The 96,958-nt window shown below is 43.3% G+C and carries 94 protein-coding genes, 2 tRNA genes, 1 rRNA gene and 2 pseudogenes (2 of these 99 running past the window's edge); 70 read left to right on the plus strand and 29 right to left on the minus strand.

Annotated elements, in window-relative coordinates:
• The 3 genes in view from DM09_RS02135 to folA are tightly spaced (each overlapping or abutting the next) and all read right to left on the minus strand, a layout consistent with a single transcriptional unit that may run on beyond the window.
• On the minus strand, positions 1 to 693 hold the 5' portion of the coding sequence (locus DM09_RS02135) for a L,D-transpeptidase family protein (protein WP_038247200.1). Its footprint begins 579 nt before the window's first position; only the first 693 of its 1,272 coding nucleotides appear in the window; it begins with the start codon at positions 691 to 693; the stop codon falls past the left edge of the window.
• A complete protein-coding gene (locus DM09_RS02140) occupies positions 690 to 1,703 on the minus strand; it encodes a nuclear transport factor 2 family protein (RefSeq protein WP_038247202.1) in 1,014 nt (337 codons plus the stop codon). Before DM09_RS02140 ends, DM09_RS02135 begins: the two co-directional genes overlap by 4 nt.
• Positions 1,700 to 2,200, minus strand: coding sequence for a type 3 dihydrofolate reductase (folA, locus tag DM09_RS02145; RefSeq protein WP_038247204.1), 501 nt, complete (start codon positions 2,198 to 2,200; stop codon positions 1,700 to 1,702). Before folA ends, DM09_RS02140 begins: the two co-directional genes overlap by 4 nt.
• Positions 2,201 to 2,428: 228 nt before the next feature.
• On the opposite strand from folA, the gene DM09_RS02150 reads away from it, so the two are divergent.
• The 24 genes from DM09_RS02150 to DM09_RS02265 all read left to right on the plus strand — a co-directional run bounded on the left by DM09_RS02150 (position 2,429) and on the right by DM09_RS02265 (position 29,176).
• Entirely contained in the window at positions 2,429 to 2,890 is a 462-nt protein-coding gene (locus DM09_RS02150; protein ID WP_038247206.1) for a hypothetical protein, read from the plus strand.
• Between the two features lie 81 nt (positions 2,891 to 2,971).
• A complete protein-coding gene (locus DM09_RS02155) occupies positions 2,972 to 4,252 on the plus strand; it encodes a TolC family protein (protein WP_051937939.1) in 1,281 nt (426 codons plus the stop codon).
• Positions 4,249 to 7,404, plus strand: a complete 3,156-nt coding sequence (locus DM09_RS02160; protein WP_038247208.1) for an efflux RND transporter permease subunit — start codon at positions 4,249 to 4,251, stop codon at positions 7,402 to 7,404. The genes DM09_RS02155 and DM09_RS02160 overlap by 4 nt, the downstream gene beginning before the upstream one ends.
• Positions 7,405 to 7,435: 31 nt before the next feature.
• Positions 7,436 to 7,771 (plus strand): P-II family nitrogen regulator, encoded by a 336-nt coding sequence (locus DM09_RS02165; protein ID WP_232507722.1) that lies wholly within the window; start codon positions 7,436 to 7,438, stop codon positions 7,769 to 7,771.
• 21 nt (positions 7,772 to 7,792) lie between these two features.
• Positions 7,793 to 9,262 carry an efflux RND transporter periplasmic adaptor subunit gene (locus tag DM09_RS02170; RefSeq protein ID WP_038247210.1) on the plus strand — a complete coding sequence of 490 codons (1,470 nt, stop codon included), beginning with the start codon at positions 7,793 to 7,795 and terminating at the stop codon, positions 9,260 to 9,262.
• Between the two features lie 2 nt (positions 9,263 to 9,264).
• Positions 9,265 to 12,414 (plus strand): efflux RND transporter permease subunit, encoded by a 3,150-nt coding sequence (locus DM09_RS02175; RefSeq protein WP_038247213.1) that lies wholly within the window; start codon positions 9,265 to 9,267, stop codon positions 12,412 to 12,414.
• Complete coding sequence (locus DM09_RS02180) at positions 12,411 to 12,608, plus strand: hypothetical protein (RefSeq protein ID WP_038247215.1); 198 nt, start codon at positions 12,411 to 12,413, stop codon at positions 12,606 to 12,608. Before DM09_RS02175 ends, DM09_RS02180 begins: the two co-directional genes overlap by 4 nt.
• Complete coding sequence (locus DM09_RS11770) at positions 12,601 to 12,729, plus strand: hypothetical protein (RefSeq protein WP_269764222.1); 129 nt, start codon at positions 12,601 to 12,603, stop codon at positions 12,727 to 12,729. Before DM09_RS02180 ends, DM09_RS11770 begins: the two co-directional genes overlap by 8 nt.
• A 23-nt stretch (positions 12,730 to 12,752) precedes the next feature.
• Positions 12,753 to 13,289 (plus strand): hypothetical protein, encoded by a 537-nt coding sequence (locus DM09_RS02185; protein ID WP_038247217.1) that lies wholly within the window; start codon positions 12,753 to 12,755, stop codon positions 13,287 to 13,289.
• A gap of 19 nt (positions 13,290 to 13,308) precedes the next feature.
• Positions 13,309 to 14,721: a multicopper oxidase family protein gene (locus DM09_RS02190; RefSeq protein WP_198401641.1), complete on the plus strand. Its 1,413-nt coding sequence runs from the start codon at positions 13,309 to 13,311 to the stop codon at positions 14,719 to 14,721.
• A 36-nt stretch (positions 14,722 to 14,757) separates the two neighbouring features.
• On the plus strand, positions 14,758 to 15,225 hold the full coding sequence (locus DM09_RS02195) for a YHS domain-containing protein (RefSeq protein WP_038247219.1): 468 nt from the start codon (positions 14,758 to 14,760) through the stop codon (positions 15,223 to 15,225).
• Between the two features lie 67 nt (positions 15,226 to 15,292).
• Complete coding sequence (locus tag DM09_RS02200; protein ID WP_232507723.1) at positions 15,293 to 15,742, plus strand: c-type cytochrome; 450 nt, start codon at positions 15,293 to 15,295, stop codon at positions 15,740 to 15,742.
• Between the two features lie 19 nt (positions 15,743 to 15,761).
• A complete protein-coding gene (locus DM09_RS02205; protein ID WP_038247223.1) occupies positions 15,762 to 16,055 on the plus strand; it encodes a cytochrome b/b6 domain-containing protein in 294 nt (97 codons plus the stop codon).
• Between the two features lie 13 nt (positions 16,056 to 16,068).
• Positions 16,069 to 18,612, plus strand: coding sequence for a heavy metal translocating P-type ATPase (locus DM09_RS02210; protein ID WP_038247225.1), 2,544 nt, complete (start codon positions 16,069 to 16,071; stop codon positions 18,610 to 18,612).
• A gap of 61 nt (positions 18,613 to 18,673) precedes the next feature.
• Complete coding sequence (locus DM09_RS02215; RefSeq protein ID WP_038247226.1) at positions 18,674 to 20,365, plus strand: copper resistance system multicopper oxidase; 1,692 nt, start codon at positions 18,674 to 18,676, stop codon at positions 20,363 to 20,365.
• Positions 20,362 to 21,213 (plus strand): copper resistance protein B, encoded by an 852-nt coding sequence (locus DM09_RS02220; RefSeq protein WP_038247227.1) that lies wholly within the window; start codon positions 20,362 to 20,364, stop codon positions 21,211 to 21,213. The genes DM09_RS02215 and DM09_RS02220 overlap by 4 nt, the downstream gene beginning before the upstream one ends.
• A 104-nt stretch (positions 21,214 to 21,317) precedes the next feature.
• Entirely contained in the window at positions 21,318 to 21,620 is a 303-nt protein-coding gene (locus DM09_RS02225) for a hypothetical protein (protein WP_038247228.1), read from the plus strand.
• A 112-nt stretch (positions 21,621 to 21,732) separates the two neighbouring features.
• Positions 21,733 to 22,908, plus strand: a complete 1,176-nt coding sequence (locus tag DM09_RS02230; RefSeq protein WP_157753582.1) for a hypothetical protein — start codon at positions 21,733 to 21,735, stop codon at positions 22,906 to 22,908.
• 14 nt (positions 22,909 to 22,922) lie between these two features.
• Positions 22,923 to 23,558, plus strand: coding sequence for a CBS domain-containing protein (locus DM09_RS02235; RefSeq protein ID WP_038247230.1), 636 nt, complete (start codon positions 22,923 to 22,925; stop codon positions 23,556 to 23,558).
• A gap of 37 nt (positions 23,559 to 23,595) precedes the next feature.
• Positions 23,596 to 24,060 (plus strand): DUF411 domain-containing protein, encoded by a 465-nt coding sequence (locus DM09_RS02240; RefSeq protein ID WP_038247231.1) that lies wholly within the window; start codon positions 23,596 to 23,598, stop codon positions 24,058 to 24,060.
• A 32-nt stretch (positions 24,061 to 24,092) separates the two neighbouring features.
• Positions 24,093 to 25,574, plus strand: a complete 1,482-nt coding sequence (locus DM09_RS02245; protein ID WP_038247232.1) for a sensor histidine kinase — start codon at positions 24,093 to 24,095, stop codon at positions 25,572 to 25,574.
• Entirely contained in the window at positions 25,571 to 26,872 is a 1,302-nt protein-coding gene (locus DM09_RS02250) for a sigma-54-dependent transcriptional regulator (RefSeq protein ID WP_038247234.1), read from the plus strand. The genes DM09_RS02245 and DM09_RS02250 overlap by 4 nt, the downstream gene beginning before the upstream one ends.
• A gap of 220 nt (positions 26,873 to 27,092) precedes the next feature.
• Entirely contained in the window at positions 27,093 to 28,433 is a 1,341-nt protein-coding gene (locus DM09_RS11645) for a hypothetical protein (protein WP_198401642.1), read from the plus strand.
• 62 nt (positions 28,434 to 28,495) lie between these two features.
• Complete coding sequence (locus DM09_RS02265) at positions 28,496 to 29,176, plus strand: hypothetical protein (RefSeq protein WP_038247236.1); 681 nt, start codon at positions 28,496 to 28,498, stop codon at positions 29,174 to 29,176.
• 288 nt (positions 29,177 to 29,464) lie between these two features.
• On the opposite strand, the gene DM09_RS10970 is transcribed toward DM09_RS02265, so the two are convergent.
• Positions 29,465 to 29,749: a hypothetical protein gene (locus DM09_RS10970; RefSeq protein ID WP_051937941.1), complete on the minus strand. Its 285-nt coding sequence runs from the start codon at positions 29,747 to 29,749 to the stop codon at positions 29,465 to 29,467.
• A gap of 544 nt (positions 29,750 to 30,293) precedes the next feature.
• Between DM09_RS10970 and DM09_RS11295 the strand changes: the two genes are divergently transcribed.
• From DM09_RS11295 to DM09_RS02300, 6 genes are read left to right on the plus strand one after another with little or no spacing between them, the layout of a single operon-like run.
• Positions 30,294 to 31,100 carry a PqqD family peptide modification chaperone gene (locus tag DM09_RS11295; protein ID WP_198401643.1) on the plus strand — a complete coding sequence of 269 codons (807 nt, stop codon included), beginning with the start codon at positions 30,294 to 30,296 and terminating at the stop codon, positions 31,098 to 31,100.
• Positions 31,097 to 32,185: an ATP-grasp domain-containing protein gene (locus tag DM09_RS02280; protein ID WP_038247237.1), complete on the plus strand. Its 1,089-nt coding sequence runs from the start codon at positions 31,097 to 31,099 to the stop codon at positions 32,183 to 32,185. Before DM09_RS11295 ends, DM09_RS02280 begins: the two co-directional genes overlap by 4 nt.
• Positions 32,178 to 33,557 (plus strand): alanine racemase, encoded by a 1,380-nt coding sequence (locus DM09_RS02285; protein WP_038247238.1) that lies wholly within the window; start codon positions 32,178 to 32,180, stop codon positions 33,555 to 33,557. The genes DM09_RS02280 and DM09_RS02285 overlap by 8 nt, the downstream gene beginning before the upstream one ends.
• A 3-nt stretch (positions 33,558 to 33,560) precedes the next feature.
• A complete protein-coding gene (locus tag DM09_RS02290) occupies positions 33,561 to 35,738 on the plus strand; it encodes an urea transporter (protein ID WP_051937943.1) in 2,178 nt (725 codons plus the stop codon).
• A complete protein-coding gene (locus DM09_RS02295; RefSeq protein WP_038247240.1) occupies positions 35,735 to 36,610 on the plus strand; it encodes a hypothetical protein in 876 nt (291 codons plus the stop codon). The genes DM09_RS02290 and DM09_RS02295 overlap by 4 nt, the downstream gene beginning before the upstream one ends.
• A 14-nt stretch (positions 36,611 to 36,624) precedes the next feature.
• Positions 36,625 to 37,236 carry a tetratricopeptide repeat protein gene (locus DM09_RS02300; protein WP_038247241.1) on the plus strand — a complete coding sequence of 204 codons (612 nt, stop codon included), beginning with the start codon at positions 36,625 to 36,627 and terminating at the stop codon, positions 37,234 to 37,236.
• Here the strand turns inward: DM09_RS02300 and DM09_RS02305 are convergent.
• Both DM09_RS02305 and DM09_RS02310 read right to left on the minus strand, forming a co-directional pair.
• Positions 37,233 to 37,919, minus strand: a complete 687-nt coding sequence (locus DM09_RS02305; protein ID WP_038247243.1) for an alpha/beta hydrolase — start codon at positions 37,917 to 37,919, stop codon at positions 37,233 to 37,235. The two genes, DM09_RS02300 and DM09_RS02305, sit on opposite strands and share 4 nt — an antisense overlap.
• Positions 37,913 to 38,440 carry a phosphatase PAP2 family protein gene (locus DM09_RS02310; protein ID WP_051937944.1) on the minus strand — a complete coding sequence of 176 codons (528 nt, stop codon included), beginning with the start codon at positions 38,438 to 38,440 and terminating at the stop codon, positions 37,913 to 37,915. Before DM09_RS02310 ends, DM09_RS02305 begins: the two co-directional genes overlap by 7 nt.
• A gap of 140 nt (positions 38,441 to 38,580) precedes the next feature.
• On the opposite strand from DM09_RS02310, the pseudogene DM09_RS11840 reads away from it, so the two are divergent.
• The 6 genes and pseudogenes from DM09_RS11840 to DM09_RS11895 form a co-directional block, all read left to right on the plus strand.
• Positions 38,581 to 38,804, plus strand: a pseudogene (locus tag DM09_RS11840) (transposase); the annotation flags it as partial.
• A 10-nt stretch (positions 38,805 to 38,814) separates the two neighbouring features.
• Positions 38,815 to 39,084, plus strand: a complete 270-nt coding sequence (locus DM09_RS11845) for a nucleotidyl transferase AbiEii/AbiGii toxin family protein (RefSeq protein ID WP_198401644.1) — start codon at positions 38,815 to 38,817, stop codon at positions 39,082 to 39,084.
• A 102-nt stretch (positions 39,085 to 39,186) separates the two neighbouring features.
• Complete coding sequence (locus DM09_RS02320) at positions 39,187 to 39,714, plus strand: DUF6933 domain-containing protein (protein ID WP_038247245.1); 528 nt, start codon at positions 39,187 to 39,189, stop codon at positions 39,712 to 39,714.
• A gap of 96 nt (positions 39,715 to 39,810) precedes the next feature.
• Entirely contained in the window at positions 39,811 to 40,101 is a 291-nt protein-coding gene (locus DM09_RS10975; protein ID WP_232507724.1) for a helix-turn-helix domain-containing protein, read from the plus strand.
• Positions 40,098 to 41,333 (plus strand): type II toxin-antitoxin system HipA family toxin, encoded by a 1,236-nt coding sequence (locus tag DM09_RS02330; RefSeq protein WP_038247248.1) that lies wholly within the window; start codon positions 40,098 to 40,100, stop codon positions 41,331 to 41,333. Before DM09_RS10975 ends, DM09_RS02330 begins: the two co-directional genes overlap by 4 nt.
• 62 nt (positions 41,334 to 41,395) lie before the next feature.
• A pseudogene (locus DM09_RS11895) lies at positions 41,396 to 41,605 on the plus strand (tyrosine-type recombinase/integrase); the annotation flags it as partial.
• A gap of 86 nt (positions 41,606 to 41,691) precedes the next feature.
• Here the strand turns inward: DM09_RS11895 and DM09_RS02335 are convergent.
• Both DM09_RS02335 and DM09_RS02340 read right to left on the minus strand, forming a co-directional pair.
• Positions 41,692 to 41,768: transfer RNA gene (locus tag DM09_RS02335), tRNA-Met, on the minus strand.
• A gap of 76 nt (positions 41,769 to 41,844) precedes the next feature.
• A complete protein-coding gene (locus tag DM09_RS02340; RefSeq protein ID WP_038247249.1) occupies positions 41,845 to 46,260 on the minus strand; it encodes an NAD-glutamate dehydrogenase domain-containing protein in 4,416 nt (1,471 codons plus the stop codon).
• Between the two features lie 64 nt (positions 46,261 to 46,324).
• On the opposite strand from DM09_RS02340, the gene DM09_RS02345 reads away from it, so the two are divergent.
• The 3 genes from DM09_RS02345 to DM09_RS10980 are packed head-to-tail and all read left to right on the plus strand — an operon-like array spanning position 46,325 to position 48,518.
• Entirely contained in the window at positions 46,325 to 46,990 is a 666-nt protein-coding gene (locus DM09_RS02345; protein WP_051937946.1) for an RluA family pseudouridine synthase, read from the plus strand.
• A 47-nt stretch (positions 46,991 to 47,037) separates the two neighbouring features.
• Positions 47,038 to 47,604 (plus strand): hypothetical protein, encoded by a 567-nt coding sequence (locus DM09_RS02350; protein WP_157753583.1) that lies wholly within the window; start codon positions 47,038 to 47,040, stop codon positions 47,602 to 47,604.
• A complete protein-coding gene (locus tag DM09_RS10980) occupies positions 47,601 to 48,518 on the plus strand; it encodes an ankyrin repeat domain-containing protein (protein WP_081881053.1) in 918 nt (305 codons plus the stop codon). The genes DM09_RS02350 and DM09_RS10980 overlap by 4 nt, the downstream gene beginning before the upstream one ends.
• Positions 48,519 to 48,665: 147 nt before the next feature.
• On the opposite strand, the gene DM09_RS02360 is transcribed toward DM09_RS10980, so the two are convergent.
• Positions 48,666 to 49,406 (minus strand): hypothetical protein, encoded by a 741-nt coding sequence (locus tag DM09_RS02360; RefSeq protein WP_038247252.1) that lies wholly within the window; start codon positions 49,404 to 49,406, stop codon positions 48,666 to 48,668.
• 11 nt (positions 49,407 to 49,417) lie between these two features.
• Positions 49,418 to 50,263 carry a 50S ribosomal protein L11 methyltransferase gene (locus DM09_RS02365; RefSeq protein WP_038247255.1) on the minus strand — a complete coding sequence of 282 codons (846 nt, stop codon included), beginning with the start codon at positions 50,261 to 50,263 and terminating at the stop codon, positions 49,418 to 49,420.
• 53 nt (positions 50,264 to 50,316) lie between these two features.
• Between DM09_RS02365 and DM09_RS02370 the strand changes: the two genes are divergently transcribed.
• From DM09_RS02370 to DM09_RS02390, 5 genes are all read left to right on the plus strand, one after another.
• Positions 50,317 to 51,051 carry a ferredoxin reductase domain-containing protein gene (locus DM09_RS02370; protein WP_232507725.1) on the plus strand — a complete coding sequence of 245 codons (735 nt, stop codon included), beginning with the start codon at positions 50,317 to 50,319 and terminating at the stop codon, positions 51,049 to 51,051.
• A complete protein-coding gene (ruvX, locus tag DM09_RS02375; RefSeq protein WP_051937950.1) occupies positions 51,023 to 51,490 on the plus strand; it encodes a Holliday junction resolvase RuvX in 468 nt (155 codons plus the stop codon). The genes DM09_RS02370 and ruvX overlap by 29 nt, the downstream gene beginning before the upstream one ends.
• A complete protein-coding gene (locus DM09_RS02380; RefSeq protein WP_038247257.1) occupies positions 51,483 to 52,427 on the plus strand; it encodes an aspartate carbamoyltransferase catalytic subunit in 945 nt (314 codons plus the stop codon). Before ruvX ends, DM09_RS02380 begins: the two co-directional genes overlap by 8 nt.
• Positions 52,428 to 52,551: 124 nt before the next feature.
• Entirely contained in the window at positions 52,552 to 53,838 is a 1,287-nt protein-coding gene (locus DM09_RS02385) for a dihydroorotase (RefSeq protein ID WP_038247263.1), read from the plus strand.
• A gap of 31 nt (positions 53,839 to 53,869) precedes the next feature.
• Positions 53,870 to 54,340, plus strand: coding sequence for a cytochrome c (locus DM09_RS02390; protein ID WP_038247265.1), 471 nt, complete (start codon positions 53,870 to 53,872; stop codon positions 54,338 to 54,340).
• 266 nt (positions 54,341 to 54,606) lie between these two features.
• On the opposite strand, the gene DM09_RS02395 is transcribed toward DM09_RS02390, so the two are convergent.
• Genes DM09_RS02395 through DM09_RS02430 form a run of 8 tightly spaced genes read right to left on the minus strand, consistent with a single transcriptional unit; the run spans position 54,607 to position 61,353 of the window.
• The gene (locus tag DM09_RS02395; protein WP_038247266.1) at positions 54,607 to 54,903 is read right to left on the minus strand and encodes a YggT family protein; all 297 of its coding nucleotides are present in this window, start codon (positions 54,901 to 54,903) and stop codon (positions 54,607 to 54,609) included.
• Positions 54,903 to 55,706, minus strand: coding sequence for a pyrroline-5-carboxylate reductase (gene proC, locus DM09_RS02400; RefSeq protein WP_038247267.1), 804 nt, complete (start codon positions 55,704 to 55,706; stop codon positions 54,903 to 54,905). Before proC ends, DM09_RS02395 begins: the two co-directional genes overlap by 1 nt.
• A gap of 6 nt (positions 55,707 to 55,712) precedes the next feature.
• Positions 55,713 to 56,345 carry a YggS family pyridoxal phosphate-dependent enzyme gene (locus DM09_RS02405; protein WP_038247269.1) on the minus strand — a complete coding sequence of 211 codons (633 nt, stop codon included), beginning with the start codon at positions 56,343 to 56,345 and terminating at the stop codon, positions 55,713 to 55,715.
• Positions 56,338 to 57,459: a glycosyltransferase family 4 protein gene (locus DM09_RS02410; protein WP_038247271.1), complete on the minus strand. Its 1,122-nt coding sequence runs from the start codon at positions 57,457 to 57,459 to the stop codon at positions 56,338 to 56,340. Before DM09_RS02410 ends, DM09_RS02405 begins: the two co-directional genes overlap by 8 nt.
• Complete coding sequence (locus tag DM09_RS02415) at positions 57,444 to 58,481, minus strand: DegT/DnrJ/EryC1/StrS family aminotransferase (protein ID WP_038247274.1); 1,038 nt, start codon at positions 58,479 to 58,481, stop codon at positions 57,444 to 57,446. The genes DM09_RS02410 and DM09_RS02415 overlap by 16 nt, the downstream gene beginning before the upstream one ends.
• The gene (locus tag DM09_RS02420; protein ID WP_051937954.1) at positions 58,481 to 59,092 is read right to left on the minus strand and encodes a PIG-L deacetylase family protein; all 612 of its coding nucleotides are present in this window, start codon (positions 59,090 to 59,092) and stop codon (positions 58,481 to 58,483) included. Before DM09_RS02420 ends, DM09_RS02415 begins: the two co-directional genes overlap by 1 nt.
• Positions 59,089 to 59,784, minus strand: a complete 696-nt coding sequence (locus DM09_RS02425; RefSeq protein ID WP_051937956.1) for a WbqC family protein — start codon at positions 59,782 to 59,784, stop codon at positions 59,089 to 59,091. Before DM09_RS02425 ends, DM09_RS02420 begins: the two co-directional genes overlap by 4 nt.
• 12 nt (positions 59,785 to 59,796) lie before the next feature.
• A complete protein-coding gene (locus tag DM09_RS02430) occupies positions 59,797 to 61,353 on the minus strand; it encodes a PHP domain-containing protein (RefSeq protein WP_038247278.1) in 1,557 nt (518 codons plus the stop codon).
• A 184-nt stretch (positions 61,354 to 61,537) separates the two neighbouring features.
• Between DM09_RS02430 and DM09_RS02435 the strand changes: the two genes are divergently transcribed.
• Positions 61,538 to 62,461, plus strand: a complete 924-nt coding sequence (locus tag DM09_RS02435) for an ATP-binding protein (RefSeq protein ID WP_038247281.1) — start codon at positions 61,538 to 61,540, stop codon at positions 62,459 to 62,461.
• Between the two features lie 49 nt (positions 62,462 to 62,510).
• Positions 62,511 to 63,146 (plus strand): lipoyl(octanoyl) transferase LipB, encoded by a 636-nt coding sequence (gene lipB / locus DM09_RS02440; protein WP_038247283.1) that lies wholly within the window; start codon positions 62,511 to 62,513, stop codon positions 63,144 to 63,146.
• 7 nt (positions 63,147 to 63,153) lie between these two features.
• On the opposite strand, the gene DM09_RS02445 is transcribed toward lipB, so the two are convergent.
• From DM09_RS02445 to DM09_RS02490, 10 genes are all read right to left on the minus strand, one after another.
• Positions 63,154 to 63,681, minus strand: a complete 528-nt coding sequence (locus DM09_RS02445) for an adenine phosphoribosyltransferase (protein ID WP_038247285.1) — start codon at positions 63,679 to 63,681, stop codon at positions 63,154 to 63,156.
• Positions 63,678 to 64,523 carry a sigma-70 family RNA polymerase sigma factor gene (locus DM09_RS02450; protein WP_038247287.1) on the minus strand — a complete coding sequence of 282 codons (846 nt, stop codon included), beginning with the start codon at positions 64,521 to 64,523 and terminating at the stop codon, positions 63,678 to 63,680. The genes DM09_RS02445 and DM09_RS02450 overlap by 4 nt, the downstream gene beginning before the upstream one ends.
• Positions 64,524 to 64,649: 126 nt before the next feature.
• The gene (gene sucB / locus DM09_RS02455; RefSeq protein ID WP_038247289.1) at positions 64,650 to 65,735 is read right to left on the minus strand and encodes a dihydrolipoyllysine-residue succinyltransferase; all 1,086 of its coding nucleotides are present in this window, start codon (positions 65,733 to 65,735) and stop codon (positions 64,650 to 64,652) included.
• Positions 65,728 to 68,532 carry a 2-oxoglutarate dehydrogenase E1 component gene (locus tag DM09_RS02460; RefSeq protein WP_051937958.1) on the minus strand — a complete coding sequence of 935 codons (2,805 nt, stop codon included), beginning with the start codon at positions 68,530 to 68,532 and terminating at the stop codon, positions 65,728 to 65,730. The genes sucB and DM09_RS02460 overlap by 8 nt, the downstream gene beginning before the upstream one ends.
• Positions 68,533 to 68,733: 201 nt before the next feature.
• Complete coding sequence (locus DM09_RS02465) at positions 68,734 to 70,167, minus strand: dihydrolipoyl dehydrogenase family protein (protein ID WP_038247291.1); 1,434 nt, start codon at positions 70,165 to 70,167, stop codon at positions 68,734 to 68,736.
• Positions 70,164 to 70,859 carry a TVP38/TMEM64 family protein gene (locus tag DM09_RS02470; RefSeq protein WP_038247293.1) on the minus strand — a complete coding sequence of 232 codons (696 nt, stop codon included), beginning with the start codon at positions 70,857 to 70,859 and terminating at the stop codon, positions 70,164 to 70,166. Before DM09_RS02470 ends, DM09_RS02465 begins: the two co-directional genes overlap by 4 nt.
• Positions 70,860 to 70,948: 89 nt before the next feature.
• The gene (locus tag DM09_RS02475) at positions 70,949 to 71,527 is read right to left on the minus strand and encodes a general secretion pathway protein GspB (RefSeq protein ID WP_038247295.1); all 579 of its coding nucleotides are present in this window, start codon (positions 71,525 to 71,527) and stop codon (positions 70,949 to 70,951) included.
• Positions 71,527 to 73,224 carry an ExeA family protein gene (locus DM09_RS02480; protein WP_038247297.1) on the minus strand — a complete coding sequence of 566 codons (1,698 nt, stop codon included), beginning with the start codon at positions 73,222 to 73,224 and terminating at the stop codon, positions 71,527 to 71,529. The genes DM09_RS02475 and DM09_RS02480 overlap by 1 nt, the downstream gene beginning before the upstream one ends.
• 184 nt (positions 73,225 to 73,408) lie before the next feature.
• On the minus strand, positions 73,409 to 74,392 hold the full coding sequence (locus DM09_RS02485) for an adenosine kinase (RefSeq protein WP_038247299.1): 984 nt from the start codon (positions 74,390 to 74,392) through the stop codon (positions 73,409 to 73,411).
• Between the two features lie 67 nt (positions 74,393 to 74,459).
• Complete coding sequence (locus tag DM09_RS02490) at positions 74,460 to 75,824, minus strand: TldD/PmbA family protein (RefSeq protein ID WP_038247302.1); 1,365 nt, start codon at positions 75,822 to 75,824, stop codon at positions 74,460 to 74,462.
• Between the two features lie 93 nt (positions 75,825 to 75,917).
• Here DM09_RS02490 and DM09_RS02495 point away from each other — a divergent pair, with 93 nt between their 5' ends.
• Entirely contained in the window at positions 75,918 to 77,156 is a 1,239-nt protein-coding gene (locus DM09_RS02495) for an ATP-binding protein (protein WP_038247305.1), read from the plus strand.
• Here the strand turns inward: DM09_RS02495 and DM09_RS02500 are convergent.
• Positions 77,128 to 78,024, minus strand: a complete 897-nt coding sequence (locus DM09_RS02500; RefSeq protein ID WP_051937960.1) for a Rossmann-fold NAD(P)-binding domain-containing protein — start codon at positions 78,022 to 78,024, stop codon at positions 77,128 to 77,130. The genes DM09_RS02495 and DM09_RS02500 overlap by 29 nt on opposite strands.
• 67 nt (positions 78,025 to 78,091) lie before the next feature.
• Between DM09_RS02500 and DM09_RS02505 the strand changes: the two genes are divergently transcribed.
• The 23 genes from DM09_RS02505 to DM09_RS02620 all read left to right on the plus strand — a co-directional run.
• Positions 78,092 to 78,168, plus strand: a tRNA-Ile gene (locus tag DM09_RS02505).
• Between the two features lie 46 nt (positions 78,169 to 78,214).
• Complete coding sequence (locus tag DM09_RS02510) at positions 78,215 to 78,460, plus strand: BolA family protein (RefSeq protein WP_038247307.1); 246 nt, start codon at positions 78,215 to 78,217, stop codon at positions 78,458 to 78,460.
• Positions 78,457 to 78,795, plus strand: a complete 339-nt coding sequence (grxD, locus tag DM09_RS02515; RefSeq protein ID WP_038247309.1) for a Grx4 family monothiol glutaredoxin — start codon at positions 78,457 to 78,459, stop codon at positions 78,793 to 78,795. Before DM09_RS02510 ends, grxD begins: the two co-directional genes overlap by 4 nt.
• Positions 78,796 to 79,051: 256 nt before the next feature.
• Entirely contained in the window at positions 79,052 to 80,455 is a 1,404-nt protein-coding gene (rpoN, locus tag DM09_RS02525) for an RNA polymerase factor sigma-54 (RefSeq protein ID WP_038247311.1), read from the plus strand.
• A 3-nt stretch (positions 80,456 to 80,458) separates the two neighbouring features.
• Positions 80,459 to 81,019: a ribosome hibernation-promoting factor, HPF/YfiA family gene (gene hpf, locus DM09_RS02530; RefSeq protein WP_038247312.1), complete on the plus strand. Its 561-nt coding sequence runs from the start codon at positions 80,459 to 80,461 to the stop codon at positions 81,017 to 81,019.
• Between the two features lies 1 nt (position 81,020).
• On the plus strand, positions 81,021 to 81,455 hold the full coding sequence (locus DM09_RS02535) for a PTS sugar transporter subunit IIA (protein WP_038247313.1): 435 nt from the start codon (positions 81,021 to 81,023) through the stop codon (positions 81,453 to 81,455).
• 29 nt (positions 81,456 to 81,484) lie between these two features.
• Positions 81,485 to 82,429 carry an HPr(Ser) kinase/phosphatase gene (hprK, locus tag DM09_RS02540; protein WP_038247314.1) on the plus strand — a complete coding sequence of 315 codons (945 nt, stop codon included), beginning with the start codon at positions 81,485 to 81,487 and terminating at the stop codon, positions 82,427 to 82,429.
• The gene (gene rapZ, locus DM09_RS02545; protein WP_038247315.1) at positions 82,429 to 83,289 is read left to right on the plus strand and encodes an RNase adapter RapZ; all 861 of its coding nucleotides are present in this window, start codon (positions 82,429 to 82,431) and stop codon (positions 83,287 to 83,289) included. The genes hprK and rapZ overlap by 1 nt, the downstream gene beginning before the upstream one ends.
• Entirely contained in the window at positions 83,286 to 83,684 is a 399-nt protein-coding gene (locus DM09_RS02550; protein ID WP_038247316.1) for a PTS sugar transporter subunit IIA, read from the plus strand. Before rapZ ends, DM09_RS02550 begins: the two co-directional genes overlap by 4 nt.
• Positions 83,684 to 83,953 (plus strand): HPr family phosphocarrier protein, encoded by a 270-nt coding sequence (locus tag DM09_RS02555; protein ID WP_038247317.1) that lies wholly within the window; start codon positions 83,684 to 83,686, stop codon positions 83,951 to 83,953. Before DM09_RS02550 ends, DM09_RS02555 begins: the two co-directional genes overlap by 1 nt.
• A complete protein-coding gene (gene ptsP, locus DM09_RS02560; RefSeq protein WP_038247318.1) occupies positions 83,950 to 85,602 on the plus strand; it encodes a phosphoenolpyruvate--protein phosphotransferase in 1,653 nt (550 codons plus the stop codon). Before DM09_RS02555 ends, ptsP begins: the two co-directional genes overlap by 4 nt.
• 44 nt (positions 85,603 to 85,646) lie before the next feature.
• Entirely contained in the window at positions 85,647 to 86,402 is a 756-nt protein-coding gene (locus DM09_RS02565; protein WP_038247319.1) for a cytochrome c biogenesis CcdA family protein, read from the plus strand.
• An 85-nt stretch (positions 86,403 to 86,487) separates the two neighbouring features.
• On the plus strand, positions 86,488 to 87,549 hold the full coding sequence (locus DM09_RS02570) for a LysM peptidoglycan-binding domain-containing protein (protein WP_081881054.1): 1,062 nt from the start codon (positions 86,488 to 86,490) through the stop codon (positions 87,547 to 87,549).
• 19 nt (positions 87,550 to 87,568) lie between these two features.
• The gene (dprA, locus tag DM09_RS02575; protein WP_038247320.1) at positions 87,569 to 88,660 is read left to right on the plus strand and encodes a DNA-processing protein DprA; all 1,092 of its coding nucleotides are present in this window, start codon (positions 87,569 to 87,571) and stop codon (positions 88,658 to 88,660) included.
• A gap of 18 nt (positions 88,661 to 88,678) precedes the next feature.
• Positions 88,679 to 90,955: a type I DNA topoisomerase gene (gene topA / locus DM09_RS02580; protein ID WP_038247321.1), complete on the plus strand. Its 2,277-nt coding sequence runs from the start codon at positions 88,679 to 88,681 to the stop codon at positions 90,953 to 90,955.
• 3 nt (positions 90,956 to 90,958) lie between these two features.
• Positions 90,959 to 91,420 (plus strand): ribosomal protein S18-alanine N-acetyltransferase, encoded by a 462-nt coding sequence (gene rimI / locus DM09_RS02585; protein WP_038247322.1) that lies wholly within the window; start codon positions 90,959 to 90,961, stop codon positions 91,418 to 91,420.
• Complete coding sequence (locus DM09_RS02590) at positions 91,417 to 91,971, plus strand: chorismate--pyruvate lyase family protein (RefSeq protein WP_038247323.1); 555 nt, start codon at positions 91,417 to 91,419, stop codon at positions 91,969 to 91,971. Before rimI ends, DM09_RS02590 begins: the two co-directional genes overlap by 4 nt.
• 94 nt (positions 91,972 to 92,065) lie before the next feature.
• Positions 92,066 to 92,725 carry a tetratricopeptide repeat protein gene (locus DM09_RS02595; RefSeq protein ID WP_157753584.1) on the plus strand — a complete coding sequence of 220 codons (660 nt, stop codon included), beginning with the start codon at positions 92,066 to 92,068 and terminating at the stop codon, positions 92,723 to 92,725.
• A 4-nt stretch (positions 92,726 to 92,729) separates the two neighbouring features.
• Positions 92,730 to 93,854 carry an outer membrane protein assembly factor BamB family protein gene (locus DM09_RS02600; protein WP_051937964.1) on the plus strand — a complete coding sequence of 375 codons (1,125 nt, stop codon included), beginning with the start codon at positions 92,730 to 92,732 and terminating at the stop codon, positions 93,852 to 93,854.
• The gene (der, locus tag DM09_RS02605) at positions 93,851 to 95,248 is read left to right on the plus strand and encodes a ribosome biogenesis GTPase Der (protein ID WP_232507726.1); all 1,398 of its coding nucleotides are present in this window, start codon (positions 93,851 to 93,853) and stop codon (positions 95,246 to 95,248) included. The genes DM09_RS02600 and der overlap by 4 nt, the downstream gene beginning before the upstream one ends.
• Positions 95,248 to 95,682: a type II toxin-antitoxin system RatA family toxin gene (locus DM09_RS02610; protein WP_038247324.1), complete on the plus strand. Its 435-nt coding sequence runs from the start codon at positions 95,248 to 95,250 to the stop codon at positions 95,680 to 95,682. Before der ends, DM09_RS02610 begins: the two co-directional genes overlap by 1 nt.
• Positions 95,683 to 95,692: 10 nt before the next feature.
• Positions 95,693 to 96,001 (plus strand): RnfH family protein, encoded by a 309-nt coding sequence (locus DM09_RS02615; protein WP_038247325.1) that lies wholly within the window; start codon positions 95,693 to 95,695, stop codon positions 95,999 to 96,001.
• A gap of 584 nt (positions 96,002 to 96,585) precedes the next feature.
• A 16S ribosomal RNA gene (locus DM09_RS02620) occupies positions 96,586 to 96,958 on the plus strand; it runs 1,168 nt beyond the window's last position.

Raw genomic sequence — 96,958 nt, forward strand, 5'->3', positions numbered from 1 at the left:
ATCAATGGGGAATACCACAGGGCCATACTTGGCACGCAGTGCTGGGTCGTGGCGCACAGCGGTGAAACGATAAATGCCGTTGGGCGTACGCGCATCACCACGTGTTTTTTTGTCACCACCTTTGGCACCTGTGACAATATATTCATCGGCAACCCGTTGAAATTCACCTTGCGTATCACGCTGATACACAAACATGCGTGAGCGCGATTTATCCACGATAAAGATACTTTGGATATGGCTATTGGTTTTTAAAACATCAAAAGGAAAACCTTGGGTGCCATCCACTTTATCAGCAAAAGCTTGTAAACGGACAGTGGCTTCACTTAAATCATCGCTTAAATCGATAGCTGCAAACTGTTGTTTGGATAGTTTGCTATGTTTGGCATAATCACCAACAGAAGATACCGCTTTTAAAGCAGCACGGCGGTGTGCTTCGGCTTTGAGTAAATTAGCGAGCGGGTCATTTTGTGCGCTGGGTGAATTTAATATTTGCAGTGCTTTTTCAGGATCGTTTTGTTTTAAGGCTAGGGTAGCCCCTAAAATACCGCGTTCTTGAGGGCTAATATTTGTGGACTCAGGATTTTCAAGTGATTGCCACATTTTTTGTGTGAGGTTGGCATCATTCGGAAGGTCAACAGCCCAAGCTAGTGTGCTGGCACATAAAATAGAGGAAAGTATGAGCCATAACTTCATTGTACAGATGCCTCATCAATAATACGCCAGCCTTGTGGTGTATATTTAAAGGTAATTTTTTTGAAGTCTTTACCATTGTAAGTATTGGAGTGAAAACGTTGCAAAAGTTTGACCGTTGCCATGTCTTTGCCTTGCATATTCACTTCAACTTGATCCAGTTCAATACGAATAAATAATTTATTGTTAATCACACGTTTTTTATACGCTTTCCAAGCATCACGTGACTGAAAGCGAGCAGGAGGTTGATAATCATCAGCATAGGCTGAAAAGAATGCATCCAAATTTTGTGAAGACCAAGCTTCACGCCATGCTTCAAGCGCATCCAGGACCCCCGTAATCGATTGATCGGCAATCAAGGGCATAACAGTGGTGTGATGTTGTTCAGCTTGGGGTTTTACGGTTGCAATAGGCGTAAGAATATGAGGTTGTGTTGTTTGTTTTTCTGTGTGTTGTGTAGCCTTTTGCTCTGGAACGGGCGTATCGTGTGGTGTTTGGTTTGCATGATCATCAGGCATGGGATTACGCACTTGAATCAAGCGGGCATAACGTTGTTCAATCACAGGGTTGGGTGATGTTTTAAGTGTATTGCGGTAGTGTTGTAAAGCCAATTTAATATATAAGTCAGCAAGGTTTTCTTCCGCGATAGTGTAGTTGGGGCGTTTTTCTAAGGCAATCTCTAGCTCTTTAACGGCAGCTTTGGTATCACCTAGATTGTTGTAAACAGCGGCAAGATTATTGTGTGGTTCGGCTAGGTCTGGGCGCAAGTTGATGACTTGGCGAAAGGCCTCAATGGCTTGATGAAGCTGCTGTTGATGCACATGGGCAACACCAAATAAAAACCAAGCTTCATAGTTGTTGGCATCACTTTTTACTAGGCTACGTAGTTGTTCAATGGTCTCTGTGTAGCGTCCTTGTTTGAGGTCTGCTTTGGCTTGTGTGACATCGTATGCCAAGGCAGGGCTGCTAAACATCAATAAGGTGATGAGTATACTTGCGTATATATTTTTCATGTTTTACTTCCACATTTTTGGTATATTTCAAAGGTATAAGGGTATATATTTTTTTCGTCAGGTTCATGTTTTTCGCTGAAGTTTTGTTGCCATTGTTGCATATCCAACTTGGGGAACCAGGCATCACCTTCAAACGTATGGTCAATTTGGGTGTAATATAATTGCTCAGCATAGGGTATAGCGAGTTTGTATACTTCAGCCCCACCCATCACCATAAGTTCATCATCTTGAAACATTTTAACGGCATCATCCAAGCTATGTATCACCTCACAGCCTTCAATGTTTAAGCTTTTTTGGCGGGATAAAATGATATTACGCCGTTTGGGTAGTGGTTTACCTATCGATTCAAAGGTTTTTCGACCCATCAATACAGCCTTGCCCAAGGTATGTTTGCGAAACCATGCCATATCCGCGGGCAAATCAGAGATAGACCACGGCATCTGATTGTTTGCACCAATCAGGCGATTGTTATCCATTGCCCAAATTAAAGAAATCATTGTTTTGCTGCTACCTCATCGTTTCAAGAAGCGCAAATTTAACAGAAACAGGCTTTTTTGCTAGATTAGGCGCATAAGCTGTTATGGTGACCCAAATGCAGGTTGGGAAAAGCCCTTTCTTTTGTGGTTGGTGTGGTTTGCATTATGCATTTTGGCTGCAGATGGTTTTATATTAGATGAAGATGTTTTAACTTGACTTGTTTTTGCTAGGGTGTCTAAACTTGCGCCATGTTTGGACGAATCAAAAATCTTTTCTCGCCTGCTCAAGCTACTGCGAAACGTATCAGTGGTCTTGTTTTGAGCGTGTTTGTGCTGCAAGTTGTTGCGGCTGGTTTTTGTGTGTCCACTGCATCAGCAGTGCCGGTGCAACAAGTTTCAGCGATGGAACATTGTTTTGCAGGTAATATGCAAACGTCTGTACAAACGCAAGATATAGGCATGAGTAAGGTGGATATGAATCAAAGTATGGTGAACCATACTTGTTCCCATTGTGATATGCCAAACGTGAATATTTCATTTGATAAACATAGTTTTAATGTTGCAGATATTGCCGTGGACTTCGTTGTTGTGGCACTTGTGCCAACCGTATCCGATGTAACAACAGCAACATTTGTTGTTTTTCCGCCTGACTTACAAACCCAATACACTTCTCTTTCAACTTATAACTTAAACCTTCGCATTCGCGTTTGATTTAACCTTTTACTAACACATATAGCAATTTTGTTGTATGATATAGTTGCTTGGCAACTTTTAAATTAGTAGGAGGTTTGGATGAGTTCCTTTCCGTTTAAAGTTTCACCTTTGATTGTTGGCTCGCTGAGTCTTATTTTTTCAAGTTTGGCAATAGCAGAAGAGCCTCTCACTTTAGAGAAGGCTGTGATGCAGGTAAAAGAAAACCCAGCGTATCTGGCAAGAAAAGCGTCAGCAAGTGCGTGGTCATTTATACCTGAGCAAGCGGGAGGGCTACCAGATCCCGTCTTATCACTAGGTGCGTTAAATTTCCCAACGGATACTTTCGCTCGTGATCAAGAAAATATGACACAGTTACAAGTGGGCATTAGCCAAGCTTTACCTTTTCCCGGTAAACTAGAGTTAAGAGAGAAATTTGCATTGTATATGGCTAAAGCTGCTGCAGATGATGTGGATGAACTTAGACTTCAATTGGTAAGCCAAGCAAAAGTGAATTGGTGGAACCTTTATTATTTAGACAGGGCTTTAGAGATTGTTGTGCGCAATCAAGAGTTGTTGCGCCAGTTTGTGCGTATTGCTGAAACAAAGTACACAGTGGGTGAGGGTTTGCAGCAAGATGTGTTGTTGGCACAATTGGAGCTAAGCCAACTTATAGATAGGCAAATTCAGCTTAAAGCAATTCGTTCGCAAGAACAATCACGGTTAAACGCACTTTTAAATCGTCCTATCTCGCAAGAAGTTGTGTTACCAGAGAAAGTGGAAGAAATGTTGCCAGGCATTGGTAGTGAAGAATTGTTGATGAATCAGGCTTTGGCTTCGCGCCCACTGCTTGCTCAACAGCAGCAATATATTCAGGCAGCAGAAGCCAATACGAACTTGGCAGAAAAAGACTATTACCCAGACTTTAAAGTGGGTGCAAGTTATGGGCTTAGGGATACAAATCCGATAACAGGCTTAAACCGTGCAGATTTAGGTAGTATTACACTAAGTATGACGTTGCCCTTTTTTACCAGTAACCAACAGGATGCTCAACTTGAACAACGCCAAGCTGAGCGTATGAAAGCTGAATTTTCTTATCAAGATGTGCAAGAGAAAGTGCAGGCAGAAGTTCGGATTGAAATTGCAGCTTATGAAAAAGCAAAGCAACAGGTGTCACTGTATAAGCAAGGCATCATACCACAGGCAACACAAACTGTGGCTTCAATGCTAGCAGCGTATCAAGTGAACAAGGTTGATTTTCTTAACCTCGTACGAACTCAAGTCACGCTGTATAATTATGAAACACAATATTGGAAAGTATTAGCGGAGGCCAACCAAAGCTTAGCTCGACTTGATGCGGCGACAGGTAGGATGGAACAATGATTGCCTCAATTATTGGCGCCTCAATTAAAAACCGTTTATTGGTTTTTATTGCTACTGCATTTTTGTTGTTTGCTGGCGCATGGGCTGTAAAAAATACACCTTTGGATGCTATTCCGGATTTATCTGATGTGCAGGTGATTGTGTTTACGGAGTACCCTGGGCAATCGCCTCAAATTGTAGAGGATCAAATTACTTACCCCTTAACTACGGCAATGTTGGCTGTGCCATATGCAAAAGTGGTAAGGGGTTATTCATTTTTTGGCCTGTCGTTTGTCTATATTATCTTTGAGGATAATACGGATATGTATTGGGCGCGTTCTCGAGTGCTTGAATATCTTAATTATGCGGCTAAAAGTCTTCCACCATCAGTCACGCCAACCCTTGGACCTGACGCGACAGGTGTTGGCTGGGCGTTTGAATATGCTTTGGTTGATAAAACAGGCACGCATGATTTAGCACAATTACGCTCTATTCAAGATTGGTATATGCGTTTCCAATTGCAAACAGTGTCGGGTGTTTCTGAAGTAGCTTCAATTGGTGGTTATGTTAAACAATACCAAATCGTTGTTGACCCTGATGCTTTATTATCTTATGGAATTTCTATTGATACTATTAAAAAAGCTGTGGTGGACTCCAATAGTGATGTTGGTGGTAAGTTAGTTGAGATGGCAGAGTCTGAATTTATGGTTCGTGGCTTAGGTTACATTCAGTCTATTGCCGATTTAGAGTTGATTGCGGTTGGTTCTGATGCAAATGGAACGCCTATTTATTTGAAAGACCTTGCGCATATTCACTTGGGTCCTGAGCTGAGGCGTGGATTGGCAGACCTAAATGGTGAAGGTGAAGTGGCAGGCGGCGTGGTTATTATCCGCTACGGTGCAAATGCACTTGAAACCATTAAAGCTATTAAAGTCAAATTGGAAGAGCTGAAAAAAGGACTGCCTGAAGGCGTGGAAGTAATCCCAGTCTATGATCGAAGTAACTTGATTGAGCGGGCAGTTGAAAACCTCAAAGGTAATTTAATCGAAGAGTTCATTGTGATTTCATTGGTGTGCATGTTGTTTTTGATGCATGTGCGTTCTGCATTAGTGGCAATTATCACTTTACCTTTGGGTATTCTTATCGCGTTTATTTTGATGCAGTGGCAAGGTATTGCGGCAAACATTATGTCATTGGGTGGTATTGCAATTACGCTTGGAGCCATGGTGGATGGAGCCATTGTACTCATTGAAAATGCTCATAAACACTTGGAAATTAATGAACGGGAGAAAGGAGCCGAGCTCACTGTTAAAGAGCGCTGGTCTGCAGTAACTACAGCTTCTAAAGAAGTGGGGCCGGCACTGTTTTTCTCGTTATTGATTATTACAGTGTCTTACTTGGCTATTTTTACTATGGAAGCACAAGAGGGTCGGCTTTTTAAACCATTGGCTTTCACTGCAACCTATGCAATGGCTGCGGCAGCCTTATTGGCGGTTACCTTGGTACCGGTGTTGATGGGTTACTTTATTAGGGGAAAAATAATGCCTGAGGCAAAAAACCCTATCAATCGTTTGCTGAAATATGTTCACAAACCCTTGTTGGATGCGAGTATGAAATCACGTTGGGTGGTGTTAATGCTTTCAGTTGTTTTGTTGATGAGTATGGCATACCCGCTGTCGAAGTTAGGTAGTGAGTTTATGCCGCCGTTAGATGAAGGTGATATTCTTTATATGCCAAGCATGTTCCCAGGTATTTCTATTACTAAAGCTAAAGAGGTGGTACAGCAAACAGATAGGATTTTAAAAACATTCCCTGAAGTGCACCATGTGTTTGGTAAAGTGGGACGAGCAGAAACATCCACAGACCCTGCTTCATTATCTATGGTTGAAACGATAATTACCTTGAAACCGAAAGAAGAGTGGCCAAATCCTGATAAAACTACGCAAGAATTGATGGGTGAAATGGATAAAGCTATTCAGTTCCCAGGGCTTGCAAATGCTTGGACGTATCCCATTAAAACACGTATTGATATGCTTTCTACGGGTATTAAAACACCTATTGGTATCAAAGTATTAGGACCAGACCTCAATGTTCTGCAGGATATCGTGGAGGACATTGAAAAGAACCTAAAAACGTTACCTGATACATTATCAGCTTTTGGCGACCGTGCAGTAGGTGGGAATTACCTCGATATTAAGATTAATCGAGCGGAAATTGCCCGTTACGGGTTGTCAATTAAGTCAGTGCAAGATGTCATTCAAACAGCTATTGGTGGCATGAATATTTCGTTTACGGTAGAAGGTTTGGAACGGTACCCTATCAATATACGTTATCCTCGTGCGTTGCGTAGTGATATTGACCACTTGAAGCGGGTTTTAGTGGCGACACCTCAAGGGTCACAAATTCCATTGTCTCAGCTTGCCGATATTACAATGCAGAATGGGCCACCTGTGATTAAAAGTGAAGATGCTAGGTTAAATGCATGGATTTATGTAGACATTAAAACCAGTGATATTGGTGGTTACGTTCAAACTGCTAAGCAGATGATTGAAGAAAAGGTGAAAATGCCTGCAGGATATACCTTGGTTTGGTCAGGTCAGTTTGAATATATGGAACGTTCGGCGGCTAAAATGAAGCTGGTGATTCCGCTAACGATTGCATTGATATTCCTTCTGCTGTTTTTCAACTTCAAAAATGTGACTACCCCTTTGGTGGTCTTAATATCTGTACCATTTGCTTTGGTTGGCGGCTTCTGGCTGGTGATGTGGTTGGGGTATAATCTGTCAGTAGCTGTGGCTGTTGGTTTTATAGCCTTGGCAGGTGTGGCGACTGAAATTGGTGTGTTGATTTTAACTTTCATTGATCAGGAGATTAAGGAAAAACGCCAACAAAAAGGGGCGCCACTTACACCGGTTGAAATTATGGATGGTGTGAAAAGTGGTACTGGTAAACGTGTTCGCCCTATTGCGATGACGGCAACAGCAGTGATGGCGGGTTTGTTACCTATTATGTGGGGCTCAGGTACAGGGTCTGATGTGATGCAACGAATTGCTGCTCCAATGTTAGGGGGTATGGTGACTACAACTATATTAAGCTTATTGGTTTTGCCTGTTATTTATGGATTGGTGTTGCAGGTTAGGGAGAAAAAACTGGATGCTGTGGATGCTGAATAAAGATTGCAGTTCGACAGAAGGAGAAGTTTCTATGCAAACATGTGCGATGAAAATGAGAAAAATAACAGCAATTTTCCAAGAGAGTATGCTGAAGAAGGTAGAAGCAGCGTTATGTGATGCTGGCGTTGCTGGATTTACGCTTACCTCGGTAGCGGGCTGTGGAGAATACAAAAACTTTTACGGGCAAGATCAAACAAGTTGTCATGCACGCATTGAGATATTTATTGAGAAAAACAAGGCTGAAACAGTTGCCCAATCAATTGTTGCTGCTGCTCATATTGGTTTGGAAGGTGATGGTATTGTTGCTATTTCACCAGTGGAAACGCTTTATCGTATCCGCACAAAGTCCAAAATTACTGTGTCATAAAATTACTTAGAGGATAAAAAAATGGATAAGAAAATATTAGCAACGATGGGCCTAGTGTTGGTTTTAGGTGTTGGTGGTGGTTATTGGCTAGCATCACAAAGTAGCTCTTCAACAGATATGGCAACAAGTGATAATCAAGGCCGTAAAATTTTGTTTTACCGTAATGCAATGAATCCCAGTGTGACTTCCCCTGTGCCAGCAAAAGATAATATGGGTATGGATTATGTACCAGTGTATGCTGAAGATGATACACCTAAGGAAAAAAAGGTGTTGTTTTATCGTAATCCGATGAACCCAGCGATTACTTCCCCTGTACCTTCAAAAGATGAAATGGGTATGGACTATATACCTGTGTATGCAGATGATGGTGGGGATAGTGCTGATCCAGCAGGTACAGTAAGAATCAACCCAACAATGGTGCAAAATATTGGTGTTCGCACTGTTAAAGCCAAGTTGGAAACGTTAACGCGTGCTATTCGCACTGTTGGTCGGGTTACGTATGATGAAGAACGTGTTGCACGTTTGCACCCCAAATATAATGGTTGGGTTGAAAAAATGATGGTGGATAAAACGGGTGAACATGTACACAAAGGAACGCGTTTGATGTCAATATATTCACCACAGTTGGTGGCAACACAAGAGGAATATATATTGGCCTTAAAGAATGTTGAAATGTTAAAAGATAGCCCTTTTGAAGATGTGCGTACTGGGGCTGCGAGTTTATTAGAATCAGCTGTACAACGTTTGCAATTTCTTGATGTTCCAGAACACCAAATTAAGCAGTTAAAAGAAGAGCGCAAGGTAATGAAAGGGTTACATATTCACTCGCCTTTTGAAGGTATTGTGATGAAGATTGGAGCACGTGATGGCCAACGTATTACACCAGGCACAGAGCTTTATATGATTGCAGACCTATCACGTGTTTGGGTCATTGTTGATTTATATGAAGATGATTTACCTTGGGTGCGCGAGGGTGATATGGCAGAAATGAAAGTTGCAGGTATTCCTGGACGTACTTTCACAGGTAAAGTGGTTTATATTTATCCTTACCTTGAAGCCAAAACGCGGACAGTAAAAATGCGTCTGGAGTTTGATAACCCAGAGCTAGCTTTGAAACCAGAGATGTTTGCTAACGTAACTGTTAAAGCAGGCAGACAGATTGATGCTGTGGTTGTGCCTTCAGAAGCTATTGTACGTACAGGTGAGCAAGAACAAGTATTTGTGCAACGTGGCCCAGGTAAGTATGAACCTCGCAAGGTCATTGTAGGTATTGATTCAGAAGGACAGGCTCAAATTATTGAGGGTCTAGAGGCTGGGGAGATTGTTGTAACATCAAGTCAATTCTTGATTGATTCCGAATCAAAATTGAAAGAGGCAACGGCCAAGATGATGGAAGCTACGCAAGCAGAACCTGCAGCAGCAGATATGCAAATGGATAGTATGGATGGAATGGAAATGCCCGACGATATGAATATGGAGGACATGCAGTAATTATGATTCGTTCCTTAATAGCACTATCGATTAAAAACCGTTTCTTGGTATTAATTGCAACTGTTTTAATTACGTTTGCGGGTTTCCAAGCGATGAAGAATACACCATTGGATGCCATTCCAGACTTGTCCGATGTGCAAGTGATTGTATTCACTGATTTTGAAGGGCAAGCGCCACAAGTAGTGGAAGACCAAGTGACATACCCACTAACCACTGCGATGTTGTCTGTGCCCAACACCAAAGTGGTGCGAGGCTACTCCTTTTTTGGCTTTTCCATGGTGTATATCATCTTTGAAGATGGTACGGATATGTATTGGGCTCGAACCCGTGTGTTGGAATATCTGAATTACGCAGCTGATCGATTGCCAAGCAGTGTTTCACCTAAACTTGGCCCTGATGCTACAGGTGTAGGCTGGATTTATGAGTATGCATTGGTTGATAAGTCAGGCAAACATGACCTGTCGCACTTGCGATCCATTCAAGACTGGTATTTACGTTATCCGTTGCAGACTGTAGAGGGTGTATCAGAAGTAGCTTCGATTGGTGGTTTTGTTAAACAATACCAAATTGAACTTAATCCTGATGCTTTACTGGCTTATGATATTCCACTTTCAAAAATAAAACATGCTATTCAACGCTCAAATAATGATGTGGGCGGGCGCCTTGTTGAAATGGGTGAGACCGAATACATGGTACGTGGCCTGGGTTATATCAAATCGATTAAAGACTTGGAAACCATTCCTGTAGGCGTGGATGATAACGGCACTCCCATATTCCTTAAACAATTGGCAAATATTCATCTTGGCCCTGAATTGCGCCGTGGTTTAGCTGAGCTTAATGGTGAAGGCGAGGTTGCAGGTGGTATTATTATCATGCGCTTTGGGGAAAATGCTTTGGCAACCATTGAACGTGTGCGTGAGAAGCTTGAAGAGCTTAAAGCTGGATTGCCTGAAGGTGTAGAAATTGTACCTGTGTATGACAGGGGTGATTTGATTGAGCGTGCTGTGGACAATCTGAAAGAAAAGCTTATCGAAGAGTCCATTGTGGTCGCCATTATTTGTTTGATTTTCTTGATGCATGCCCGTAGTGCTTTGGTAGCGATTATTAGTTTGCCAATTGGTATTTTAATGGCATTCCTCATTATGAGTTGGCAAGGTCTATCTGCGAACATTATGAGCTTAGGGGGTATTGCGATTGCGATTGGTGCCATGATTGATGGTGCGATTGTGATGATTGAAAATGCGCATAAACACTTAGAGAAGTTGCGAGAGGATGCGAGCGTTAAAGCCCGCTGGGATGCAGTGATGACAGCTTCCAAAGAAGTGGGGCCAGCTTTATTTTTCTCGCTCTTGATTATCACAGTGTCATTTTTACCTGTGTTTACTCTGCAAGCCCAAGAAGGACGTTTGTTTGCACCTTTGGCATTCACTAAAACTTATGCCATGGCAGCGGCTGCGATTTTAGCGGTGACATTGGTACCCGTATTAATGGGTTTGTTGATTCGTGGTAAAATCCCAAGTGAAGAACATAACTGGTTGAATGTGCACTTGAAAAAACTACATAAACCTGTGTTAGGTATAGCAATGCAATGGCGCAAAGTGACGTTGATTGTTGCCGTGCTTGTTTTAGCGGTAACTGCATACCCTGTCATGAAAACAGGTTCAGAATTTATGCCGCCATTGGATGAGGGTGACATATTGTATATGCCGACTACATATCCAGGTATTTCCATCACCAAAGCCAAGGAATTATTGCAACAGACAGATAAAATCCTTGCTACATTCCCTGAGGTGCATCATGTGTTTGGTAAAGTTGGTCGGGCTGAAACGGCAACGGATCCAGCACCTTTATCGATGATGGAAACCACGATTCGTCTTAAACCGAAAGATGAGTGGCCAGACCCTAATAAAACCACCAAAGAACTGATGAGTGAGTTTGATGCGGCGATTAAGTTCCCTGGTGTTGCCAATGCATGGACCTACCCGATTAAAACACGTATTGATATGTTATCTACGGGCATCAAAACGCCGATTGGCATTAAAGTGTCAGGTCCTGACTTGAAGGTATTGGAGAAAGTAGCGGGCGATATTGAAAATGTGCTTAAGAATCATCCTGATACACTTTCTGCTTTTGCTGATAAAGCTGCGGGTGGTTATTACCTTGATTTCGATATCGATCGCGAAGAAGCCGCACGTTACGGGTTAACCGTTGGTGATATTCAAGATGTGATTCAATCGGCGATTGGTGGCATGAATGTTAGTGAAACGGTAGAAGGGCTTGAACGCTATCCGATTAATATACGTTACCCACGTGAGTTAAGGGATAATATGGAGGCTCTAAAACGTGTGTTGATTTCTACGCCTACAGGGGCGCAAATACCATTATCTTTGGTCACTGATTTGAATCTTAGGCGTGGTGCACCTGTGGTGAAAACAGAAAATGCAACACCCAATGCATGGATTTATGTGGATATTACAACATCAGATATTGGTGGCTATGTGGCAGAAGCCAAAAAAATGGTGGCTGAGCAAGTGAATATTCCAGCGGGTTACGCCTTGGTTTGGTCGGGACAGTTTGAGTATATGGAGCGTGCCAATGCTCGTCTTAAAGTGGTGGTTCCAATTACGCTACTCACCATTTTCTTGTTGTTGTATTTCAACTTCCGAAACTTCTTAGCCCCTGCTGTGGTGATGTTATCTATTCCATTTGCATTGGTTGGTGGTTTCTGGCTGGTCTGGTTCTTGGGTTATAATATGAGTGTGGCAGTCGCTGTTGGTTTTATCGCCTTGGCAGGGGTTTCTGCAGAAATTGGTGTGTTGGTGATGACATTTATCGACCAATCGGTTGCGAAACTCAGGGCTGAAAAAGGTGGTGCTTTATCTGAAAGTGACATCATGCATGCGGTGTCATCAGGTACAACGAAGCGGGTGCGTCCGATTGCCATGACAGCAACGGCAGTGATTGCAGGGCTTGTTCCCATTATGTGGGGCAGTGGAACAGGTTCTGATGTGATGCAGCGCATCGCTGCACCCATGATCGGCGGTATGTTTACAGCGACATTGTTAAGCCTGTTGGTATTGCCTGTGATTTATGGTCTGGTTTTACAATGGAAAGAAAAACATCTGTATAAAAAACAAGGAGAAGAAGAATGAAATTATCAAGGTTGATGATATTAGCTTCGTTACTCGGTTTGTTATCGCTGAATGGTTGCATGTTAGGTCACCTGTTTAGTGATGATGAATCTGGCATGCATAGTGGAGGTATGGGTATGCATGATGGAATGGGCATGATGCATTCTTCTGATGGAGAAGAAGATACTTCATCTGAGGAAAGTAGTTATGAGTAAATTCATTGTAAGTTTGGTTTTACTTTTGCTGCTCGCAAGTTGTTCCTATTTACATGATGGCAGTGGCTGGGAACATAATATGGATGATTCATCCGATGCAATTTTAGAACATGTACATTAAAATATATAAAGAGGAATAATAAAATGAAAAAAACAGCAATAATTTTAACAGGTTTGATAACATTTGGTGTAGCAACATCAGCGTTAGCGAATGAAGGTGGACATGAACACGGCGCGGGCATGAGTGGTCATGAGATGATGGGTGACCACGATATGAAAGGCATGGCAGACCATAATATGAAAGGTCATGATATGGGTAGTGAACACGGGCATATGAAGATGGATAAATCAGCTTCAATGTTTTTAGAGAAAAAAGAAGTGGATGGTTACACGGTAAGTTTCCACATCATGCCTGCTAAAGATGGTATGGGACATGGTGGTTCGCATAATTTGATGGTGAAAGTTGAGCAAGATGGAAAGGCGTTAACGGATGTATTGATTAACTCTAAGGTTTTTCACCCCAACAATTCATCGGAATCCAAAATGCTCATGAAAATGGGTGACTGGTATATGGCAGGTTACGACCTTGGTCATGCTGGTAAACATGGCATTATGATTTTATTTAAAACAGCTGATGGCAAAAAACATAAAGCCAGTGTGTATTACATGGATTCCAAGTAATATGGATAGACGAGCATTTTTGAAGACAAGCGGAGCAGGTTTGGCGGGCTTAGCCATTACGTCATGTGGTGGCAAGGCTGGTTCGAGCAGCACCAACCTTTCGCTGAATACGGGTGTGTTTAACCGTCCTTTTAATACACCACCTGAGTTGTTGGGTACAATTGACCCTGCTACAGGCAATAAGGTGTTTAACTTAAGCATGCAAACAGGTACACAGCGATTTACAGGTGGCGGCGTGACCAATACCATGGGTATCAATGGCAGTTATCTTGGTCCAACGCTTCGCGTGACCCAAGGTGATGTGTTGAATTTGAATGTGACCAATCAAATTGGGCAAGAAACAACGTTGCATTGGCATGGTATGCGACCCCCATCTGATATGGATGGTGGGCCGCATCAAATCATTGCACCCAATACGACATGGAATGCGGCATATACGGTGAATCAACAAGCCTCCACCAATTGGTATCACCCGCATCCACATGGCACAACAGCGAGACAAGTTTATGCTGGTTTGGCAGGTATGATGATTGTTGATGATGCTGTATCCGCAGGTTTAAGTTTACCCAGCACTTATGGCAAGGATGATTTTCCTGTGGTGGTTCAAGATAGAGATATGAATGCTGATGGCACATTTGCTTACAGTGTAACTAATATGGAGATTCAACAAGGGAAAAAGGGCAATACGTTATTAGTGAATGGTGTGATTGACCCTGTGCTTGATGTGCCTGCCAAAGAAGTACGTTTTCGCCTGCTTAATGGGTCAAATTCGCGTATTTATACATTCCAATTGGGTGGTGGCATTGTTTTTAAACAAATTGCTACAGAGCAAGGTTTGTTGTCTACGCCAGTTAGTTTGACAAGTATCACCATGAGCCCCGGTGAGCGCGCTGAGATTGTGGTCGATTTCGCAGGGTTAGTGGGGCAAGGCATTTTGTTTCAAGATGCAGGTACAGGTATCAGTTTGTTTAAAGCCAATGTAGTGGCAAATACGCTGGCAGTTACCACAACCCCTACAACATTGGCAACGCTGACACCATTACAGCGCAATCAAGCTGTAGGTACCCGTCAGTTCATTTTGTCTATGGGGCAAGGCAAGGTGTATATCAATAACAAACAAATGAATATTAATGTTATTGATGAAACTATGGTACTGAATGATATCGAGATCTTGGATATTCAGAACACATCCAATATGGATCATAATTTCCATATTCATGGTGCTTTCTTCCAGTTACTGACGCGTGATAGTGGCTTGCCAAAAGCGTATGAAACAGGTTTGAAAGATACTGTGTATTTACCTGCAAATTCGCGGGTGGAAGCCATTGTTCAATATTCACAAGCCACGGTTGCAGGTGCGCCTTATATGTACCATTGCCATATCTTGGAGCATGAAGATGCAGGTATGATGGGGCAGTTTACAGTGGCATAAAAAAGATGGCGGTTTAGCTAAAAGGAGGTTGATAGGATGAAACAGTGTCCAGTATGTGAAATGCAAGTCAGTTCAAATCAATATTTTAGTCAACATCATGGTATTGATTATTGGTTTTGTTCAACACAATGTCAGCAAAGATTTTTGGCTAGACCTCGCCTTTATTTGAAACCCATAAGAAAAGTAATGCTTAAAAGCAGAGTTTTTCGTGTCGCTAAACGTCTATCGGAAGCAGAGCAACAAAGGGTACGCACCATACTTTTAGGTTTGATGGGTGTTCGTGCAGTTGAGATACGGTCATCACGAATCAAGGTAACCTATAACTTATTGGAAACATGTGCGCGTTTGTTGGTACAAGCACTAGAGCGTGAAGCTGTGCCACTGCGTGCTTCATGGCTGGACAAATGGAAGTGGGACTGGGTGTATGATATGGAAGAAAATGCTTTGAATAACTTGGCAGAGCCAGAAGGGGCGTGTTGTAATAAACCGCCTGCAAAACGTTAGCTGTACAGAAATAGGAAGCCATATAAGTCAGTTTAAGTGACTATAGCGTTAAAGTTCGTAGGAGTAAATGATGCATAGTGTGTTGCTTGTGCCTTTGGTGTTTTGCTTACTCTTGGTGGTTTCATGCGACCTTCAAGAGCGTAGTGATAATCGCTGGTACACAGGTGAGCAGGTCGTTGAAGGAAAAAAAGTTTTTGCGGAAAATTGTGCATCTTGCCATGGGGGTAGAGCGCAGGGACTAACCAAAAATTGGCAAGTACGTTTGGCTGATGGTTCGTATCCAGCCCCACCTCTTGATGGTTCAGCCCATGCTTGGCATCACGAGCTACCATTACTTGTCGAGATTGTACAAAAGGGAGGAGCACTTTTTGATGGTAAAATGCCTGCTTTTGCAGAGGTGCTAAACGAACAAGAGCAACTTGCAGCCATTGCATGGTTTCAACACCTTTGGTCAGATGATATTTATCAAATGTGGTCGTCTGAACGAAATGTTATTTATCAAAACGGTTTGAAATAAAAGGTTGTAGAGGTGTATATTGGTCAAGCGTAATTCACTAGCAGAGTCGAGTAATGTATTATTATTCATTGTGGAAATGCTAGGTCTTTTGGCGATGACCGCAATGGCAATTCAAGGGTTTATCATTTGGAATAATTGGGGTGGCCTAGGTAGTCTTGTATCCTCATTATCTCAGCTGGTGATACAAGTTCACGCTGAGTTTGCTGTGGTTTTGTATATTTATTTAGCAGGACATGTGTCTTTGGCAATATTGCATGTAGCGTCGGGAGACACTGTTTTTTTGCGAATATTGCCTGAGCTAAGAAAACAGTAGTTGGAGGTGTAGTATGAATATGGATCCAGTATGTGGAATGGAAGTGAAAGAAACATCAACGCACCATGTAGAGTACCATGAGAAGTTGTGGCACTTTTGTAGCGAGAAATGCCAACATAAATTTGAAGAAAGCCCTGAGCAATACACTGTTGACCCTGTTTGCCATATGTTTGTCAAACCTGAATCCACACATCGTGTAAGCCATGCGGATAAAAGTTATCGGTTTTGCAGTGAAAAATGTTTAGCCAAGTTTAATGCAACACCTGAAGCGTATGTGGGTAAACATGATGATTGTGAGCATCAAGCCTCACCCAAAGCAGCGCAGGTCAGTGGGGGGCAATATACTTGCCCGATGCATCCTGAAATTATAAGTGATGAGCCTAGTGCATGTCCAAAATGTGGTATGGCTTTAGAACCCATGGGCGCTCCAATAAGCAGTGAAAAGACAGAGTATGTTTGCCCCATGCACCCTGAAATTGTGCGTGATGAACCAGGTGCTTGCCCCAAATGTGGTATGGCTCTGGAGCCGCGCACTGTATCGGCAGAAGATGATAATGAAGAACTTCATGATATGAGCCGTCGTTTTAAAGTGAGCGCGGTTCTGTCATTACCAGTATTTTTCCTAGCCATGATTGCTGATTTGGCACCGTCTTGGCTGCCATCGGGTTTAGATATGAGCACGGTGCAATGGATTGAATTCGTGTTGGCAACGCCTGTGGTACTTTGGGGTGGTTGGCCATTTTTTGTTCGATTTGTCGCATCGATTCGCACATGGAATTTGAACATGTTTACGCTCATTGGTTTGGGTGTAGGCGTGGCTTGGCTTTATAGCATGGTGGCGTTGTTAATGCCTGGTTTGTTTCCTCCCATTATGCAGATGGAAGGTGGGCTTGTGGATGTCTATTTTGAAGCTGCAGCTGTGATTACAACCTTGGTCTTGCTGGGTCAGGTGTTGGAGCTACGAGCGCGTTCACGTACCAACGAAGCCATCAAACTTTTGCTTGGCATGACACCGAAAACAGCGCGTTTGGTGAAAGATGATGGTACCGAAGTAGATGTACCTATGGAAGATGTGCAAGCAGGTGATGTGCTGCGGGTTCGCCCCGGTGAGAAAGTGCCTGTGGATGGTGTGGTGACCGAAGGTGAAAGCCTTGTGGATGAATCGATGGTGACAGGTGAACCTGTACCCATCGAAAAGTTTGCCGGTGAAAAACTGATTGGTGCAACGGTGAATGGTAATGGTTCGTTGCTGATGAAAGCTGAAAAAGTGGGTGCAGATACGCTGCTTTCGCAAATTGTGAACATGGTTGCTGAGGCCCAACGTTCACGTGCACCCATTCAAAAAATGGCGGATACCGTATCAGGTTATTTTGTACCTATCGTGATTTTGGTTGCGGCACTTGCCTTTGCAGTTTGGTATTTTGTTGGCCCCGAACCAAAGCTTGCTCATGCGATGATTAATGCCGTTGCCGTATTAATTATTGCCTGCCCATGTGCGCTTGGTTTGGCGACACCCATATCGATTATGGTGGGTACAGGTCGCGGTGCTACTGCGGGTGTATTGATTAAGAATGCAGAAGCCTTGGAAATCATGGAAAAGGTGAACACCGTTGTTGTCGATAAAACAGGTACACTCACTGAAGGTAAACCCAGTCTGACTACCGTTATTACAACAACCGACATGGCAGAAAATGAGGTGCTGCTACTGGCTGCAAGTATGGAGCGTGCCAGTGAACATCCGCTTGCTGCGGCGATTGTGGCTGGTGCTGAAAAGCGTGATTTAAAGCTGCAAGAAACCAAAGGTTTCACTGCCGTTACAGGCAAAGGCGTACAAGCTGTTGTGGCTGAATATTTTGTTCTTTTGGGTAATGCGAACTTGATGTTGGATAACGATATTCAAATTGAGCAGGTCAGTGCACAAGTTGAAGAACACCAGTTGGCTGGTGAGACGGTGATGTATTTGGCTGCAGATGGAAAACTGGTTGGATTCATTGGTGTGTCCGACCCCATCAAAGCTTCAACGCCTGCAGCTATTCAAGAGCTAAGGGATGAAGGCATTGAGGTGGTGATGTTAACGGGTGATAACCACAACACTGCCAAAGCAGTTGCTGAAAAACTTGGCATAGCCCGTTTTGAAGCCGATGTATTGCCTGACCAAAAAGCCAATGTTGTTAAATCATTGCAAGCAGAAGGTAAAATTGTGGCCATGGCAGGTGATGGTATCAATGATGCACCTGCACTTGCCCAAGCCCATGTGGGTATTGCCATGGGCACAGGTACAGATGTGGCGATGGAATCAGCAGGTGTGACGCTTATCAAGGGTGATTTGACGGGCATTGTACGTGCACGTCGTTTATCGGCTGCAACCATGAAAAACATCCGGCAAAATCTATTCTTTGCCTTTATTTACAACTCGGCGGGTGTACCCATTGCGGCGGGTGTGTTGTATCCAGTGTTTGGATTGCTGTTATCGCCTGTGATTGCGGCTGCTGCCATGAGTTTCAGCTCTGTTTCAGTGATTGTGAATGCACTCCGTTTAAAAAATACGAAGTTGTAGAATTAAGGCATGAAAAGCGATCTATTGTATATCTAGGCGCTTGTATTTATAGGAGATAGTGATGGGTGATACAAAACAACAATTTTTGTCGAGACGACAGTTTGTCAAAGGTGTAGCTGCGGCAGGGGTACTTTTACCTTTGGCAAACACACTTGCTCCTTTCGCTTGGGCTTATGATGTGAGTGAAGCAAGCCGCGTATTAAGTGGAACAACATTTGATTTAGACATTGCACCCATGAAAGTAAATTTAACGGGTAAAGAAAGTATCGCAACAACGGTAAATGGTTTATTGCCTGGGCCAGTATTAAAGCTCAAAGAAGGTGACACTGTCACCATACGTGTGACCAACCGACTGGAAGAAATGTGCACCATCCACTGGCATGGCATTATCCTTGATGCGGAGATGGATGGCGTACCTGGTATAAGTTTCCCTGGCATCGCACCGGGAGAAACATTCGAGCATAAATTTACAGTGGTTCAACATGGCACTTATTGGTATCACGCGCATACATTAGCTGAACAAACAGGTGTATATGGTGCATTGATTATCGAACCGCGAGACACTTCGGATGAAATAGATGTTGATCGGGATTATCCGATTGTGCTCAGTGATTGGACAGATGAAAATCCAGTAGACGTGTATATGAACCTGAAAAAAATGGCAGGTTATTATAATTATCGAAACTTAACTGCAATGGACTTTATTGATGATGCGGCTCATTTGGGTATAGGTGATGCACTTGCTAAACGTCATATTTGGAACAAAACTCGGATGAGTCCCAATGATTTTAGTGACATATCGGCTGCAACGTATACGTACTTGATGAATGGTCAAAGTCCAGTGGGTCACTGGCATGGTGTTGTGAAAGCTGGAGAGACAGTGCGCTTGCGGTTTATTGGTGCAGCAACAGCAACATTTTTTGATGTTCGCATACCAGGTTTAAAGATGCGCGTTATATCCACAGATGGACAGGCTGTTCACCCTGTTGAAGTGGATGAGTTACGTATTGGTTCGGGTGAAACTTATGATGTGATTGTAAAAATCCCTGATGATAAGGCTTATAGCATTTTTGCCCAATCTATGGATCGTTCTGGTTATGCATGTGGCACGTTGTCACCAAGGGCTGACATGCAAGCTGAAACACCAGAACTTGATAAACCTGTGTTATTAGATGCTGTAGATATGATGGGAGCTATGGCACAAGGTTCGATGAGTGGCATGGGGATGCAAACAAAAGTAAAACACTCCAAAGATGAATATGGTGCAGGCGTTGATATGCGGGTAGATGCACCACGCTTAAATTTGGATGATCCAGGCCCTGGTCTTAGAGATAATGGTCGACGTGTATTAACGTATGCAGATTTAAGAAGTATAGCCGTTCCTGAAGATACGCGCTTGCCGACACAAGAAATCGAATTGCATCTTACAGGTAATATGGAGCGTTTTATTTGGTCTATTGATGGGTTAAAGCTTAATGAAGCCAAGCCTATTCATTTCCGAAAAGGCGAGCGTATTCGTGTAATACTTCACAATGATAGTACAATGATTCATCCCATGCATTTGCATGGTATGTGGTCGGATTTAGAAGCTGAAAATGGCAGTTTTCAGGTACGAAAACACACAATTGCTGTACAGCCAGCTCAGAGAGTAAGCTTTTTAGTCACGGCAGATGCTGAAGGCCGCTGGGCATTTCATTGTCATTTATTGTATCACATGGCTGCAGGCATGTTTAGAGAGGTCGTGGTCGCATGAGTATTTTTAGGGTGTTTTTAATATTGGTGAGTGCATGGCTAGCTTTATCTTCTGCGCAAGCTAAAGAAATGCAAATGGATGCAGAAAATGTGATGAAGAAAGGCTCTATGCAAGGCGGAGATGCACCAGCAGATGCACGAAGCTCTGATTATTCTGATGGTTATGAATATCGGCACATGGCAGGTTGGGAAGATACGGATGAAATCGTGTTTGGTAAATTGATTGCGGACCAAATGGAGTATCGTTCAAACAATAGCGGAAATAATAGTTTGCGCTGGGATATGCAAGCTTGGCGTGGAACTGATTATAATAAGCTATGGATGAAGTTTGAGGGAGACCAAGAATTATTAACTAAGGTCGGCGCATTGGAATTGCAAACATTGTACAGCCATGCTGTTAGTGCATTTTGGGATCTACAGGCGGGCATACGTTTTGATCAGTTTTATGGGGCAGGAGTAAATAATCAGCGTACTTTTGCAGTTGTCGGTTTTCAAGGCTTGGCACCCTATTGGTTTGACCTTGAACCCGCATTGTTTATCAGTGATAAAGGGGATGTGTCTGCTCGGATAACAGGCACTTATGATTTATTATTTACGCAACGCTTAATTCTACAGCCAAGACTTGAAATCAACCTGTCTTTTTCAGATGTGCCCGAGTTTGATGTGGGTAAGGGTATAAATGATCTACAATTAGGTATGCGTTTGCGTTATGAAGTGACAAGAGAGTTTGCGCCTTATATAGGGGTGGCTCAACAGAAAAAATTTGGCACTACGGCTACGTTTGTGAAAACGGCTGGTGAAGCGGCGAACAACGTTTCATTGATTGCAGGTTTACGATGGTGGTTTTAGGTGCTTAAATGGTGAATGTAATAAGATTGTAAGTTTTGGTGCCGATTTTACGCTCGTTGGCGCTGGAAATATGATGAGAGCGTGTGAGTCTAAAGGAGGCTGGTATGAAAAAAATAAGTGTTGTTATGATGGCATTGTGTGGTGCGATACTTTTCACTGCACCAGCATATGCGAGTGAAATGTCGGATGCTGTGCACCGTAAAACTATGGGTGGCTTGCATCATCAAGAACAAATGAATGAAGACAAAGGTGAAGCATCCACGATGTCCGATGGTGTACACCGTAAAACGATGGGCGGTTTGCATCATGAAAAAAATGAGGAAAGCTCAGATGAAAATAAAACACCAGCTGTAATGTCTGATGGTGTGCACCGTAAAACGATGGGTGGTTTAAAACACTCACAATAATGTGAGGTAGTATTGAGTGGTATATGCGCTGTAAGCCTTGTTGTGTGCGATGAAGCAATGAGGCTTATGGGGCGTTTGTACTGGTATGATTTATAATGATAAGTGGGTTTTAATGAAAAGTAATACGACACAACAATGTGCAACTGATTCTGAGCCGAAGACATTTCTGCAAATCACACCTGCCATGAACACACCGCTGGCCTCTATTTTTGGCAGCGGGTTTTTGGTGATTGTACCTGTGTTGGCAAGCAGTGTTGGTCCGTATTCGGTTTTGGCAATGTTGGTGGTGGCATTTGTAGCTTTTCAAGCAGGTGCTGTGGTGCGGCATAATATTTTATGTGCAGAGCCAGTATTGGAAAAAGGGGAACGGCGCAAGACAGTGATGTTTGAACGATTATCCTCGTTTGCGCTTGTTGCAGCTTATATAGTGTCCGTTTGTTTGTATGTACATATTTTAAGTTCTTTTGTGTTGGGTGCTTTTGATTTGGATTCAAGCTTTAATAAAAGCCTTCTGACAACAATTATTATTGGCAGCATCACTATAATCGGTGTGGCGGGTGGATTGAAACCATTGGAGAAAATGGAAAGTTGGGCGTTGTATATTACGCTAGCTATTTTGATGGTATTATTACTTGGTTTCGCCATGTATGACGTGAATCATTATCTCGATGCAGGTCGTTTTACGATGCCACAAATGCCAGATCGTAGTACTTGGGAAATGATTACCATTGTCGCGGGTACTTTGATTGTGGTGCAGGGTTTTGAAACCACACGTTATCTTGGCAAAGTATTTGACCGCAGGACACGTATAGTTGCATCACGTTGGTCACAATATTTATCACTTTCAGTCTATGTCATTTTTGTTGCCTTGGCGCTTCCAATTGTGGTGATATTGAAAGGAGACTATGCTGAAAACAGTTTGATTTTATTGGCGGCGCAAGTGTCTGTGTTTCTCGTTGCGCCATTAATTATTGCAGCCAGCTTGTCACAGTTTTCAGCTGCGGTTGCTGATACTTTAGCTGCAACAGCCAATATGACGGAAATCACTCTGGGTCGCATCAACCAGCGCTGGGGATATGTTTTGGTGGGTGGTTTGGCGATGGCATTGGCTTGGTCTGGCTCAACATTTGCCATCATTACTTTAGCATCTAAAGCGTTTGCTTTGTATTATTTTCTTCAATGTTGTGTTGGTTTTACAGTGTGTAAGAATCATATGGAACGGTTAAGGTTTGTACTTGTCGGTTTAGCTTTGTTATTCGTACTTATTTTTGCTGTACCAGCTGGGTGATTGAGGGATAAACGATGTTACCTGAATTCCGAATTTTTGGGCCTGGCATTAGTAATCCTGTTCCTTTGGAGCAGTTGTTTGCGCGAAAACGTGTAGAGAAAGTAAGCAAGGGTCAGAAGACCAATACAATAAAAGAAGAAAAAAGTCATGATGACTCTGGGTTAACTTATCAAGCTAAAAGCTTAAAAGCTTATCAGTTGGCCGAGAGTACGAATGAAAATCAACAAGTACTTCAAGCTTCACAGGTGATGACTACGCCAGTGGTCACACTTTTTGTGCAAGAAACAGCATCGAAAGCATTAGATATTTTAGGGAAGGGCGACTTTCGGCATATTCCCGTACTGTCTGAGCAACAATCGTTGATTGGTATGGTTTCGGATCGTGATATCTATCGCTGTATGTGTGGTACGAGTATGGGCTGTATGCATTGTGCTGAAGATAAACAAAGTGTGTTGATAGAGCAGGTGATGAAGGATGAGGTGTTAACAGCCAGTGTCGATACGGATGCACGGTATATTGCTCGCTTATTTGTAGAGCAACGTGTTGGTGCTATGCCTATTGTTGAAGAGGATAAACTTGTAGGTATTGTCACCCGCAGTGATATTCTAAAAGCTGTGATGCTGAATCTTCACTTGGATGTTTGGAAGTAAGTAACAAGAAAATATGATGGTTAAAAAAGGAGATGAGATGTATCAATTGAAGAGGTTTAAGCTTATATTAGGTCTACTGGTTGCCCCTGTACTTATTATTGGCGGTTTAACGGTTGAGTCTGCTGCAACTGAGGTGGTGATGTATAAAAATCCAAGTTGCGGCTGTTGTGGCGCTTGGGCAAAACATATGAGAGCTGCAGGTTTTACGGTGAAAGAGTTACCACGTGAAGATATGGAGGCAGTGAAAGAGAAATATGGTGTATCAGCGGGGTTAGCATCATGCCATACGGCACTTGTAGATGGTTATGTGATTGAAGGGCATGTGCCCGCTTCTGATGTGTTGCGTTTATTAAAGGACCGTCCAGATGTTGTCGGTTTAACAGCGCCAGGTATGCCTATGCAGTCACCAGGTATGCAGGCAGAAGGTAAAAATCCCAGAAATTATGATGTATTGGCTTTTGATCAACAAGGTGGAGTTAAAGTTTATCATAGGTATGAATAAGGTATAGTAACCTATGACATGGGTAACTGGTTTTGCGTAAACACCTTGCATTAAAAGTTGGGGTTTTGTTAAGCCTTATCTTTTTGTTGGTGGCAGTGTTTGGCTGGGACCTACTCAGTGATATGCGGCATTTGCAACAAGAAGCAGCGGTTGTCGAAAATAGTAATCATCAAAGTCATGATTTACATGCCATTGAAATGGGCGTGTATCGTAATATTAAAGTCGTGAATGACTTTCTTATTACGGGTGACCATCGGTCTGAGGGTGTTTTTCATCAATATCAGCAAAAGCTTGTGCAAATGATTGAACAATATGAAATAACATACCAAGACAGTAGTTTATCTGACTTGATGCAAAGTGTGAAAAACATCAAAGGCATTGCAGAAAAGGTGTTTGTTTTGCCGTTTGCGACAGAAAATATGGAAGGTCCTATTTTTATTGATGAAATTGCGACAGAAGCCAAGCAAGCTGTTGAGCATTTGACCCGTAAACATCATGCCTTAGATGAACAGGTCAACCGTGCTATGCAAATGATGGCGGGTTTGCGTATGGATATGCGTCAAGAAACAGTTGCTTTAATGTTGGTATTATTGCTGAGTTTAGGGTTCTTAGCCTATTTTATTTATAATCAAATCGTCCATCCACTTGTGCAAATGAAAAAGGCTGTGCAACGGGTTGGAGAAGGTAATTTTGATGTTCATTGTGCGGTTGTTTCAGATGATGAAATTGGAGAGTTAGCTAAGGCTTTTAATACCATGGGTGAGGCATTACAGGAGCGAGAGCAAAAGCTAAATCGAATCCGAAGCTTGGCTGCGCATCAAGAAAAAATGAATGCTTTGTCTGTGATGTCAGCAAGTCTCGCGCATGAAGTGGGTAACCCTTTAGCTTCGGTAGGCATGTTGCTACACATGGCAAAACGCAAATTGGCGCAACAAGATACGCAAGCAGTGGCTTCGCATTTGGACTCAGCTGTCAAAGAAACCGAGCGCATGGAATTGATTATTCAAACAGTGCTGGATTTTGGTCGGCATGAATTTGATATGCGGTTTCATGCGTTTGCAGTGAGATCTGTGATTGCTGATGCTGTTAAACTAGGGCAAATGTCTCCCCAACATAAACGTGTAGTGATTCAAGTCAACGAGGATTCGAATATGCCTTTGGTGTATGCCTCCAGCAGTATGTTGATGCAGGTGTTGATGAATGTGATTCACAATGCTTGCCATGCTTGTCGTGAAAGTGGTGAGGTACATATTCAAACGATTGAACAAGGTGGACATATTGTGATTGATGTGTGCGACACAGGGCATGGCATTGAGCAAGCTATGCGCAAATCTATTTTTAACCCCAGTGTAACCACCAAAGAAAAGGGGGAAGGTACGGGGTTTGGTTTAGCCATAAGCAAAGAGCTGATGGATGCTATGCATGGTACATTGTCGTTGCTTGAGGATGCTGGTCATGGCACGTGCTTTCGTATCAGTGTGCCGATTGCGCACCAAGGTAAAGGTATAACATGAAGTTATTAGTGGTTGAAGACGAACAATATATCCGCCAAGGTATCGTGGAGCTTTTGCGTGAAGAAGGTTTTGATACCACTGAAGCTTCAACTGTTACCGAGACATTGGCATGTTTAGATGCGGGTAATATTGATGCTGTATTGTGTGATAACTTTTTGCCTGATGGTGAGGGTTTTGATGTGTTGCGTGCCATTGCGGGTTCGGGTATCGCACTCATATTAATGACAGCATTTGGTAATCGAGATTTGGCATCCCGAGCTTTTGCAGCAGGTGCATATGATTATGTTGCCAAACCGATTCGTTTTGATGAATTACTTGCACGCTTGCAACGCTTGCAAGAGAAGCTTCTTTTACGAGAAAAAGTGATTGAAAGTGAGCAGCTTGTCCAAGACCAAGGTGAGTTGGCTGTGCTTGGCTCGTCGGAAAATATGCAAGCGGTGCAACATTTGATTCAAAAATCCAGTGCCAGTGGTGTGCCTGTGTTGCTACAAGGTGAAACGGGGGTAGGTAAAGGTGTAGTCGCGAGATTATTGCATAGTTTATCCACGCGAAGTGCCCAGCCGTTTGTACGCATTAACTGCGCGGCTATTCCAGCAGAGCTTTTAGAATCTGAACTGTTTGGTCATAAAAAAGGCGCATTTTCTGGTGCCGATAGTGATAGAAAAGGTCTGTTAACCACAGCAGCCAAGGGTACACTTTTTATGGACGAGTTGATTGAGTTGCCTATGGCGATGCAATCGAAATTGTTACATGTTTTTGATGAGAAAACTTTTCGCCCCGTTGGAGGTGATGAAGAATTACCCTTTCAAGCTAGGGTCATTGCGGCGAGTAATGTTGATTTTGAACAAGCTGTGGCAGAAGGACGCTTTCGTGAAGATTTGTATTTCCGACTTAATGTTATGAAGATAAATATTCCTGCCTTACGCGATAGGGGAAGTGATATTATTCCCCTTGCTTACCGCCTACTGGATCAAATTTGCCAAGAATGGAGCAGGCAAGTGCCCAAGATGTCATCTGAGCAAGTCTTGTGGTTAGAGACGCAACCTTGGTATGGCAATGTACGAGAGTTGAGGAATGTGTTGGAGCGTGCGCTGTTGTTGGGTACAGATGATACATTGCTTTTCTCGGATATGGGAAAACTCAAAGAAGGTCATGATTTACCGTTAGTTGAAGCCTGTCATGCATATGAAAAACAGTATATTACACGTATGATTCAAAGTTGTGGTGGTGATAAAACAGCAGCAGCAGAGAAGTTGGGTATAGGTCTTTCAACTTTGTACCGCAAACTCGACGCATAAATTCCCATATTTGAGAGTCTTTTGCAGGTGCTATTCCCAATAGTGAGAAAGAAAGATAAGGTTATTTATTTTTTAACTTCATGTAAGGTGCTGATAGCTTTACACTTTTTGTTATTTTTTATAAGATGTATAGGTGGTTGCAGGTTTGGCACCAATATTTCTTTCTTTGGCATGACGGCTGACATCTGATCAGTAAACATCTTTAAGGAGGGGAATCCCTATGAAAAAAATATTATATACATTAAGTGGTTTTGCCATGTTGGCGGTGGGCAGTGCCGCCCTGGTGCCAAGTGAAGCAGAGGCATTACCTGTGTTTGCGCGAAAATATGGCATGGCCTGTAACTCTTGTCATACCATGTTCCCGCAATTATCAAAAATGGGCGTAGCTTTCCGTGAACGCGGTTTCCGCTTTGAAGAAGGTCGTGGTGATATTGATAGCCAAGACGAAAGAGGCGCAAACTTTGATGCAGGTGAGAATGCAGTATTTGCATCATCATTCCCATTCACTGTACGTACACAAGTCTTATACAGCAATGCAGCACCTCTAACTGATTCAAATGACGTTGTTGTTATGCCTGGGCATAGACCTGGTATGTTGGATGGCGCGAAAAACAATGCGAAAATTGGTAATGGTGAGTTTGGTTTAATTACAGCAGGTTCTTATGATAACTTCTCATGGTGGATGGATTCCAGCCTTCTTGGTGGCATCGGCATGTTGGAAGGTATTTATTATGTGAATGACCTCGTCAAAGTGCGTTTTGGTCGTGTGCAAAACAACGTGGGTTATGGTATGACTATGATGTCTAAACGTCCTATGGGTTATGGTTGGGCAGATGCTGCGCAAATGGCAGGCGGTACAATGCTAATGATGGTTGATGGTGTAAGTGTGCATGGTACAACCAATGGTGACTCAGGTGTAGGTACATACTACAATGTAAGTTATGGTCTTGCAGGTAATGATTCAACCACAGGCAATAAAACTTCAACAGTGTATGGTCGTGTAGCTCAAGAAATCATGGATAATCATATCGTGGGTGTTTATACATATAAAGCAACCAACTATACCAGTGATGTATTTGGTGGTGAGGCAACTATGCTTATGGCAATGGGTGCACCAGGTGCTACCAATGCAAACCCTATGGCATTTAGTGATGTCACACGTTCAGGTGTTGATTTTGCGATAAATTACGGTGAACCTTTGCAAGCTTGGGGTGCATATACAGTGGGTAATCAAACCAATCCGCTTACCAATACCAAGTTGGATGTAACTGCAATTACGTTGGCAACAGAGTGGATTATGCAAGAAGGTTGGATGCTTGGTGCAAAATACAATTCAAGTAAAGTTGATTTGCAGATGTTAACCAATGCGGTTTTAAAACCTGCAGCTACAACACATACAACATTGTATGGTATTCATCAAGTGGCTGAAAATGTGCAAGCTATTTTGTCTTATACAAGCAGTAAAAATGTAGTGGAAAGAATGGGTGCTGGTGGTGGTGCAACCAATGCAACATTGTCTGACTTTAATTCCTTCGTATTCGCTATTGATATGGCGCTGTAATATATAAATGAGGTTGAAAAGGGGAGCATTGCTCCCCTTTTTTATTCCATAGGAGAAAATTTATGGGTATGCAAGTTATAAGTACGGTAAGGCATGGGTTAATATTGGGGATTGTAGCACTGATGATGGGTGCACTATGGGCAGTATATATGGCAACCAATCATGAAACATTACATGGTGCGTTTGAACAGCAGCAAGAAGTCATTCAGCAGCAGCAAGCACAAAAAATGATGAAAGATATGACCATGGATGCAATGGGCGAGGCAGAGATGGGGCACACACATGGATCAGAAATGTCAGCCAACCATCACGAATCAGCACCTGATATGCATCAAGAGGGTGGTGGTCATGCGCATGGTGCAAACCAACAACATTCACATTCAGGTTCGCTTGCTAAAGATGCGATGCAGCGTTTATTGCGTGGGCATATTCATGCTATGGGTTTGGGCGTGCTAGTATGCGTGCTTTTACTCATTGTTGCGTTCACATCACTTAAAGATGTATGGAAGAAAGTATTTGGGCTTACGTTTGGTTTGGGGGCAGTGCTTTATCCTCCAGCTTGGGTGATTATGGGTTTTCGTACAGTTGAACTTGGACCAGAGGCAGCAGAAGCTAGTATTATGTGGCTATTTGGACCAGCAGTTGCTTTATTGATAGGCTCTATGGTTGCGTTGTTAGGTGTGTTACTGCTTGAACAGCTAGGCTTAAAAGATAAGGCTTTGTTTTCTTGGGCTTTTGATTAATTTTGCAAAAAAAATAGTGAAAAACTATAGTTATTAGGCTCTGTTTCCTTAGGCACAGACGTGATAATTAGCGCAGGTATATTTGTTTTTATGGGGCAATTACTGAGCTGGTTGGCAGGTTACTTCTTCTGGCATTTATTGTCGGAGGAGCTGTGTCGGGAATCAGTGCTTATTCTTATGTGAAGTTTTCAAATGCATATCCTTCATTTGGTGATGTTGTAAAGTTCTTGCGTAAATCTTATGGCCCCGATGTAATTACAGGCACATTTTCTTTTTTAATGTATGTGTCTATGGTGTTTTCATGAAGGCTTCGCTCCCATGAAGCATAAGGGTTAGCATAGAATCAGCTTGAACTGCCTTGACTACTCTCGAATGTTCGCAAAATTCCAAACCATTATCTTTGGTGATGGTATCACCTTCCCTGTCTCCTATGCGTACTTTTTGATTCACAATATCAGGTCGCTCAGCGATACCAATATGATTGGGTATCTTACTACGGCGACCATTGGAACTGTAATGCTTCCTTCGCTTTTTCTGACAGCGCAAGAATGTATGCAAATCCACCACCTTCATCTAAATCAGCATAGATAAATCCATTCATAGTTCACAAAACGCGGACCTTCCAAGCGTAAACGTGCGCCAATTTCTACTGGTGACCACGTTTTTCTAATCAGTGGTTCAACGCGTTGCCAATGGTCAGGTGCAATGAATGTCTTTACTTTTTTTACCTTCGTTCCATAGCTAAGTGATAGGCTTGTTTAGGTCGACAACCACGAAGACCACGGTTTCGCCTTAGTTCACGGCTGATTGTGGATTCGTTGACTAATACCTAGCAATCTCAGTTTGAAGATGCTCTGCTTTATTGAGCACTGCAATCTGGTAGCGTTGTGCTTGGGTAAGCTGTGTGTAGTTTATTATTATTCTTTGACAAGTTGTGTTTGAAAAGACCAAGGCGGCTACCGTAGCTTACATTTTAAATTATTTGTTAAAGTGGCACTTACGAGTTGAATCTACAGACCTTTAAGAAGGTTAGAGCTTGAAGGGGGAATATACGGGGTGAAAAAAGTGCTTGTGAAAGTAAATACTCTCATTTTCACTTCGCCACATGTTGATTTCGATGGCGAACAATAAACATAAACGAAAGGTGAACGAGCAGAGGCAGCAACAAGTGTTGTCTGCGATTGACCGTATTGCAGGCAGAAATGAATTGGCATTTTTGACTACGCAAAAAGTATCCAAGGAATCTAAAATTTCGGATGGTGTTTTATTTCGCCATTTTTCATCCAAAGAAGCGATGTTGTCATCGTGGGTGGAGTTGCGAACCATGCAACTGTACAACCTGATGGCAGCCATGCCTGCGGGCAAAAAAGGGCTGTTATATTTTTTAAGAGACCTATTACAGAATCAAGCCTTATTAACCTTTGTGTGTTGTCAGCCTATGGATGTAGCATATTTGCGTTTGAGCTTGGAAACATCACGTCAAGAACTGTGGCAGGTGCTTTATGCGCATATTGAGTTGCTAGCTGATAAGCCAGATACGGTTTCAGTAGAAAGCTTAACCGATCACCTTTTCCAATGCATTTACCGTGCATGGAATCCGAATAACCCCCACCGAGAAAAGCAAAAGGAGAAACTTATGACCCAACTACCGTGGGATAAACAAAATATGGGAGAGGTAGCCCTGCCTGCTAAAGATGTATTGCAGCGGCTAGCCCTAAATGAAAGTGGATTTGTTTTTGATCCAGTGAGTGGTTTGAGCTTTACGGCGAACCCCGTGGCACTATTCGTGTTACGTTTTTTACAACATAATGATGATATTGATACCTTATTTAAGGAAATTGAAGCGAAGTTTGATGTTAATCGCAATGAAGCAGAACGTGATTTGACCGACTTTTTTGCTCAGCTTCGTAAGCTTATTGTATGAGTAAGCCAAGTAAGAAAGTTACCATTGCTGTGACAGGCATGAATGCTAAGCCTGATAATCCAGGTCCAGGGCTTGCTGTTGCACGTTGTCTTCGTATGGCGTATGGCGATGATATTCGCATTGTGGGTTTAGGTTATGATGTGCTTGACCCTGGGTTGTACTTGGACGTGTGTGATGTGAGTTATTTATTGCCTTATCCATCTGCAGGTGAACACCAGCTTGTAGAAAGGTTGGCATACATTCAAGTTCAAGAGTCGGTGGATATATTGATTCCATGTTTGGACGCAGAGCTTTTAAGCTTTAGCCGCTTGCAACATGACTTAAAAGAAATTGGTTTAAGTTTTCTCATCCCTGATGTGGAGCAGCTTAAAGCGCGCAATAAAGATAATTTAAACGAGTTGTGTAAAAGTGCAGGTATTCGCCATCCTGAAACCAAAAAAATCACCAGCGCAGAGTTCTTTTATAACTGCCATGAAGATGGTTGGAAGTACCCCATGGTGGTTAAAGGTGTATTTTATGATGCTACAGTGGTCAATAATGCGGATGAAGCAGCCGATGCCTTTAAAAAAATTGTTGCCAGCTGGGGTTATCCTGTGCTTGTACAGCGTTATGTTGAAGGTTATGAAGTTAATCTCACTGCGATTGGTGATGGTAAAGGCAACTTACTTGGTTCGGTGATGATGCGTAAACAAGCCGTCACCGATAAAGGAAAGGCTTGGGCGTGCGTGACCGTGCGAGATCAAACATTAGAAGATGATGCCTTAAAACTTGTGCAACATTTGCAGTGGAAAGGCCCGTTAGAAGTAGAAATGCTTAAAGAAAAAGATGGGCAGTATTTACTGATTGAGATTAACCCAAGGTTCCCTGCTTGGATTTACTTAACAGCAGCGGCAGGTAGTAATTTACCAGCCATGTTGGTGGAAATGATTTCTGGAAAAATGCCTGAACAAAAGAAACCACAGGTGGGGGCAATGATGATTCGTTATGCAAAAGAAACAGTGATTGACTTACAAACCTTTGAATCCATGGCAATGACAGGCAGTTACCAAGCAAGGGTTGGAGAGCAAGGAGATAAAGATGAGTGAAAGACAAGCTTGGCAAAAACCAACATTAACGCCGCACAGGATTGGTGCGCTCAATAAGTTTGGTAACGTGAACAACACACAGTTTCAAGAATATTTTGAAGGCGTGGCGATTGCAGATTTAATTGAGAAATATGGTTCCCCACTTTTTGTTTTATCCGAAAGCAGATTGCGCGCCAATGTACGTAAGTTATTTCGTGCATTTGAAACAAGGTATGCGGATGTGGTGTACAGTTGGTCGTATAAAACCAACTATTTGGGGGCAGTATGCACCACATTACATCAAGAAGGTGCATGGGCTGAAGTGGTATCAGCATTTGAATATGAAAAAGCGCGGTCGCTGGGTGTGTCTGCTGAGAAAATTTTGTTTAATGGACCACATAAAGAACGCGCAATTTTAGAACGCGTAGTGGAAGAAGGTGCGCGCATCCACCTTGACCATTTGGATGAGCTTTATTTGTTGGAAGATGTTGCCAAAACAGCAGGTAAACAAGTAGATGTCACCATGCGCTTGAATTTTGATACAGGTTTTACCGAAGCATGGAGTCGTTTTGGCTTTAATTTAGAATCGGGGCAAGCCATGGATGCTGCACGCATTCTTGGAGAGAGTGAACATTTGAACTTGGCTGGTTTACACAGCCATTTGGGTACATTTGTGCTTGACCCACGTGCTTACGCGGCACAAATACGCATCATGTGTGGTTTTATGGACTTGGTCGAAACCAAGACGGGTTGTCATATCCAAAGTATTGATATTGGTGGTGGTTTTGCCTCAATGAACTCATTGCATGGCACATATTTACCACCGGAACAAGTTGTGCCCAGCTTTGATCAATATGCCGAAGCGATTTGTAATGCGCTCAACGATGCAACGCGTGAACGAGATGTGCGAGGTTTGGGTCGCCCGCGTTTGATTTTGGAAAGTGGTCGTGCGGTAGTCGATGATGCAGAAATCTTGATTACATCAGTGATTGCCAATAAACGTATGCCTGATGGTAGGCGCTCTATGGTGATTGATGCTGGCGTAAATGTTTTATTCACAGGGTTCTGGTATAATCATCAGGTTACACCTACGCGCCCCTTGGAAGGTGTGGCTGAGGATACCATTCTTTATGGACCATTATGCATGAATATTGATGTGATGCGTTCATCGGTGATGCTGCCACCCATGAATGTGGGGGATACATTGGTATTTAGTCCTGTGGGTGCATACAACAATACGCAATGGATGCAATTTATTGAGTATCGCCCTAATGTGGTGATGATAGATGAGCATCAACAGGTATCGGTGATTCGGGCTGCAGAAGATTTGTCTGTGGTGACAGCGCAAGAATCGATTCCCGAACATCTTGTTAGCATTCAAAGTAAGAAATAACAAATGAAAGCACCTACTTTAAAGCTCTACAACGATTTGGTGGGTATGCTAAGGGCATACGCATCCATTTTATTTGCAGAAAAACCTTGGGTAGGTGCGCTTTTTGTGCTGGCAACTTTATGGTTTCCCAATACGGGTCTTGCAGGGTTATGGGCTGCGATTGTAGGCATGACGACTGCGGCACTGCTGAAGTTTCGCAACTTAGAAAGTGGTTTGCATGTGTATAATAGTTTGTTGGTCGGTTTATCGCTGGGCGCTTATTATTATGTGGATGTGCATCTGTTGCTGCTGATTTCATTTGCATCGGTTTTGGCAGTGTTTGTGACCGTGGCAGTCTCTGATATAACTTGGCGTTTAAACCGATTGCCCGCATTGAGCCTACCCTTTGTGGTTGTGGCATTGATGGCAACTTTAGCTGCACAAAGTTATGGTACATTAAGTCGGTATTTGGTGCCTATGGCACCCCATGATATGTTTGTTTCAGCGGCAGTTGACCAGTTTTTCACATCATTGGGCTCTGCCTTTTTTACACCTCATCCCTTTGCAGGTTTATTGATGTTTATTGGGCTGGCGTGGACATCACGTTATCTCGCATTCCTTGCAATGACGGGCTTTTTATTTGGCTTTTCCACTTATACTTATCTTTCTGGAAGCCCGCATCCTGATTTGGTGGCGTGGAACGGTTTTAATTTTATTTTGGTTGCTATGGCGATTGGTGGTTTGTTTACAGTGCCTAGTAAAGCCAGCTTTATACTTGCGATGCTGGGATCGGTGATTGCGGCATTGGTTACGGCATCAAGTGAAACATTTATGTTGGTGTATGGTTTACCCGTCATGGCATTACCTTTTTTAATTACGACCTTGACCATGTTACTCGCTTTAACCCACCGACCTGCAACATCGAATTTACAGCTTACGTTAGATGCGCCAGCATTACCTGAAATTAGTTATGAGCGGGCTAGGCTTGCCAAAGCTAGGCAAGGTGAGTTTGGTAGTGTTCCAGTGCGCGCACCTTTTTTTGGTGCATGGCAAATTTATCAAGGTTTTGATGGTAAACATACCCATCAAGAACCCTGGCAACATGCTTTAGATTTTTATATTACTGAACATGAACAAAGTTACCGTAGTCATGGTAGAACCTTAGATGATTATTATTGTTTTGGGTTGCCGGTTGTCGCACCGGTTGAAGGTTATGTCGTCAAAACTTTAGATACATTATCGGATAACCCACCCGGTGAGGTAGATACGGAAAACAACTGGGGTAACCATGTGCTTATTCGCATGCACAATGGTTTGTATCTTTTATTGGCGCACTTAAAGCAAGGCAGTATTGAAACTCATATTGGGGCTTATGTGACTGTGGGTACTCGGCTTGCGGCATGTGGTAGCTCTGGTAGGTCACCACAACCGCATTTGCACATGCATGTGCAGTGGGGGGATGTGCTTGGTGGGCATACGCATGCATTTCACCTGACATCGGTGTTACAACAAGATAAACAAGATGCAACACCTGATTTTAGGTTGTTTAGCCAACCTTCAGAAGGGCAAAGTGTGATTGCAGCAAAGTATGATCCTGCGTTGCGTGAGTGTTTGAACTTGTCTGTTGGTCGTAAATTGACCTACCAAGTCGAATATCAAGGTGAACAATGTCAGCGTACTTTGCATGTGGAGCTAAGTTTACTTGGTGAGTTGCATTTGGTTTCAGACCGAGGCGCAAAGGCTACATTTACCACGCAAGATAATATATTAGCTTTTTATAATCGCCAAGGTAAGACAGACTTATTTTTTGATGCGTGGTTGTTAACGATGGGTTTAACTCCGCTTCAAGAAGGTAATATTCATTGGCACGATGAACCACCTTTGGCATTACTCCCTTTGTCCATGCGCCAATATTTATATGCTGTTTTATCACCTGCTTTAACCAAGGGTATGCAGAGTGAGTACCAACGGCAGTGGCAGGGTGGTGTATGGGTTCAACGTGGAAGACACCAGTTTAAGAATATGTTTTTGCAGACCTCGTTTGAAACTAAGGCTGAAATTCAGCCAAAACTAGGCTGTATGTCGTTTGTTTTTAAGGGTGAGAACCTAAAGTTACAAGCGAGTTTGCTTGAAATTGCACAACAAGGCGATGCGGGTATTCCTGCATGGCAAATCACTGCGGAGGATAAAAAGATGTTATGAAGAAGAAACTAAGTCGATATAGTTTAGTAACCTTGTTTAGCTTGTCGTTAAGCCCCTTGGCATACGCTGATGGCTGGTCAGGTTATGTGGATGCATCACTGTTGGCAGGCGCGTATTCAGGCGCTACCACGCGAACAGCTATCAATACTTATGGTGCAAGTTTGCGTTTGGATTACCTAGAGAGGGCAGGCGTTAAGTTGGCAGGGTCACAATTAACACTTACCGATAATGGTATTGCTATTGCACAACAGTCTGCATTTGCTAGCGCATATTGGAATTATTTTTGTGACACATTGGGTGGCGTGTTTAAGTTTCGTCTGGATGTACATCAAGCAGATTTAAGCGATGATTTTACCTATAAGGATAGCGTGCGGGCGTATGCACCTCAAATATCATTTGTGAATTATCAAAAAAGCTTTTATGTAGATTTAGGGTATAGCATATCCACGTATGACCTAGGCCTTGAAGCCAAACAGTATACACCCACGTTGGGTTTTGGGTTTAATCAAGGTGCAGATTGGTTGCAAATGCGAGGTTACTTGATTGATACTACAGATACAGTAAGTGGTGTAGTTTCTTCTACACAGGCAGTAGAATTTAAATTAACGCATTGGACTGCACCGGGCTCTATTTTTTCTCAATACTTTGTCAATGCGCTTGTTGGTGAACGTATTCTCGCTGTAGATGGTGATGCAGCAGTAATTTATAGCTTGGCAGATAAACAGAAGGGGGGCGGAGCTATAGGTGTTGCATGGCAAAGTCATTATGTCGACGGTATGCTGATGTTAAGTGTGGATCAGTATTTGGATCAAATAACAAGTGCAGCTTATATTAATAGCCTTGCATATATCAGTATTAGTAAATCATGGTAAAAAGGATAAAAACAATGAAATCATTCGTAATGGTAAGTTTATTAAGTTTAGGTTTGGCGAATGCTGCTTTAGCCAGTGAAAACCAAGAGGCTTGGCAAACGTCACATGTGCTCGAAAGCAAAGGTGAGTATGAAAAAGCAGCTGCTGTGCTTACACCACTGTTGAATAACAAAGCAAGTGAGTATGCTTTGCTGCGTTATGGTTGGCTGAATTATCTTCAGGGTAACTATAATGATGCTATTGATAGTTATAAACGTGCGTTAAATTTTAATTCACGCTCTTTTGATGCGCGATTAGGCATGAGTTTACCTTTGATGGCACAAGGGCGTTGGAAAGAAGCTAGTCGTTATTTAAGGCAAATCATTGGACAGTCTCCCTATCATTATTTGGCACATGTTCGACTTATGGTATGTGAAGAAGCTTTGCGTCAGTGGGAAACGCTAGAGAAACATAGTAAATCTATGGCAGCCTATTATCCTGCAGATGCGACGATTTTGGTTTATTTAGCAAGATCTTATGCTTGGCAGGATAAAGAAGAGCAGGCCAAAATGACTTATCAGCGCGTGCTTAAGCGGTTTCCCAATCATATTGAAGCTAATAACTTTTTAAAAGGTCAGTCGAACTAAGTTTGGTTGATAAGCCTAGATGAAATCCATTGACCAATGGTATGGATTTCATCGGGGCAAACGCTGTGTTCCATGGGGTATTCACGCCATGAGACTTGATAACCAAGATTTTTTATAAACTCAGCAGAGGCCTTGCCGTATTCGTGTAATACGACAGGGTCTTGAGTGCCATGTGCCATGAAAACAGGGGTGTTTTTTGTCGCAGGGTTGAGTATTTCTTCTATGCTGTTGTGTAACGGCAGATAACAAGATAAACCCATGATGCCTGCCAGTGGTTGGTCTATGGTGAGTCCTGTATAAAGTGCCATCGCACCACCTTGGGAAAAACCGACCAAGATGATGCGTTCATTGGGAATACCACGTGTATTTTCGTGTTGGATAAGTTGCTGAATGCTTTTGGCAGACTTTTTGATGCCTTGTTCATCTTGAGGGTTGGTATCGGGGTTGTCTACTTTGAGTGAATACAAGTCATACCAAGCAGGCATGATGTAACCACCATTCATGGTTACTGGCATAGCAGGGGCATGCGGAAAAATAAATCGGATATTGGCATCGTTGGGTAAACCAAGTTGCGGTACAATGGGTTGGAAATCAAAACCATCTGCACCCAAACCATGCAGCCAAATCACTGTAGCATTGGTTTGATTGCCGAGTTCTGTGGTTTCAAATTTCAAATCTACCATGTTGTGCTTACCTGTAATCCATATTGCCCATTATTTGCTGAAGGGCTGATTTTTACACCTTTGTAGGGTGTGGCAAAATAAAAGCTGCTGATGGCACCAATGGCAGCACCAGCAAGCACATCCGATGTAAAATGTTTATTGGCATAAACACGGCTATAACCAACAAAAGATGCGCCAATATATGCAGGAATAGCATATTTCCAGCCATAACGCGCATGAATGAAAGCAGCACCTTGAAAGGAAGCAGATGTATGACCTGATGGAAATGAATGCTCACCCCCATTAGGGCGGGTGCGGTTCACACTAATTTTAAGCGCATAAGTTACGCCCAAGTTGGTGGCAAAGGACTTATACATTTGGTTTTCACCTTCAGCATCATCCAAATACAGTGTTGTGCCATAAGCTATGCTAGGGATGATAATTTGTAGCATGTCACCTGCAACTTCAATATCACTGGCAGCCCGGGCTTGGGTGCTTAGGAAAAATGCAAGAATAAAGCTGAAGAAAGTGAGTTGAAACATAGCGCAAAGGTGCTTGTAGGTTTTGTGTATAGCAAGTGTTTCTTGGTTTATGATGCAGAGGAACCTTCAGTCACTTGTCTAAATCGAGACTGTAAATTGGATTGTGTATCTGCTTATATTCCCCCAAGGAGATAAGCAAGATGAAACAATCAGAAATAGAGGCCTTAGCGCGCGAAGCTTCTAAAGGCATTAAGACCGAGAAAGACTTGTGTGATTTCAGAGCCGTATGCTGAAGAAGATTACCGTTGAAACGGTACTCAATGCAGAACTGGATAATCATTTGGGTTATGACAGGCATGAGTAATCCGATAACCTCAATAGTTGCAATGGTTATTCCAGCAAAACGATTATCTCCGAAGATGGTTTGGTATTTGATGCTTCGTCTATCAAAGCTGACATTGGTGTTGGTGATATGGTTACGTCCGCTGCCAAAGAAACCAACAGTATTAGATATATCCTCCCCAAAGCTTAAAGCATATCCAGTAGAAACAGTGATTGCAGAAAAGTTTGAAGCCATGGTCTCTATTGGCTTTACAAACAGCAGAATGAAAGACTTTTATGATATTTGGGCAATATACAAGTTCTTAAACCTTAACAATCAGGTGGTGAACCAAGCCATTGCTAACACTTTTAGGCGCAGGTGAATTACAATACCGAGTGAAGCACCGATAGCTTTGACGGACGAGTTTTCAAAAGATAAAACAAAGTTTGATAAAAACCATGATAGAGGGAGCAGAAACAAAACTATGATTATACACTGTACAAAAAAGCTGGCAGCTAAGCTCTCTGATGTGAGCAACCTGCCTTTAGATGAAGCCAATCCTTTGGGAAGTTGGCACGCGAATATCTACAACATCCAACGCCGTAATTGTATCATGTTTTGTCATGATAAAACCCGCTTTGTTCTTTTTATGGCAGGTTTAAAACAAGCAGATTTTGCCAATTTGGATTATTGCTTTCAGGATTTGTTCGCCAATACCTTGTTGAAATCAGGCTATGATACGGATTTAATCGAAAAGTCTCTGGCGCTACTCACTCCCGCTCGTTTTGATACTCATTGCAGCCGCTCAGTACAAGGCTCGATGCGAACGGTGCGTACAATGGAATTAGATGCGGCATTGTACCATACGGGTGGTGTGATGAGCCTTTTGCCTTATAGCACTTCGGTACAACTGAATTATAGACCTGTCACCGTTAAAGGCATGAAAGCCAGTGAATGCCTGTGGCCAATTAAAGATATGGAAACATGGCTGAAAGCGGTAACAGGTGCATAGCTTGAGGGTAAACATTCCCGAACGGTAATGAACTTGTTGCTTATCCATGATTTCATGTTTAGAGTTACCGTACGGGTAAATTTAAGTGATATGATTGTGAATAAGGAAGTAAAACAACCGTACGGGAATATTCAAACAACTGAACAGTTGGGTGGTTTGGTGCGGGCGTGTCGAAAAGGGCAGAAAGCAACGCAAGCTGAACTTGCGGCGTTGTGTAGCGTGGGTGTGCGCTTTATTTCAGATTTAGAGAATGGAAAACAAACCATAGAACTGGGTAAAACATTGCATGTGTTGAAATGCCTAGGTCTGGATATTGCGGTGACTCCTCGCAACTGGGAGAAGAAACATCAATTAAGTGCACAAGCCATCAACGATAAGCAGTCATGAGTATGTCGTTGCAGGTATATCTGATGGAAACATCTGTGGGCGTTTTACGCTTGAATCAAAAGAGAAAATTTGAATTTCAATACAATGATGCATGGTTGAACAACGAAAAAGCAGTGCCGCTTTCGTTGTCACTGCCGCTTCAAACCCAAGTTTTTAATGATGAATTATCCCGCCCATTTTTTTCCAATTTATTACCTGAATCAGAAGTACGCAAGGCTATTGCGCGTCAGCTTGGCGTGTCCGAAGGCAATGACTTTGCGCTATTAGAATCTATTGGCGGCGAATGTGCGGGTGCGGTTAGTCTGCTGCCAAATGGTAAAACTTGGAGCAGGGATGGCGAGTATAAGAAGCTAAATGATGATGCGCTTAATGCTCTAGTAGAGCAAATGCCACAACGCCCTATGCTTGTGGGCGAAGGTGATTACCGCCTATCTTTGGCGGGTGCACAAAACAAACTTCCCGTCCTGTTTGAACAAGGCATCATCAGTATGCCTATGGGCTTTAAGCCCAGCTCACATATTCTCAAGCCTCCTATTCAGAACTTTCCAGACACAGTTGAAAATGAAATTTTTTGTATGCGTCTTGCCAAAGTAGTTGGGCTTGAAGTGCCCGAAGTTATCCTGCTGCAAAAAGAAAAACCGTTGTATTTGATTGTCCGATATGACCGTAAACGCAATAGTGATGGTGAGCTTGTTCGTTTGCACCAAGAGGATTTTTGTCAAGCTATGGGCATTGCCCCAGACATGAAATATGAAAATGAAGGCGGGCCTTCTTTGCAAGCATGTTTCCAGTTGGTGCGTGAGCATAGTGTTAGCCCAATCGCAGATGTGAAGGCATTATTACAGTGGGTGATATTCAATTATATCATTGGTAATGCGGATGCTCATGGTAAAAACCTATCTTTTCTTTTTGATGCGCGTGGACCACAGCTTGCACCCTTTTATGATTTATTGTGCACGGTTGTTTATCCTAGTTTGAGCAGTAAGTCGGCGATGAAAATTGGTGGTGAATATCGACCTGATTGGGTGGCGGAACGCCATTGGCAGCAATTTGCTATGGATATTGGCGTAAACTATAAAATAGTGAAACAAAGCATAAAGAAAATCAGTGCTAAAATAACAGCGGAATGCGTTGCTGTGGCTGAAGATTTTGGAACCAATAAAAGTATCAAGAAAATACTCAAGGTGATTAACCAAAGAATAAAGAAATTACAAATGACACTTGGGCTTTAATGATATTGGGTAAGTTGAAGGCAGTGAGTGGTTTGGTAGGAAGTTAGGGGTAGAACCCTGTAAAAATCAGAAACCCTTTATGGACTGAAGCCTTACAAAAAGCTGGCGTTAGATACCGTAACCCTTATCAAACAAGGCATACTTATGCATCTATGTTCCTCTCTGCCGGGGAAAATCCGGCATGGATTGCGCGGCAGATGGGGCATACAAACATGAACATGGTATTACAAAAATATGGTCGTTATTTACCTGACCATGATCCTCTTGCGGGACAGAAGATCATTGCAAGGATGGCACAAATCGGGCACAAACCAAATTCTAAAAACCAAAAAAGCCCTGTAAATACAGGGCTTAGATATGGTGGCGCTTCAGGGACTCGAACCCCGGACACCCGGATTATGATTCCGGTGCTCTAACCAGCTGAGCTAAAGCGCCATGTCTTACAATTTGTGAGAGCCGCACTTTATAAATCTATGGGGTTTCGTCAACCATTATGTCATCACACCAAGATTTAAACTAAATTACAATCACACTCTACAATACTTTGCAAATGTGTCATGGCAAGAATATAGCGTAGGCGCAGCTCTTCATTGGTCAACCCATCTTTCGAAGTAAGCAGGTGTTCTAGCTTCACTTGTAATGGATGTTGCTGCCATACTTGCACCAGTTTTTGTTTCTTTTGCTTGGAAACAGACAGCATTTGTTTCGCAGCTTGTTTTTTCATGCGCAGCAATCTACCCAACCACTCACAACGTAAGGCGTGGGCATCATTATCACCCCACAATGTACTGCGTAAACTTTCTTCAAGTGGTGCAAATGGCAATGTATCAATACAATCTTGGGTTATGGCTAAACAGGTGTGCAAAGGTTTACCTGTCGCTTCACACAATGGTATTGCTGTGGCTAAATCAGACAAGGCTACAACATCCAAATGACGTTTCTTGGCAAATGCTATCAAACCTCTCTGCATAGATTGTAACCATGTTTGGTTCACTTGCATGTGCCCATCCAACAACAAAAGTCCCTCTGCAAAGTTGAGCACTTTCTGTTGGATTTGATACCAACCTTGCAAATCACTTCCATTCTGATGCAAAAATTCGGCATAAATATTTTGTGTGCCCAATAACATATCTGCCATCAGCACTACCTGTACGACATCCACGATTGAAGAAGTCGTTAAGTTTTGCAAATAATGAATGCTGGTAATGCCATAGCGGTTCACGATATAACTGGTAATACGCGTATGCGCGATGTCATTACCGAGCGGGTGATGTGCAATGGCTAATGCAAATTTCTTTTGTAATGGTTTAGGGAAGTAGTTATTTAAAAATATATTGCCAAACACACTTTGTTCACGAAATGCCACTTCGTCCAAAGCTTGATGCACGCGATTCTTTTCATGCCCTAACCACTCTGAGAATACAGGCCTTAACACAAAGTCTGCTGTATCTTCAGTCATACTGTATAAATACTGGTCTGCAAAAAGCTGTTGTTGCAAATGGTATAGTCGTGGCAAATGATGCTCGGCTGTTTGTTCCGTTAAACTCAAGGCAATAGCTTGTTCCTTATTATCTTGTAAACATTGCTCTGCCACAAAGTTTGCCACTTGTTTCAAACGTTGGTTGCGTCGTTTAAATGATTCATGCGCAAGAAGAATTTTCAGGTTTACTTCATGGTCAGACATATTCACGCCTGCAGCGTTATCTATGGCATCAGTATTAATCAAACCACCTGCTTGTGCGTATTCAATGCGGGCTGCTTGTGTTAAACCAAGGTTGCCACCCTCACTAAGTGCCTTGCAGCGTAAGTCACAAGCGTTAATGCGCACAGCATTGTTGGCAGGGTCTTGAGCATCTGCATCCGTTTCAAAGCTTGCTTTAACGTAGGTGCCGATACCGCCATTATACAACAAATCTACAGGTGCTTGTAAAATCGCACGAATCAAAGCTTCACCAGAACAATCATCTACGTTCATGCCCAACACAGCTTGAACTTCTTCGGATATATGAATATTTTTAGATGCGCGGTCAAATACGCCGCCACCTTGGCTAATCAGCGAGGTATCATAATCACCCCAGCCTTTGACTGCAGTAAACAACTGTGAGCGCTCACGAAAAGCTGCTGTAACATCAGGGTTAGGGTCTAAAAAGATATGTTGGTGATTAAAGGCTGCCACCAACTTCAGATTAGGGTTGAGCAGCATGCCATTGCCAAATACATCGCCACCCATATCACCAATGCCAACAGCGGTAACTTCATCATGCCATAAATCAATACCAAGACGTGCAAAATGATGTGCCGCACATACCCAAGCGCCTCTTGCTGTAATACCAAATGCCTTATGATCATAACCATAACTACCACCACTGGCAAAGGCATCACCCAACCAAAATCCAGCCTGAATAGCCTCTTCATTGGCATCGTCAGAGTATCTTGCTGTACCTTTATCTGCGGCAACAACCAAATAGGCGTCATCTACATCTTCAGCTGCGATATTGATGCCTGCAGGCGGTTGCAATTGATTACCAACACGGTTGTCTGTAATCGATAGTAAAGCGCGAATAAACTGATGGTATTGTGCCAATACAAAGTCTGGACCATTCCCATCACGCACCACAAAACCACCTTTGGCACCTGTGGGTACAATTTGTCCGTTTTTCACCACTTGTGTCGCCATCAGCTCCAAGACTTCGGTTCTAAAATCGGTAGGCCTATCCGAATAACGCAAGCCGCCTCGCGCAATTTTTCCGGCTCGTAGGTGTACACCTTCCACACATACGCCATGTACAAAGATTTCACGGTAGGGTTTAGGTTTGGGTATAAAGTCCAGTGCATTGGGGTTGATTTTAATTGCAAGCGCCTGCCCTTGCTCTCTTGCCCAAGCATTGCTGCGTAAACTGTGTTGTACCATGTCTGCCAAGGCGCGTAGCCATGTATCTTCTTTCAAGCTTTGCACATCTACCATCTGTGTTTTAAAGCTAGCCATAGCTTGTGCTGCCGCTGTTTCAGGCAAACTTGGGCGGTGTTTTGCCTCAAACATACGGAAAATTTGTGCACTCACCTTATAGTGCTTCAGCATCACTTCAGATAAGGCTTGAATGGATACTTCAGGAATCAATTGCGCCAAATGGTTGCGCAGCGTAATTAATACGGTTACGTCACGAATGTTGATGCCACATAAAATAATTAATGCATTGAGTGCATCATGATCCGCCAACTGGTTAAATACATCTTGAATACCTTGGCGTAGCCGTGTTAAGCCCTCTGTATGCAATTGTTCGGGCGCTTCACAACGGAAGCGGCAAATATGCATAGGTTGATCAACATGGTGAAAAGGAATCAACGATTGTTCCATGGTAACCAAAGCAAAGGCATTTAATTTTTCTGTCATTACACCCAATGGTAGGGCATGTGGGGTGAGCACATGAACTTCCACAATTTGCCGTTCTATTTCATGCCGCAAAGTGAGCCGAATACGTGTTTTTCCATCTTTTTTTAATTGTTCACGGGCAATCATATCGCGTACAAACTGTTCAGGTGGAAACTGATCTTGATATAAATGCACAACCTTGTTGAGCTCCATCAAACCTTCATGCAACAAAGGTGTGGATAAACCGGCTTGTAATAAACCTTCTTTGGCTTGATCTTTCCAAAAAATAACGCACTGACGAATAGAAGCTTCAACCCTATCTAAAGGTGGCCACTTCTCCACTTGTAAGGCAACAAAAATCAATTGTGTAGCACCCACACTATAATATTCAGAGCCAAATAACTGCATACCCAATTTTGCCAAAGCCCGTTGCATATTCGCCCAAATATTGTTACCAAAACGATGCCTATTTACGGCAACAATCAAATATTCTAAATTACCTTCACTGGGTGATAAGCGCGATACCACTGTTTGGGTTGGGCTATTCATATCAACAATACGTTTAAAGGGTAGCAACCACTGCTCTGCTGCGATGGAGTGTAGCATAGATTTGGGTGCGCGATCAAATAAGATACGCATTTCACGCTGGTAAAAAGCCGATTGTTGCAAAGCAACATCTTTGGTCATGTCTTGCCAAATATTAGCCAAAGTTGGTAAGGATGATGCATTGATATAACGCGCGCCGCGTGAAAAATGACCAATCAATACTATGCCGTGCAAACCGTCTTCTTCTTGCCAGCATAAACGTACAGCTTTCACATTTGCGGCACTGTAAAGGTGTGAAAATGTTGAAGAAAGGTGTAACCAGTGCATGCCTGGTTTGTTAGGGGGTGCAAGGCTTGCCAGTTCTTCTAAGGAAGAAGGTAATATCCATGATAACAATCTTTTATGCTTACAAAAGCCTTGGTTCTTCCGTGGATGTTGCAAGTCATACAAACCATAAAGAAGGTAATGATCTTCAATCATCCATTGCAATAATGCTGCATTATTTGGCTCATCATGCGCTAAATAAATCGCAATACGCTCCAACTCACTACGCATGCTAGGAAAATCGACAACTGACTGATGTACAGCTTGAAGAATATGCTGAATATCTTTTTCAACGTGTGTGATATTTTCCGTTGTGGTCACGGAGAAGTGAAACACCAAAAACAAAGCTTTGTGCTGCCCACTCACGCCTAGCCCTACACCTTTTTCAGGTTGCTCGGGTACTGAAAATAATACCGATGCTTGTTCAATGGGTTGGATATGATGTTTTTGTAAATAAGTGCGAATTGCATCAGGATAAAAAGCTTGGTCTGGGCAATGCACAACCATGATATGTCTGTGTAATGTGCCATGCGAAAGCATTTTGCAGCGCAAACCTACTGGCGCTGAAGCATCCAGAAGCAACTGCTTCGCCTGCTCAATGACCAGTGCCTTAATACGCCCTGAAGGTATGTTATCCCCCCAAGAAGCTTGAAATAATTGAATAAGACTATCTCTTAATTTTCGCATAGGACAACCCTTTCATGCACAGTTATATTGACGAGGCTTGCATACTTCTCATCATCGCTCAACCATGAGCAATAGATATACCATTTATACACCACCGCCACACACAATATTACACATTCTTTTTCAGGATGAACACTTATTGGTCGTTAATAAACCAGCAGGCTTACTTTCGGTGCCTGGCAAAGGTTTAGAAAAGCAGGACTGTTTGGTATCTCGTTGCGCTGCGGAATTTGGCGAAATTCATGTTGCGCATCGTTTGGATATGTCCACATCTGGTATCATCGTTTTTGCGCGCAGCAAAGATGCCGTGCGTGCCATGAATCAATTGTTTGCAGGGCGAGATGTAAGCAAAACATATATTGCCGTTGTTGATGGGCTCATCGAACAAGATAGCGGTGAAATCAATGCGCCACTGATGGTGGATTGGCCCAATCGACCTAAGCAAAAAATTGACGCTGAAGGTAAACCTTCGCACACCCATTATAAAGTCATCGACCGTAATGAAAAAACAAACACATCTAGGGTAGAGCTCATACCCATCACGGGGCGTTCACATCAATTACGCGTACATATGATGTTTCTAGGCCATGCCATTTTGGGTGATGAGTTTTATGCATCTGATGCTGCGTTTCAAAAGTCTGAGCGTTTATTACTCCACGCCACACAACTTCATTTTATCCATCCTTTTACAGAACAACCACTGCATATCCAGTGTCCGCCTGATTTTTGAGCACTACACAAACCTCCGTATTTCTGCTAAACTAATGTATGAGGTATATGATGCGTTATATGGGTTTATGGCTACTTCCAATGTTTCTTTTGGGCTGTGTTTCTACCGAAAAGCCTGAAATACCTCCTGCTTGGGCAAAATCAATGTCATCACCAAAGCAAGGCTGCATTGATCTAAGCGGGACATATCACAATGCAGGCGAAAGCTCAGGCACACGCAAGTATTATTTAAGTCAGTTTTTCGAATATTTTATACCCAGCTCAGCTTTTTTAAAACATGCGTGGGTGGATAACATCAAACTTTCCAATGTACATGAAGGTAAGTTTACCATCACCTTCAACAGCAAAGACAAAGTCGCATATCAAGTCACATGGCTTCAAGGCAAAGACTTCACATGCCAAGCCCAATATATTCAAAAAGAAGTCAGCTTTATGCCGAGCAACCCTTTAGCCATTGCCAAACACACCAGCATTACAGCATTTACCAAAGCAGAAGATGGCGCATTGTTGGTTGATGATTTTGATAAAGAAACAGGTGTCGCATTTGTGGTGATACCTTATCAAGAGAAGCATTATAAATATTATCGTTACCCTGCTATCACTAACACCCCATGATAAAATACTTACTATTCTCCCTTGCTCTGCTGCTTAATGCCTGCGCTAGCCATGACCGTACTTACTTTGCAGACATACCTTCTGATAAACCTCACGCCACACTAAAAATGGAGCAACAAGATATAAGCAGTTTTAATTTATTCGGTGTAACCGTTGCAGCTATCAAACCTTTAACCATCAATGGCCTGCCTGTGGATAGCACGCAAGAAAACTGGAAGCTCCACGCATTTGGTGAATTTTTTATACCTGTAGGTGATACCATGCTAACCCTGCGGTACCTTGATAGGGACAACGATGCTCGTGGTTTTGTTCGTTTTATAGCACAAGCAGGTAAAACATATCAGGTGACCCATCGTTTGGATGACACTTATATTTACTTTGATGTTAGTGATGTAAAAGGGCAACGCCTGACCACTCAGATATTTCATAAATGGCAATATGTTTGGCAAAAAACATCTGAAGAAGACGCTTTGCTGTTTTCAGCCCAAAATGGCGACCTTGAACAAGTGCAGTCTTTGCTTAAGCAAGGTGTCAACCCCAACTGGTCGGCAGCATACAATCAATTCAAGCCTGTGACTGTTGCTGCGGCAAATGGTCATGTCGCCATCATCAAAGCCTTGATACAAGCTGGTGCAGACATAAACCCTGTTAATCAAACTACCCCACTTGAAGCTGCCGCCATGCGAGGACATGCTGAAGTTGCCGCGTTGTTGCTCAAAGGTGGTGCATACCCAGACCTCGGCAGACCATTGATTGATGCCGCAGAGCGTGGATATGTGGCGATTGTGCGATTATTGCTGCAATATAAAGCCTATACCTTATCCCGAAATAGCGAGGGACTAACTGCTTTTGCGCTTGCACAGCGTTTTGGGCATCAAGGTGTTGCTGCGTTGCTGCAAACTTACCCGCATTAAACTTTAATTTTTCGTAAAAGTTAGATGCTTAAAAAACTATGTCTCTTTGTTGTATGCAGAAGATAACATGCATGCGCTGTTCGGGTTTTTGAGAGAAAAAATTAAGTGTGAAAACATAAGAAAGGTTGTTTCTTATGTGGTTTTTTATCATGTAGGGGCGTTGCTGAGTTGTGCGCGTTGAATGCTTCGAAAACGGCGCCATTTTTTGAGGTTTAGGAATTTATAACCCAATAGACATGCTGCATCAAAGGCAAAATAGACTACGCCAATACCGCTGGGTGGGTTGGCACTGGGAACCCAGTTGAATACATCAAACCATACTGGTGGCCAAATCCAGCATTGGTAATGTGTGCCTAAAATTTCAAGGTAAACCACCATGAAAAACATGAATAAAAAGAATAACTTGGTTTCAGGCATACGTTTGAATAATAAAACAACTACCAACATGCATATAAAACCAAATACATCATTGGCAAGAACCAACCATGCCAAGCTATAGAGTATCATGGCAGGGTAGAGGGTGCGGATAATGGCTTGCTGGTGTTTACGTATCCAAGGTTCTTTGGTGATATAATACACACCAGCATACACAATGGCATGACCCAAAGGCACATAATGGGGTACATTTTCTAAGCGGTACGTATACATACCTAAACCCAATGACAGCGTAACTTCCCCTGCATAAGCAATAAACACACCAAAAAACATCAATGTTCTTGTGACTTTGGATACCTGAAAGAAAATCCATAAAAAGACAGCGGCAACCAAGATATTGGTGATGCCTTGCCCATAGCTGATGTATTGGGTCATCCAAGTGCTGTCGATAAATAGACCCAACCAAATGACAAGCATGGCGGGGATATAAATGTGGGTGAATTTAAGCGTCATATCGCGGTAAGCTAACGGATCAATTCAACAACTGCCCACTCTTCTTTGAGGCGAGTGCAAGCGTGGGTTAATCCTTGGTTTTGGTAAGCGGTAATGAGCGCTTCAACTTGGCTGTCTAAGATACCTGATAAAATCAAATGTTTTTCAACACTTGCTGCCAGTGGCTGTACCATATCAAGTAAAGGTTGAAACAAGATATTGGCGACAACCAATTCAAAGGTGTGACTGGGTGGGGTATCGCCCAAGATAGAGTCTAAAGACACATCATTGATGTTCGCATTGACTTCACAGGCCTCAACAGAAAGCGGGTCATAATCAATGCATACGATATTTTTTGCGCCCATCTTGCCAGCGGCAATCGCCAATAAACCAGAACCAGCACCCATGTCCAACAAACTTTGCGGGGGTTGTTTGAGACAATAGTCTTCAATAGCTTCAAGGCATAAGTAGGTGGTGGGATGTGTACCTGTACCAAACGCCTGACCAGGGTCGAGCACCACATCAACGCCTCTATCGGGTAAAACCTCGCAAAAAGAAGGGCGTACGCATAAGGATTTGCCAATAGGCATGGCTGTCCAATGGTCTTGCCATGCTGTTGCCCAATCATCATTCAGGGTGGCGATGTGAATATCTTGCTCGTTAATGCCCAACACTTGGGCAGCTGTTTTGAGGCGTAAGTATTGTTCTTGTTGATTGTTACTGACTTCAAACCATGCTACATGGGCAGCTTCACCCGTTAATACATTGCTTTCTTCAGAGCCACCAAGTGCCATAAAAGCCGCTTTAAGCTGGGCAAAAGTTTCTTCATCGATGGCTTTTACAGGGATTCTTAGCTCCACACATGTTACATTTTGCATCCTTGACCATCCTCTATCATACTTGCGGTGGTTTTTAACCTTGGAGGGTATCTTTGTCCAATCCGTCTTCTTTTCGTTTGCGTCTGTCGCAGCATGAGCGTCTTACCGATGCATCATGTGATGATGTTGTTGTTAAACTCACATTTGAGCCACTACCCCATCAAAATTTACCAACATTTATCGCAGGACAATGTGTACGCATGGGTTTACCCAGTCAACCTGATTTGTCTGCATCTTACTTTGCCATTGCATCCAACCCGAATGATGTTTTGGCGCATGATACCGCCAAATATGAATTTGTAATCAAAGGTGTGCATCCCTTATCTTATGCTTTGGTGGCATTGAAAGTAGGTGAAGAAGTTGAAGTGGAAGGGCCCATGGGCAAAGGGTTTGATTTGTCCGCACATCAAGGTAAAAATGTTATTCTTATGGGTGTTGGTACTGGCATTGCACCGCTGCGTAGTGTGTGGTTGGATATGATTGACCACCGTGAAAACTATGGAACCATAGCCATTTATGCAGGTTTTTTGAGTGCGATGCATCATTTGTTGACCGATGAATTACAAAGTCTTGATGCGCATGATATTCAGGTCAGCATTTCGCTGGCAACGGGGCATGATGATTGGCACGGGCCTGTGGGTTATGTGCAACATGCCTTGCAAGAAGATGCACCGAATCCTGATAATACGGTGGTGTGTTTGGCGGGTATGAATGTGATGGTGGACGCATGCACAGAAACATTGTTAGAATTGGGTTTTAATGAACAACAAATCTTGCTCAATTTCTGAGGTGTCACTACCTCTTCTCGCACTCGATATTGGCGGTAAACGCATTGGTGTTGCTGTTTCCGACCGTTTGGGTTTTTCGTGTCGGGGTATTACATGTTTATTCCGTAACGACCAAGGCTGGCCACGCCAAGTGAATAAATTGGTGGCTGAATATGGTATCAAAGCGTTGGTGGTGGGTTTACCGAAAAACATGGATGGTACAGAAGGTAGCCAGGCAGAAGATTGCCGAAAAGCGGCGGCACAACTATCCAAAACTACTGATTTACCCATATTTTTTCAAGATGAACGCCTTTCCACGTGGACAGCCAAAGAGCGTTTGTTTGCCCAAGGTTTGAATGAGAAAAAAATGCGTGCCAAGCTTGATCAAACAGCAGCAGCTGTGTTTTTAGAAGATTTTATTGCCGCCAACAAATCCTTAACGGAGAAAAAACATGCCTAAACCTTTATTTGGACTCAAACATTTATTCGGCATTGGCGACCTAAGCCGAGAACAAATTACATCCTTGGTCAATTTGGGCGATGATTTTATTGACATCAACAGCCGTAGTATCAAAAAAGATGCCACACTTCGTGGGCGCACCGTGATTAACTTATTTTTTGAAAATTCAACGCGCACACGCACCAGCTTTGAAATTGCAGGTAAACGTTTGTCAGCCGATGTCATCAATATATCTGCTTCAACTTCAGCCACCAAAAAAGGTGAAAGTTTATTGGATACAGGGCAAACCCTTGCAGCCATGCAGCCACATGTGTTGGTGATTCGCCATTCTGTGGCAGGCACATGCGAGTTTTTATCCGAATTTTTGGAAGATACCGCACTCATTAATGCCGGTGATGGTTCACATGAGCATCCAACACAGATTTTAACAGATTTACTCACGCTTAAACGCAGCATGGGTGATATTCAAGGTAAAACCATGACCATCGTGGGTGATATTGCCCATTCAAGAGTGGCGCGTTCGCATATGTTAGCAGCCAAAATTATGGGGTATAACGTACGCATCGTGGCACCCAAAACATTATTACCTGCTTTTGTGGAAAATTATGGTTGTGAAGTGTTCCATGACTTTGATGCAGCGCTTAAGGGCACGGATATTTTATATATGTTACGCGTGCAAACCGAGCGCTTAACCACCAACTGTTATTTCCCATCGATTCGTGAATACCACGAAACTTACGGCTTAAACATGAAACGCCTTAAAGCAGCAGGTGACCATTGCATGGTGATGCATCCAGGGCCTATGAATCGTGGGGTTGAGATTGCAACAGATGTTGCTGATTCCATGAAAAGTTTAATTTTAGAGCAAGTGGAACATGGCGTGGCAGTGCGCATGGCTGCATTAACAGCATTATGTGGCGGGGCGACAGAGGAATGACTTCTTTTTTGAACCGCAGAGGACGCAAAGGAACGCAAAGGAAGTTCATAGAGGCTGTCCAAAGATTAAGGTGCTCCGCGAAGTTTCGTGTCCTTGGCGGTAAAAGTTTGGGTGGTGAATTAATATGACAGATATTCTAATTACAAACGGTCGTGTGATTGACCCTGCAAACCAAGTGGATGAAGTCTGCGATGTTTGGATTGAAAGTGGAAAAGTAGCAGGCGTTGGCAAGTTTGATGGCGCTGCCAAAAAAACCATTGATGCCAAAGGTTTGATTGTCTGCCCAGGGCTGATTGATATGCATGTGCATTTAAGAGAGCCAGGTGAAGAGTGGAAAGAAGATATTGAGTCGGGTTCACAAGCGGCTGTGGCAGGTGGTATCACCACGATTTGTACTATGCCCAATACTGAGCCGTGCATCGACCATGCAGGCATTGTGTTGCAAGTGATTGCGCGCGCGAAAGAAATTGGTTTGTGTAATTTGCGACCTATTGGCGCAGTAACGCGCAACCTGAAAGGCACCGAACTCACCGAAATGCGCGAATTATCGCGCTCAGGTGCGGTGGCATTTTCCGATGATGGGAAACCAGTCTGGCATGCGGGTGTGATGCGTAAAGCATTGGAATACTCTTCAAGCTTTGGTTATTTGATTATCCAACATGCTGAAGAAAAGCAACTTACAGAGGGCGGTTCGGTTAATGAAGGCTGGGTGTCCACACAACTTGGTGTGCAAGGTATGCCTGTGGAAGGCGAAGACAGTATGATTGCGCGGGATATTATGCTGACCCGTCGCGCTGACGCCCGTTACCATGTGGCACATATCTCATCCAAAGGTGCGGTTGAACAAGTGCGCTTGGCACAAAAACAAGGTTTGAAAGTCACCACAGAAGCAGCGCCGCATCACTTTGCATTGACTGAAGATGAAGTGCTCAATTTTAATGCCGATGCTAAAATGAGCCCTCCATTACGCACTGAAGAAGATAGGCTGGCTGTGATTGAAGGTTTAAGAGACGGTACGATTGAAGTGATTGCAACCGATCACGCACCACATCATGAAGATGATAAACGCTGTGGATTATCATGTGCAGCATTTGGCATTGTAGGTTTAGAAACCATGTTACCCGTATCGCTAGATTTAGAGCGTGCTGGTGTGTTACCCATGGTTGATTTGATTGCCAAGATGACAGCAAACCCAGCGAAATTATTGAATCTTCCAGAAGGTTCATTATCTCAAGGCAATGCCGCAGATATTTGTATCTTTGACCCCAATAAACAATGGATGCTAGACCGTGAGAAACTGCGCTCTAAAGGACGCAATACCCCGTGGCATGGTAGAACCATGACAGGGCAAGTGGAATATACACTCAAAGATGGACGTGTGGTGTTTGAGAAGGGTGAGATTAGAGTTTGAGATTTCATGAAGTATGTAAAGGAGTGAGGTGGTGTCGAAAAAAGTATTGTGGTTTGTGATTGTATTGTTACTTGCAGTGATTGTTGGTTTTGCTGCGAAGTTTATGGTGTTGGGAAGTACACAGGAAGGCACTGCCGAAGACAGCCGAACCGTTGTGGTACTGAATAGTGTTGAGCGGGCAGCAGTATTGTCAGAAATGCGAGCACTGCTTGAGGCAACGCAGCTTGTAGTGGAGGGTTTGACTGAGAGAGATATGAAGCAAGTTGCAGAGGCAGCAAGTGCGGTAGGCATGCAAGCAACGAGCACTATGGATGTGCGTTTGATGGCGAAATTACCATTAAATTTTAAGCGGTTGGGTATGAGTACACATAAAGCATTTGATGAGATTGCAGCGCTTGCGCAAACAGGTGATGCTAGTAAAGTGCAACGCAAATTGGCAGAGACCATGAACAATTGCGTAGCTTGTCATGCTAGCTTTCAGATTCCTTCTGTATTTCAATAAATAGGAGGCTCTATATAGATCTTCCTTAAAAAGTCATAACATTTGAATATAAAAATAGAACACATACACTTTTTGTTGTATGAAATGCAAGGTTTATACGTGTTTTTATGCAAAATTCTTGCACCTGTTTGAAATAGGCGAGGCTAAAGCTTTACTTCCATTGGAGGTGCGACTTTAGTCGCGCATGAACTTTTTTATGTTGCTTGGTGTCTTTGTGATAAAAAAAGGTTTTCTTGCGTATGGAATACTTTTTGAGGAAGCTCTATTTAAAGAAAACTTGCACCTAAACGATTCAACGTTTGTACCAAGAAAATATCTAAAAAGTATATCATCATCAGGGCAATGATGGGTGACCAGTCGATGCCACCCATATACGGCACGCGGCGGCGGATAGGGAATAGGATGGGTTCAGATAGTTGATTGATGATGCGTACAATGGGGTTGTATGGATCGGGTGACACCCATGATAAAATGGCGCGGGCAATGATAACAATCATGGCAATATTGAGGGCAATGCCCAACACTGCTGAAATAGCTTGTAATAAATAACCCAATATAAACATTAGCTTAACTCCTTAGACCGTTTGCTTGCTGCTTGCACCCCTTTGCGTACTGCTGTTGGAAATTCACTTTCATACATGGCATCTAGGGCTGCTTGAGTGGTACCACCAGGGCTTGTGACTTGGGCACGAAGGGTTGCTGCATCACGACCACTTTCTGCAAGCATGCGACCTGCACCCATGGCTGTTTGATTGGCAAGTTTGGCAGCTAAATCTTTAGGTAAACCTTGTGCTTCACCTGCAGCTTGCAATGTTTCAGCAAGTAAGAAGAAATAGGCAGGACCACTGCCTGACACAGCGGTGACGGCATGCAATAAACGCTCATCATCTACCCATGCAGTTTCTCCAGATGCACCAAGGATATATGTTGCCATATCTTTGTGTTGTTGATCAGTTTCACCAAATAATACGGACATACCTGCACCCAATAATGCGGGGGTATTGGGCATGACACGAATCAATGCCAAATGGTCACGGCGAGCATAATCTTTCATTTTTTGAATGCCCACACCTGCTGCGATGCTAACAACTGTTGCATCTTCAGGAATACGGTTACCAATTTCTGTCAAAACACTTTCAATAACTTGTGGTTTCACCGCTAAAACAATGGCCTGGGCGTTTTCAATAGCATCAATATTATGCGTTGATGTTTGAATACCATAGTGCTCGGCAAGTTCTGCCAAACGCGGCTCACGGGTGTCGGTGACGGTGATGTTCTCAGCATTGTGCCCAGCTTTAACAAGCCCTGCAATCAAGGCTTCTGCCATATTTCCGCCACCGATAAATGTTATCTTTTGTTGCTTCATAATCACCTAATCTTGTCCAAAAATTTCTGAGCCAACCCGAATCATGGTCGCTCCTTCTTCTATCGCTATGCGCCAATCATTGCTCATGCCCATGCATAAACCTTGTACATGAGGATACTGCGCTATGACATCATCCCTGCATTGTCTTAACAAGGAGAATGCCAACTTAGCATCGCCATCTTTGGCAGCCATACCCATCAAACCGATGACTTCAAGTCCTTCTATAAGGGCTAGCTGTTGTAAAAACAAGGGTATATCATCAGGCTGAATACCTTGTTTTTGTGGTTCGTCTGAAATGTTTACCTGCACAAATACGGGTAGTCTACGACCTTCAACATGTTTGGCGACCTCTTTTGCAGTTTCAATATTACAACAGGAGTGCCACATATAAGCAAAACGACCAATATATTTGGCTTTATTCTTTTGTAGCGGGCCAATCATATGCCAACGGGCAAGGGGATATTTTTGTGCTCTATCGCGCAAGTTTTGCGGTTTGGCTTCGCCAAAGTCCAAATGTCCTTCTGCCAATAGTATTTCTATATTGCTATCGCTAGTGTATTTGGATACGGCAATGAGTTGGGCATCACCCATGTTGGATTGCACATGTTGCCAACGTTGAATGAGGGCTGAGTCAATCATTTTTTTTCACGCGTAACATAAAAAAGCTTAAGACCAGATAGAATATAACGGCTTGGGCAAGCAATAATACCACGGTAATCATGGGGCTTTTAATCAAAGCCAATGCGGCAAGCCCCATTAATATGGAAAAGCTTAAGATAAGGGTGACCGCTTGTGCTTGTGTGCAACCTATATCCATCAATCTGTGGTGCAAATGATCTTTGCCGACATATTCAATCCATTCCCGGAAGTTGTGTACATCACCACGGGCAATGCGGGCAACGGTGGTATAAATAATATCAAAAATCATCACGGAAAAAATTAGCAATGGTGCGGCATAGGCTTTGATTGCACTATCTCCAGACCAATCACCCATAACCGCAATCGATGCCATTACCCAGCCTAAATAAGTGCTACCTACATCACCCAAAAAAGAGCGGGGTTCGCTTTGGTAACGTGCGTTGTCAGGCAAAAAGCCAATGGCAGCACCTGCTACAGCCAAACATAAGTACAACATATACGCTTGGTCAGTATGCCAAGCCAGCATGCCCATCAATAGGCATGTAATGGCGGCTAAAGATGCCGCTAAACCATTGATACCATCTAAAAAGTTAAAAGCATTGGTGATACCAATAATCCATAATGCGGTGACGATATATTCCAGCCCATGCCCCCACCAAGTGTCCGGTGCAAAGTGAATGACCACATCGCAATACATCAGTACAGCAACTGCGATAAACTGACCCATCAGTTTGGTTTTGGCGGATAACTCTTTGATGTCGTCGCTTAAAGATAATGCGCCTACGATGAGCGCAGATATAACCACACCTTTAAATTCGATGGAGTAGTTAAAATTGAGCAATAAAGTGGCATTGACGGCAATAATGACAGCCAAACCACCAATACGCGGGGTGGGTTGGGCGTGTATTCGCCGTGCATCGGGATAGTCCAAAGCATCCCAGCGATGTGCAGCATAAATTATAGCAGGCATCAAAGCGTAGGTTAACAATAGGCTGGCAAAAAATAAGAATAGGCTATGTGTTAATAATCCTTGTACCTGCCAAGGCACGACCAATAACAGACCTGTGCACAAGGCAAGCCAACGTATATAAGCATGATCTATGATTTGAAACATGTTGCAAGTCCTTGTGAAAGCAGTAAAAATTCTTGTTCGTTCATGTTATGCAGCAAAGGTAAAGACACACAATATTGCCATGCCTTATCAGCTTGCGGGCAGTTTGCATCACGGATTGCATGGTGCAAGGGTTGTTGTACTGGGCGCATGGCGGTTATGCCCTGTTGTTGCAATGTTTGAATCACATTTTCAGCTGTGTGCTCGCTACGAATGATATAACGAAAGTGATTGCCTTGTATGCCAGTGATTGGCGTGACTGCATAATTCTTTAGCATGGCATCGTATTTATTTACCCATGTTTGGCGTTGTTGTTGCTCCGCAGCTGCATGGCTTAGTCGCACTTGAGCTAAGGCAGCGTGGATATTGGATAACTGATGATGTCCAACATAATCTTGTTGTAAATCCGCTTGGTCAGGGTTGGTCATCTTGGTGATGGATTGGATAAGCGCCTCATCCTTGCTACTGATAAAACCGCCATAAGCACCACCCCAAGGTTTGGTAGCATAAAAAGAACCAATGCAAACATCGGCAAATGTGCCCACAGCTTTACCTTGCCACATTGCACCTGCAGATTGGGCAATATCTTCAATCACTGGGCAGTCAAAAGGTTCGCTCACCAAAGGTTCAATCATACCAAAGGGGTGAACCAATACCAAAATATCCAAATCTTTGGCAGTGGTGTGTGCTTGTTCAGCATCCAAGGTTAAGTTTGTTGTACAGTCCATAAACACAGGCTTCGCATCTGCATTTTTCACGGCAAACAATAGCGAGGCACAGGCATAAGCAGGGATACCCACGCGCGCTTGTTTTTTGTCTTTGCTGAGTGCGCGAATGGCAAGCATCAATGCCGATGTACCTGAATCAACAGCCAGCACGGCTTGCCCTGATAATTGGGTTTGCAAGGTTTGTGTTAAAGCCGTGGTTACATCACCTTGGGCTAAAAAACCTGATTGAATCACCTGTTGTGCAGCCTGCGCAAAGGGTTTGCCAAAACTTGGGCGAGAATGGGGAATACCTGGCATTATAAACGAATACGAATGGGCATAAATGCTTCAGCGCAAGACATTTTACCCTGTACACCACGAAAATGGGATGTCGCCAAAGCAATTTCAATGATATTGAGGCTGATACGGGTGCGCTCCACCTGCGATTTATGCGCTTCTAAGGCTTTGAGTTTAAGGCTTAAAGTGTCGTGGGTATTCATAAAGACGGTGGGTTCAAAACCAATGGTTGAAGGCGTTTCATAACACAATACATTAGGAATATAACGGGTAACCGAACGTGCAACCAATGCCATTTCTCTGTGGTCTTGGTGGGTATCATCGAGATGGTTTACATATACGGTGTCAGGTTTGATTTGTTGTACGATTTTTTCTAGGGATGCCATCAGGTCTTGACTGGAAGCAGGCAAATGAGTGTCTTCAAAGTCACCCCAATGCACTTGTTTAAGACCTAAAATCTTGGCAGCAGCTTCTTGTTCAGCGCGACGAACGGTAGCATCACCACCAACTTGTCCTGATGTGGCAACATAAATATGTACTTCATCACCACGTTTTGCATGTTCAGCAAGGGTTCCACCGCAACCGATTTCTAAATCATCGGGGTGTGGGGCAAGGGCAAGTATTGTTTTCATGGCTGCATGTCTCCCATATTGGCAATCAAACCTTTGGCATCTTCACCGATATTGAGCAACACATCAAGCACACTCAAGTAAGGTATGAAATCACCATGCATTTGGGGGTATTTTGGTGGTGTACACTGTTGAAACAGCAACTTGATATTGGCACCAGTGAATGCGGATGGTTGCAAATAATTGCGTCCTTCTGCGCCTGAAAGGTATACACCACCTTGTAAATGTTGGGTGATTTGGATGAGCCGTTCTGTTGGATTGGTTACATCCACAGGTAAATCTGATGCAAGGTGTAACGGGGTAGTGCAGTCTAACATACGACCAAGTTCACGAATCAAAGCCACATTCAAATCGACAAGCCTACCATGCTTTTGTTGCAAAATGGTTTTGATTGGTTGCCAATATGCATCCAAATAAGGGGATTTGGCATAGGCTTGTTCAATGGATGTGATTTGTTTTTTTGCCCAGTTGTTTGGTGCGATGCGGACTTCATGTATCAGTTGTGGGAAACGATACGTTACAGGCACAGTAACCCACTGCTCACCTTGTTTGGTTTTGATGCGGTTGCGGTTTTGCCATTCATTTTTATGAAACTGCACCGTATCCAAAATGACAAAGGTATCGGCAAGTTTCCATTTATGAAAGAAACCTGACCAAGGCATATAATTGGGCTGATGAATGGTAATGGTTTTCAAGTATTCCCCTTGTTATTCACGCACTTGAACCAGAAACGGATTGGCTTCCATGCGAATGCCTTGCTGCGCTGGTATTTGTAAACGTATCACATGTCGCCCTACAGACAAGTGCAGCGGGTAGCTTTGTGCCACCTGCATATCGCTGGTAAGCAAAATATGCCCTACGATTTGACCATCTACAATCCATTGTGCTTTGAGTTGTATGGTTGGTTTTGTGTTGTCCATCTCTTTGAGGCTGGCAATCAGGGTCACATTTGGGCTCACCACAGCCGTATCACCTGTAAACATGGTTTCTGTTGCTTGGGTTTCAGGGTTGGCGTAAAGCAGTGCTAAGCTGTTGAGGCTTAAATTATGCTGTTTACCCATTTGCCAAGCGGTCATACGCCCTTGTTTTAGGGCGGCTAAAATATCATCCTCCTGCGCGCTTTTTGCCCATACATCCATAGGAAAGTTGCCCAAAAACTCACCTGATTGTCCTTCTTTATGATAATCACCCGCAGCTACTGCCCAAATGGGTTTGCCAATATAACCTGCCAAATAATCCATCATATATTGATCCCACAAACCACCTGCAATGGTATTGTCATCGTTATCACCATAAGTAGCAGCAAATCCATCAGCTGTGGCGTCGGCAGTGGATGATTGAAATACATCACGATTGTATGGGGGTGTATCCAGTAAAACCCCCATAGGCCCTCGGCGTACACCAGATTTGGTTCCGGGATGTGCCCAAATGACAAATAAGTTTTGCGCATGTGCCGATTCGATAAATGCTTGGTTGGGGTCAACTTTTGGTTTCATTAACCATGTGGTCATAAAAGCAATAAATGAACCTGCGAGCAGCAAAGCAATACCCCGCTTTTTCTTGCGCATCAAGATAAAGAGGAGCCCAAAAATAAACACAAACCAAAACACTAATGATAATTCTTTGTCGCCGTAGCCATACTTTAAACTGTAGCTGCTTAGCTTGGTAATATTTTCAGGTGTTTTAACACCCAATGTAATCAGATGTTTTTCAGCGTCATGTAAGCTTAGGTTTTTGAAGGGTATGCCTTGCCAATAGTAACCCGGTGTAGACTCTGTACCTGCAAAGATTGTGATGTTGGATTGTTGTTGGATGCGTTTTAAATCAGTGAAAAAGTTATCTACACCTGTTTGGTATAAAGAGGGGTGCTCTTGGCTATAACCAAAAATATGAGGCACAGGGTCAATGCCTAGACGAATGCTATATCTATCATGTTCGGTAAAAGCGATGGCATCCAAATGGCGTTTTTTTGCCAGTGAAACCAGCGTGTCAAAGTCATGTGCACCATCAGAGTGGTTGCTACGTACATCAATCAATACGCGGTATGGCGGTGCTATTGTGGGTATATGATGCAGGACAAGAACTGGTTTTTCTTGTTGGTTGGTGTTTTTCGGTAGTGATAAATCATTGTCTATGCGCAGGGATTGCTCAGGTAAAATATCATGCAGTAGCATAAGTCTATCCAAGCTTATATCTTCTGTAGCTAGTGCTGGTATGTTAAACCCAAACAGTAATGTTATCATCAATAGTGGTGATATGGACATTATTCCTCCGCAGTTCTGGTGCGAAATTAAAGCAAAAGCATTGCCAATACAATCAATCAGGGGTTTTTTGGCCTTGAGATACCCTCCCTAGCAATGATTTGCATAAGCTGCTATACTCACCTTATGTGTTATGTGGAATATAACGATAGACTAACTTCAGCTTGCCTAACTTTGGGTCATAGCGATGGCTTACAATACCTTTTCAAAGTCTAGCAGCAATCTGCTTGAACTGATGGACTGTGGATATGCAGCTCTTGACCTGCACGGGCATTTCTTAGAAACCAATACAATCTTTGCTGCTATGTTTGGTTATAATGAAAACACCTTATTATTGATGGATATGGAAACATTCTGGAGGAATGCGGCTGCGCAGGTATCTTTTCTTGAGCAGGTGAAAGAGCAGGGTGTCGTACATCATTATAAAGCGGAATTAAAACATAAACATGGCGAGTTGTTGCCTGTATTTATCAATGCAGAATATTTGCTTGAGCAGCAAGTGTTTATGCTTTGTGTTTACCCTAGTATACTGCCTGATACAAGCCAGTATGAAGTGTTGAAAACGAGTCAGAAGAACACGATGCAGCGAGAGTTAATAACCAGTGAATCAAACTCGGCTAGGGTTGAGTTATTCCAACCTTTTTCTTTGGGTGATTTGGCATTATCAGTGATGCAACGATATGAGCATGTGTTTGTGGGTAAACCAAGAGTGTTTACTTATGAAATTATGAAGAACTTACCCATGTGTATGGGTAATAAACAACAGGTTTTGAAGTTATTATCTTGTATGATGGATAACGCCATTGAAGCGACACAAGCGGGTGACAGTATCACGGTTTATGTGCGTACGACCATGTTAAAACACAAAAGTACAGGTTTGGATGAGCAATATGTGATGTTATCTGTGCAAGATAATGGGGTTGGTATGGATGCGGAAACGCAAAAACATATTTTTGAGCCAAATTTTTCAACCAAGCTGCAAGGTAGAGGTATGAGTCTGACGCGGGCACTGAAGGTGATTAAGAAACATGATGGTAGAATTCATGTTAAAACAGGCCCTAAGATGGGCAGTTTGTTTAAAGTTTATTTTCCTGTGTGTAGCCATGAATAAAACATGCTCGGTATTGTACAATCATTAAGTTTATGCATCTTTTGCCAAGATGAGTTTTGAACAACAACATGTGATTCGGCATACGCAACAATATTTTCCAGATGCCATGGCTGAACAGGAAGCCTTGCGTGATGCCTTGCTTGCGGGTGACGGCCGGTTTAAATTGATACTTACCGAGCACCCACCAACGTATACTTTGGGGACTTCAGGTACGACACAAGATGTATTAACCCGAGAAGTGGATGGTGATACCATTGAAGTATTCCAAACAGGTCGCGGTGGTGAAGTGACCTACCATGGCCCTGGGCAGTTGTTATGTTATGTGGTGGCAAATGTGTCCAAAGAACAAGATTTGCATCAGCATATTTGGCGATTGGAAGAAATGATTATACGTACACTGGCAGATTTGGATGTCCAAGCAGGGCGGGATTCGCGTGGGATTGGGGTGTGGGTGGATGGTTTAAAAATTGCTGCTGCGGGTGTGCGTTGTAGGCGTTGGGTGGTATGGCATGGCATTGCCTTAAACATCAATCCCAATCTCAATCATTTTAAGGGTATTGTGCCGTGTGGTATGCAAGATGCACCCGTCACGTCATTGGCTAAGCTTGGGTTAGAAGTTAGGCGTGATACAGTAGAAAAGATAGTGGTTAAGCAGGCTGAAAAGGTGTTTTATTCTTTATTGTAGCTGTTGTTTAATAATGAAGAATACTATGCACAGGGGTGGGGCTGAGTTTTTCGCGTCCGGCTAGAAAATCCAATTCAATAACAAATAAACAAGCCGCAACCTCAGCACCCAGTTGTTCAATTAGTTGAATGGTAGCTGCTGCTGTGCCGCCTGTTGCCAATAAATCATCAACCACCACCACTTTATGACCTTGGCTTAAGGCATCACGATGAATTTCGAGTATGCCTGTGCCATATTCGAGTTCATATTCAATGGCATGTGTATCAGCGGGAAGTTTTCCAGGTTTGCGTATGGGTACAAAACCAACGCCTGTTTGTTGGGCTAAAGCAGCACCAAATAAAAAACCGCGCGATTCAATGCCAACAATAGCATCAATATCATCAGGCATGTGCACAGCAAGCTCAGATGTACATGCTGAAAATGCTTCGCCATCCGCTAAAAGCGGGCTGATGTCTTTGAAGTTGATGCCAGGTTTGGGGAAGTCTGGAATGTTTCGGATATAATCGCGTAGTTGTAAAGCTGGTTTTGTGGTCAAATAAGTTCCTCCAAAAGCATGGTTTGTGCTTCTGGAAGGTTACGCAATTTTTTTAATGCTGCAACTTGAATTTGACGAATGCGTTCGCGGGTTACGCCCATGTGTTCACCGATGGCTTCAAGTGTCCAAGGATCATCGCGATGTCCTAAGCCATAACGAAGAGACATGACTTTTTTCTCTTTTTGGCTTAAGAAAGCCAACCAGCCATCGAGTAGGTCTTTACAAAGGTTTTTGTTTAATTCATGGCAAGGCTGCTCAGCCGTACAATCTTCGATGATATCATATAAGGTTAAATCTTCTGTACCTAACATGATTTGGTCTGCGCTGTCTGTGGGTAATACCGCTTCTTTGAGTTCTTGCACGCGTTTCTTGGTATTACCCATGCTGACGGCGATTTCGTTTTCAGTGGGCTCGCGCCCTAAAGTATTGCGTAAATGATTCACATAACGCCCCATGCTATTAATTTCTTTAGCCACATGGACGGGTACACGAATGGTATGGGCCTGATTCATAATGCTGCGTTCAATGCTTTGGCGAATCCACCATGTGGCATAGGTTGAAAAACGGCATTCGTGTTCAGGGTCAAACTTTTCTACAGCGCGCATCAAACCAATATTGCCTTCTTCAATCAAATCTTCGAGTGGCACATTGGGGTTCATATAGCGGCGGGCAATTTTCACAACCAAACGCAGGTTGGCGTTAATCATGCTGGTTCGTGCTGTTTCGTCGCCTGCTTTAATTTGGTTTGCCAGTGCAATTTCTTCTTTAGCGGTCAGAAGTTGGTAACGCGAAACCTCTTTCATGTATAAACTCATTGGATCTAATGCTGTGTTTACTTTCATGGTCTATCCCCTCTCTCCACTGGATGATGCATCGTCCAGTATGCGAAGCATGAAGCGTAGTAAAGAAGGTGTATATCGCATGAATATGCTATATGATTCATAACATGCTGATAATTAAAGGTTAAATTATAGTCCTATGGCTTCTTTGCTGGGGTTTTCCAGGATTTTCTTCACATGAACGAGGAATTGAACAGCTTCTTTGCCATCTACCAAGCGGTGATCGTATGACATGGCGAGATACATCATAGGGCGTGCCACAATTTCATCATCTTCAACCACAGCACGTTGGGTAATGGTATGCATACCTAAAATTGCACTTTGCGGCGTATTAAGAATGGGGGTGGATAACATAGAGCCAAAAATACCACCGTTGGTAATCGAAAAGGTACCACCTTGTAAGTCATCAGGTTTTAAGCCGCCTTCTCGCGCTTTGCTCGCCAATGCGATAATACCTTGCTCAATTTCAGCGTAACTTTTAACCCCAGTATCACGCAATACAGGCACAATCAAACCATTATCTGTGGAGACAGCAATGCCCATATCAATATAGTTATGATACAAAACATCATCGCCATCAATATAAGCATTCACGGTTGGGAATTCAGCACATGCTGAGACACACGCTTTGACAAAAAACGACATAAAACCCAATTTTACGCCAAATTTGGCTGTGAACTCTTCTTGGTATTGCTGGCGCATGTCCATAATGGGCTGCATATTCACTTCATTAAATGTGGTGAGCATGGCGGCAGTGTTTTGCGCTTCTTTCAGGCGGGTGGCAATGCGCTTGCGCAAACGAGTCATGGGTACACTGATTTGTTCGCGTTCAGCAAGCGGGGTGGTGTCGGTTATTGTTTCATCTTTGGTTTCAGGTGCTGGAATCACTTCTTTGCTGGAGGACCCTTTTGTTTTGCTAGTGGTAGTTTCTTCGGGCTCATTGGCTTCTGAAACACCTGTATTAGCAGCCGCCACATCAACAGATGTATCAATTAAACCAATAACCTGACCAGGTTCTACTGTGTCTTCTTCCGCAGCCAATTGTTCTTGCAGAATACCAGACTCGGTCGCTGTGATTTCCATGGTGATTTTATCACTTTCGATTTCGGCAATAATATCATCCACATGTATTTCATCGCCCACATCTTTAAGCCATGCAATCAGTGTAGCTTCGGTATCGGATTCCCCCAAGCTGGGTACTTTAATTTCAAACATGGTGCCACCCCATTTTGTATTCGAGTAGTTGATTGGTGTCAGTGCCTAATGCTGCTGCCATCAGATGTTCTTTTTCTTCATTGTGTCGTTTCATCGAACCCACAGCGGGTGCAGCCAAGGCATCACGTGCTAAAACATACAAGGTTTGTTCGCTTAACAGCGCATCTTGAATCATATGTTTGATTTGCCGCCAAGCCCCTTGATTGATGGGTTCTTCTTGTAACCAGACCACTTCCTTGCAATCGGTGTAAGTTTCCATGATTTGAGTCAGTTCTGCAGCAGGGAAGGGGTATAAACGTTCGATACGAATGATATGCGTATCATGGTTCTCGTGTTTGTTGCGTGCTTCAAGCAAGTCATAATAGACTTTACCACTGCATAGGATGACACGGCGAGCTGTACCCGCACATGTATTATCTAAAATGGGTTGAAACGCGCCTGTAGCCAAATCGGATACGGTGGATGTTGAAGCTTTGTTTCTGAGCATACTTTTGGGTGCCATGATAATCAGCGGTTTACGGACTTGATGTTTGTATTGCCGCCTTAACAAGTGAAACATTTGTGCTGGCGTGGTGGGATAAACCACTTGCATATTATCATTGGAGCAGAGTTGTAAGAATCGCTCCAAACGGGCTGAGGAATGTTCTGCACCTTGCCCTTCATAACCATGGGGCAACCATAATGTTAAACCAGACATGCGGTTCCACTTGGATTCACCCGCAGCCACAAACTGGTCGATGACCACCTGTGCCATATTGGCAAAATCGCCATATTGGGCTTCCCAAATCACCAAAGCTCGTGGTTCGGCAACCGAATACCCATATTCATAAGCCATGACAGCCATTTCCGATAACATACTATCCACCACCAAAAAGCGAGACAATGTACCATTGGTTATGGTCTTTAAAGGCATAAAACCTTTGCCTGTTTTTTGGTCATACACAATGGCATGTCGATGGAAGAATGTGCCACGCCCTGAGTCTTGCCCTGCCAATCGAATCCAGCCACCTTCATCCAGCAAGGATGCATAAGCCATCATTTCAGCACAACCCCAATCGATGGGCATATCATCATGAATCATGCTGATGCGATTATCATAAATTTTCTTCACTTTAGGGTGCAGTTGAAAGGACTCAGGCACTTGCACAGCACGTGAGACCAATGCTTTGAGTTTATCTTCGCTCACCGTGGTGTCGGGCTCTTGGTCGCTATGTTTAACAAAACCTTCCCAGCGACCATGCAAACTGTTTTCATGTTTGGGTGCTTGTTGCGGAGAAACCATATTATTTTTGCGTACGCTATCCAAACATTCACGGAACATTTTAGCTGTTTGCATCGATTCGTCTTCGCTTTGAATGTCTTCGTCTGCCAGTTTTTGGCGATAAATAGCCTGTACAGTAGGATGTTTTTTGATGTGCTGATACATTTTAGGTTGGGTAACTTCAGGTGCATCCGCTTCATTATGCCCCAGCCTGCGATAACAGACCAAATCAATGACTACATCGCTGCGGAATTGATGGCGATAGTCCATGGCAAGCTCCATTGCCATACAACATGCTTCAGGGTCATCGCCGTTAACGTGTAATACAGGAGCTTGCACCAATTTGGCGACATCGGTGCAATAAAAGGTAGAGCGTGCATCAAAAGGATTGGTGGTAAAACCAATTTGATTGTTGACCACAATATGAATCGTACCACCAGTGCGATAACCCGATAAATCGCCAAGGTTTAATGATTCAGCTACCACACCTTGCCCTGCAAAAGCAGCGTCACCATGAACAAGCACACCCATTACTTCACGTCTTGCATTATCTTTACGGCGACATTGCCGTGCGCGAACACTGCCCAAGACCACGGGTGAAATAATCTCCAAATGGGAAGGATTAAAACCCAAAGATAGATGAACTGTGCCGTTGTCCGTGCTGATGTCTGACGAGAAACCCATGTGATACTTCACATCACCAGCACCACTTTCAGTATCCACAAACTGATTGCCTTCAAATTCAGCGAAAATATCACTCAAAGATTTACCCAAGATATTGGCAAGCACATTTAAGCGACCGCGATGCGCCATGCCCATAATAATTTCTTTCACACCTTTGTTGCCTGCACGTTGAATCAGACTATCGAGCATAGGAATCAAGCTTTCACCACCTTCGAGTGAAAAGCGTTTTTGTCCTGTATATCGGGTGTGTAAAAAGCGTTCAAATTCTTCAGCTTTCATTACCAAATTAAAAATATGTTTGCGTTGTTCGTTGTTAAATTGTGGCTTAGAGCGAGAAGACTCTAATTTTTGTTGCAGCCAATTGCGTTTGGCAGTGTTGCTAATATGCATTAATTCAGGTGCAATATGACCACTGTAGGTTTGTTCTAGAATATTGATGATTTCTTTTAAAGGTAGAGTGGCAGGTGCAACCAAATCACCCGTAGGGAAATCTGTATCTAAGTCGCTTTCATTTAAACCATAATATGCCAATTCCATATCAGGAGCGATATGGGGTGGGTTAAGTTTGAGCGGATCTAAATTAGCGATGAGATGACCATGCATACGCCATGCATTGATCAAATATAATGCGCGAGATGGGTATTCCACATGGTGCAAGGCAGTGGTATTTTCATGGCTGCTTGTTTTGCCTGTTTGTTTTGTGGTGATGGGTTGTGGCTTAACTGCTATAGCGGGCGTTAAAGTGTCGCTATGCTCATTATTGGCGGTGGTTATCCGCATGTCGTGTTTGAGCTTAGCTAAAGCTTCATCGTGGGAAGTCATAGTGATATGTTTACTCAGTGATTCAGGCAAGGTCGCCTCCTTATGTCACGACTAGGAGCCTGTAGGACTTATGAGAATCGGCTACGAAAAATCGGATATTCATCTTCTTTACCTGTGTTTTCGTTGAATAACGGTGTTATTCGCCTCAAAACCATGTAAAAAATCAAAGACCTCCCGATGTTTCGCGCTACAATTTCATAAGTCCTATAGGCTACTAACCTGTAGCGTATATCAAAACCAGCGCATAAGAAAGCGTACAATACGCTTGGTGTTTGCAGAAAATAATTTGTCGGTATAAAAACTGCCTGCAATACGTTTATTCACTTCGGCAAGGGTTGGGTAGGGTGCAATCGCAGATGCCATGGCTCCAATTTTCATTTTTTGTGAAATGGCTAAAATCCAAGGTTGAATCAATTCACCAGCATGTAACCCGACAATACTCGCACCCAATATATGCCCTTTGGGCGTGACTACCACTTTGACCAAGCCCTCCGTGCGTTGCTCGGCTTGGGCTCTATCGTTTTCTGTGAAGTCCCATTTGAGAATACGTACCTCAATGCCTTGTGCTTTGGCATCGGCCTCTGTAAGTCCAACATGTGCCAATTCAGGGTCGGTGTAGGTCACCCAAGGCACAGCGGAATAATCCACCTTTGCAGGTATTTTGAATAAGATATTACGAATGATAATGCCTGCTTGGTAAGCCGCCATGTGGGTGAATTGATAAGGGCCAGTCACATCACCAATGGCGAAGGTTTTTTTGTTGCTACTTCGTAAGCGTTTATCCACTTCAATACCACGCGGCGAGTAGGTCACACCCGCTGCTTCAAGGTTTAAGCCGTTTACATTGGCTTTGCGACCTGTGGCAATTAATAAATGAGAACCGATAATGTCACATACTTTCGTGTCGCTTCCATCAGCTTCAGCAAAAAAGGCATGAATGCCATTTTTATGTTTTTCAAAGCGAAGACTTTTCACACCTTCATGGAAGTTGATGCCTTCTTTTTTTAGGTGTTCAAGTACAATAGTTGTTAGCTCAGGGTCATCTTTAGACAGCAGTTTCATGACTTCAATCACGGTTACTTTTGCGCCTAATCTTCGATGCGCTTGCGCCATCTCTATGCCAATCGGACCACCACCAATCACAATCAGGTGTTCAATGGGTGATGTGTTGTTAAAAATGTTTTCGTTGGTGAAGTAGGGAACATCGTTCACGCCATCAATGGGTGGTACAAAAGCGGATGAACCTGTTGCCACCACAAAATATTTGGCTTGGATGGTTTGATTACCAGCTTTGACTGTATTTTGGTTTATAAATTCCGCAGCAGCTTGGATGACATGGACACCCAAACCTTCAAACCGCTCCACTGAATCATTGGGTTCAATTTGGGCAATCACATGATGAATATGCCCGTGCACTTTTTTCCAATCTACGTTGGGGGTGGCAGCTTCAATGCCAAAAGCGGATGCATCACGCATGGTTTGCGCCACATGCCCTGCGGCAAGCATGGCTTTGGATGGTACACAACCTGTATTTAAACAGTCGCCACCCATTTTATGTTTCTCAATCAGCACAACGCTGGCACCCATTTGGGATGCGCCTGCGGCAACAGACAAACCACCTGAACCTGCACCAATTACACAAATATCTGTTTTAATGGTATTCATGATGCGCCTCGGTTTTGCCATTTTTTGTAAAACACAGGAATCAGGGATAATAAAGCCAAACCAATCAGTGCACCCATCATTTCAGGGGTTAAAATACCTGATACAGAAAAATGTTCACCTTGCTCAAACACTTTGCCTAAACCGCTTCCAGCAAGGGCAAAAACAAAGGTTGCAGGCATAATGCCAAAAAATGTGGCGATGATATAAGTGCGCAATGGTACACCCAAAAATGCAGGGGCAAGGTTAACAATAAAGAAGGGGAATAAGGGCACAAGACGCAATACAAACATGTAGTTAAGCGCGTTTTCTTGAAACCCTGTTCTCATGGACTGAATGGATTTCCCTGCTTTGGCAAGCAAAACATCACCCAGCGATGTTTTGGCAATTAAAAAGATCATTGTCGCACCTATTGTCGCACCCACCACAGTGTAAAGACCGCCCCACAATGCGCAAAAGAAAAAGCCACCCGCCAGTGTCATTACAGTACCGCCAGGTAGGGACAAAGTAACAACAGTAATATACATCAATATATAGGCTAAGGCTGAGATGAAGGGCTTCTCAGCTACCCAAGTATTAAGCTCTAAACGATGTGTTCGCAACTGTTCAAAGCTTAAATATTCATGCCAACCAGCCATGAAAAACAAGGTGGTAAGGGCGGCAATGATGAGTAGGGGTAAACTTTTTTTTAGCATATATAATTCCTTGTGTCTGATGTTACATCAGCTTGATTGTATGCTCGTATAGTCGCCACGCAATACAGATTCTTACATTATTGTCTTTGCTAATACGGTGGCCATTGGTCTTTTACTTTCATGGTAAAAGAAGTGCCCTGATATTGAAGCTCAATACCATGTGGTGTGATGTGGGTGAGTTGTAATTGTTCAGCAATATACTCCTGTTCATGTCTGACTTGGTTATTGATAATCACCATACGTTTACTGGTTTCTTCGCTATAAACATGGGCAGAAATAGTGATGGGAGGAAGCTGGTTTCGTAGCGTTGTATCCAATGCCATAATATTGGGAATAGTCTTAATCTTTTTTTGAACAGGGTTAGGGTCTTTTTTAATGTACTGTGTGGGTTGAGATTTGACCGCTTTGATTTGAGTGGTGGGTTCAGTTTTAGGGGCTGTGACATGGTTTTCTTGAGGGGTGATGACTTGCTGAGGTGGTGTTTCTTTTTGATTGAGAAATATCCAAAGCATAAGAAACCCCAAACCAATCATGATAAAATAAAGCCCATATTTTCCTTTTCCTTGGGGCGGAATGTTATTTTGCGCTGAAACAGTGGGTATAGACGTTGGGGTTTGTTGTTGCCTGTCTTTTTCTGCTTTATTGAGCGCATCTAAAATATACGACATCAGTTGCTTTCCTTTGTGGCGTGTAAACTGGGTGCATCGATATGATTTAAAGCATTGATATGAATCCAAGTCAAAGGCCCTGCAATACCATCAGGTGATAAACCTTCTTGCCGTTGTAATGTTTTCACTTGCTCTTTGAGCGTATTATCATATTGGGTACGTGGTGCGCCTATCCAGCTTTGATTTAGGGCTTGGGTGATTTGTTCAGCTAAAGTGGCAACCAAAGCCCCTGAATGACCAGGGCGTACAGGTGCGTTATAATCTTTGGGGGCTTTCCACAATAAAGTGAAATCATTATGGCTAAATAATGCTAAGGTAGTGAGTGGCACTTCGGCATAAACGTCTTGGGTTGCAAGCATTGCTTTAGCGCCGACAAGTTTTAACACCGCAGTATAAGCTTTTAAACCATCTTCATCGCTAATACTAAGTACAGCAGGTTTATCCAAGCTGCGCATGGCGGCAATATCTCCCAACTGACGCAGGCATTGGAGTTGATGTTGTTTAGCAAAAGTACAGGGATCAGCATCAGATGTTGGTTTATACACAATATTCCAAGCTTGGAATAAAGGTACAAAGGCTTGGTTAAAGTTGGTTGTACTAGGCAGATGCTGGGGTTCGGTGGCTTGAATAACTTCAACACCGGTAACTTCGGGCTGATTCACTTCAATGGTTTGTTCGGGCGTAATAGCTAAGCGTGTTTCTTTTTTGGTGGTTGCAGGCTTAGGTGTGGTTTGAACAGGTCGTGATGTTTGGGTCGCAACGGTGATGGTGTTTAAAGGGGTAGATGTGTTTGATGCATTCCAAACCCAAAGCAAGGTAATTGCTGCCGCCAAGAATAGAATATAAGGCAGTGCAGATTGCCGTGTTGCGGAAGCTGTTACAGGAGTTGTTTCACCAAGTACTTCATTTCTGGCTTGCTGCAAAATGTTTTTATCAACGTGTTTGTTTTCCGATGCATAAGTACCAAGCAAGGCGCGGTCTGCAATTAAATTAATCAGCCTCGGAATACCGCCTGAATATTCAAATAATAAATCCAATACAGGTTTAGGGAATAGCTCTTGGTTGTTTGCGCCTGCAATGGATAACCGGTGATGAACGTATGCCACCAATTCATCTTTGTGTAGCGGGGTTAAGTGGTAGCGCGATGTGACACGTTGGGCGAGTTGGCGTAAATCTTTGCGATTTAAAATGTCGACCAATTCAGGTTGTCCAAGCAGCATGATTTTCAGCAGTTTTTTATCGTTGGTTTCTAGGTTGGTCAAAAGCCTAAGCTGTTCCAACACAGAAATTTCTAAGTTTTGTGCTTCATCAATGATTAAAACGGTATGCCTGCCTTTGCTGTATGCTTCGAGCAGGTATTGGTTGAGTGCATCGGTCAGTGATTTAATGCTATGGGTGTCTGCGCATCTAATATGCAGCTCATCGCACAGGCTTGCCAATATTTCTGTTTCAGATTGTTTAGGGTTAATGATGTATGCAATATCGGTATGCTCAGGGATTTGTTCCAGCAGGTGTTTGCAAATGGTGGTTTTACCCGTACCGACTTCGCCAGTTAGCACCATCACTCCGCCTTCACCCTGCAAGCCATACAACATATGCGCTAAGGCCTCTTTGTGCCGCGCACTCATAAAGAGGTATTTCGGGTTGGGCGCGATGGTGAAAGGTTTTTCAGTAAAACCAAAGTAGGTGGTATACATTAAACTGCTTTAGCCCTCTAGTTCCAATAAAGTTTTCTTTGAGAGACTTACAATCATTGATACCACCTTTTTTGTTGAATATACCAATTACTTAGTCAGGATGGCATATGAAAAAACATTTTGTGTTCGCTTTTGTTTATTTAAAAGACGTTTGTCATATATATAAACTTAGCATTACAACCGTTTAGTTTAGAAGCTCCTGAATTTCTTCTTGGGATAATGGTGCTGGAAGTCTAGCGCCAAGCTGGGCTACGATTTTCGCAGCGGCATGGCTGCCCAAATGTCCTGCTTGTTTCCAGCTTAAACCATTGGTGATGCCGTAGAGTACACCAGCAGCATACATGTCGCCTGCACCTGTGGTATCCACAGCATCAACGGTGACACCTTCAATGGCAATCACTTCGCCGCCGTGCATGATGATAGAGCCATTTTTACCCAAGGTGAGCGCCACGTTATCGCATGTTTTGTGGATAGCATGGGCAGCATGGACGGGGTCATCTTCGCCAGTCAGGGCTGCTGCTTCATCTTCGTTGCAAAACAACAAATCAACTGGACCTTCAATCAGGTATTTGAACTCATCACGGCAAATATCGATCAAGAATGGGTCGGAAATGGTGAGGGCGATTTTGGTACCACACTGATTGGCAATATCAATGGCGTGTAAGGCTGCTTCCTTGGTCGATTCACCAGCAAACAAATAACCTTCTACGTAAATATAATCCGCCTTAGCAATCGCAGCTTCATCAATGTCTGATGGGGATAAAGTTGCAGATACGCCGAGATTGGTCAGCATGGTACGTTGGGCATCGGGAGTGATTAAAACCACGCAAGTACCTGTGGTTTCGTTGCTTGCCTTGGCGCCAAAATGAATGCCCAAATCTTGTAATTCTGTGGCATATTGCAGCCCGAAGTTATCCGATCCCGTTTTGCCACAATAAGCAACCTTGCCGCCCATATCTGCAATACCTACAATGGTATTGGCTGCCGAACCACCTGAACAAGTGTTGACCTTATGCGTTTGTAATGCATCAAGAATTTTTTGCTGATCTTCTTCGCTGGTTAAGGTCATGATACCTTTTTCAATGGCATTGGCTTCTAAAAAAGCATCATCACATTGTACTTGTAAATCCATAATGGCGTTGCCTACGCCGTAAACATTGATTGTCATAATCTTACCCTACCTTTTTGTTTCGTATGATGTTTCTTTTGGGCTGCATATATTTTGGTTCACCTTCTTATTGCCCTGCAATAGTCATGTCGGAAATCACAATGCTGGGCACAGCAGTGCTACCAAACCATGTAACATCATTGCCGACATGTGAAATAGCTTGAAACATATCACGCAAGTTACCTGCAATCGTCACTTCTTGCACGGGTTGCGTGATGACACCATTTTCAATGAGAAAACCTGCTGCGCCGCGTGAGTAATCACCTGTGACAGGGTTGATGCCAAACCCCATCAATTCGGTAACAAAAAAACCATCTTGAATGTCTTGCATGATAGCCTGTTGGTTTATATCACCACCATGTACGATGATATTAGATGTGCCAATGCCAATGTCACCTGTGAGCCCACGGCTGGCATTACCTGTCTCGGGTATATTCAATCGTTTAGCGACATAGCGGTTGGTTAACAATGTGGTTAATTTACCATTTTTAACAATGTTTTGTTGTTGGCATAACGTACCTTCACCATCAAACAAACGATTTGCCATGCCTTGAGGGTGGTCGGGGTTTTCTTCAACGGTAACAAAAGAAGGAAACAATGCTTTGCCTACATCATCTGCCAAGAAAGACCGTTTTTGTAATACCGCACGCCCATTGATGGCAGAAAACAAATGACCAAAAATTGAGCTTGCAATACGGGGTTCAAAAAGCACAGGGCAAGTGCGGCTACTGATGACTTTGCTGCCCAAACGTGATGCGGCGCGGTGCGCAGCTTCTTCGCCAATGGATTTGGCAGTGCGTAGTTTTGCGGCCTGAAATGCAGAATGCCAAGCGTAGTCGCGTTGCATGTTTTCACCTTCACCTGCAATCACAGACACCGATAAAGATGAAGAAGATTTTCGATTTTTTGCCACAAATCCATCACTGCAAGCATACACCTTTTCATCATCACCAAAACCAGCCGTCGCACCTTCGCTGTTTTGGATCTTATCATCAAAACCAAGTGCCGTTTCCTCACATTGTAGGGCGGCAGCCTTGGCGGCCTCAGTATCCCAGCCATGATGAATATGTGGGTGGGTTTCTTGCCATGCTGCCAAATCTTCTGTGCTAGGGTGGTTTGCGCCTACAGGTGCTACAACATCAGGGTCAGGCTCGGAAATCTTTGCCATATCCACCACTTGTTGCGCCAAAGATTTTAAACCACTGTCGGACAAATCTGATGAACTGGCAGAGGCAAACGCCAAGCCTTTGTTGGTTTCTACAAAACCCCTTAATCCTATGCCTTGGGCATGTTCAGCTTCAATGCTTTCCACTTTTCCATGGCGTACTTGAATGGATTTACCGGTGCTGTTCACTGCAATCGCATCGGCATGTTTTGCGCCTGCTTGGCTGATATAATCCAAAAGTTGTGCGGTTTTGTCTTGTAGATTCATTTTTATGCCCTTCTCTGCTATAATGGGCTAAGCATTGGTTATTTTTACTTGTCTGGCAAGGTGATTGCTTACTGATGGCATAAGGAGAAGACTGTGTTATTCAGGAAACTGGTTGTTGATGAGCGCAAGCGCAAACATTTTATCACTTTGTTGAACATTGGAATCGTAGTGTTTCCGTTAACTGCGGCAGTAGATTTTATGACGGACAACTATATAGGTGCTGTGGTTGAGGTCGTGTTGGCTGCGTGTTTTATTGCGGCACACTGGTTTATCCGTCATAAACATTATGTACAACAAACAGTTACTGTGATGATGCTGATTCTTCTGTTCGGTAGTTTGCTGCTGTTATGGAATGATATTTTGATGTTACCTTGGATTTCAGTTGTCGTGGTGATTGGTTTTGGTTTTATGGGGACAGACAGTGGTAGATTGTGGGCTGCATTGACTATTTTGTGTGTGGCTGGCGTTTTTATATTGGACTTAACCAGTGCTGAGCCTTTGTATAGTGTTTTAATGGCTATGAACCTTATTGTTAGCTGTATCGTTTTGGCGTTTATTGTTGATTATGCCTACTTGCAGCTGCAGAAATGGCAGGATCAACTTTTACAAGAGACAGCAAAGCAAGAGAGGTTGGAGATGGCCAAACGTTTTTCTGAAAACATGGCGCATTTAATCAACAATGAGATGCAAGCAGTGATTGGTTTTGCTGAAATCATGCAATACAAAGTGAAAGACCAAGGTTTACAGCAATATTGTGCTCAAGTTATCACTGCTGCAGAAAAAACCAGCCAACATGCAAATCAGTTGTCTGCATTTGTCGAAAAAGAGCCAAGCGATTTTAGTACTATTGATTTTCAAGTATTGGTTGAAAGTGTGGTGCAAGCATGGAAAGAACAGCTGCCTGAAAACATTCATGTACATATGAGTTGGCAAACTGGTGCACAACCGTGCAAGGGTAGTGCGGTGTTGCTAAAGGACATGATATTATCTGTTTTACACAATGCAGCAGAGGCTATTGGTCGTATTAAAGGTGACTATGAGGGTAAGGTTCAAGTGGTGCTTGACCATGAAATATTGCATGAGCCTTGTTCAGAACGCCAACTCAGAGAAGGGAAGTATATTGTTCTAAGCATTATTGATAATGGTGGAGGGGTTGCAGAGGCATTGCAAGGTAAGCTGTTTGAACCTTTTGTGACGACAGAGTTCTTGGGTCGAGGTTTAGGGCTGGCGAAAGCGTTTGGTATAGCTAAGCAGCATTCGGGTGCCATTGAACTGTTTTCTAGCAGTTGTTCGGGTAGTGTTTTTAGGCTTTGGACGCCCTTGATTTCATAGTTTGCTTAAAGGCATCCATGAAACTTGGATACTTCAGTTTAGGTCGCAGTTGTTGATGCAACTTACGATTGGATATGCGTTTATTGTCTCTAAAAAAATCCAAATAAGCAGGGCTCATTTCTTTTTCAGCTTGCTCGGGTGTGAGGACGATAGGTGTGGGTGCACCAATGATTTCAGCAAGCGTACACACGTAATCTTTGTGTGAACATGGTGTATCATCGGATAGATTCATGATGCGGCTTGCTTGCGGCTTTAACATGGCGACCATCAATGCAGCCACAATATCGTCCACATGAATGCGATTGGAGTAGTGGGCGGGTTGCCAAGCCACTGTTTTATAATTTCCTGCCATAAGCTTGGAAACGATATTGCGTTCATCACCATAAATGCCCGCTAAGCGAAATACTTCGGCAGGAGCACGCGATGTAAGCCAGACTTGTTCGGCTTTAAGGCGTTGCACACCGCGTGGGTTTGTAGAAAAATGAGTTGAAGTTTCGCCAATCCAATCACCTCCGCTGCCTGCATACACGCTGGTTGCAGATAAATAACCAGCCCACTTGAGCGTAGGTAGTTTTTCAACCAGAGCAGCCACCCATGATGATTGGGTTTCAAAAGGTTTGCGGTCTTTATCATAATTTAAAGGTATGGAATCAAGCACAGCATCACAATCTTTTAGCCATGTGTTATCCAATACCGCAGGGTTATCATTCACCACAGCATCAATACCTTGCTGCTGTAAGGTTTTTGCAGTGCTTTGATTGCGTACAGTGGCTTTGATGTTGATGCCTTGTACCAAGGCGGTGATGGCGAGTTTGCTACCCACATAGCCGCAACCGAGAATCAATAAAGTTTTGATGGGTTTGTTCATTGGTCTCCCTCTTGCTTAGTCTTTAAATTGAAACTATCTTGCGCCCTCTGTGAAGTTCACAGTGAACGGGCTTATGGCGCAACTGGTTAGCGCTACCGGCTCATAACCGGTTGGTTCTAGGTTCGAGTCCTAGTAAGCCCACCATATTATAATCATGTGGCATATCATGAGCAAAGCGAGGTGTTTGACAATGCGTAGTGTAAACCCTGAAGAATTGAAGCGATTGGTATGTGAGCATATTGAAGATGCGGATGTTGAGGTGCGCTGTTATTCGGGTGATGATCACTTTGAAATGACGGTGGTCTCTGCATCGTTTGCAGGCAAACCACGCATTGCACGCCACAAAATGGTGTATGCCGCATTGGGTGACAATATGCGTGCAGCAGTGCATGCTTTAGCATTAAAAACAAAAACGCCTGAGGAGGCAGCAGCATGAGTGATTCAGTCCAAGAGCAAATTGCAGAAGTTGTAAAAAATAACGATGTGCTTTTATTCATGAAAGGCACACCACAAATGCCACAATGTGGATTCTCACAACGCGTGTGTGCAATTTTACAAGAGCAAGGCGTTCCTTTTGCAGCAATCAATGTGTTGTTAGATCCTGCTGTTCGTGAAGGTATTAAGACATTCAGTGATTGGCCAACCATTCCTCAGCTTTATGTGAAGGGTGAGTTTGTGGGTGGTTGCGATATTGTGTCAGAAATGCACGAAGATGGTGAGCTGGCAACGTTGCTTGCGCCACTGAAAGAGGGTGACTCTGAAGCAGCATAAGTGCTAGGGAAGCTCTGAATAAGTCATGAATTTGCATCCTGCGTCTAGAGTACCCAAACGCTGCGTTGTGAATTTGAGCAATAGCTGGCGATTCCATGTGACCCACGCCTTGATTTTGAATGTTTTGAATCACAACTTGCTTCGTCTAGGTTTAATCAGAACTTCCCTTGCTTTTTTGAATAAAAAAATATATAACGTGGATGTGAATACGTTTGTATTATATGCCCGCGCTACAACAGCACTGGAGCCCATGTAAATGGCTGGTACTGTTCGGCAAAACCTTAGTCAAAAGCAATCGCAACGGCTTGCTTTAACGCCACAGTTAACGCAAAGCTTAAAAGTATTGGCGATGAATAGCCAAGAGCTTGAGCTGTATATTGAAGAAAGCCTAGAGTCCAACCCGCTATTGGAGTTGGATGCAGACAATACGCCGCGCCAAAGTGAAGATACTTCTGTATCGCAGCAAAAAGAAGATTGGCGTGAGCAAGGTGATAATCGCTGGGAAACCATGTACCAAAATGGCAGTCAGTTTGATGGTATGCCAGACCCTGACCAACAGTGGAAAGATGAACAAAGTTTGAGTGAGTCTTTGCACGAACAAATTAACCAACAACCGATGAATGATAAGGAACGTGCAATTGCACATGCTATTGTTGATTCCTTAGAGGATGATGGTTATTTCCGTGTTACCGCAGATGAAGTGATACAAGCCGTTGATTATGAAGGTGTTACTGAGGCTGATGTTGTGCATGTGTTAGAGTGTATTGTGCAAGAGCTGGAGCCAGGGGGCATTGGTGCACGCGACTTAACAGAATGTTTGTTGTTGCAGATTTCAGATGATGATGTGTCGGCGATGTTGGTGCGCCAAATGTTGTTGTACCATGCGGATAAACTTGCAGATGATGAAGTTTTGATGCAAGAAATGCATTGCTCATCCGAAGAACTCATTGCGGCACGTCATTTATTGCGTCGGCTTGACCCTTTTCCAGGTCATGGCTTGCGCGGTGTAGAAAATATTTATGTACAACCTGAAATTATATTCCGCATTGTGGATGGTGAGGTTGAAGTGGATGTGCCCAAATCTGGGTGGCGCGGGCTTAAAGTGAGTGAACAGTGGGCTGGTAAAACATGGACAGGCAAAGATCGCGAGTTTATGGATGCAGCCAGCCAAGAAGCCAAATGGTTGTTGAGTGCATTGGATCAACGCAGTGAAACATTGATGAAAGTTGGTTTATGTTTAGCGGCAAAACAACGGTTGTTTCTTGAGCATGGTGTTTTGGGTTTGAAACCATTAACCTTACAAGTGGTTGCAGAAGAAGTCGGTTTGCATGAATCAACCATTTCGCGCGTAACCAATGGTAAATATGCGCAAACGCCTTTGGGTTTGATTGAAATGCGCTGCTTTTTCTCGGCAGGTTTACCCACACGTGGTGGTGGCATGATTTCAGTGCACAGGGTGCAACAACGGGTGAAAACATTGATTGAATCAGAGCCTATTGGAAGGCCGATTTCAGACCAAGCGATTTCAGACCGTTTGCAAGCTGAGGGTATTGGTATAGCAAGGCGCACCGTTGCCAAATACCGCGAACAATTAGGGCTGCCGCCAAGCAGTCAACGAAGGCGTGCTGTAAAAACACGCTTATCTCAAAGCAGGAGGTAGGAAATGCAAGTATCTATTACAGGTCGTCATGTGGACTTAACAGAGCCGCTTAAATCTTACGTTAATGATAAATTAGGGCATTTGAAACACTCATTTGACCATGTTGTTGATGTGCATGTGGTATTAACAGTTGAAAAACATAGGCAACGTTGTGAAATTAATATGGCTGCCAATGGTATTACGATTCATGCCAAACATGAAACGGATGATATGTATGCAGCCATTGATGGTGTGGTGGATAAACTTAATCGTCAACTCAAACGCTATCGTGCAAAATTGCAACGTCATCAAGGTTCACAGCGTAAAACCAGCATGAAATTGCGTGAAAAAGTTTTGGATGTCGCGCATGATACTGATGAATTGACGGAATCTTATAAACCCAACACCTTGGCTGATGAAGTGGTTGATGTGCAAGTGATGAGCATGGATGAAGCCGTGATGAAAATGGAATTGTCTGAGAAAGATAATGTGTTGCTTTTTACCAATGAAGAAACAGGTAAACTGAATGCATTAACACGTCGCCCTGATGGCTCATTGAGCTGGATTGAGCCTGAAGCTGCATAAAATGAACAAAAGCATACCAGTTCGTCCAGAGCGTGTTTTGTTAGGTTCGAAAGCACAGAGCAAACGTGCACTGTTAACAGAAATGGCTGGTATGCTTTCTTCCATGGACCCTGATTTGGTGTTGGAAGTGATTATGGCTAGGGAAAAGCTGGGTAGCACTGGCATGGGGCATGGTGTGGCGATTCCACATGGCCGTATGCGGGGGCTGATAGAGCCAGTGATTGTAGTCGCTATTCATGAAGCAGGCGTTGATTTTGATGCGATTGATGATGCTTTGGTGCATATTGTGGTGATGTTGCTTGTGCCAGATGATAATAACAAAGTTCATTTAGAGCTTTTGGCAACGTTGGCGCGTTTATTACAACAGACCGATATACGCAAAGCCTTGCGAGATGCGCCTGATGCGGAAACAGTAGCATCATTATTTGCTGCATGATCTGTTGTTATGTTCCGTGTGAGTAATCCATGAAGAAAAACCCAAGGATTACAATTGCCGAAATACTTGCAGAGCAAGGTGAAGTATTAAAAATGTCCTTGGTTGCAGGCGAAAAAGGTTTGCACCGTTATATTGACCATCCCAGGTTACAAAAACCATCTTTGGCATTTGCTGGTTTCATTAAGCATCTTAGCGATATTCGCATGCAGGTGATTGGGCAGACAGAAGTCGAATATTTGGAAACACGTACTGAGCAAGAGCAAAAACATGTGATTGATGCAGTGTTTGATTTGCGTTTGGCGTGTGTGGTGATTACACGAGGCATTAAACCACCAGCGCTAATTTTAGCTGCTGCCCAACGTACAGATACACCATTGATTATTTCTGAATATGAGTCGTCGTCATTTATGGCAAATATGACGCTTTTTTTATCCCATGCTTTAGCGCCGATTACCCACCATCACGGTGTATATATGGATGTGTTTGGTATGGGGGTATTGCTTCGAGGTGATAGCGGCATAGGTAAGAGTGAAATTGGTTTAGAGCTTATTGCACGAGGGCATAGATTGATTGCCGATGATATGGTGGAATTGATACGCGAAACGCCAACTGTGTTGGTAGGGCGAAGCCCCGAAGTATTACGCTATCAAATGGAAGTGCGAGGGCTGGGTATTTTAGATATCCGAAATATTTTTGGTGCAGCAGGCATCACCGATACCAAACGTGTACGACTTGTGGTGGATTTGATGCCTTGGGAAGATTATCAGGAAAAAAATAGGCTTAATAGCGATGAAGAAGTGGTCTTGCATGGTGTAAAGCTACCCTCAGTACAGTTGTTTGTTAGACCAGGGCGCTCTCTTGCAGCACTGATTGAGGTAGCAACACGTAATCAGTTGCTTAAACAACGTGGTTTTAATAGCACAGAAACGTTTACCCAGGCTTTGCGGCAACGTATACAAGATCAGAGCGACTGATGCTTTTTATTATCACAGGACTTTCAGGTGCGGGTAAAAGTACGGCTTTACATGCTCTCGAGGATTTAGGTTTTTTTTGTACAGATAATTTACCTGTAACGATGCTTGCCCACTGGGCAGAAAATATGATGCGGAATACAGATAATGCAGCTGTTGGTATTGATATTCGGAGCACAGAGAACCCTGAGTTATTATCGCAAGCTTTGGGCTCAATACGGCAAGGTTTGCCATGGAGAATCATTTTTATTGATGCTGAAGATGCCGTGTTGCAGCGTAGATTTTCCACATTGAAGCGTAGGCACCCTTACGCTCCTGATATTGATTTGGGGCAAGCTATTGTTGCTGAACGAAGGGCTTTGGAGCCGCTGCATGAACAAGCGGATATTATGTTAAACAGTTCACGACTTACCCCGTATCAATTGGCGGATTCGGTAGAGTCTTTTTGGCATAAACAAAAGATGAATTTGGTAGGTGCGCAGCCAGTTACATGTTCATTGGTTTCGTTTAGTTACCAAAAAGGTTTGCCACCAGGCGCTGATATGGTGATGGATATGCGCTTTTTGCCTAACCCACATTATGAACCTGATTTGGCTCCGTTGACAGGAAAGGATGAGGCCGTTCAAGCATTTTTTAAACCTATAGCTGAAGTTAAAATGGCGGAAGATAAAATCAAAGATTGGTTAGCATTTATTTGGCCGCATTTGATACAAGAGCGGAAGCGGTATTTTACTTTGGCTTTTGGCTGTAGTGGTGGTCGGCATCGCTCGGTATATATGACAGAGAGGATTGCTGCTTGGATGGTAGCGCAAAAGATGAGTGAACCATTGATTCGCCATCGAGAGTTAGGGGATATTCAATGATTGGTGTTTTATTGCTGGGACATGCCCGTATTGCTAGTGAAACCAAACAGGCTGTTGAACATATTTTAGGGGAGCAGGCACAGTTTAAGGCAGTGGATATTATCAATTCTGATATACCAGATGAAGAAGATACAGGTTTAAGTGCTGTATTGGATAATTTGAATCAGGGGCAGGGTGTTTTAATTCTGGTTGATTTGTTGGGTGCAACACCTTGGAATATAGTGAATCGTGTGGTGGTGAATCAGCATGTGGCATTGCTTAGTGGTTTTAATGTGCCTGCGGTGGTGCGGGCGATTAGCTTGCGTCAAGAATGTGCGGACTTAAACCAGCTGGCACAATCCAGTGTGGAAGCAGGGAAACATTATATGCGATTACAAATGGCGGAGTTCGGGTGATGGTAAAACGCCAAGTTGTGATTCAAAACAAATTGGGTTTACATGCACGGGCATCGGCATGTTTTGTCGCCGAAGCGAGCAAGTTTAACAGTCATATTAAGGTGCAATATCAAGACTATGAAGTGAATGGTAAAAGCATCATGGGGATTATGATGTTGGCGGCAGCCAAAGGTGCTGAAATTACTTTGATTGCCAGTGGAGAGGATGAAGATGAAGCTGTATTGGCTTTAGAAGCATTGGTGAATCAACGCTTTGGGGAAGATACATGAATGCGCAGGGTCACGTGCGTAGACAGGGTTCTGCAGTTGCCAAAAGCTCGGGGCTGGTGCTTGGCTGTGCGCAAAGGTTGAATCAAAAACACCATATTATTCAAGAATATAAGATTTCAAGCGATGATGTTGAAGCAGAAATAATACGCTTAAGCACTGCGATTAGCCAAGCAGTCTATAAGTTGCAGCAAGAAGTTAAAACGTTAGCTGATATGGATGCATCAGGTGAGCTTAAACATATCTTAGAAGCTTATGATATGATGTTGCAAGACCCTGAATTAATTCAGCAAACTGAGCTTTTTATTCAACGGGAATGTATCAATGCCGAATGGGCATTAAAAAAGAGTTTAGGGCAAATTATTCAAGTTTTTGAGCATATTGAAGATGCTTATTTGCGTAGTCGGAAAGCAGATATTGAACATATTGGGGAACGTATTTTTGTGCAGCTGGCGGGTATCAATCAGCAGCAACAGTACGAACATGCTATTATGGTGGCTCAAGATTTTTCACCTATGGACATCGTGGATATGTGGCGTGCAGGCGTATCTGGTTTTGTATCTATTCAAGGGGGTGAAAATAGCCATACCATGATTGTTGCTAGGGGTATTGGTCTGCCAGGTATTGCGGGTGTACAAGAAGACTTCTTCGCTTGGGTTGATGATGGTATGTCGCTTATTCTAAATGCTGAAGAAGGATCATGGGTACTTAGTCCAAACAAACAGGATTTGATGCAATTTGAGCAAGCAGAACAAGTGCTACAATTAAAACATAAACGCTTGCAGAGCTATGTGGATAAACCTTCGGTTAGCCACGATGGATACAGTATGCCATTGATGGCAAATGTTGAATTCATTGAAGAAATTATCATGGCGCAGCAACAGGGTGTAGATGGTATTGGTTTGTTTCGTACAGAGTTTTTATTTATGCAAAGTGAAACGCTGCCCAGTGAGGCGGTGCAACTAGTGTACTATCAGCAGGTGATTCAAGGCATGAAAGGAAAACCTGTGACCTTTCGTTTGCTCGATGTGGCCATTGATAAAATAAAAGTAATGGATGGTATGAATCCTGTTTTTGAAGGTGAGAACCCTGCCTTGGGTTTGCGCGGTGTGCGCATGTTGTTGCAAAACAAAACAATTTTACAAAGTCAGCTGCGCGCAATCATACGCGCTGGTTGGCATGCAGAGATCTCGATTTTGGTGCCCATGGTTACCGTGGCGTCAGAAATGGTGGATGTAAGGCAAGTGGTGCACGAAGTCTGCCAAGATATTGGGTTTACAGGTAAGGTTTGTTTGGGTTGCATGATTGAAGTGCCTGCAGCAGCTTTGGTGGCTGATACACTGGCGCAGGTTTCAGATTTTTTCTCGATTGGTAGTAATGATTTGGTGCAGTATAGCCTAGCAGTTGACCGTACAGATGAACATGTGAGTTACTTGTATGATGCTGGGCACCCAGCTGTGATGCAGCTATTGCAGATGACGGTAGATGCGGCGCAAAAACATCATATTCCAGTCTCAGTATGTGGTGAACTAGCCGCAAATCAAGCTTGGCTTCATACATTTTTAATCATGGGTATTACAAGCTTGTCGATGAGTGCGCGTCATGTTTTGCAAATACGCGAACAATTACATCATTTACGCGCCTTTTCGTAAGTTCTCCTGTAAACTTGCGACCAATTTCATAAAAAGAGGTTTTCATGTCAGAAATTTCATTGTTTGGTGCCTTGATTGCAGGGTTGCTATCATTTTTATCACCTTGTGTTTTACCTTTAGTACCCGCATATTTATCTTTTATTAGTGGTGTTTCCGTGGATGCTTTACGTGGTGATGCGTCCGTTGACCATCAACAAGTAAGGCGCACAGCGATGATACAGTCCATGTGGTTTGTGTTAGGTTTTAGCTTGGTATTTATTGCCTTGGGCGCTTCGGCATTTTGGTTGGGTCAATGGTTGTTGATGCACATGAGCACCTTGGCTAAGGGTGCAGGGCTGATTATTATTATCTTTGGTTTGCATTATACAGGTTTGATTCGTATTCCGTTCTTGATGATGGAAGCCCGTCTAAAAACAGATAATGTGAAAGGTACAAGTGGTTTTGGTGCTTTAATTCTGGGTTCAGCTTTTGCCTTTGGCTGGACACCATGTATTGGTCCCATTTTGGGTGCTATTTTAGCCATGGCCGGTGCGCAGGGACAAGTAGGCGAAGGTATGATGTTGTTGGTGATGTATTCTGTTGGTTTGGGTATTCCATTTTTATTGGCAGCTTTTGCGACCAATGCATTTTTAAACTGGTCACAACGTTTTAAACGCCATTTACATGCTGTAGAAGTTGTATCAGGTATCTTGCTCATTGTGGTGGGTGCTATGATTTTCTTGGGTAGTTTCTCTACTGTGGCAGCAATATTGTTAGATTATTTCCCGTGGTTGGCGGACATTGAAGCACTTGCCAGTTAGTTGAAAAGTTGCGGTGAGGCTGATTATCTGCCACAATTTTGCTAATTCTTAGTAATTTTATAAGTAGTTACGCAGGGAGCTTCACATGAAACTTGAACTTCGCATCCTTATGTTGGCTTTATTATTATCGCCCAGTTTATTGTTTGCCGATGCTTTTTTAATGCCCGGTACAGTAGCAAAAAGTGAGCTAGTTAAACCCTTTCCACAGCCATATATTGTCAAAAAAGGTGATACTTTATGGGATATTGCAGAAGAATATTTTGCAGATCCTGAAAAGTGGATAAAAATTTGGGAACAAAATTTGTATGTATCTAACCCTGACTTGATTTACCCTGGTAATGAAGTTTGGCTGCGCATTAAGGAAGCCAAGAAGAAGGTTGAACCGAAACCTGAGGTGGTCAAGCTTGAACCACGTATTATTTATAAACCCGCGCAACGTATTGAAAAAGAAATTGATACCAAAATTTTCCTCACGGCTTTGGCAAGACAAGACTTTATTCGTCCTGATGCGGTTGAAGGTGTAGGGCATATTCTTGATTCGGAAGATGAGCGTTTGAACTATGGTGCTTTTGATCGTGTATATCTTACCTTGGATGTAAAAGCGAACCCAGGTGACATTTTTGATATTTATCGAACAGGTGACCCTGTATATGACCAAACAGAAAATGGGAAAAAGATGGCGGGTTACCTTGTTAAACATTTGGGTAGAGTTGAAGTAACCTCGGTAGAAAGTGGTGTTTATCGTGGAACAATTTTGGAAGCTTTTGAAGAAATTGGCCGCACAGACCGTTTGAAAAAAGCAAGGGTGATTGATTATAATATTGAACCGACTTACCCCAAAGGTCCTTTGTTGGGTCACGTAATGTATATCCGAGATGATGCTGCAGAAGCAGGGCAAGGCCAAGTTTTAGGTATTGATTTGGGTTTAAAAAATGGGCTTGAGGCAGGTGCAATTCTGGGTCTATACCGTCAAGGCAGATTGGTTCGTGATAAAACTTACGAAGAAGAAACATACCAAGCTTTACCCGAAGAAAAAATTGGTGAAGTGATTGTTTTGGTACCGCAAGAAAATGCATCGATTGTATTGGTGATGCGCTCTTCTGCACCGATTAATACGGGTGATATGGTTCAGGCATTGCACCAATAAAGGATAGTATTTTCTTAGAATGATAAGTCAGTCGGCGATTGATTATCTCCGATTAAGCCTAGTTTCAGGTGTTGGTGCATACACAGCACAACAACTGATTGAAGCGTTTGGCTCCGTGGATTTAATTTGGCAACAATCCAAACAGGCATGGTTGGACATTGAAGGTGTAGGGCCAAAATTGGCATCGGCACTATCGGCAGCCCGCTCGCTCCAAGCCGATCGAGATATTGAAAGTCTGGTGAACATATGCCAGCAAGAGAATATCCATATGATTTGCCAAGCCGATGATGTGTGGCCTCAAGGTCTTGATAGTTGCGCTGATGCCCCCATGGTTTTGTATGTACGCGGTGCATTGGCAAGTTTACAATCACAAAAAATCTTAGCCATGGTGGGCGCGCGTAAAGCAAGTGCAGAAGGAAGATTGATTGCCCGACGTTGGTCTGCATATTGCTCCCAACAAGGGGTGGTGGTGATTAGCGGCATGGCACCCGGTATTGATTCTGCAGCACATGGTGGTTCTTTGGATGCTGATGCCGCTGGTATTGCGGTGTTGGGTTACGGTTTGTTGGCAGGCAGTGCGCAACAAATACGCCAAATAGATGTTTTGGCTGAGAAAGGTTGTGTGTTGAGTGAATATGTGCCGCATACTGTAGCAAAAGCAGGTTACTTCCCTCAGCGTAATCGCTTGATTGCGGGTATTGCTCAAGGACTGATTGTGATTGAAGGTGGTTTGAAGTCAGGTTCATTGATTACGGCGCGTCAAGCTTCGCAATATGGACGAGATGTGTTTGCAGTGCCCGGCTCTGTACTGAATGATATTCATGCAGGATGCCATCAGTTGATTCAAGATGGTGCAATATTGGCGACAGATGCTGCGGATGTTTTACAGCATTTGGCTTGGCATGCAGGTGAAACAAAGCGTGCTTCTTACCAGCCAACATCGGATATTGAAGCGAAGATTATGGGTCTGTTGGGCAGGCAAATTATGCATGTGGATAGTCTTGCCGAAGATTGCGGCTTGACCGTGCCCGCGCTTTCTTCCATCTTGCTGCGCCTTGAGTTGCAAGGGGTTATCGAGAAACTACCCGGTAGCCGATACACATTATGCTAAGTTTTATAAGGGGATAACATGAGTGCAGTTGTAGTGGTGGAATCTCCAGCCAAAGCCAAAACCATAGAGAAATACCTAGGCAAAGGTTATAAAGTGCTGGCTTCTTATGGTCATGTTCGGGCTTTTCCGAAGAAAGATGGCTCTGTAGACGTAGACAACAACTTCGCCTTAAAATATGAAGTGATTGAAGACAAAAGAAAACGTTTGTCGGACATTGAAAAAGCCTTAAAAAAAGCCGATGAACTTATTCTCGCCAGCGATTTGGATAGGGAAGGGGAAGCCATTGCTTGGCATGTTGCTGATGAAATGGAAAAACGCGGCAAACTTAAAGGTAAGAAAGTTTCGCGGATAACATTCAACCAAATTACCCGCAAAGCCATTCAATATGCTGTGGATCACCCCACAGAATTAAACATGCCATTGGTGGATGCGCAACAGGCACGTTCAGCCTTAGATTATCTGGTGGGTTTTACATTATCACCGCTATTGTGGCGTAAAATTCGCAGTGGTTTATCCGCTGGGCGGGTACAATCGGTTGCGCTACGTTTGATTTGTGAGCGTGAACAGCATATTCGAGACTTCAAACCCAAAGAATACTGGACGATTGAAGCTTCATGTATCAATGGTAAAACCTCCAAATCAACGTTTAAAGCGTTATTAAATACTTTAGATGGCAAAAAACTCACTAAATTTGATTTAAATAACCAAAAAGTAGCACAACAAGCAGCCAAAACTGTTGAATCAGCACGTTTTACGGTCAGCGATGTTCAGAAAAAGAAAAGTAAACAAAACCCATCCCCACCATTTATTACATCCACTGTGCAAATGGAAGCATCACGTAAACTTGGTTTTACGGCACGAAAAACCATGCAAATTGCGCAGAAATTGTATGAAGGTGAAGAGGTTGATGGTGAACGTGTTGGTTTGATTACGTATATGCGTACAGATTCTATCAGTTTATCGCAAGAAGCGATTGATGAAGTGCGTGAGCAAATTCATCAACAGTTTGGCAGCGAGTATGTGCCATCAAAACCACGGGTATTCAAAACCAAAAGTAAAAATGCACAAGAAGCACATGAGGCTATTCGCCCAACATCATTTGCGCGTACTCCTGAGAGTTTGAAGGGCACATTGTCAGCAGATGAACTCAAGCTCTATACCCTGATTTGGAAGCGTACTGTAGCGTCACAAATGGAAGCCGCCGTGCTTGACCAAGTGCGCGCTGATTTAACATCAGGCGGCACCATACTTCGCGCTAATGGTTCAACCTTGGTTTTTCCAGGTTTCCGTAAGCTTTATATTGAAGGCACAGATGAACCGAGCAAAGGTGGTGATGAAAAAACATTGCCGCCTTTGGAAGTCGGTGATGTGATTGATGTTGCATCGGTTGAACCCAAGCAGCATTTCACCGAACCCAAACCACGTTTTTCTGAAGCGACACTGGTTAAAGAGCTTGAAGCCCATGGTATTGGTCGCCCATCAACCTATGCATCGATTTTGAATGTATTGCGTGAGCGAAAATATGTAGTGATGGATAAAAAACGCTTTGTGCCAACGGATGTGGGCGAAATTGTAAGCAAGTTTTTAACCGATTATTTTGGTGATATTGTGGATGTGAATTTCACCGCTGACATTGAAGATAAGTTGGATGCTGTGGCGCGTGGTGAGCGTGAATGGAGACCCTTGTTGCATGATTTCTGGGGTCCGTTTAAAGAACGGATTGACCACACCCAAGAAAACGTCAAACGCTCTGATGTGACGCATGAAGCAACCGATGAAATTTGCCCTGAATGTGGCAAGCCGATGGCAATCAAACTGGGTAGGTATGGTAAGTTTATGGCTTGTACGGGTTACCCTGAGTGTAAGGTTGCCAAACCGTTGAATGATAATGGTGGAGCGCCTGCAGAACCTGAGAAATCTGACCAAATATGTGAAAAATGTAGTGCACCTATGGTGATTAAGGTAGGGCGTTATGGTAAGTTTTTGGGTTGCTCGGCTTATCCTGAGTGCAAAAATATTCAGCCTTTAGAAAAACCTGTGGATACAGGCATAACTTGCCCTACCTGCAATAAGGGTACTTTCTTAGAGAAAAAGTCGCGCAGGGGTAAAGTGTTTTACTCATGTTCACAATACCCAAAATGTAAACATGCATTGTGGAACAAGCCGATTGATAAAAAGTGCCCGGAGTGTGATGCCCCCTTTGTTACAGTTAAAGTGACTAAACGTAATGGTACAGAACATGTTTGTGCCAGTGAAACCTGTAATTGGAAGGAACAAGTCGAAGCACCCGAGTAGGTCATGGCATTTAACTACCGAGAAGGCAATATTGATGATATAGAGGCCGTGTTTGCTTTAAATCGTAAAGTATTTGATGAGGCATGGTCTAAAACAGTGATGTTGCAGTCGTTGCAGGTGGGTTATGATTTGTTTGTTTGTTACCAAGATGAAGACTTGCTGGGTTATGTCTTAAGCCAAGATATTTTGTTTGAAACGCAAATTATGCAGTTGGCTATTCGGCAAGATAAACGTCGGCAAGGTATTGCTCAGCAGTTGATGGGTATGCTTATGCAAACAAAACAAGATATGGATGAATTGGTATTGGAGGTGCGCGCCTCTAACCTTGGTGCACAAGCTTTTTATAAGACTTTGGGTTACGTTGCAGTAGCAAGACGACCAAAGTATTATGCAAAAACTGCGAGTAAACCTAGGGAAGATGCTGTGGTTATGCATTACAAACCGCAAGTGATGTGTGCATCATGATCACAGCATTATTAGCGGTGGAAACATGGCAAGATTCGAAGTTTTCTCCAGAGCTTCATCAGCAAATGACAGCCATACAGATGCGCGTGCTGCGCGTGACGAGTGTGTTAACAAACTTTCTTGAGCAGAAGTATGGCTTGAAGTTGGATGTGCAGCTGCATGATCAATGTATGAGTACAGCCAGTGAGGTTGAGGCTGGTTTATTGGATGTTGAACCTTACGAGCGCTGTTTGCGGCGTAAGGTTTCCTTAAAATCACGTGGGGAAGTCATGTTTGATGCCGAATCGGTATTACCCTTGGATATTTTGCCTGTAGAGCTGATGGCAGAGCTTGAGGCTGGTAAGCGACCCTTGGCAAACTTGTTGTCAGATCGAGGTTTGCTGTTATCACGTTCAGGATTAAGTGTGACACAGGTGAAATCTGCAGGTGTTTACCAGCATTGTTGGGCTAGACGATCAGTACTGCATGCACAATCAGGGGCAAAAGCCTTGGTTACGGAAGTATTTCATGATGCCATTTGGCGCAAGTTGGATTATTTGGTAAATCGTTAAATCATCAAGACCTTGCTGCACAATAATTGACACTCGTCATCAGCCCTTTAGCGTGTGGCTGCAATTTCATGAAGGTATAGGCAAGGTAATTCAGGTGAAAAAGAAAAAAGAAGAGAATGCTCCTGTTGAGGGCATCGTTGATGGCACAGATTTTGTTGAATTAAAACGGGATATGCAAAGCGCTAAAATCATGGCGTGGTTGGAATACAATCAGCAACAGTTGATTGCAGGTGCTATCGTGGTACTTGTGGCACTGGTTGGTGTTTCGCTGTGGAAAGAGCAGCAAATGACTGAGAAAAATTCAGCAGCGTTATTGTATATGAAAGCGATCAATACAGCTGATGAAACACAGCGCGCCAACCTTTTGGATACGGTGACTAAGGATTTTGCAGATACGGGTTATGCTGTGTTGGCGAAGTTACAAAAAATAAAATTAAGTGATGCGCCTGAAAAACAAGTGCTTTTACGTTCGCTTATCGCGTCTAAAGTTGCCCCTGAGTTTGTATGGCAGGCGCGTTTAGATTTGGCAGAGCTGTTGATTATTGAAGGTAAAGCAGCTGAGGCAGAGGAAGTATTGTCTGAACGTTTGGGTAAACAGTATGAACAAGCACGTTATGCTTTGCTTGCATCCTTGACGGAAGATAAAGTAGAAAAGGTTACGCTGATTCAAAAAGCATTGGATGCAGAGTCTAAAGACAGTGAGTTGGTTGCTCGTTTAGAAGCAGAGCTTGCATCATTACGTCTTGAGAAGTAAGCCGATGTTACTTCGTGCTTTCGTACTTTGCATGGCAGTGATGTTGAGTGCTGTACATGCCAATGCGTCGGCACAATTGCATATTGCTTGGTCTGTTGATGTTGATCAACGTTTGCCCAATGCGCCGCTTGCATTAAGCGCGCCTGCTGTGATTGAGGCCGATGGGCAATCGTATATTGTATTGGGCGCTCAAGACAGTTGGGTTCATGTGTATGATATGGATGGTAGAGATATTCGGCGCATTCGCATTCAAGCACCTTCAGATTCAGGTGTATTGGCACTGCCCAATCAGCTTGTGGTTTTGGGTGATATTACGGGAATGTTGTATGGTGTTGATCCTGTGCAAGGTAAGGTACAATGGAAAATACAGTTGACTGCAGGTTTGACGGGTACACCTGTTGCTATTGATGATGACTTCTTGGTGCAAACCACGGATAATCGGGTGTATCGTTTTTCAGCTTCGGGTAAGAAACAATGGAGCTTTTCAGGGCAAAACAATACTTTAGGCATGTATCTTAATGCCTCACCATTGGTGTTAGGTTCGCATATCTATGTGTTATTGAATAATGGTGATGCCATTGCTTTAAAGGCAGATAGCGGTGATTTATTGTGGAAAAAGCAGTTGTTGCTTTCGAGTGAGTCGGCATCACTTTCCGATATTAAAACACCTTTGGCTAACCCCATTTTCTTGTCGCAACTGCATTTGGATGGAGAAGTCAACAAGGATGTGCTGCTCGCACCGCTTTTTCAAGGTGAGTTGCAGGTGATTTCAGCAGCAGATGGTTCGTTATTGTTGGATCTGCCTGTTTCTTTGCGATCTTCTCCAGTGCTTGCTGGCAAAATTTTGTATATGGCAGATAGCACAGGTTATGTGCATGCTTATGATATTGAGAAAGGGAAGCGTTTGTGGAGCAAGAAATTATCCGCCGCAGGGCTATTGGGTCCTGTATTTTGGCAAGGCGCATTATGGTTGGCAAATAACCAAGGCACTGTATACCAACTGAACTTGCAAGGTGATGTGAAAGCCCAAACCGTTCTATCAGGTTATATTTCACGTGAGCCTTTACTGACACCCAACGGGTTATTGGTGCGTACAGAACGCGGCGAAATGGTTATGGTGAAACCATGATGGGACATCAATTGCCAGTTATTGCTATTGTGGGTCGCCCGAATGTGGGTAAATCAACATTATTTAATCGTATTATTAAACAAAGGAAAGCTATTGTCGGTGATAGACCTGGAGTAACAGTTGATAGGCTAGAAACGGAATGTGTCATTGGTGGTGAAGCATGTGTATTGGTGGATACCGGTGGTATTGGTGAATCACAGCATGGTGAAATGCAAGGTGCCATTGATAGTCAAGTGGAAGCAGCGCTTGAAATTGCAGATGTGGTGTTGTTTGCCGTCGATGCGATTGCTGGCCCAACACCTGTGGATCATGCCTTGGCTCAGAAGTTACGTAAATCAAATATTCCCGTAATACTTACCGTGAATAAAGCGGAAAATGCAGGGCTTGCCTCTGAATTTTTTGCGCTTGGTATGGGTGACCCCCAGCCTGTTTCGGCGGCACATGGTCATGGTATGCAAAGTTTGTGTTCGTTGATAGCGAAAACGACTCCCAAATATGATATTCAAGACCCCATCAGCGATGAAAAACCATTGGCGCGAGTGACCGTGATTGGCCGCCCGAATGTGGGTAAATCCACACTTATCAATGCTTGGTTGGGCAAAGATAGAATGGTGGTTAGTCCGATTGCGGGAACCACGCGAGATGCGATTGATACCGATATGCCTTATGATGATAGTTTTATTCGTTTGGTGGACACAGCAGGGCAACGCAAATCAGGACGTATCAATGATGTGATTGAATTTGTGGCGCGAGTGAAAGCGGTGCAAGCATTTAGACGTGCCGATGTTGCGGTGATGGTGTTGGATGGTGCAGAGGGTATTGTTGAGCAAGATATGCGTTTGATGCATTTGGCTCAGGAAGAAGGTTGTGCCTTGATTGTTGCGGTCAACAAAGTGGATTTGTTATCCGATGAAGATTGGAAATATTATGTTGAGCGTTTGGACTTTAGGATGCGTGGTTTGCCTGATATTCCCGTGTTCCGAACAGCTGCTAAACATAAAAAAGGCGTAAAAAAACTACTGAAACATGCGGTTGAGGCTGGCATTGCCAATGCTACTGAGATTGGTACGGGTGAGTTAAACCGCTGGATGATAGCGGCTGAGAAAAAACAGTATGCACCCAGTGATAGCGGTGCAGTTGTGCGTTTAAAATATGCTTCGCAAATTGGCACAACGCCACCAACGATTAAGATTTTTAGTAATCGCCCGCAAGCCATTAAACCATCGTATAAACATTATTTGGAAAAAAGTTTTAGGCAGCACTTTAAGCTGCCGGGTATTCCTGTGCGTTTGAAGTTTGCTAAATCTGACAACCCTTATGAAGAAAAAGCAAAGGGTAAAACTAAGACGGCCAATGAAAAAAGACATCAGGAAAAGAAAAGAAGCCGCGGCTAATGCATTGCTTTGAAGAAACAAAAGTATTGCCTGCAAGTGCTAAGATGATGTATGACTTGGTGATGGATATTGAGGCCTACCCAGCTTTTGTGCCTTGGGTGAGTGGTGCGAGGTTGTTGGAAGTGAAAGAAAATGAGTTGAGTGCTGAGTTAACTATGGACTTGGCTGGCACAAAACACAGGTTTCAAACGGTTGATTATTTTATGCCGCACAAACTTGTCGAAATTCGTTTGTTGTCTGGACCTTTTAAGTTCTTGGAAAGTGTATGGACGTTTGAACATATTGATGACAAGCGTTGTAAAGTACATTTTTCTATTGAATTTGAATTCAAGAACATGATGCTAGACCTTGTGGCATCACCTCTTTTTGGTGCAGCTTGTAAAACGATGGTAAACACGTTTGAAAAACGTGCAAGAAGCCTTTCGGCAATTTAAGGAGTAGCTGATGCATATTTCGATTGTATACGCTTTACCCCATGAACAGTTTTTAGAGGAACTTGATGTTCCAGAGGCGTGTACAGTTGAGCAGGCGCTTCATATGTCTACAGTATTAATGAAGTACCCTAATATTGATTTGGCGGTCAATAAGATTGGTGTATTTGCTAAACTGGTCAAACTGACTCAAGAATTACATGATGGTGAACGCATTGAAATATATCGTGCTTTGCCACGCAAACCACGAAGTGCACATGCAGCCGATGATAAGAAGGAACGTATTCGTGCTAAAAAAGAACGCAAAAAGGTTGAGGAATAAGGTTTTATTCTACCTGGATTTCCCTTATCGAAATAAAGTGTTGTGCTTTGGAAATATGCGGTTAAGTTTCGCGTCCCTTCGCAAGGAGGGGCTGTTAGAAAGAAGGTTTTTTTAGCGGTGTTTTGCTTGGTTTTCTGCTTGTATTTGGTTGCCGTTTCGGTGTTAAAAATAAGCAGTTGACAGGTTAAAGTTGGGCGATATGTTTCGCCTCCCTTCGTAAGAAGGGTCACAGGAAACGGTTTTGTAAGAGGTTGTTTTTTGTGGTTGATTTTGGATTGTTTGGATGTTGTTTTTGGTGTCTTAAGTAGGCGTTAAAAATAAGATGTTGACAAGTTAAAGTCAGGCGATAAAGTTCGCCGCCCGCAGCGAGACGGGTTACTTTTAAAGTGACATGTTACGGTGCTGGATTTGCTCTTTACAATATATAATTTTTACTTGAGCTGTGAGCGCATCGAGTCTTTCCTTAACTATTTGGTAGGATTACTTGATGTAAGCTTATAGTTCATAATATGAACGTTACGTTTATTTTTGAGTGGTCTTGTGACCAGATAGTTGGGATTAAGTAATATAACAAAGTTAAACTTTCTACGGAGAGTTTGATCCTGGCTCAGAACGAACGCTGGCGGCGTGCCTAACACATGCAAGTCGAACGGTAACAGATCTAGCTTGCTAGATGCTGACGAGTGGCGCACGGGTGAGTAACGCGTGGATATCTGCCTATTAGTGGGGGACAACTTGTGGAAACGCAAGCTAATACCGCATAAGCCCTACGGGGGAAAGCAGGGGACCTTCGGGCCTTGTGCTGATAGATGAGTCCGCGTCTGATTAGCTAGTTGGTAGGGTAAAGGCCTACCAAGGCGATGATCAGTAGCTGGTTTGAGAGGATGATCAGCCACACTGGAACTGAGACACGGTCCAGACTTCTACGGAAGGCAGCAGTGGGGAATATTGCACAAT

Source organism: Ghiorsea bivora (assembly GCF_000744415.1).
In the GTDB taxonomy this organism is placed as follows: Bacteria; Pseudomonadota; Zetaproteobacteria; order Mariprofundales; family Mariprofundaceae; genus Ghiorsea; species Ghiorsea bivora.

Bases quoted from the DNA above. Each gene is read 5' to 3' on its own strand.
- DM09_RS02150 (WP_038247206.1), top strand. From the start codon at position 2,429: ATGTTTGGACGAATCAAAAATCTTTTCTCGCCTGCTCAAGCTACTGCG.
- DM09_RS02395 (WP_038247266.1), bottom strand. From the start codon at position 54,903: ATGTTTATATTGGGTTATTTATTACAAGCTATTTCAGCAGTGTTGGGC.
- DM09_RS02290 (WP_051937943.1), top strand. From the start codon at position 33,561: ATGAAAGCACCTACTTTAAAGCTCTACAACGATTTGGTGGGTATGCTA.
- DM09_RS02250 (WP_038247234.1), top strand. From the start codon at position 25,571: ATGAAGTTATTAGTGGTTGAAGACGAACAATATATCCGCCAAGGTATC.
- ruvX (WP_051937950.1), top strand. From the start codon at position 51,023: ATGAACAACAAATCTTGCTCAATTTCTGAGGTGTCACTACCTCTTCTC.
- DM09_RS10980 (WP_081881053.1), top strand. From the start codon at position 47,601: ATGATAAAATACTTACTATTCTCCCTTGCTCTGCTGCTTAATGCCTGC.
- folA (WP_038247204.1), bottom strand. From the start codon at position 2,200: ATGATTTCTTTAATTTGGGCAATGGATAACAATCGCCTGATTGGTGCA.
- DM09_RS02225 (WP_038247228.1), top strand. From the start codon at position 21,318: ATGAAAAAAATAAGTGTTGTTATGATGGCATTGTGTGGTGCGATACTT.
- DM09_RS02280 (WP_038247237.1), top strand. From the start codon at position 31,097: ATGAGTAAGCCAAGTAAGAAAGTTACCATTGCTGTGACAGGCATGAAT.
- DM09_RS11295 (WP_198401643.1), top strand. From the start codon at position 30,294: ATGGCGAACAATAAACATAAACGAAAGGTGAACGAGCAGAGGCAGCAA.
- DM09_RS02565 (WP_038247319.1), top strand. From the start codon at position 85,647: ATGTCAGAAATTTCATTGTTTGGTGCCTTGATTGCAGGGTTGCTATCA.
- DM09_RS02475 (WP_038247295.1), bottom strand. From the start codon at position 71,527: ATGTCGTATATTTTAGATGCGCTCAATAAAGCAGAAAAAGACAGGCAA.
- der (WP_232507726.1), top strand. From the start codon at position 93,851: ATGATGGGACATCAATTGCCAGTTATTGCTATTGTGGGTCGCCCGAAT.
- DM09_RS02295 (WP_038247240.1), top strand. From the start codon at position 35,735: ATGAAGAAGAAACTAAGTCGATATAGTTTAGTAACCTTGTTTAGCTTG.
- DM09_RS02380 (WP_038247257.1), top strand. From the start codon at position 51,483: ATGCCTAAACCTTTATTTGGACTCAAACATTTATTCGGCATTGGCGAC.
- DM09_RS02600 (WP_051937964.1), top strand. From the start codon at position 92,730: ATGTTACTTCGTGCTTTCGTACTTTGCATGGCAGTGATGTTGAGTGCT.
- DM09_RS02350 (WP_157753583.1), top strand. From the start codon at position 47,038: ATGATGCGTTATATGGGTTTATGGCTACTTCCAATGTTTCTTTTGGGC.
- DM09_RS02365 (WP_038247255.1), bottom strand. From the start codon at position 50,263: ATGCAAAATGTAACATGTGTGGAGCTAAGAATCCCTGTAAAAGCCATC.
- DM09_RS02330 (WP_038247248.1), top strand. From the start codon at position 40,098: ATGAGTATGTCGTTGCAGGTATATCTGATGGAAACATCTGTGGGCGTT.
- DM09_RS02570 (WP_081881054.1), top strand. From the start codon at position 86,488: ATGAAACTTGAACTTCGCATCCTTATGTTGGCTTTATTATTATCGCCC.
- DM09_RS02490 (WP_038247302.1), bottom strand. From the start codon at position 75,824: ATGAATCTACAAGACAAAACCGCACAACTTTTGGATTATATCAGCCAA.
- DM09_RS02160 (WP_038247208.1), top strand. From the start codon at position 4,249: ATGATTGCCTCAATTATTGGCGCCTCAATTAAAAACCGTTTATTGGTT.
- DM09_RS02240 (WP_038247231.1), top strand. From the start codon at position 23,596: ATGTATCAATTGAAGAGGTTTAAGCTTATATTAGGTCTACTGGTTGCC.
- DM09_RS02310 (WP_051937944.1), bottom strand. From the start codon at position 38,440: ATGTTTCAACTCACTTTCTTCAGCTTTATTCTTGCATTTTTCCTAAGC.
- DM09_RS02420 (WP_051937954.1), bottom strand. From the start codon at position 59,092: ATGAAAACAATACTTGCCCTTGCCCCACACCCCGATGATTTAGAAATC.
- DM09_RS02510 (WP_038247307.1), top strand. From the start codon at position 78,215: ATGCGTAGTGTAAACCCTGAAGAATTGAAGCGATTGGTATGTGAGCAT.
- hpf (WP_038247312.1), top strand. From the start codon at position 80,459: ATGCAAGTATCTATTACAGGTCGTCATGTGGACTTAACAGAGCCGCTT.
- DM09_RS02485 (WP_038247299.1), bottom strand. From the start codon at position 74,392: ATGACAATCAATGTTTACGGCGTAGGCAACGCCATTATGGATTTACAA.
- rapZ (WP_038247315.1), top strand. From the start codon at position 82,429: ATGCTTTTTATTATCACAGGACTTTCAGGTGCGGGTAAAAGTACGGCT.
- DM09_RS11645 (WP_198401642.1), top strand. From the start codon at position 27,093: ATGAAAAAAATATTATATACATTAAGTGGTTTTGCCATGTTGGCGGTG.
- lipB (WP_038247283.1), top strand. From the start codon at position 62,511: ATGAGTTTTGAACAACAACATGTGATTCGGCATACGCAACAATATTTT.
- DM09_RS02215 (WP_038247226.1), top strand. From the start codon at position 18,674: ATGGGTGATACAAAACAACAATTTTTGTCGAGACGACAGTTTGTCAAA.
- DM09_RS02300 (WP_038247241.1), top strand. From the start codon at position 36,625: ATGAAATCATTCGTAATGGTAAGTTTATTAAGTTTAGGTTTGGCGAAT.
- DM09_RS02165 (WP_232507722.1), top strand. From the start codon at position 7,436: ATGCAAACATGTGCGATGAAAATGAGAAAAATAACAGCAATTTTCCAA.
- DM09_RS02470 (WP_038247293.1), bottom strand. From the start codon at position 70,859: ATGCTAAAAAAAAGTTTACCCCTACTCATCATTGCCGCCCTTACCACC.
- topA (WP_038247321.1), top strand. From the start codon at position 88,679: ATGAGTGCAGTTGTAGTGGTGGAATCTCCAGCCAAAGCCAAAACCATA.
- proC (WP_038247267.1), bottom strand. From the start codon at position 55,706: ATGAAGCAACAAAAGATAACATTTATCGGTGGCGGAAATATGGCAGAA.
- DM09_RS02195 (WP_038247219.1), top strand. From the start codon at position 14,758: ATGAAACAGTGTCCAGTATGTGAAATGCAAGTCAGTTCAAATCAATAT.
- dprA (WP_038247320.1), top strand. From the start codon at position 87,569: ATGATAAGTCAGTCGGCGATTGATTATCTCCGATTAAGCCTAGTTTCA.
- DM09_RS02590 (WP_038247323.1), top strand. From the start codon at position 91,417: ATGATCACAGCATTATTAGCGGTGGAAACATGGCAAGATTCGAAGTTT.
- DM09_RS11845 (WP_198401644.1), top strand. From the start codon at position 38,815: ATGCTTCGTCTATCAAAGCTGACATTGGTGTTGGTGATATGGTTACGT.
- DM09_RS02340 (WP_038247249.1), bottom strand. From the start codon at position 46,260: ATGCGAAAATTAAGAGATAGTCTTATTCAATTATTTCAAGCTTCTTGG.
- DM09_RS02535 (WP_038247313.1), top strand. From the start codon at position 81,021: ATGAACAAAAGCATACCAGTTCGTCCAGAGCGTGTTTTGTTAGGTTCG.
- DM09_RS02185 (WP_038247217.1), top strand. From the start codon at position 12,753: ATGAAAAAAACAGCAATAATTTTAACAGGTTTGATAACATTTGGTGTA.
- DM09_RS02465 (WP_038247291.1), bottom strand. From the start codon at position 70,167: ATGAATACCATTAAAACAGATATTTGTGTAATTGGTGCAGGTTCAGGT.
- DM09_RS02305 (WP_038247243.1), bottom strand. From the start codon at position 37,919: ATGGTAGATTTGAAATTTGAAACCACAGAACTCGGCAATCAAACCAAT.
- DM09_RS02410 (WP_038247271.1), bottom strand. From the start codon at position 57,459: ATGTTTCAAATCATAGATCATGCTTATATACGTTGGCTTGCCTTGTGC.
- DM09_RS02210 (WP_038247225.1), top strand. From the start codon at position 16,069: ATGAATATGGATCCAGTATGTGGAATGGAAGTGAAAGAAACATCAACG.
- DM09_RS02140 (WP_038247202.1), bottom strand. From the start codon at position 1,703: ATGAAAAATATATACGCAAGTATACTCATCACCTTATTGATGTTTAGC.
- DM09_RS02555 (WP_038247317.1), top strand. From the start codon at position 83,684: ATGGTAAAACGCCAAGTTGTGATTCAAAACAAATTGGGTTTACATGCA.
- DM09_RS10970 (WP_051937941.1), bottom strand. From the start codon at position 29,749: ATGAAGGTGGTGGATTTGCATACATTCTTGCGCTGTCAGAAAAAGCGA.
- hprK (WP_038247314.1), top strand. From the start codon at position 81,485: ATGAAGAAAAACCCAAGGATTACAATTGCCGAAATACTTGCAGAGCAA.
- DM09_RS02285 (WP_038247238.1), top strand. From the start codon at position 32,178: ATGAGTGAAAGACAAGCTTGGCAAAAACCAACATTAACGCCGCACAGG.
- ptsP (WP_038247318.1), top strand. From the start codon at position 83,950: ATGAATGCGCAGGGTCACGTGCGTAGACAGGGTTCTGCAGTTGCCAAA.
- DM09_RS11770 (WP_269764222.1), top strand. From the start codon at position 12,601: ATGAGTAAATTCATTGTAAGTTTGGTTTTACTTTTGCTGCTCGCAAGT.
- DM09_RS02405 (WP_038247269.1), bottom strand. From the start codon at position 56,345: ATGATTGACTCAGCCCTCATTCAACGTTGGCAACATGTGCAATCCAAC.
- DM09_RS02345 (WP_051937946.1), top strand. From the start codon at position 46,325: ATGAGCAATAGATATACCATTTATACACCACCGCCACACACAATATTA.
- rimI (WP_038247322.1), top strand. From the start codon at position 90,959: ATGGCATTTAACTACCGAGAAGGCAATATTGATGATATAGAGGCCGTG.
- DM09_RS02500 (WP_051937960.1), bottom strand. From the start codon at position 78,024: ATGAACAAACCCATCAAAACTTTATTGATTCTCGGTTGCGGCTATGTG.
- DM09_RS02180 (WP_038247215.1), top strand. From the start codon at position 12,411: ATGAAATTATCAAGGTTGATGATATTAGCTTCGTTACTCGGTTTGTTA.
- DM09_RS02235 (WP_038247230.1), top strand. From the start codon at position 22,923: ATGTTACCTGAATTCCGAATTTTTGGGCCTGGCATTAGTAATCCTGTT.
- DM09_RS02615 (WP_038247325.1), top strand. From the start codon at position 95,693: ATGCATATTTCGATTGTATACGCTTTACCCCATGAACAGTTTTTAGAG.
- DM09_RS02170 (WP_038247210.1), top strand. From the start codon at position 7,793: ATGGATAAGAAAATATTAGCAACGATGGGCCTAGTGTTGGTTTTAGGT.
- DM09_RS02480 (WP_038247297.1), bottom strand. From the start codon at position 73,224: ATGTATACCACCTACTTTGGTTTTACTGAAAAACCTTTCACCATCGCG.
- DM09_RS02220 (WP_038247227.1), top strand. From the start codon at position 20,362: ATGAGTATTTTTAGGGTGTTTTTAATATTGGTGAGTGCATGGCTAGCT.
- DM09_RS02360 (WP_038247252.1), bottom strand. From the start codon at position 49,406: ATGACGCTTAAATTCACCCACATTTATATCCCCGCCATGCTTGTCATT.
- DM09_RS02430 (WP_038247278.1), bottom strand. From the start codon at position 61,353: ATGTCCATATCACCACTATTGATGATAACATTACTGTTTGGGTTTAAC.
- sucB (WP_038247289.1), bottom strand. From the start codon at position 65,735: ATGTTTGAAATTAAAGTACCCAGCTTGGGGGAATCCGATACCGAAGCT.
- rpoN (WP_038247311.1), top strand. From the start codon at position 79,052: ATGGCTGGTACTGTTCGGCAAAACCTTAGTCAAAAGCAATCGCAACGG.
- DM09_RS02435 (WP_038247281.1), top strand. From the start codon at position 61,538: ATGGCTTACAATACCTTTTCAAAGTCTAGCAGCAATCTGCTTGAACTG.
- DM09_RS02610 (WP_038247324.1), top strand. From the start codon at position 95,248: ATGCATTGCTTTGAAGAAACAAAAGTATTGCCTGCAAGTGCTAAGATG.
- DM09_RS02175 (WP_038247213.1), top strand. From the start codon at position 9,265: ATGATTCGTTCCTTAATAGCACTATCGATTAAAAACCGTTTCTTGGTA.
- DM09_RS02450 (WP_038247287.1), bottom strand. From the start codon at position 64,523: ATGAAAGTAAACACAGCATTAGATCCAATGAGTTTATACATGAAAGAG.
- DM09_RS02320 (WP_038247245.1), top strand. From the start codon at position 39,187: ATGATTATACACTGTACAAAAAAGCTGGCAGCTAAGCTCTCTGATGTG.
- DM09_RS02385 (WP_038247263.1), top strand. From the start codon at position 52,552: ATGACAGATATTCTAATTACAAACGGTCGTGTGATTGACCCTGCAAAC.
- DM09_RS02415 (WP_038247274.1), bottom strand. From the start codon at position 58,481: ATGCCAGGTATTCCCCATTCTCGCCCAAGTTTTGGCAAACCCTTTGCG.
- grxD (WP_038247309.1), top strand. From the start codon at position 78,457: ATGAGTGATTCAGTCCAAGAGCAAATTGCAGAAGTTGTAAAAAATAAC.
- DM09_RS02200 (WP_232507723.1), top strand. From the start codon at position 15,293: ATGATGCATAGTGTGTTGCTTGTGCCTTTGGTGTTTTGCTTACTCTTG.
- DM09_RS02265 (WP_038247236.1), top strand. From the start codon at position 28,496: ATGGGTATGCAAGTTATAAGTACGGTAAGGCATGGGTTAATATTGGGG.
- DM09_RS02550 (WP_038247316.1), top strand. From the start codon at position 83,286: ATGATTGGTGTTTTATTGCTGGGACATGCCCGTATTGCTAGTGAAACC.
- DM09_RS02230 (WP_157753582.1), top strand. From the start codon at position 21,733: ATGAAAAGTAATACGACACAACAATGTGCAACTGATTCTGAGCCGAAG.
- DM09_RS02155 (WP_051937939.1), top strand. From the start codon at position 2,972: ATGAGTTCCTTTCCGTTTAAAGTTTCACCTTTGATTGTTGGCTCGCTG.